At 55.2% G+C, this 115,343-nt stretch carries 85 protein-coding genes (2 of these 85 only partly in view); 39 read left to right on the forward strand and 46 right to left on the reverse strand.

Annotated elements, in window-relative coordinates; genetic code table 11:
* The 3 genes from acnA to HG15A2_RS17180 form a co-directional block, all read left to right on the forward strand.
* A protein-coding gene (gene acnA / locus HG15A2_RS17170) for an aconitate hydratase (protein WP_145064126.1) crosses the window boundary here: on the forward strand, positions 1 to 1,514 show its 3' portion. Its footprint begins 1,297 nt before the window's first position; only the last 1,514 of its 2,811 coding nucleotides appear in the window; the start codon falls outside the window, past its left edge; its stop codon occupies positions 1,512 to 1,514.
* Between the two features lie 67 nt (positions 1,515 to 1,581).
* The gene (locus tag HG15A2_RS17175; protein WP_145061688.1) at positions 1,582 to 2,394 is read left to right on the forward strand and encodes a M90 family metallopeptidase; all 813 of its coding nucleotides are present in this window, start codon (positions 1,582 to 1,584) and stop codon (positions 2,392 to 2,394) included.
* Positions 2,395 to 2,443: 49 nt separating this feature from the next.
* Positions 2,444 to 2,932 carry a DinB family protein gene (locus HG15A2_RS17180; protein ID WP_145061690.1) on the forward strand — a complete coding sequence of 163 codons (489 nt, stop codon included), beginning with the start codon at positions 2,444 to 2,446 and terminating at the stop codon, positions 2,930 to 2,932.
* A gap of 15 nt (positions 2,933 to 2,947) precedes the next feature.
* On the opposite strand, the gene HG15A2_RS17185 is transcribed toward HG15A2_RS17180, so the two are convergent.
* Positions 2,948 to 3,424 carry a hypothetical protein gene (locus tag HG15A2_RS17185; RefSeq protein WP_145061692.1) on the reverse strand — a complete coding sequence of 159 codons (477 nt, stop codon included), beginning with the start codon at positions 3,422 to 3,424 and terminating at the stop codon, positions 2,948 to 2,950.
* Between the two features lie 247 nt (positions 3,425 to 3,671).
* Between HG15A2_RS17185 and lysA the strand changes: the two genes are divergently transcribed.
* Complete coding sequence (gene lysA, locus HG15A2_RS17190; protein WP_145061694.1) at positions 3,672 to 4,961, forward strand: diaminopimelate decarboxylase; 1,290 nt, start codon at positions 3,672 to 3,674, stop codon at positions 4,959 to 4,961.
* Complete coding sequence (gene hisS, locus HG15A2_RS17195) at positions 4,958 to 6,430, forward strand: histidine--tRNA ligase (protein ID WP_145061696.1); 1,473 nt, start codon at positions 4,958 to 4,960, stop codon at positions 6,428 to 6,430. Before lysA ends, hisS begins: the two co-directional genes overlap by 4 nt.
* An 86-nt stretch (positions 6,431 to 6,516) precedes the next feature.
* Here hisS and HG15A2_RS17200 read toward each other — a convergent pair whose 3' ends face one another.
* Positions 6,517 to 7,482 (reverse strand): alpha-L-glutamate ligase-like protein, encoded by a 966-nt coding sequence (locus HG15A2_RS17200; protein WP_145061698.1) that lies wholly within the window; start codon positions 7,480 to 7,482, stop codon positions 6,517 to 6,519.
* Positions 7,479 to 9,044, reverse strand: coding sequence for a 7TM domain-containing protein (locus HG15A2_RS17205; RefSeq protein ID WP_145061700.1), 1,566 nt, complete (start codon positions 9,042 to 9,044; stop codon positions 7,479 to 7,481). The genes HG15A2_RS17200 and HG15A2_RS17205 overlap by 4 nt, the downstream gene beginning before the upstream one ends.
* Positions 9,045 to 9,352: 308 nt before the next feature.
* Here HG15A2_RS17205 and HG15A2_RS17210 point away from each other — a divergent pair, with 308 nt between their 5' ends.
* Positions 9,353 to 9,970 (forward strand): putative ATP-dependent zinc protease, encoded by a 618-nt coding sequence (locus tag HG15A2_RS17210; protein ID WP_145061702.1) that lies wholly within the window; start codon positions 9,353 to 9,355, stop codon positions 9,968 to 9,970.
* 39 nt (positions 9,971 to 10,009) lie between these two features.
* Complete coding sequence (eda, locus tag HG15A2_RS17215; RefSeq protein WP_145061704.1) at positions 10,010 to 10,651, forward strand: bifunctional 4-hydroxy-2-oxoglutarate aldolase/2-dehydro-3-deoxy-phosphogluconate aldolase; 642 nt, start codon at positions 10,010 to 10,012, stop codon at positions 10,649 to 10,651.
* A gap of 45 nt (positions 10,652 to 10,696) precedes the next feature.
* On the opposite strand, the gene pyrF is transcribed toward eda, so the two are convergent.
* Positions 10,697 to 11,617, reverse strand: coding sequence for an orotidine-5'-phosphate decarboxylase (gene pyrF, locus HG15A2_RS17220; RefSeq protein ID WP_145064127.1), 921 nt, complete (start codon positions 11,615 to 11,617; stop codon positions 10,697 to 10,699).
* 391 nt (positions 11,618 to 12,008) lie between these two features.
* Between pyrF and HG15A2_RS17225 the strand changes: the two genes are divergently transcribed.
* From HG15A2_RS17225 to HG15A2_RS17240, 4 genes are read left to right on the forward strand one after another with little or no spacing between them, the layout of a single operon-like run.
* Positions 12,009 to 13,310, forward strand: coding sequence for a DUF1501 domain-containing protein (locus tag HG15A2_RS17225; RefSeq protein WP_145061706.1), 1,302 nt, complete (start codon positions 12,009 to 12,011; stop codon positions 13,308 to 13,310).
* A 12-nt stretch (positions 13,311 to 13,322) separates the two neighbouring features.
* Complete coding sequence (locus HG15A2_RS17230) at positions 13,323 to 15,746, forward strand: PPC domain-containing protein (protein WP_145061708.1); 2,424 nt, start codon at positions 13,323 to 13,325, stop codon at positions 15,744 to 15,746.
* Positions 15,743 to 18,292 carry a DUF1549 and DUF1553 domain-containing protein gene (locus tag HG15A2_RS17235; protein WP_145061709.1) on the forward strand — a complete coding sequence of 850 codons (2,550 nt, stop codon included), beginning with the start codon at positions 15,743 to 15,745 and terminating at the stop codon, positions 18,290 to 18,292. Before HG15A2_RS17230 ends, HG15A2_RS17235 begins: the two co-directional genes overlap by 4 nt.
* A gap of 29 nt (positions 18,293 to 18,321) precedes the next feature.
* Positions 18,322 to 20,760 carry a WD40 domain-containing protein gene (locus HG15A2_RS17240; RefSeq protein WP_145061711.1) on the forward strand — a complete coding sequence of 813 codons (2,439 nt, stop codon included), beginning with the start codon at positions 18,322 to 18,324 and terminating at the stop codon, positions 20,758 to 20,760.
* A 351-nt stretch (positions 20,761 to 21,111) separates the two neighbouring features.
* Here the strand turns inward: HG15A2_RS17240 and HG15A2_RS17245 are convergent, their stop codons facing one another.
* The 3 genes from HG15A2_RS17245 to HG15A2_RS17255 form a co-directional block, all read right to left on the reverse strand.
* On the reverse strand, positions 21,112 to 22,095 hold the full coding sequence (locus tag HG15A2_RS17245; RefSeq protein WP_246117773.1) for a DNA integrity scanning protein DisA nucleotide-binding domain protein: 984 nt from the start codon (positions 22,093 to 22,095) through the stop codon (positions 21,112 to 21,114).
* 212 nt (positions 22,096 to 22,307) lie between these two features.
* Positions 22,308 to 24,041, reverse strand: coding sequence for a hypothetical protein (locus HG15A2_RS17250; RefSeq protein ID WP_145061713.1), 1,734 nt, complete (start codon positions 24,039 to 24,041; stop codon positions 22,308 to 22,310).
* A gap of 279 nt (positions 24,042 to 24,320) precedes the next feature.
* Complete coding sequence (locus tag HG15A2_RS17255) at positions 24,321 to 24,977, reverse strand: HEAT repeat domain-containing protein (RefSeq protein ID WP_218932041.1); 657 nt, start codon at positions 24,975 to 24,977, stop codon at positions 24,321 to 24,323.
* 307 nt (positions 24,978 to 25,284) lie between these two features.
* Here HG15A2_RS17255 and HG15A2_RS17260 point away from each other — a divergent pair, with 307 nt between their 5' ends.
* From HG15A2_RS17260 to HG15A2_RS17275, 4 genes are all read left to right on the forward strand, one after another.
* Positions 25,285 to 26,277, forward strand: a complete 993-nt coding sequence (locus HG15A2_RS17260; RefSeq protein ID WP_145061717.1) for an aldo/keto reductase — start codon at positions 25,285 to 25,287, stop codon at positions 26,275 to 26,277.
* A gap of 93 nt (positions 26,278 to 26,370) precedes the next feature.
* A complete protein-coding gene (locus HG15A2_RS17265) occupies positions 26,371 to 27,975 on the forward strand; it encodes an ABC transporter permease (protein ID WP_145061719.1) in 1,605 nt (534 codons plus the stop codon).
* A gap of 90 nt (positions 27,976 to 28,065) precedes the next feature.
* Positions 28,066 to 30,585, forward strand: a complete 2,520-nt coding sequence (locus HG15A2_RS17270) for a hypothetical protein (protein WP_145061721.1) — start codon at positions 28,066 to 28,068, stop codon at positions 30,583 to 30,585.
* Positions 30,586 to 30,800: 215 nt separating this feature from the next.
* Positions 30,801 to 31,727 (forward strand): ABC transporter ATP-binding protein, encoded by a 927-nt coding sequence (locus HG15A2_RS17275; protein WP_145061723.1) that lies wholly within the window; start codon positions 30,801 to 30,803, stop codon positions 31,725 to 31,727.
* Between the two features lie 296 nt (positions 31,728 to 32,023).
* Here HG15A2_RS17275 and HG15A2_RS17280 read toward each other — a convergent pair whose 3' ends face one another.
* The 4 genes from HG15A2_RS17280 to trpB form a co-directional block, all read right to left on the reverse strand.
* A complete protein-coding gene (locus HG15A2_RS17280) occupies positions 32,024 to 32,776 on the reverse strand; it encodes an SDR family NAD(P)-dependent oxidoreductase (protein WP_145061724.1) in 753 nt (250 codons plus the stop codon).
* 162 nt (positions 32,777 to 32,938) lie between these two features.
* Positions 32,939 to 33,517 carry a hypothetical protein gene (locus HG15A2_RS17285; protein ID WP_218932042.1) on the reverse strand — a complete coding sequence of 193 codons (579 nt, stop codon included), beginning with the start codon at positions 33,515 to 33,517 and terminating at the stop codon, positions 32,939 to 32,941.
* Between the two features lie 334 nt (positions 33,518 to 33,851).
* Complete coding sequence (trpA, locus tag HG15A2_RS17290; protein WP_145061726.1) at positions 33,852 to 34,652, reverse strand: tryptophan synthase subunit alpha; 801 nt, start codon at positions 34,650 to 34,652, stop codon at positions 33,852 to 33,854.
* Positions 34,653 to 34,690: 38 nt separating this feature from the next.
* On the reverse strand, positions 34,691 to 35,944 hold the full coding sequence (gene trpB / locus HG15A2_RS17295; protein WP_391483926.1) for a tryptophan synthase subunit beta: 1,254 nt from the start codon (positions 35,942 to 35,944) through the stop codon (positions 34,691 to 34,693).
* Between the two features lie 224 nt (positions 35,945 to 36,168).
* Between trpB and mutM the strand changes: the two genes are divergently transcribed.
* On the forward strand, positions 36,169 to 37,026 hold the full coding sequence (gene mutM / locus HG15A2_RS17300) for a bifunctional DNA-formamidopyrimidine glycosylase/DNA-(apurinic or apyrimidinic site) lyase (protein ID WP_145061730.1): 858 nt from the start codon (positions 36,169 to 36,171) through the stop codon (positions 37,024 to 37,026).
* A gap of 92 nt (positions 37,027 to 37,118) precedes the next feature.
* Here the strand turns inward: mutM and HG15A2_RS17305 are convergent, their stop codons facing one another.
* The 5 genes from HG15A2_RS17305 to HG15A2_RS17325 form a co-directional block, all read right to left on the reverse strand.
* Positions 37,119 to 38,150 carry a serine/threonine protein kinase gene (locus tag HG15A2_RS17305; protein ID WP_145061732.1) on the reverse strand — a complete coding sequence of 344 codons (1,032 nt, stop codon included), beginning with the start codon at positions 38,148 to 38,150 and terminating at the stop codon, positions 37,119 to 37,121.
* An 82-nt stretch (positions 38,151 to 38,232) separates the two neighbouring features.
* Entirely contained in the window at positions 38,233 to 40,860 is a 2,628-nt protein-coding gene (gene glnD / locus HG15A2_RS17310) for a [protein-PII] uridylyltransferase (protein WP_145061734.1), read from the reverse strand.
* 118 nt (positions 40,861 to 40,978) lie between these two features.
* On the reverse strand, positions 40,979 to 41,317 hold the full coding sequence (locus HG15A2_RS17315) for a P-II family nitrogen regulator (protein WP_145061736.1): 339 nt from the start codon (positions 41,315 to 41,317) through the stop codon (positions 40,979 to 40,981).
* Between the two features lie 108 nt (positions 41,318 to 41,425).
* Positions 41,426 to 42,910 (reverse strand): ammonium transporter, encoded by a 1,485-nt coding sequence (locus HG15A2_RS17320; RefSeq protein WP_145061738.1) that lies wholly within the window; start codon positions 42,908 to 42,910, stop codon positions 41,426 to 41,428.
* A gap of 246 nt (positions 42,911 to 43,156) precedes the next feature.
* Positions 43,157 to 43,696, reverse strand: coding sequence for a cob(I)yrinic acid a,c-diamide adenosyltransferase (locus tag HG15A2_RS17325; protein ID WP_145061740.1), 540 nt, complete (start codon positions 43,694 to 43,696; stop codon positions 43,157 to 43,159).
* 546 nt (positions 43,697 to 44,242) lie between these two features.
* On the opposite strand from HG15A2_RS17325, the gene HG15A2_RS17330 reads away from it, so the two are divergent.
* From HG15A2_RS17330 to HG15A2_RS17345, 4 genes are all read left to right on the forward strand, one after another.
* The gene (locus tag HG15A2_RS17330) at positions 44,243 to 45,925 is read left to right on the forward strand and encodes an HlyD family efflux transporter periplasmic adaptor subunit (protein WP_145061743.1); all 1,683 of its coding nucleotides are present in this window, start codon (positions 44,243 to 44,245) and stop codon (positions 45,923 to 45,925) included.
* A 70-nt stretch (positions 45,926 to 45,995) separates the two neighbouring features.
* Positions 45,996 to 47,267, forward strand: coding sequence for a prenyltransferase/squalene oxidase repeat-containing protein (locus tag HG15A2_RS17335; protein ID WP_145061745.1), 1,272 nt, complete (start codon positions 45,996 to 45,998; stop codon positions 47,265 to 47,267).
* A 421-nt stretch (positions 47,268 to 47,688) separates the two neighbouring features.
* Positions 47,689 to 48,378 carry a type IV pilus biogenesis protein PilM gene (locus HG15A2_RS17340; protein WP_145061747.1) on the forward strand — a complete coding sequence of 230 codons (690 nt, stop codon included), beginning with the start codon at positions 47,689 to 47,691 and terminating at the stop codon, positions 48,376 to 48,378.
* Positions 48,379 to 48,589: 211 nt separating this feature from the next.
* The gene (locus HG15A2_RS17345) at positions 48,590 to 49,306 is read left to right on the forward strand and encodes a hypothetical protein (RefSeq protein WP_145061748.1); all 717 of its coding nucleotides are present in this window, start codon (positions 48,590 to 48,592) and stop codon (positions 49,304 to 49,306) included.
* Positions 49,307 to 49,586: 280 nt separating this feature from the next.
* Here HG15A2_RS17345 and HG15A2_RS17350 read toward each other — a convergent pair whose 3' ends face one another.
* The 3 genes from HG15A2_RS17350 to HG15A2_RS17360 form a co-directional block, all read right to left on the reverse strand.
* Positions 49,587 to 50,897 carry a serine/threonine protein kinase gene (locus HG15A2_RS17350; RefSeq protein WP_218932043.1) on the reverse strand — a complete coding sequence of 437 codons (1,311 nt, stop codon included), beginning with the start codon at positions 50,895 to 50,897 and terminating at the stop codon, positions 49,587 to 49,589.
* 325 nt (positions 50,898 to 51,222) lie between these two features.
* Complete coding sequence (locus HG15A2_RS17355; protein ID WP_145061752.1) at positions 51,223 to 52,656, reverse strand: matrixin family metalloprotease; 1,434 nt, start codon at positions 52,654 to 52,656, stop codon at positions 51,223 to 51,225.
* 193 nt (positions 52,657 to 52,849) lie between these two features.
* Entirely contained in the window at positions 52,850 to 55,027 is a 2,178-nt protein-coding gene (locus HG15A2_RS17360) for a vanadium-dependent haloperoxidase (RefSeq protein ID WP_246117774.1), read from the reverse strand.
* 320 nt (positions 55,028 to 55,347) lie between these two features.
* On the opposite strand from HG15A2_RS17360, the gene HG15A2_RS17365 reads away from it, so the two are divergent.
* Together HG15A2_RS17365 and HG15A2_RS17370 are read left to right on the forward strand one after the other, a co-directional pair.
* Positions 55,348 to 56,010 carry a sigma-70 family RNA polymerase sigma factor gene (locus HG15A2_RS17365; RefSeq protein ID WP_145061754.1) on the forward strand — a complete coding sequence of 221 codons (663 nt, stop codon included), beginning with the start codon at positions 55,348 to 55,350 and terminating at the stop codon, positions 56,008 to 56,010.
* Complete coding sequence (locus HG15A2_RS17370; protein WP_145061756.1) at positions 56,007 to 58,760, forward strand: serine/threonine protein kinase; 2,754 nt, start codon at positions 56,007 to 56,009, stop codon at positions 58,758 to 58,760. The genes HG15A2_RS17365 and HG15A2_RS17370 overlap by 4 nt, the downstream gene beginning before the upstream one ends.
* Positions 58,761 to 58,777: 17 nt before the next feature.
* Here HG15A2_RS17370 and HG15A2_RS17375 read toward each other — a convergent pair whose 3' ends face one another.
* Positions 58,778 to 59,620 (reverse strand): sensor histidine kinase, encoded by an 843-nt coding sequence (locus HG15A2_RS17375; RefSeq protein WP_145061758.1) that lies wholly within the window; start codon positions 59,618 to 59,620, stop codon positions 58,778 to 58,780.
* 295 nt (positions 59,621 to 59,915) lie between these two features.
* Between HG15A2_RS17375 and HG15A2_RS17380 the strand changes: the two genes are divergently transcribed.
* The gene (locus HG15A2_RS17380) at positions 59,916 to 60,191 is read left to right on the forward strand and encodes a hypothetical protein (RefSeq protein WP_145061760.1); all 276 of its coding nucleotides are present in this window, start codon (positions 59,916 to 59,918) and stop codon (positions 60,189 to 60,191) included.
* Positions 60,192 to 60,344: 153 nt separating this feature from the next.
* Here the strand turns inward: HG15A2_RS17380 and nadD are convergent, their stop codons facing one another.
* Positions 60,345 to 60,965, reverse strand: coding sequence for a nicotinate-nucleotide adenylyltransferase (gene nadD, locus HG15A2_RS17385; RefSeq protein ID WP_145061762.1), 621 nt, complete (start codon positions 60,963 to 60,965; stop codon positions 60,345 to 60,347).
* Between the two features lie 152 nt (positions 60,966 to 61,117).
* On the opposite strand from nadD, the gene priA reads away from it, so the two are divergent.
* The 4 genes from priA to recG all read left to right on the forward strand — a co-directional run bounded on the left by priA (position 61,118) and on the right by recG (position 68,117).
* Positions 61,118 to 63,454, forward strand: a complete 2,337-nt coding sequence (priA, locus tag HG15A2_RS17390; protein WP_246117775.1) for a replication restart helicase PriA — start codon at positions 61,118 to 61,120, stop codon at positions 63,452 to 63,454.
* 199 nt (positions 63,455 to 63,653) lie between these two features.
* Complete coding sequence (locus tag HG15A2_RS17395) at positions 63,654 to 65,408, forward strand: ATP-binding protein (RefSeq protein ID WP_145061763.1); 1,755 nt, start codon at positions 63,654 to 63,656, stop codon at positions 65,406 to 65,408.
* A gap of 66 nt (positions 65,409 to 65,474) precedes the next feature.
* Positions 65,475 to 65,930, forward strand: coding sequence for a ribonuclease HI (rnhA, locus tag HG15A2_RS17400; protein WP_145061765.1), 456 nt, complete (start codon positions 65,475 to 65,477; stop codon positions 65,928 to 65,930).
* Positions 65,931 to 65,999: 69 nt separating this feature from the next.
* The gene (gene recG, locus HG15A2_RS17405; RefSeq protein WP_145061767.1) at positions 66,000 to 68,117 is read left to right on the forward strand and encodes an ATP-dependent DNA helicase RecG; all 2,118 of its coding nucleotides are present in this window, start codon (positions 66,000 to 66,002) and stop codon (positions 68,115 to 68,117) included.
* 17 nt (positions 68,118 to 68,134) lie between these two features.
* On the opposite strand, the gene HG15A2_RS17410 is transcribed toward recG, so the two are convergent.
* A complete protein-coding gene (locus tag HG15A2_RS17410; protein ID WP_145061769.1) occupies positions 68,135 to 68,740 on the reverse strand; it encodes a sigma-70 family RNA polymerase sigma factor in 606 nt (201 codons plus the stop codon).
* Positions 68,741 to 68,768: 28 nt separating this feature from the next.
* Between HG15A2_RS17410 and HG15A2_RS17415 the strand changes: the two genes are divergently transcribed.
* Positions 68,769 to 71,093 carry a serine/threonine-protein kinase gene (locus HG15A2_RS17415; protein WP_145061770.1) on the forward strand — a complete coding sequence of 775 codons (2,325 nt, stop codon included), beginning with the start codon at positions 68,769 to 68,771 and terminating at the stop codon, positions 71,091 to 71,093.
* Positions 71,094 to 71,873: 780 nt separating this feature from the next.
* Here HG15A2_RS17415 and HG15A2_RS17420 read toward each other — a convergent pair.
* The 5 genes from HG15A2_RS17420 to HG15A2_RS17440 form a co-directional block, all read right to left on the reverse strand.
* Positions 71,874 to 72,668, reverse strand: a complete 795-nt coding sequence (locus HG15A2_RS17420) for an Fpg/Nei family DNA glycosylase (RefSeq protein ID WP_218932044.1) — start codon at positions 72,666 to 72,668, stop codon at positions 71,874 to 71,876.
* Positions 72,661 to 77,283, reverse strand: a complete 4,623-nt coding sequence (locus HG15A2_RS17425) for a DEAD/DEAH box helicase (RefSeq protein WP_218932045.1) — start codon at positions 77,281 to 77,283, stop codon at positions 72,661 to 72,663. Before HG15A2_RS17425 ends, HG15A2_RS17420 begins: the two co-directional genes overlap by 8 nt.
* Positions 77,284 to 77,361: 78 nt before the next feature.
* Positions 77,362 to 78,798, reverse strand: a complete 1,437-nt coding sequence (locus tag HG15A2_RS17430) for a cryptochrome/photolyase family protein (RefSeq protein ID WP_145061775.1) — start codon at positions 78,796 to 78,798, stop codon at positions 77,362 to 77,364.
* Positions 78,799 to 78,923: 125 nt separating this feature from the next.
* Positions 78,924 to 79,214, reverse strand: a complete 291-nt coding sequence (locus HG15A2_RS24165) for a DUF3253 domain-containing protein (protein WP_218932046.1) — start codon at positions 79,212 to 79,214, stop codon at positions 78,924 to 78,926.
* Between the two features lie 280 nt (positions 79,215 to 79,494).
* A complete protein-coding gene (locus tag HG15A2_RS17440) occupies positions 79,495 to 80,463 on the reverse strand; it encodes a TIGR03032 family protein (RefSeq protein ID WP_218932047.1) in 969 nt (322 codons plus the stop codon).
* A 321-nt stretch (positions 80,464 to 80,784) separates the two neighbouring features.
* Here HG15A2_RS17440 and galE point away from each other — a divergent pair, with 321 nt between their 5' ends.
* Positions 80,785 to 81,768 carry a UDP-glucose 4-epimerase GalE gene (gene galE, locus HG15A2_RS17445; RefSeq protein WP_145061781.1) on the forward strand — a complete coding sequence of 328 codons (984 nt, stop codon included), beginning with the start codon at positions 80,785 to 80,787 and terminating at the stop codon, positions 81,766 to 81,768.
* Here the strand turns inward: galE and HG15A2_RS17450 are convergent.
* The 9 genes from HG15A2_RS17450 to HG15A2_RS17490 form a co-directional block, all read right to left on the reverse strand.
* Positions 81,704 to 82,417, reverse strand: a complete 714-nt coding sequence (locus tag HG15A2_RS17450) for a GNAT family N-acetyltransferase (RefSeq protein WP_145061783.1) — start codon at positions 82,415 to 82,417, stop codon at positions 81,704 to 81,706. The genes galE and HG15A2_RS17450 overlap by 65 nt on opposite strands.
* A gap of 81 nt (positions 82,418 to 82,498) precedes the next feature.
* Positions 82,499 to 83,497 (reverse strand): cupin-like domain-containing protein, encoded by a 999-nt coding sequence (locus HG15A2_RS17455; protein ID WP_145061785.1) that lies wholly within the window; start codon positions 83,495 to 83,497, stop codon positions 82,499 to 82,501.
* 253 nt (positions 83,498 to 83,750) lie between these two features.
* The gene (locus tag HG15A2_RS17460; protein ID WP_145061787.1) at positions 83,751 to 85,061 is read right to left on the reverse strand and encodes an ABC transporter permease; all 1,311 of its coding nucleotides are present in this window, start codon (positions 85,059 to 85,061) and stop codon (positions 83,751 to 83,753) included.
* Positions 85,058 to 85,768, reverse strand: coding sequence for an ABC transporter ATP-binding protein (locus tag HG15A2_RS17465; protein ID WP_218932048.1), 711 nt, complete (start codon positions 85,766 to 85,768; stop codon positions 85,058 to 85,060). The genes HG15A2_RS17460 and HG15A2_RS17465 overlap by 4 nt, the downstream gene beginning before the upstream one ends.
* A 217-nt stretch (positions 85,769 to 85,985) precedes the next feature.
* Positions 85,986 to 87,515 carry an efflux RND transporter periplasmic adaptor subunit gene (locus tag HG15A2_RS17470; protein WP_145061791.1) on the reverse strand — a complete coding sequence of 510 codons (1,530 nt, stop codon included), beginning with the start codon at positions 87,513 to 87,515 and terminating at the stop codon, positions 85,986 to 85,988.
* Positions 87,516 to 87,605: 90 nt separating this feature from the next.
* Positions 87,606 to 90,362: a TolC family protein gene (locus HG15A2_RS17475; RefSeq protein WP_145061793.1), complete on the reverse strand. Its 2,757-nt coding sequence runs from the start codon at positions 90,360 to 90,362 to the stop codon at positions 87,606 to 87,608.
* Positions 90,359 to 90,763, reverse strand: a complete 405-nt coding sequence (locus tag HG15A2_RS17480) for a MarR family transcriptional regulator (RefSeq protein WP_145061795.1) — start codon at positions 90,761 to 90,763, stop codon at positions 90,359 to 90,361. Before HG15A2_RS17480 ends, HG15A2_RS17475 begins: the two co-directional genes overlap by 4 nt.
* A 60-nt stretch (positions 90,764 to 90,823) precedes the next feature.
* Entirely contained in the window at positions 90,824 to 91,897 is a 1,074-nt protein-coding gene (locus HG15A2_RS17485; protein ID WP_145061796.1) for an SMP-30/gluconolactonase/LRE family protein, read from the reverse strand.
* A 517-nt stretch (positions 91,898 to 92,414) separates the two neighbouring features.
* The gene (locus HG15A2_RS17490; RefSeq protein ID WP_218932049.1) at positions 92,415 to 94,265 is read right to left on the reverse strand and encodes a thioredoxin domain-containing protein; all 1,851 of its coding nucleotides are present in this window, start codon (positions 94,263 to 94,265) and stop codon (positions 92,415 to 92,417) included.
* Positions 94,266 to 94,426: 161 nt separating this feature from the next.
* Here HG15A2_RS17490 and HG15A2_RS17495 point away from each other — a divergent pair, with 161 nt between their 5' ends.
* From HG15A2_RS17495 to HG15A2_RS17510, 4 genes are all read left to right on the forward strand, one after another.
* Entirely contained in the window at positions 94,427 to 96,370 is a 1,944-nt protein-coding gene (locus tag HG15A2_RS17495; RefSeq protein ID WP_145061800.1) for a hypothetical protein, read from the forward strand.
* Between the two features lie 574 nt (positions 96,371 to 96,944).
* On the forward strand, positions 96,945 to 97,967 hold the full coding sequence (locus HG15A2_RS17500; RefSeq protein WP_145061802.1) for a TRAP transporter substrate-binding protein: 1,023 nt from the start codon (positions 96,945 to 96,947) through the stop codon (positions 97,965 to 97,967).
* Entirely contained in the window at positions 97,967 to 98,512 is a 546-nt protein-coding gene (locus HG15A2_RS17505) for a TRAP transporter small permease (protein WP_145061804.1), read from the forward strand. The genes HG15A2_RS17500 and HG15A2_RS17505 overlap by 1 nt, the downstream gene beginning before the upstream one ends.
* A 7-nt stretch (positions 98,513 to 98,519) precedes the next feature.
* Positions 98,520 to 99,818: a TRAP transporter large permease gene (locus HG15A2_RS17510; protein WP_145061806.1), complete on the forward strand. Its 1,299-nt coding sequence runs from the start codon at positions 98,520 to 98,522 to the stop codon at positions 99,816 to 99,818.
* A gap of 26 nt (positions 99,819 to 99,844) precedes the next feature.
* Here the strand turns inward: HG15A2_RS17510 and HG15A2_RS17515 are convergent, their stop codons facing one another.
* A complete protein-coding gene (locus HG15A2_RS17515; RefSeq protein WP_145061808.1) occupies positions 99,845 to 100,048 on the reverse strand; it encodes a hypothetical protein in 204 nt (67 codons plus the stop codon).
* 384 nt (positions 100,049 to 100,432) lie between these two features.
* Between HG15A2_RS17515 and HG15A2_RS17520 the strand changes: the two genes are divergently transcribed.
* Together HG15A2_RS17520 and HG15A2_RS17525 are read left to right on the forward strand one after the other, a co-directional pair.
* Positions 100,433 to 100,639 carry a hypothetical protein gene (locus HG15A2_RS17520; RefSeq protein ID WP_145061810.1) on the forward strand — a complete coding sequence of 69 codons (207 nt, stop codon included), beginning with the start codon at positions 100,433 to 100,435 and terminating at the stop codon, positions 100,637 to 100,639.
* Entirely contained in the window at positions 100,626 to 101,063 is a 438-nt protein-coding gene (locus HG15A2_RS17525) for a hypothetical protein (RefSeq protein ID WP_145061812.1), read from the forward strand. Before HG15A2_RS17520 ends, HG15A2_RS17525 begins: the two co-directional genes overlap by 14 nt.
* Positions 101,064 to 101,098: 35 nt before the next feature.
* On the opposite strand, the gene HG15A2_RS17530 is transcribed toward HG15A2_RS17525, so the two are convergent.
* The gene (locus HG15A2_RS17530; RefSeq protein WP_218932050.1) at positions 101,099 to 101,848 is read right to left on the reverse strand and encodes a GntR family transcriptional regulator; all 750 of its coding nucleotides are present in this window, start codon (positions 101,846 to 101,848) and stop codon (positions 101,099 to 101,101) included.
* 110 nt (positions 101,849 to 101,958) lie between these two features.
* On the opposite strand from HG15A2_RS17530, the gene HG15A2_RS17535 reads away from it, so the two are divergent.
* Both HG15A2_RS17535 and HG15A2_RS17540 read left to right on the forward strand, forming a co-directional pair.
* Positions 101,959 to 103,329: a neutral/alkaline non-lysosomal ceramidase N-terminal domain-containing protein gene (locus tag HG15A2_RS17535; protein WP_218932051.1), complete on the forward strand. Its 1,371-nt coding sequence runs from the start codon at positions 101,959 to 101,961 to the stop codon at positions 103,327 to 103,329.
* Positions 103,330 to 103,349: 20 nt separating this feature from the next.
* A complete protein-coding gene (locus tag HG15A2_RS17540; protein WP_145061816.1) occupies positions 103,350 to 104,723 on the forward strand; it encodes an FGGY-family carbohydrate kinase in 1,374 nt (457 codons plus the stop codon).
* 184 nt (positions 104,724 to 104,907) lie between these two features.
* Here the strand turns inward: HG15A2_RS17540 and HG15A2_RS17545 are convergent, their stop codons facing one another.
* Positions 104,908 to 105,396 carry a hypothetical protein gene (locus HG15A2_RS17545; RefSeq protein ID WP_218932052.1) on the reverse strand — a complete coding sequence of 163 codons (489 nt, stop codon included), beginning with the start codon at positions 105,394 to 105,396 and terminating at the stop codon, positions 104,908 to 104,910.
* On the opposite strand from HG15A2_RS17545, the gene HG15A2_RS24170 reads away from it, so the two are divergent.
* A complete protein-coding gene (locus HG15A2_RS24170; RefSeq protein ID WP_218932053.1) occupies positions 105,367 to 105,858 on the forward strand; it encodes a hypothetical protein in 492 nt (163 codons plus the stop codon). The genes HG15A2_RS17545 and HG15A2_RS24170 overlap by 30 nt on opposite strands.
* Positions 105,859 to 106,240: 382 nt before the next feature.
* Here HG15A2_RS24170 and HG15A2_RS17555 read toward each other — a convergent pair whose 3' ends face one another.
* The 7 genes from HG15A2_RS17555 to HG15A2_RS17585 form a co-directional block, all read right to left on the reverse strand.
* Positions 106,241 to 107,410 (reverse strand): SGNH/GDSL hydrolase family protein, encoded by a 1,170-nt coding sequence (locus HG15A2_RS17555; protein ID WP_145061821.1) that lies wholly within the window; start codon positions 107,408 to 107,410, stop codon positions 106,241 to 106,243.
* Positions 107,411 to 107,464: 54 nt separating this feature from the next.
* The gene (locus tag HG15A2_RS17560; RefSeq protein WP_218932054.1) at positions 107,465 to 108,661 is read right to left on the reverse strand and encodes a metallophosphoesterase; all 1,197 of its coding nucleotides are present in this window, start codon (positions 108,659 to 108,661) and stop codon (positions 107,465 to 107,467) included.
* A gap of 133 nt (positions 108,662 to 108,794) precedes the next feature.
* On the reverse strand, positions 108,795 to 110,159 hold the full coding sequence (locus HG15A2_RS17565) for a metallophosphoesterase family protein (RefSeq protein ID WP_145061826.1): 1,365 nt from the start codon (positions 110,157 to 110,159) through the stop codon (positions 108,795 to 108,797).
* A gap of 33 nt (positions 110,160 to 110,192) precedes the next feature.
* Entirely contained in the window at positions 110,193 to 110,498 is a 306-nt protein-coding gene (locus HG15A2_RS17570; protein ID WP_145061828.1) for a carboxypeptidase-like regulatory domain-containing protein, read from the reverse strand.
* Between the two features lie 214 nt (positions 110,499 to 110,712).
* Complete coding sequence (locus HG15A2_RS17575) at positions 110,713 to 111,783, reverse strand: DUF1559 domain-containing protein (protein WP_145061830.1); 1,071 nt, start codon at positions 111,781 to 111,783, stop codon at positions 110,713 to 110,715.
* Between the two features lie 141 nt (positions 111,784 to 111,924).
* Positions 111,925 to 113,253: a LamG domain-containing protein gene (locus tag HG15A2_RS17580; RefSeq protein WP_145061832.1), complete on the reverse strand. Its 1,329-nt coding sequence runs from the start codon at positions 113,251 to 113,253 to the stop codon at positions 111,925 to 111,927.
* A gap of 241 nt (positions 113,254 to 113,494) precedes the next feature.
* Entirely contained in the window at positions 113,495 to 114,445 is a 951-nt protein-coding gene (locus tag HG15A2_RS17585) for a LamG domain-containing protein (RefSeq protein WP_218932055.1), read from the reverse strand.
* Positions 114,446 to 114,883: 438 nt separating this feature from the next.
* Here HG15A2_RS17585 and HG15A2_RS17590 point away from each other — a divergent pair, with 438 nt between their 5' ends.
* Positions 114,884 to 115,343: the beginning of a XylR family transcriptional regulator gene (locus HG15A2_RS17590; RefSeq protein ID WP_145061836.1), read on the forward strand. Its footprint extends 752 nt past the window's final position; only the first 460 of its 1,212 coding nucleotides appear in the window; the start codon lies at positions 114,884 to 114,886; its stop codon lies beyond the right edge, outside the window.

Here is a 115,343-nt window from a genome sequence, read left to right on the forward strand (position 1 = left end):
GTGCCGCTCAACCCGATCCAGCCGTGGCCGTCGCCGACGCAGGTTTCGATGGAGTCGAGGTTTTTTGGGAGGACAAACAATTCCCACTCGCGCATGGGTCTGTCGTGATCGCCGCAATTACCAGTTGCACGAATACAAGTAATCCTTCGGTCATGGTTGCCGCCGGTCTAGTTGCTAAGAAAGCCGTTGAGCGCGGACTCACTGTCAGCCCGCAGGTGAAGACAAGCCTCGCCCCCGGCAGCCGTGTGGTGACAGATTACCTAGAGCGTGCCGGCCTGGACGAGGACTTGGAGAAAATCGGCTTCTATACCGTCGGCTATGGCTGCACCACGTGTATTGGCAACAGCGGCCCCCTGCCTGAACCCATTTCCGGAGCCGTTGAGGAGCACGATCTTGTCGTCTCCGGCGTACTCAGCGGCAATCGAAACTTCGAGGGACGAATCAATCCGCACGTAAAAGCCAATTACTTAGCGAGCCCGCCGTTGGTGGTTGCTTACGCTTTGGCCGGCTCCGTGGATAAGGATCTCGTCCGAGACCCCTTAGGCACAGATTCAGACGGAGCCGAGGTATTTCTTAAAGACATTTGGCCGTCTCACGAAGAAGTTCGCGAGGTGGTCGATGCCTGCGTGCTGCCTGAGATGTTTCAAGCTCAGTACGACAACGTGTGGCAGAAGAACCCAATGTGGAATGCGATTGAAATCTCAGGTGGCGAACTCTACGACTGGAGCGAGACCAGCACATACATTCAAGAGCCTCCGTTCCTGGTAGGGCTGCCTAGAGAAGCTCAACCGATAGAATCGTTAGTCGGGGCACGTTGTTTGGCTCTGCTGGGCGATTCTACGACAACCGATCACATTTCCCCCGCCGGAGCGATCGCTTCTACGAGCCCCGCAGGCAGCTACTTGCAAGCCAATGGTGTCGAACCTCGGGATTTCAACAGTTACGGCAGCCGTCGCGGTAACGATCGAGTGATGACTCGCGGCACATTCGCCAATATTCGCATCCGCAACCAGCTCGCTCCTGGCACCGAGGGGGGCGTCACCCGCTATCTTGGCGACGATAAGAACGAAGTCATGTCGATCTACGACGCAGCGATGAAATACCAAGAGAGTGATACGCCTCTAGTAGTGCTTGCAGGAGCGGAGTACGGCACCGGAAGCAGTCGCGACTGGGCCGCGAAAGGGACCTTTCTGCTAGGCGTCCGAGCGGTGATTGCTGCCAGTTACGAACGAATTCATCGCAGCAATCTCGTCATGATGGGTGTGCTGCCGCTGCAATTCGAATTGGGTGCCACGTGGCAATCTCTAGGTCTTACCGGAGAAGAGACATTCGCTATCCCAGACCTGAATGATTCGCTAGAACCTCGCCAGCAATTGACCGTGCGCGCAACTTCCCCCGATGGCAAGTCCCGCGAGTTTCTCACGCAGGTCCGCATCGATACTCCCGTAGAGTTGGACTACTACCGCAACGGCGGCATTTTGCAAACCGTCTTGCGAAAACTTCTGGATGAGTGAGTGAAATCTATGGCTAGCTACAGCTACGACCACGTTTCGAACTCTATCACAAGAGCAACATCCCACAATGTTCTTCGGCTGGTTCAAGAATCGCAGACGACGACGCTGGCTTGCAGAGCGTGAACCCGCCACTTGGGAAAAGTGGCTTCTGGCGAACGTCTGGCACTACCAGCACCTCGATAGCAAGCAGCAGCGCAAGATGCGCGAATTCGTGAAAGTCTGTTTCCACGAGAAGGACTGGGTCGGGGGCAGAGATTTCTCCGTGACCGACGAAATGCGAGTCACAATCGCCGGACAAGCGGCACTGCTTACGTTGGGGTTTGGCGAGGGCTTCTATTTCGACCGGCTGCATACAATTATCGTGTATCCTTCGTCTTATCAGAATGAGCCAACCAGCCGAGAGCACTTGCTGATCCCCAGTTCCAGCGATCCCGTTTTCGGTGGCGCCGCGCGATCGGGTGAGGCGTGGACGGGTGGACCCATTGTACTGTCGTGGGACCGCTTGCTTGCCGAGGCGCAAAACCCAAGATCGCGGACGAACCTCGTGCTGCACGAGTTTGCTCACCACATGGACGGTCTAGATGGAAACGCCGATGGCGCTCCGCCTTTGACGAGCTACGAAATAGAGAAAGAATGGTTTCGTGTCATTTCCGACGAGTACCACGAGCTTCGCAGATCGAGCAAGCAAGGCACATACACGCTGCTAGACAAATACGGAGCCAAAAATCAGGCCGAGTTTTTCGCGGTCGCCACCGAATGTTTCTTTACGCGTCCGCACCATCTGCATGACGATTCTTTAGAGTTATTCGGCATGCTTGAAACCTTATTTGGCCAAGATCCACGTACTTGGATCCCCCAGTCGGCGAACTCCCCCTCCTGAACGATCGAACCCTTCGCAACCAATCTAACTTCATACCCATGAGTACCTCATGAATGATACCTTCCGAAATCTCTACGCTTTCAACCTGGGCTATTGCGAACAACTCATGGAGGACATTCCACAGGAAGAGTTGCTGATTGTGCCAAATCCTGGAGTGAATCACCCAGGCTGGCAACTGGGTCATCTGGCAGTCTGCACGGATTACGCGATGAAATCATTTGGCAAGGAAAAGCGGTTCTCGGAAGAATGGCACACGATGTTCGGACCAGGTTCTCAACCCGCCTCTGAAGGAAGCAGTCATCCTTCAAAACAAGAACTCATGAAATCGCTGCGGGAGGGGCATGCAGCCGTGGTAGAAGCTTCCCATGGTTTTTCGCCCGAGCAACTCACCGACCCCAACCCAATTGAGTTCCTCAGGGTACGGCTGCCAACGGTCGCCGATTTAGTCGCTCACCTGATGAGCACTCACGAGGCGGCACACATTGGGCACCTCTCGAGCTGGCGACGCCAAACGGGCCGCCCGTCGTTGTTCCAGTAACGAAGTCGCCTCGGCTCAGGAACCTATGGAGACTGGTTCGAGCGACTCCTCGTAGTGAGCAACCGTTTCACTCGGATCAAGATTGAAGACGACGCGTCCGTCAGTATCCCAGCGTCCGTTGCGATGGACGAACACCGCCGTGGCCGAACGCAGATTGCTGACAGCTTCCACTTCTTCCATGCCGCCCCCCTCGATGGCCGTGAAGCTGACAGTTGCGTCGATCATGGCGTACAGCTCGCCCGAGACTCGCTCGGTCGCAAAAGCCGTATCTTCGTGCAGGTCGACCGTCTTCCAGGCTAAGCCGCGTGGCTTACCGGTGGCTGCTGCTGCTTTGAGAAACTGGGGGCTCATTTGTGCAAGCTGATCTCGCAAATCAAGCATCGCCAGCTGGCGTTTCGCGCCCAACTGGGCCTTCCGCCAGCGGCGCCAAAACACGCCGGCGACTAACGCCAAAGCGGTGCCCACTACCATTGCTATTAAGAATTTTGCCAAGGTATCTCTCTCTCCTCTATTCGCGGAATAGCAAGGACAAGCATGCCAGTTTATCAGTCGCCGTACTCTGCTGCTGCGCTTGAGCGGGAGGATTCCTGCGTGGAATTGCGGGAAATTTTCGCGAACCTGCGTGAAGCCAGCTGGGTCGCCTTGGCAGTGAGCACGGGTCGGTCATAATGAGGGCTCGCTTAATGACTCTCCAGTAGTATTCACTGAAAACGTAGCCAATCCAATAGCGTAGCCAATTATGCCCGAACCCGTTCCCGTATTCACAGACAGCCAGATCCAGCAGCTCGCCGCTGAGTTTCCCACGCCATTCCACGTTTACCATGCGGATAGAATCCGACAGCGCGTGAGCGATTTGCTGGCCGCATTCAGTTGGAATGAGGGCTTCAAGCAATTCTTCGCCGTGAAAGCCACGCCTAATCCCCACATTGTGAAACTCTTACACGAAGCAGGCTGCGGGGCGGACTGTTCGAGCCCGGCAGAGCTGGTTATTTGCGAGCGACTCGGCATCACGGGCGAGGAGGTGATGTTCACGTCGAACAATACGACGCCCGAGGAATTCCAGCAGGCGGCCGATTTGGGCGCAGTGATCAATCTGGATGACGCTTCCTTGATTGATCAACTTCACTCGGAAGTGGGCATGCCGGAACTGATTTCCTTCCGCTACAACCCGGGGGCAGAGCGTGAGGGGAACGTCATCATTGGCAATCCCAAGGAAGCGAAGTTCGGTCTCACACGAGAGCAGATGCCCGGTTGTTATCAGAAGTGCAAGGAGTTGGGCGCGACTCGCTTCGGGCTTCACACGATGGTCGTCTCGAACGAGCTCGAACACGAATCGTTCATGGAAACGGCTCGTATGCTGTTCGAGTTGGCAGTCGAGATAAAGGAAAAGACGGGCATCGCTATCGAATCGATCAACCTCGGTGGCGGCATCGGCATACCTTATCGTCCCGAGCAACAACCGTTGGATTTGCAACGCCTAGGCTCCGGTGTGCAAGAGCTTTACGAACAAATCCTCACACCCGCAGGTCTGACGCCGTTGAAGATTTGCATGGAAAACGGTCGCTCGATGACCGGTCCCTACGGGGCGCTCATCACCCGAGTCATCAATAAGAAGCACACGCACAAACGTTACGTGGGCGTTGATGCGTGTATGTCGAATCTCATGCGGCCTGGGATGTACGGCGCGTACCATCACATTACGGCTGTTGGCAAAGAAGCAGCTCCCTTGGCTGGCGAAGTAGATGTCGTGGGATCGCTTTGTGAGAACAACGACAAATTTGCCATCGATCGTGAACTTCCCGAGGTCGAGCCGGGCGACTTGCTCGTCATCCACGATGCGGGCGCTCATGGCCACTCGATGGGATTTCAATATAACGGGCGACTCCGTTCAGCCGAAATCATGTTAGAGAGCGATGGTTCAGCACGGCAGATTCGTCGTGCCGAAACCTTGGACGACTACTTCTCGACGGTGGAGTTTCCCGAGTCATCGAGCAGCGCTGCGTCAACAGAGAGTCTGGTCAAGCAATGAGCAAGAAAGACAAGGCCCAACGACCAAAGGCACGTAGGCCGAAAGGTTTCCGCGATGCATTCGCCCCGCAGGTGATTGCCCGTCGTGATATGTTGGACAAGATCAGCAGCGTGTATGAGCGTTTCGGTTTCCAACCCCTGGAAACCAGCAGCATCGAATACGTGGATGCACTCGGCAAGTTTTTGCCCGACAAAGACGCGCCCGACACGGGCATCTTCGCCTTTCGCGACGACCTAGACGACCAATGGCTCGGCCTGCGATACGACCTCACGGCTCAACTAGCTCGTGTGGTTGCCGAACACCGGCTAGAATTGCCCACACCCTTTCGGCGTTATCAATATGGGCCTGTTTGGCGCCGCGAAATCAAGCCGGGCAAAGACCGTTTTCGTCAGTTCTACCAGTGCGACTTTGATACCGTCGGCGCTGGGAGCATTACCGCTGATGCAGAAGTATGCGAAGTGTTGGCCGCAGCCATGCGGGCGCTAGGCATTAACGACTTCGTGATCCGAGTGAACAATCGCAAGGTGCTCAACGGTTTGTTGGAAGTCCTCGGCATCGACGATCCAGCTATTTGCGGCGACGTGCTTCGATCGCTCGACAAGCTGGACGACCTAGGTATGGAGGGTCTGGCGGCTCAACTGGGTGAAGGGCGAAAAGACAAGTCAGGTTCCATCGTGGCTGGCGTCGGACTAGAGACTCCGGCTATCGATCAACTGCTCGCCTACCTGCAATGTCGCGCGGACGATCGCGCAGCCACGTGTGCTGCTCTCATGAAAATGACCGAGGCGAGTGAAGCAGGCCGCGAAGGAGTTGAGGAGCTAATGCAAATCGATGAACTTCTGCAAGTCATGGACCTCGGCCCCGAGCAAGTGCGTTTCGATCCCAGTTTGGTGCGCGGTCTCGACTACTACACGGGCCCCGTGTTTGAAATCGAGCTTCCCTTTGAAGTGAAAGTGAAGGGCAAGACGAAGAAGTTTGGCTCCGTGGCTGGCGGTGGGCGCTACGACTACTTGGTCGAACGTTTCACTGGCCAAAAAGTACCGGCCACCGGTGCAAGCATTGGCGTCGATCGCTTGCTGGCAGCCTTGGAACACTTAGAGGGCGATTCCCAAGAGCTACCCCTGGGACCGGTGATTGTGACGATCATGGAAAAGGATCGTCTCGGTGAGTATCAACGAATGGTGCAAGAGCTACGCTCCGCCAGCATCGCTGCTGAGTTGTACCACGGGAGCAGTGGTTTCAAAGCGCAGATGAAATATGCGGACCGTCGCCGCGCCCCGGTCGTCGTGATTGCTGGTGGCAGCGAATTCGAGAAAGGCGAAGTCACACTCAAGAACATGGGCCTTGGCAAAAAACTAGCCGAGGAGATCGACGACAATAAGACCTGGCGAAACGAGCAACCGGCCCAAACGACGGTAGCCAGCAACCAACTCGCAGCCAGCGTGCAGGCGATTCTCCGTGGGGAGTGAGTCTGTTGTGAAGAGGAGTGAATGACTCAAAGAATTGCGAGACTTGCTTACTGGGGAAATATCCTACGCCCTCAATCAACAGGACTTCACATCCCCATCTTCGCCAGCTCGTCGATCAGATTCCAGCGATCTTCCAAACGACGGTCCACGTCTTGCTGCTCTACGAATTCCAGCCGTTTGGTGATACCCTGACCGTGGGCGACCTGGATCGCGAGACCGGGTCGTGCGTTGGCTTCGAGGACGACGGGGCCGTCATTGGCGTCGATGACAAAATCGATACCGACGTAGCCCATTTCCAGCACGTCGCCCAGTTTCATCGCCGCGGTTAGCAGGTTCTTCCAGCCAGGAATCAATAGGCCGGCGATGGGCTCACCCGTATCGGGGTGCCAGGAAATCTTACGATTCTTGCAAACGCCGCCAAACGTCACGCCGCTGCTCAGATCGATCGCCGCGGCTATCGCTCCTTGATGCAGATTGGCGCGGCCGCCCGATTCGTTCGTGGGCAGGCGGACCATCGCCATGACAGGCACGCCTTGGTAGAGAATAACGCGGATGTCTGGCGTGCCGCCGACGGTGACTTTCACCAGTGCGTGGTGGCTGATGATTCGTTGTTCGACGATCACTTCGTCCGGTCTCCCACCCAGGGAGTAGAGTCCCGAGATGATCGTCGAGAGGTGATAACGCAGGTCACTCCAGGTGAGCAACTTGCCACTGGGTGTCTTGAAATCTTCTCCAGATCGCGCCGCGACAACGATGATTCCACGACCGGCAGCACCGCTGGCCGGTTTCACGACGAAATCCGTGAGACCTTTGATGTAGCCAGGAAATTTGTACACTTCGCCCTGGGAACGGAGTACCGCATAGGTCGAAGGGATGGGAATCTTGTTGTCTTCGCAGATCTGCTTGGTGAGCAGCTTGTTATCGACGCGCGGATAGAACAGTCGCGGATTATTCTCCGCAATGAATTCCAAGTTCCGCCGGTTGATGCCCAGGATTCCTGCATTGCGCAGTTCGCTAGGCCAGGCCCAAGATCGAGAGGATTCGCGACTCACGGGGCGTCCTCCGAAGGTAGCTCAACGGAACTACTCATAGCCGCGCTGGGCGGTGTGGGTGGTCGCTGTTCTCCACGGGCCAGATCACGGAATCGCCACAGTTCGGTCATACGATATCCAGTGTAACGGCCGATTGCTATGAAGGCAGCAATCGTCAGCAAATGAATCTCTGGATAGATGAGAATCAACCGCCCCACCTCATTCCAGCTCAAGAGCAGGAAGCAGAACACCGAAACGACGATTGTGCCGACGACCAACTGCAGCGCGAAGCCAATACCATCCTCCTCGGCAGACACATAGAATCGTTCAATCATGATCGTCAAAACGACTAACGGTAGCAGGATCGCTTTGCCAGTCGGGGTAAGCCCCAACTGGTTGAGCATCGAGACGCCAAATAAAACGCACAGTATGATCAACGTGAGAATGATACTCAGACGCGGGACCATCAGCAGGTGGAGGCGTTCGACCAAGGATCGTCCGCCTAGTCCGACGGCGATGATCACACCGAACACCACGAGACCTGTCGCTAGATCCGCGTAGATAAAGCTCATGGCCAATAAGGCAGGCGCAAACGTTCCGTAGGTTTGAATTCCGATCACGTTACGAAACAGAGCTGTGATCAAAGCGCCCAGCGGCAGCAGCAGCAGTAGCGAGAGCGTACCATGCATGCCTACCGGTAGGTTTGTGAGATCGAGCGCCTGACTGAAATGAGGCACCCCTGACTTCAATACTTCGCGGGATGGAGCCAGACGGCGCATCGAGAATGTCGATTCCAGTTTGTCGACTACGGAAGTATCCGATGGGCGAGCGATAACTTCCCCGCCGATCCGTGCAGGGATGAAGTGCACGGGCATATGTCGAGCAAAACCGTATTCAGGATCAAACGGAATCCATAGATTATCACGAAAGACTTCTAGCCAGACGTGCGGCTTAATCACAGTTTGCTGTCTTAACTCAAACCCTGTTACCAGTCGCGTCGGAAAATCGGCAGCTCGGCAAAGCGCAACCATCGTGCGAGCGCGTCCGAGGGAGGAGGCACGACTGCCATCGATGATGTTTGCGACCGAATCGCTTTCCGATTCTTGGTTCGATCCCTTGATGTCGTGAGTACAATGATCGAACAGAAGCTGCAATCGTTCCTCATCCGTTTCAGAGTCACCGGTTATTTGCTGCAATTCCCGATCTAGTTTCAATCGGAGCTGGCCATCTTCCTGCTGAAGATAGCGAGATTTGTCATCGGGACGAAGGTTCACCAAGTCATCGATTCGGTGACCGTTTCCCTCAGGACTTAGACGAATCTTGAACTCAGCTGTCACGCGGACAGGGCCAGGCACCCTGGTCTTAGATACAAAGTCACGTGCGCCGCTAGTCAGACGACGCGTCGTGTCTTCGCGACCCGGGAATTCCTCCGAAATAATCGTCGCGTAGTTCGTCTCTTTCGGCAAAGCAATCCAGACGGTGGCATCTTTACCAGCTTCGAAGCTGATGTCGTAGCTCAGCTCCCATAGACTGTCTTGCAGAGCCGTGGTGGTGGCTTCACGGGAATTGTGTCGAATCGCCATGCAGGAAAGTCCCACAAGAACAAGTCCGGCTACGGTAAGATGACTAAGTGATCGGGCGCCCACGGTGGCCTACCTACGACTGTTACTGGGGGAAATGTCGGGTAAAATGTGTAAGCTACCCTTCGGCAGCTTTCTGGCAGCGGGAACTTATCACCCGCCGTGCAGTCTTGTAATATAGGTCGTGAAAGTAACGAGACGGGTTCTGCTTGGCTTCTCAGCCTGAGCCCTAGACCACCCGCTTTCGCGGCTGGCATAGCCGATTCTCCAACATGCGTACCAGTTACACAAGTTAAGAGGAATAAATAAAAATGGCAGCCTACAGCAAATACAACGATTATGTCCGCTCTAAGATACCACTGCTAAGCGCGGCCTTTCTCATTCTGAGCGCCGGCCTACTGCTAGGAGTTGGCCAAGCCAAGGAAAAGGCAGAGCAGGAAACGGCTACACAGGAAAAAGCTGAAAAGCAAGAGCCGAAGAAGTCGCAGAAAAGCGTCATCGGCGCTACGGCTGTACTCACGGAGCCTGAAACTGGGTTCGAGCTAAAATCTCGTGTGGACACTGGTGCCAAGACTTGCTCGCTGCATGTGGAAGAGTGGGAGATCGAAGACGAGGTGGAGAACGAAGACATTCGCAAAGAGATGAAAGCTAATATCGGTAAGAAGATCCGCTTTCGTATTAAGAGTTCCAAGGGGGAGAGTAAATGGCTTGAGCGAAAGATCGTTGACTACGCGATTTACAAAACGTCTGAGAAAAAGGAACGTCGCTACAAGATCATGCTGAAGCTTCGCTGGAACGATCTCGAGAAAGAAGTCTTATTGAACCTCAATGACCGCTCTCATCTTGAATTCCCTCTCCTTCTAGGACGTAATTACTTGCGCGGCGATCTTGTGGTTGATGTCGATTTGGATGTCAGCGAAAGAGATTGAACGAGTCTTCCAATACAGTCGAAGCGAGAATTACTAGTCATGAATAACCATGTCTTCCAGCAAGTCAAGCAAGCCGGCGTACTGGCCGTGCTCATGATCGACCGTGTCGAACACGCTGTCCCGCTGGCCAATGCCTTGCTTGCCGGTGGTGTGCGGGCTATGGAGCTTACGCTTCGTAGCGATGCAGCCTTGCCAGCACTCGAGGCGATTCGTGCTGCGACGCCGGAGATGATCGTGGGCGTAGGCACGGTGCTCACGCCCGAGCAGGTGCAAGCCGCTCAAGAGCGCGGGGCGGCCTTTCTTGTCTCGCCCGGATTGAATCCCAGAGTCCTCGAAGCGGCCGCGAAAATTGATGTGCCGTTCGCTCCTGGTATTGCAACGGCTTCGGATATCGAAGCAGCGCTAGAATTCGGCTGCAAGACTCTCAAATACTTCCCCGCCGAGTTGCTTGGCGGATTGCCCTATCTACGGGCGATAGCAGCGCCTTACGCCCATCTAGGCTTGGAGTACATTCCACTCGGTGGCGTGAAGCAATCGAACCTCGCTGAATACCTCGCTGAACCGTTGATTTCAGCGGTAGGCGGTTCGTGGCTCGCTCCGAATCAACTGCTTCATGAGGGCGACTGGGGGCAGGTCGAAGATCTCGCAAGAGCGGCTGCAGAGACGGTCAAGCAACGCTAGGGAATCTTCACGGTGGCTGAGCTACGTGCACGTCGGCCTTGGCGTTCAAGGAAGTTTACGCGAAAGCTGTCCTACGGGGGTGCCTTCTTGCAGTTGGGCGATCATGTCGTGGGTCGCTTCTTCCACGGCACGCTGCCACTGTGAGTCGTCGTACTTCCCACGATACTCTTCCCGCTGGTGGGCGAAGATGATGCCGCGCGAGCTATTGACCACGGCTCCTAATCCTTGCTCATCGAACCCTCCCGCTACGTCAGCCGCTCCGCCGCCTTGGCTGCCAAAACCGGGCACGAGGAACCACGTGTGTGGCATCGCTTGACGCAGCTCGGCAAGTTGCTCTGGATAAGTAGCGCCCGCCACAGCTCCCACGATGCCATAGCCACACTCGCCGACCGTTTCTGCGGAGAGGCGATCGACCAATTCGGCCACGTGACGATAGACACAAAGTTCGTCCGCAACCAAATCTTGCAGAAGCCCGCCGCCCGGGTTGGAAGTCTTCACTAACACGAACAGGCCAGCGCTACGCTGGGTGGCCACGTTCACAAACGGTGTGAGGCTGTCTTCGCCAAGGTAGGGACTCACCGTAAGCGAGTCCGCGCCCCAAGGGCTATCCCTGCGACCTAGCCAACCGCGAGCGTACGCCTCGGCGGTTGAACCTATATCATTGCGTTTGCCGTCGAGAATCACGAGCAAACCTTGATCTTGCGCGTAGCGAATCACCGTTCCCAGAGCGGTCATTCCAACAGGACCGAGCTCCTCGAAGAACGCTGCCTGTGGTTTCACGGCCGGCACCAGCGGAGCGACGACATCAATGATCTGTTGGCAGAAAGCTAGATAGGCGCCGGCGCGCTCCTGAGGTTCGCCTAGCATGGCATTCGTCAGCGGTGCGGGAAGCTGCTCCCAGCGCGGGTCGAGCCCCACGACCACAGGGTTCCCGCAACGCCGGACAGCCCCGGCCAACTGATCCATAAAGTGACTCACACTGCATATCCTTTGCTATTTTGGTTCTACTGCTGGACTTAGCAGCTGGACTTGGCTACTTAGGGGTAAGAATCGCAGTTTGCCCAGTATAGATCGCCATGAGCGTTTGAATACCGGGCGTTGGCCTCTGCCACCCGCCCCACCATTAAGGTTTTTGACTAGTTTTCGAGACTCAGATATACTGTCCGCAGCAGAGCAAGCCCCCCACCGCTACACGATCCCACCGAGGCGTCGCCCCACCGATTCGTTCCCGCCCGCACGCCGGCAAGTTTTCCGGCATCATACCCCGCCTTGCTCAAGACGTTTTCCTTCGTCTTGACAGCATGTGAATCCAACTAGAATTCAGTAGGAGACCGCTGTGCTTCCTCTTATTCGTTCGATGAGTTCCCACCCTTTAAGTCGGCGCGGGTTTCTGTCCGTAGGTGCGTTGAGCGGGCTTGGGCTCGGTTTGGCAGACTTCTTAGCAATTCGTGAATCGGCGGCCGCTGAGAATCTTTACGAGACGCCGCCCCAGGTGGCCAAGAGTGTTATTCACATCTTTCTCCCTGGGGGACTTTCAGCGCAGGAATCTTTCGACCCGAAGCCCTATGCCCCGATTGAGTATCGCGGTGAGTTGCGGGCCATTCCCACGAAGATAACCGGCGAGAGCTTTAGCGAACTGCTGCCCAAGACTGCTCAGCTTGCCGACAAGCTCACTGTCGTGCGATCACTCACGCATGGCGAGGCGGCCCACGAGCGTGGCCAACACAACATGATGACCTACTATCGGCCGAGCCCCGCCCTGCAGTTCCCCAGCATGGGAAGCGTGGTGAGCCACGAGCAAGGTCCACGCAACAATCTGCCCGGCTACATCTGTGTGCCTAATGCGCCTAACCCGTACGCGAGCTCCGGCTACCTGAGTTCCGCGTATGCTCCGTTTGCCTTAGGAGACGCACCAGAGCGGGCAGGGTTCAAAGTGCGCGACCTGAATCATCCCGGAGGAATCGATCACTCTCGCGCGATGCGACGCCGCCAGGCGCTTGAAATAGTGAATCGTCAGTTCACAAGCCAAACTACCTCGGACGATGTCCATGCGATGTCAAGCTTCTACGAACGCGCTTTCGACTTGATCGATTCACCTGCTGCACGCGAAGCATTCAATTTGGAGGCAGAAGAAGGCAAAGTGCGCGATCGCTATGGTCGCAACCAAGCAGGGCAGCGCATGCTCATGGCACGTCGGCTGGTGGAGGCAGGTGCCCGCTTCGTAACACTTTCCTACGGCGGCTGGGATCACCACCAGCAAGTCACGACGAACATGCGCCGAAACATGCCAGCGTTCGATCAAGGCTATGCAGCACTCATCGCCGACTTAGAAGAACGCGGCCTGCTGGGAGAAACCTTAGTGCTGGTATCCAGCGAGTTCGGTCGCACGCCAAAGATCAATGCGGATGGCGGCCGCGATCATTGGTCGAAGGTGTTCAGCGTGGTGCTGGCTGGCGGAGGAACCAAACGGGGAGCGGTGGTCGGATCATCCGGCCCCACGGCAAGCGACCCGGAGGAAACACCCATTTCGCCTGAAGATCTCGCCACGACCATTTACCATCAGCTCGGTATTCCAGCGAATAAAGAACTGATGTCTCCCGGCGGCCGGCCCGTTGAGATAGTCAACGGCGGCAAAATTCGCCCAGAACTCTTGGGCTAAACGAGCGCGATTTTGAAAAACACCAGCCACGCTACGATCAGCCGCAATCGCAATTGCTGTCGGAACATCCGACTGACGATTTTGCGACTGGCAGCCAACTGCGTAGTCCTAACGACCCTCGCAACCAACGTCGTTGCAGGTGATCCGCGTTTGCAGCAATTGAAACCGCAAGGAGCTACGCGCGGCCAGGAAGTAGAAGTTCAAGTCGTTGCTGTCCGGGCTGGTAAGGATTCGCTCGAATTGATGTTTTCTCGTCCCGGCATCGAAGTTACAGAGCTCAAGCATCAGGAAAAGAATCGCTACCTTGCCAAGCTAAATATCGCTGAAGATTGCCCGCTGGGTCGTCACCCGGTTCGGTTGCGCACAGCCTCGGGGCTCACCAATCTTCTCACCTTTCATGTTGGCATGCTTCCCACGATCTCAGAAGTAGAGCCCAACAACTCCGTGGAGACCGCTCAGCCAATCGAGGGCGAGGTCACGGTCCAAGGCACCATCTTGCCGGAGGATCTCGATTACTTTCGTTTGAATTTAGAAGCCGGCGACCGTATTTCCATCGAAGTCGAAGGGCTACGTCTGGGACGCACCTTCTTCGACCCGTGCCTGCTGGTCACGAACGCGTCAGGGGAACAAGTCGCCCATTGCGACGATGCGCCGCTAACCTGGCAAGATCCGTTTGTCACCTTTACCGCCGCAGAGGCTGGCGAGTACACCGTCCAACTGCGCGAGGCGGCATATCGCGGGAACAATCTCTCCACTTATCGCATGCACGTGGGGCAGTTTCCTCGTCCTAGCGGTGCATTCCCACCCGGCGGCAAGCCGGGGGAGAAACTAGAAGTGACTTGGCTGGGAACCAACTCTGGCATGGAAAAAGAAACTATCGAGTTACCTCCCGCTGGAACGTCTGGTCGCGGTCAAGCAACCGCTTGGGTATTTCCCAAGAACGAGCAGGGCATTGCTCCCTCGGGAGTTCCCGTAAGAATTATCGATCTGCCTCGTACGCTTGAGGTCGAGCCTAACAATGGCCGAAAGAGTGCAAGCGAGTGCGAAGTGCCGGGGGTCGTTACCGGCATCATCCGGGAAGAGAATGATCGCGATCTGTTTCGCTTCACGGCTAAGAAAAGTGCTGTTTTAGACATCTATGCGCTCGCCCGCAGTTTGCGTTCGCCGCTAGATCCGGTGATTCGCATTCTTGCAGCAGACGGGAAACGTCTCGGAGGAAACGACGATTCCGAAGGCCGCCCGGATAGCTTCGTGCGATTCAAGGCTCCCGCCGATGGAGAGTATCTCCTGGAGGTCCGCGATCATCTCAATCGCGGCGGACCCGGCTTTGTCTATTGGGTTGAAATGACTCCGCCTAAGCCGGCCGTCGAAGTGAAGGTCGAAGAACTACGCCGCTACTTCGCAACAACGCTCGACGTCCCCCAGGGGGGGCTCACTGCGGCAATGCTGAGCGTGAGCGAGAAGAACCGAAATGCTTCGGTAGACTTGGTGCTAAAAGACCTGCCACCAGGAGTCGAGGCACAAATGCCTGCGCTGCCAAAGAATCTCAGACGCCTCCCCATTTTGCTCCGAGCAAAGCCAGACGCACCCTTAAGTGGAAGTCTCGCCACATTTAAGTTTCCCGAAGGCGACCTCCAGCCCAGCTTCAACCAGCAAACATGGCTCATCCGAGGCTTAAACAATCGGCCCGTGTGGAGTCATTATGAAGATCGCGTTCCGGTAAGTGTCACCAAGAAAATCCCCTTCAAGGTCGAAATCGTCGCACCACAAGCTCCCCTGGTGCGCAACGGTTCCAAGAACCTAAAAGTTGTTGCCGTTCGGGACGAGGGTTTTGACGATTCGATCAAGGTTCATCTGCTCTATAACCCAACCGGCGTTTCCTCGAATCGTTCGCGTTCGATCCTCAAAGGAAAAACCGAAGCGATCATTCCCATCACTGCGAACAACAATATCGCCGTCGAGGAGTGGCCTATCGCAGTGCTCGCCGAGGCATCGATCGGTGGGCGGATAGTAAGTGCCTCCGAGTTTGTCACGCTCAAAGTCGCAGAGGCCTACCTGAATCTCGCATTCCCGACAGTTGCTGTACAACAGGGCGAGCCCGTTGAGTATGTCGTCGGAGTAGCAGTGAACACGCCTTTCTCGAACGAAGCGGAAGCGACTTTGCTCGGCTTACCGCCAGGCGTTACCGCCCAGCCCGTACGATTTAGTGCCGACGCTAAGGAGTTGAAGTTTACTGTGCAGACAACTCCCCAGTCACGCGTGGGTAGGCATCGGCAAGTTTCTTGCCGAGTGGTCATCACTGAGAACGGCGAGCCGGTAACACACAACCTTGGTCGGGGCGAGTTGCGTATTGACCCGCTTCCCAAGGCAGAGGAAAAAGAGAAAGCTTCTCAGGCAGCCAGTACGCCTTCACCAGAGAAACGGAGCTCGTCATGAATCGTGCTTGGCAACATTTAGCATTTATCGCACTGAGCTTTGCAATCAGTTGGGGCTTCTCACTCGCCTGGGCCGCTGATGGTGCCGAAGCGGAGAAAGAGAACGCCAGCAAAGACCCCTCTTCACCGGCTGAGACGCCAAAATTTGTCGATCTAACCATTTATCCCAGTGAGATCCACTTGAACCATGCTGCGGCAAAGCAGCAGGCAATTGCCGTTGCCCGTCGCACCGACGGAATCAGTGTGGACGTCACCAGCCTAGTTGAGTGGAAGTGCAAAGCGGATAATGCAGCAGAGCCGCTAGCTAAGTGGGCGGACGGCCGAGTGCAGCCCCTGCGTGATGGAAATACCACGCTGGTGGCCAGACTCGACCAACCCAGCCTCGACCAAACCAATTCCGACAGTCTTAGCGCAAGCGTGCCGGTCTACGTCCAAGGCGCCACGATCAATAAAGAGGTAAGTTTCCGGCACGATGTGATGCCCATTTTCTTGCGAGCCGGTTGCAATGCCGGCGGGTGCCACGGTTCTTCGCGCGGCAAAGATGGGTTTCAGCTTTCGCTGTTTGGCTACGATCCGGCCGGCGATTACTTCCGACTCACACGGGAACGAGCCACACGACGACTCAATCGAGCTCTGCCGGATGACAGTCTACTCCTCGAAAAGTGCATTGGCGCTGTGCCGCACACCGGAGGGAAACGATTCGAGAAGGAAAGCGAATACTACAGCACGCTTCACAACTGGGTTTCTGCAGGAGCACCCAGCGATCTGGCGGACGCTCCCACCGTCGAGAGCCTACAACTCTACCCACCAGAAGCCACAATGGAGTTAGACGATGCTCAGCAATTCGTTGCACTAGCAACCTACTCCGATGGCAACGTTCGCGACGTGACGGACCTAGCGTTGTTCCTCTCCAGCGACTCGACTGTCGCGTCAATCGATCCGCAAGGCCGCTGTGTTGCCGGAGTGCGCGGCGAGGCGTTTGTGATGGCACGTTTCGACACACACACCGTTGGTAGCCCCGTGTTGACGCTCCCGACGGAATCTATTTACCAGCCAACCGAAACGCCCCCGGCAAACTACATCGATGAACTGGTCGATGCGAAACTCAATACGCTTCGCATCCCTCCCAGCGAGAGGTCTTCCGATGCGGAGTTTCTTCGCCGGGTCACCATCGATCTAGCCGGACGTTTACCTGAGGTTGCAGAGCTCGAAGCGTTTCTGGCAAATGAAGCTCCCGATAAACGCGCACTGGCAATCGATCGGCTGATCGATACCCCTGAGTTCCGCAAGCTGTGGACGTTGCACTGGGCAAACCTGTTAATGGTTCGCTCGGAAAACAATCGCGTCGATTACAAAGCGATGCAGCTCTACTTCGAGTGGATCGCCGAGCAAATTCAACAGAATCGCCCGCTCGATGAGTTCGTTCACGAGTTGCTCACCGCGAGCGGCCCAACCTTCGTGGCACCGGCTGGCAACTTCTATCAAGTCGAGCCATTAGCAGCAAAGACCGCCGAGAACGTTGCCCAAGCGTTCCTTGGGATTCGCGTGCAATGCGCACAGTGTCACAACCACCCGTTCGATCGTTGGACGATGGAAGACTACTACGGATTCGCGGCATTCTTCTCCCAAGTAGGACGCAAGCCGGGCGAGGATTACCGCGAGATGATCGTCTTCGATCGCGGCTTCGGCGAAACGAATCACCCGGTCGATGGCAAGCCTCGTCCGCCACAAACCTTGGGTGGCGAACCAACTGAGTTGGCAAAGGAAAACCGCGTCGATCGACGTAAAGTTGCCGCTGATTGGATCACCTCTCCAGAGAATCCGTATTTCGCCACCAATCTGGGCAATCGATTCTGGGCCCACTTCTTCGGCGTCGGCATTGTCGAGCCAGTGGATGATGTGCGCGTGAGCAATCCACCGAGTAACCAAGCTCTCTACGATGCGCTCGGCAGCAAGCTCATTGAGTACGATTTCGATTTCACCCGCCTGGTGCGCGATATCTGCAACTCCAATGCGTACCAGCGTGCTTCATCAACCACAGAAGCCAACCAGCACGATCGACGTAACTTTGCTTACGCACGCACCCGCCGCATTCCTGCCGAAGTGCTCTTAGACTGTGTGAGTCAAGCGACCGGCGCTGAGGAAAAACTCCCCGGCCTACCCCTGGGGGCACGAGCTACGCAGGTGGCCGATGGCAAAGCGAACCACTACTTCTTGAAAACCTTTGGACGATCAAAGCGAGACACCGTGTGTGCGTGCGAAGCACGAGCGGAGCCGACCCTCTCTCAAGCCTTACATTTAATGAATGGTGCAACTGTCCATGGTAAAATCAACCAAGGCAAACTCATTGAAAGCATGCTCGAGGAAGGTGCCCAGCCACAGGAGGTCGCTCGTCGGCTGTATCTTCGCTGCCTCTCCCGAGAGCCCAGCGATGCCGAACTGGCGGCCCTCGATAAGCTCATTGCGGAAGACCCTAAACCGCGAGACGAGCTTCAAGATGTTTTCTGGGCACTGCTGAATTCGCGCGAGTTTCTGTTCAACCACTGAATGCGAGCATTTTTCCCGAGTTGTAACCTTTGAAAAAACATCTGCAAAACGATTTCTGTGAAGTTGACAGTGCCGCCCCACGCAGAGGCATGGGGCAGCTATTCCTGGCCTTGATTTTTGGCTTGCTTGCGAATGATTCGACGCTCGCCGCCGAGAAAATCACCTACCAAGAACATGTGCGGCCTATCTTCGCGGAGCACTGTTTCGCCTGTCACAGCCAAGACGAGAAAAGAAGCGATTTGGCGCTCGATCAACTCTCCGCCGCACTGGCCGGCGGCGTGGGTGGCGAAGTGCTTACCGCGGGCGACGCCAGCGGCTCGCGATTGTGGCACCTGATCACTCACGAAGAATCTCCGAGCATGCCGCCCGGCGGCGACAAACTGCCCGACGACCAGCTCGCGCTCATCGAAAAGTGGATCAACGGCGGACTGCTAGACAACAAGAACTCGAAAGTGCGCAAGCAGGCTGCGGTCGTCCAACAGGCGACCGTTTCCACCGACAATCGCCCCGCCGGCGAACCTGCCATGCCGGTCGGAGTGCTGCAACAACCGGTGATCACGCCCGCCAAGCCGGCAGCCGTCGATGCCGCCGCGGCAAGCCCCTGGGCGCCGCTGGTAGCGATTGGCGGCATTCGCCAGGTGTCGCTCTATCACACGCAGTCCCACGAACTGCTCGGTGTGTTGCCTTTCCCTGAAGGCTCGCCTCGTGTGATTCGCTTTAGTCGCGACGGTAGCCTACTGATCGTTGGCGGTGGGCACGCAGCAGCGTCGGGCAAGGTGGCGGTGTTCGAAGTCACTTCGGGGAGACGGCTTGCCACCATCGGCGAAGAGATCGACGAGGTGCTTGCCGCAGACATTTCTCCCAATCACCAGTTGCTGGCCCTGGGCGGACCGAAACGCACCGTCCGAGTTTACCGCCTCGCAGATGGCCAGCTCGATTACCAAATCAAGAAGCATACCGACTGGATTACCACCTTGCGATTCAGTCCCAATGGCAAGTTTCTCGCCAGTGGAGATCGCAACGGCGGGCTGAACGTCTGGGTGGCCAACCGTGGGCTCGAAGTTGCCCAGCTATCCGGCCACAAGGAAGCGATCAACGATCTCGCTTGGCGGTTCGACTCGGCAGTGATTGCCTCAGTGAGTGAAGACGATTCCCTGCGACTGTGGCAGACCAATGGAAAGCAGATCAAGAACTGGAACCCGCACGGCGGCGGGCCCCGGGCGGCACCGCTGAGCGTCGACTTTTCCCGTGACGGGCGGTTGGCGACTACCGGGCGGGATGGGAAAGTTCACCTCTGGCAGGCAGATGGCAAACACATCAAGGAGTGTCAACGGCTAGAAGAAATGGGCCTCGTTGTCCGTTACACGCATGAAGGCAAGAGTGTGCTCGCTGGAGATTTCCTCGGCAACACGCACCTCCTTGATGCGGAATCGGGCAAGTCGCTAGCCCGCCTCGCACCTAATCCGCCGGCGCTAAAGCAACGCCTACTGGAAGCGCGAGCGGCTACCGATGAGCAGCAACACCTCGTCAGCAAGCTTCGTACCGATGACCAACACCAGCAGGCATTGCTCGCTGAGGCACGAAGCGCAAGGGAAAAACTTCTCCAGCAAGTCACTCAAACCGATCAGCAGGTCAGCCAGCTGAGCGACCAACGCGTGAAACTTGCCCAAGACGTCTCAACCGCGACTGAGCAGTGGCGTCTCGCGACCGAGTCGCTCGCCAAGGCAACCAAGGGGCGGCTCGAAGCCGAGCGCCTGCTAGCGGATGCCAGTGTAAGCAATGAAGCGTCGACGCAGGAGGAAGCAACAAGCGACAAGGCAAACCGGCAACGCGAAGCCGAGCAGCGACTTGCTACCGCCACCGAGGCTGAAACCCAAGGTGGCGCCGCACTCCAAGAGGCTGAGCAACAAAAGGCAACCGTGGGAGAACAACAGCAAAAGGTCGCAGGGCAAGTCGACTCAACGCTCGCCAAGCTCAAGCAACTCCAAGAGCAAAAGAAAAAGTTACCCCCGCTCCAACCACTCCAGCAGAGTGCTACTCAGTCGACTGCCAAATTGGCCCAGGCAGCGCAGCAATTGCAAGCAAGCCAACAACGCCTAGAGAAGATTCAAGCAGCCAAGCAGCAGTTCGAGCAAGCAGCCACGCGCCTCACTGAAGCTCAACAACAAACCGACAAGCAGCTTGCCCAACTCACCACCCAAGCAACCGCCGCCAAGCAGGCGTCTCAAGAATCAGGCGCCGCGCTAGCCAAGCTCAAAGCACAAGCCGAGGCGCTTGCCGCCCAGCTGGCAAAAACCAAAGCCGCCCGCCAACAGGCACAAACAACTCTTCAAGAGCACCAGCAGCAGGCCCAGGAGGCGGAAGCCGCTCTGCAAGAAACGCAACAAGAGTCAGAACTCTTGCAAGCAGAGCGAGCAGCGTTGGAGGCGGCGGCGGAAATTCGCAAGCAGTACGCAGAGGGCGAGTAACAACCAAAAAGGATAAAGCACCGGCGGGAAACGCTGCTCAGATACACTCTGCGGTGGCGAGTTCAAAGTCGCGGTTGCGCTGTGGCTTGTCGGGAAACGCCCCGACGGGGATTGGTTCACTTGTCCCTGAGGCCACTGTGGTACCTATATTCCATGCGAGCAATCGCTCTCTACCTGTTGCCGCCACGGCTGTTCACGTCAAACCACAACCCCAAGTGCTCAGGGGTAAAGTCATCGCATGGCTGACGGCGATACGCTCAATGTGCTTGTGGATCGTAAGCCAGTTAAGATCCGGCCAATGCAGTAGCGGCAGAAACTGACTACCGGCAGTGCAACCAATCCCAACCCGACTCATTCGCCGCCGGGTGGATCCAGCTCGAAGTCTTTCCACTTCATCGCGCGGCGGAAGGGTTCGATGCGTAGCATGACTTGGCCGTTTTGGAAGACGCGCACCGTGCCGTTCGACTCGCTGACGGTGATCGCCACCGCGGCGGTGGCTCGACTGATGGCGGCGGCTGCCCAGTGGCGGGTGCCGAGTCCTTTGCTGAGCGTGATGTCTGCCGCCGGGGCAGAGATGTGTTGGGCCGACGCGGTGACGTTGCCTTTGGCTGAGATAACGAAAGCCCCGTCAAGCTGGGCGACCTCTTTGAGCGCTTCTCGCACCTTGGAATCTTCCAGGCGACGTTCGGCAAGCACGTAGCCTTTGACCGGATCGAACCCGAGCGGGTGGCAGTGCTCGAGCACCTTCTTGTGATCGCCCACCACGAACAGCGTCCCTACCGGCTTGCCTTCGCGGCCTTCCCGACCGATTTCCACGGCAAGGTCCACGGCGGTTTTCAACGTATCGAGCGGCACACGCGTTTCCAGCTTACGCAGGTCGCGCACCGTGAGCCGGCCGAGGTGCTCGTCCAGACGCACAACGCTTAGCGAGTCGAGTACTCCCGCCTCAAAACCACTATACAGAGCCACAACCGAGGAACCGGGCGAGAGCAAATCGTCTGCCACGCTTTCCAGCAACGCTTGGGCGAGTTGATCGTAGACGGGGCTGTCTGGCATGTTCAGCGGCACCGTACTGAACTCTGCTTTGGCGGCAGAACCTAGGATGACGGCATCGTCCGACGCAACCAACACGCTCAGGTTCTCAGTTGCTGCGTGAAGTTTTTCCCAGTCGAGTGGCTTTTCCAGAAGGAAGAGCAGGGCGTCTGCCTCTTCGCTTTCGGCTAGGCGCGCGGCCATCTGGCAAAGAACAGTCGTCCGATCAGAGGATTTTCCCGGTGAAGCCATCCTGCCGCCGTCGAAGCCAATGCCGATGAAGCCAAGTGTGGGGCGGGCCAACAACAGGCCAGCCGGCGATGGCTAGCCTCAATGGACCAGCCATCGATTCCGTGGAGCACTCTCCTTGCAATGCAACCACGTGTGCAAGTCGCGAAGTGCGCCTGCGATTGATGCAGTGCACCGCGATAGATGCAATGTAAACCACGCAGGAAGCTAATTCAATGGTAGAGAGGCGACTCTCGACGTGAAGAAGTTGCAAAAGTCTCACACAATCAGCGAGCATTCGAACCGGCACCGCGAGCGACTGACGTGTCGGCAGATTCGTCTGGTTGCCCGTCGTACTTGGAAAAGACCAAGCGGTCGTAAAGCACCAGGGCATGAATCGCGTGGCCGAGCGGGCCCGCTTCCCAATCGCGGCGACGATTGGAGTTCATGATATTTGCCAAGTAATTGACTGCCTTCACCGTGCGCCAGTAGTTCAACTGCTTTTCGTCAGCCGCGTAGAGCAGCCACTCCAAGATATGCCCGGTGGTCTTCAGACGGCGATCGACATCCTCTTCGGCGCCCGGTCCGCGGAACCACTCGGTGCTGAAGCTGCCATCGGAATTCTGCAAGCGGTAGGCGTAGTTTTGGTAGTTCCGAACAAATCGATCGGCCTTGGCATACTCGCCATTGACCGGCTCGCCTCGTTGGCGGCGTTTCTTTACGGCCAATGTCAAGCCCGAGAGGCGATGCGTACCGCCACAAGCAGCACCACGCACCGGCTGGCGCATTTCTTCCTGGATCAGCCGCGGGAAATTCCAATCGTAGCCCTTATCGTTTTGCCAAGTGGCATCCGAGGGAAGATAATGCATGAGGCCGATGAGTTTGAAGGTGAGCTCGGTGCGTGGGTAGCAGGTGAGCTTCTCCACGTCGATCAAGTCTTCAATCGTCAGATCTTTATCCTCGACCTTCATCGGGTAGTTGCTCTTCACACGTGCTTGTGCGAGCAACGCCAGTAATTGCCCCTGATGACCTTGCAATGCGGGACCAACGCGGACGCGCAGATCGCCGTCTTGGTTCAAGTACATGAGCGTGCGTTTGCGGCACGGTTGGTTAAAGCATAGCCAGCCTACCGCAGTAATCGGTTCGCCTTTGGGTCCATTTTGCAGAACACGACTATGCACCTCGTAGGACAGCATCGCGTGCATCAACTCCCACGGCCCACGCGACGCGGTATCGAACGGGCGATTGTAATAGTGCGCGAGTACGCTGCGCACTTTGCTACGCAAGGCGATTTGCTGGCGCGTCAGCGGCTTCAGATCGGTTGGCGTGGTTGCGGTACTGTTGACGTCAAGAGACTTCGTCTTCGGAGGTGATTGTACATGGACAGGACGCGTTGAGCGGCGTGCCGTTGAGATTGCCTTCTTTGGCGAGCTCACCTTGGGCAGGGGCTTTGCAGTAGATTCGTCGAGAAGCGATAGCGCCCGTTCTTCAACCTTCGTCGGCTCTGTCGGACTTCCAAGAACTAGTGGTTTTGCAGAATCTGTTTTGCTTGGTTTTGCTTCGACATGATCCTCCTCGGCCACATCACCATCACCAGACGCTCGAGGCGGCACCCAGTCGAGCCTGGGTTGTTCGAGTTGGAGCTGAGATGAGCTTGTGGTCTTGCTGGCGTCAGTGCCTCGCTTTGCGCCACTAGCTTGCCACCTGCCGCCGGCAACCTGCTTGTTGCTTGCCGACAGTGGCTTGGCAGTCGATGTCTTGACTGGCTTCGCTACCGATTTATTCGTCGAACCCTGACGACGCCACCCGGAAGTTGAGCGCAGGGTGTCCCCCAAGATGGTCGCCATGGCTTCCTGATGGTCGAGGTCCTGCGGCTCGATCCGCGGAGCCATCGTGGAGCGCCCGAATTCGACGCGGTTCTCTGCAAGCGCAGGTACAGCGCAGAACGAGATCAGCAATAGGGCCAATGGCACACGCACTTGGGCGCAACGATAGACATACTTCCGGCGCAGCAGTATCAAAAGAATCCCCCCCAGCTTCTCCAATCAGTTCAACTTTGAATGATTAGGAAGCGATTACTGTCAGCTTGGCGAGCCAGAGTTCTGCCGAATCGGAAGAATGTATCTTTCGCTTGCGACAAGGCGGCCCGTTGAATTGATATCGGGCAACTCGGGCGACAAATTAAGCCTGAGCGGGAACTTTTCGGGAGAGTGTGGAAGTCGTGAAGACTTCAACAATAAAGAGAAAAACCGCATAGTTTTATGCGTATCGTTTTCACGCAGCCTGCAACATTTCAATCTTTAGTAGACACTGCGGTTCTCAGGTTGGGTAGCAATAGAACCCGTGTCCGTGCCAGGCAACTTGCTAGCAGCAAATGCTCGCCAAGCGGCAACGTCGTTGCCAAGATTCTCGTCGCTCACCTGCTGCATCGCTTGTACACCAGCATATTGCATAGCTGGATCGCGATTCTCCAGGGCCAAGGCAATTGCTTGAATCGACTCGGGCGACTTAATCTTGCCGAGAGCGTCTACGGCAGCAAGTTGCACGTCGATCTCTTCTGCCTCAGTGACGAGTGTGCTGAGTGCCTTCACGGCTGCCGGTTTGCCTCGCTCGCCCAGTTTGCGACAGCAAGCGACTCGCACATCGGCGTCGTCGTCCTGCAGTCCTGCTAGCAATACCCGTTCTGCTAGCGGTTGATCGAATTTGGCAATCGTTTCCTGGATCGTGCGCCGCACAATGGGATCCGGCTCAGTTTGAATCTGGGTGGCGAGTTGCTCGCAGTACTCGCATTGTTGCTGGGCATCGCTCTTCTCAGCCCGGGGGCCAACCTCTCGGATGGCCGCCATTCGCATCGCTGGCGTGATTAGCGAAGTCCGCTCCTTCTGGCGAAAAGGCCACGCACTACAGCCGGGTAGCACCAACACGCACCCCATCGCCAAGCTAAACAACGTCAACATAGCCGTAGTTCTCTGCCTGGAAAAAGGCTGCGTTTGCGCAACATTGCTTTCTAGAACGGAGCGACCAGCTTGAGTGGATTGTTTCGGTTGATTCATGTTCAAACGATGCGGCAAGGGTCTTGGAGTGTTTGATTGTGGCGATCTGGTAGCTCGTGAAAGCGAGAGAAGTGCGAGACCTTAGCAAACCGCCACTTGGCGCACCAGACGAACTGTCGCCCCAGCAAGTTTCGTCTATAATTCGCTGGCATCCCTTGTGTATGGCTAGCTGTGCATTGCCAGCACGACTCATTTTCAACTGGATTCGTTCATGCAACACCGACAACTAGGCAATAGTTCATTGAAGTTTTCTGTCATCGGCCTGGGAACTTGGGCAATTGGCGGAAGCAATTGGAAATATGGCTGGGGCCACCAAGACGAGCGTGAGGCGATCGACGGCATCACCCACGCCGTGGAGTGCGGTGTGAACTGGATCGATACCGCCCCGATCTATGGCAGCGGCAACTCGGAAATCTTGGTCGGGCGAGCCCTGAAAGAGATTCCCGTCGAGCAGCGACCCTTTGTCGCCACCAAACATGGCCGCATCATGCAGGAGGACGGCACTCCCCGCGGGGACCTCACTCCAGAGAACGTCCGCCGCGAGTGCGCACTCAGCTTAGAACGCTTGGGAGTGGAACACATTGACCTCTACCAAATTCATTGGCCCGATCCTGACTCAGGAATTGAAGCCGCTTGGGAAACTATGGTCAAGCTCAAAGAAGAGGGCTTGGTGCGAGAGATCGGCGTTAGCAACTGCAATGTGTCGCAGCTTGAGCGACTGCAGAAGATTCACCCGATCGCTTCTTTGCAACCTCATTACAACATGTTCAGTCGGGAGTTCGAGGAACAGCTTCTACCGTATTGCCAAGCGAACAAAATTGGCGTGGTTGCCTATAGCCCCATGTGCAAGGGACTGCTGACTGGCAAATTCACGGCGGAGCGGGCAGCGGCGCTTACTGAGGAAGACCACCGCTCGCGCGATGCCCAGTTCCTAGAGCCTCGCCTGAGCGTTCACCTCGACTTGGTCGAGAAGCTCAAGCCGCTGGCTGCCTCAGCCGGTCACGATGTCGTTCAGCTGGCGATCTGCTGGGTGCTGCGCGACGCAACCGTCACTTCAGCCATCATCGGAACGCGCAAACCGGAGCAAATCCAGCAAACCGCCCAGGCAGGCGATTGGAACTTGGACAGCACCTTGGTCGAGGAAATCGACTCGCTCTTGAAAGTTCACGATACGCAATTGGAAGAGCTAGAAGCGAAGAGCTAGAAGCGAATAATTTAGAGCATCGCCGAGCGTTCCTAGGCCATTTCGAATAGCGGCGTAGTGGGCAACGGCGCTCTCCCGTAGTATCGTGGCAGCATGGGTCCTGCACGTGCTAGTCTTGCGAGTTTGCTTTTGGTGCTCTGCACAGCGCTTTGGCTAACTGCTTCGCCGCGGCTCTCGTTGCTGCTCACCCATACTGCGTGGCTGACGCTTGGCACACTCGCACTCAGTCTCCCCCTGGGGGTACCGTTGGGCGTAGCGATCGGGAAAGTGGAATTCTCCGGACGACGATTGCTAACTTGCCTGCTGATCTCGTTGTTGTTTGTCCCGCTGTACGTTCATGCTGCCAGTTGCCAGGCAGCTTTTGGTTACGGTGGTTGGCTCCAACAGGGTTTCGGTATTGATCCAAGGTGGTTTGTAGGCCTGAGCGCCGCGGTACTAGTGCATGCGACGGCAGCCGTTCCCTGGGTGGCGCTGCTAACAGCCGCCTCGCTCGCGAGTGCCGAGCGGCCGCTTGAGGAGCAGACACTTCTCGACGCCCACAGCAAACAAGTGCTGACGCGCGTCAGCCTGCCACATGCTGGTGGAGGAATCGCTGCCGCTATCCTCTGGATCGCGCTCGTCTGTTCTACGGAAATCGTTGTGACCGATCTCTTCGCAGTGCGCACCTTTGCTGAGGAGATATTCACGCAAGCGAGCTTGGGCGTATTGGGTTCTGATACCGGCGAGTCCACGGACCTTCTCCGCGGCATCACGATCCTGCTCCTGTTCACGTTGGCCTGCTTCGCTTTGCTCGCGCCGTGGGCGATGCGTGTGGCTGCGGTCTCCATGAATCTCGCTCCCTGGCGCTGGCGCCCGAAATACTTTCGCTTGTTCGCGGTGTTGACTTGGAGTCTCGCCCTATCAATCATCGCCTTTCCGCTGGTGAGTCTCGCATGGAAGGCCGGCCTCGTTACCACTGGGGCCCCTCCAGAGATCACCCAAAGCTGGTCGCCGCTGGCTACTTTAACGCTCGTGACGGCCAGCCTGTGGGATTTCAGGCGCGAGATGGGCTGGTCGCTGACGATCGGCTGCTTTGCCTCGCTGGCGAGCGTTGTCGTTGCTGCGCTTGGCTTTTGGTTTGCGCGCCGAAGCCACTGGCTGCTCGTCGGGTTGGCGATCGCTGCGGCGCTGCTGCTTGCGATCCCGGCTCCCATGTGGGGTGTGTGGACGGTCCGCTTGCTCAATCAGCCCGCCGACTCGCTGTTGAGTCCTCTCGCGACGCTTTACGATCACACGCTGGTTGGCTGCGTACTTGTTCAGGCGATTCGCGCCCTTCCAATAGCGCTAGTCGTCGTTGCTACGCAATTGGCCAATATTCCAACAGAGATTCTCGATGCGGCTCGCAGCGACGGGGCAGGGCAGTGGCGGCAGCTAATGCGTGTTGCTCTACCCATGCGTCGCACAGCTTTTATGACAGCGTTACTGGTAGGTCTTGCCGTTGCGATTGGCGAGCTCTCTGCGACTTTTCTTGTACTCCCTCCTGGGGTAACACCGCTCTCGCGACGGCTCTTCGGGTTGTTGCACTATGGGGCGGACGATCAGGTAGCTGCCGTCTCTTTGGCCCTCATGCTGCTCGTCGCCGTTGTGGCGGGGCTGTCACTGGTGATTCTGGGGAAGTGGAACCGTGTAGAGCCCACGATTGAAGATTCAAGCAAGTGATTTGGGGCTTTGCAGCGATGTTCTCTCGTAGGGATTACTGTAAACTGGTTCTATCCCTTTTGATTCCGATCATTCATTCCAACACTGCTTGTGAAAATCCCGCTCCCCATCCTCGCTTTGTTGCTGCTGGCTAGCGTGACTTCCTGTCTGGGATGTGGTGGGGATACGGGTTCGGCTGATCCGCAAACGGCGGACCAGACAAAGGGGGAGGAGGAAGCGGCCGAGAAAAAAAAGAAGGATGACTACGAGGCGCTGCCGCTGGTCCCTACACTTAGCCAACAGATCATACAGGCCGATGACGGCGGTGCGTTGCCACTGGTAAAGCCGGGCCACTGGACGGCCGTGTCGCAACTGTTTCGCGCGAACTACGACGATCTCAACGGCTTTGTGACGTTCGCGCCGATCGAGCGGAAGAAACAGCAGCCCCTCCCGATTCGCTACACCCCCTATGCCATGCAATCGGGCCGCCCGGCGCTGCTGGCGAAGAATCAGCCGAAGCGAATTGAAGGCGAGATCTTCGTTCCCGAGGACTCTCCTACGCTGTCGGCCGTCAGTCGCTTGCAGCGCAGCGAATATGGTGGCGAGCTTATCGAGCGAGCTTACCCGTGGACCAAGATGCCCTCACACCAGTACTTTTTTCTGGTCCTCTCCAAAGAGCCGCAAAAGTACGCCTTTCTTAAAACGACTGATACGGTGCTCGCACCCTGGCAAGATTACAATTTCGGCGAGAACCACGCACTGCACTATCGCGTAGCGCTGGTCGACGGAACCAAGCATGTGTCGTTCCCGGCAAACGTTCTTACTTGCACGAGTCTTGCCTACGTGCTGTGGGACGATGTGAATCTGGATCGCATGCAACCCGATCAACAGCGCGCCTTAGTCGATTGGATCCACTGGGGCGGTAGACTGATCGTCAACGGACCCAATTCACTGGACACCTTACGAGGCAGCTTTCTCGACAAGTATCTCCCGGCCGAAGCGGGCGCGAGCACCACGCTAAGGGCTTCCGACCTGCAGACGCTTTCCAGTTACTGGGGACAGCGAACCAAGGGAAAGTCCGCACCGCCAATCACGCCCACAAGTCCCTTCTCAGCAATCAGTCTGAAGCTGCGTCCGTCTGCGAGATACATGCCCAACACGGGCAGATTGTTCGCTGAGAAAACGGTCGGCCTGGGCAGTGTCGTGTGCTCTTCGCTGCAATTGGATGAGCGTGACTTCATCAATTGGCCCGGTTACGATGGGTTCCTCAACGGGGCGCTGCTCGCAAGGCCGGCACGTGTGTTCGATCTCGAACCGAGTGTCGGTTCCGATTTGCGTTCGACCTGGGCAAACTACGGCGAGCGCCGGCTCGATGCCTATTTCACAACCGGCATGCGATGGTTTGCTCGCGACATGGGTACCCAAGCTGGCGTTACCATGGAGGATCAGCCTGACCAATCTGGGGGTTGGTCGAACTATCCGCCAGGCAGTCCCGAGCGAATGAAAAGTGTGGCCGAACGTCCCGGCGGCTTAGGGAGTTGGAACGACTTTAGCCCGGTGTCTTCTGCAGCTCGCGAATCGCTTAGGGTCGCCGCCGGCGTGCGTGTGCCGGGCTCAGGGTTCGTTGTCGCGTGTTTGGCTGTGTATCTATTTGTGCTCGTGCCGCTGAACTGGATGGTGTTCCACGCGTTGGGTCGAGTCGAGTGGGCCTGGATCGCCGCACCCGTGATCGCAGTAGCTGGCGCTCTAGTCATTGTGCAGCAGGCAAATCTGGATATCGGTTTCGTGCGTGCCCAAACAGAGATCGGTTTCTTGGAGCTGCACAACGACTACCCACGTGCTCACTTGAGCCGTTACAGTGCGTTATACGCATCTCTTTCGACCACCTACGATGTGGAGTTCGACGATCTGAGTGCAGTATCGAAGCCTTTTCCAGACAACGACAGTTACGAACTTCCCTACGGCAATTCGCGCGAACTGCTATCGTTTGAGAAGCTCGACAAGACTCGGCTGAAAGGGCTGGCGATTACTTCTAGTTCCACGAAGTTTGTCCATAGCGAGGAAATGCTCACACTCGGAGAAGGAATCAAATTTTCGACATCTTCGAGTGGTGCTTCTAAACAAATCATCAATCGATTGGGAGTCGATCTTAATGACGCAGCGGTCGTGTGGCGTCACAAAGATAGGACTACAGGTAAGTTTCGATTCGATGCCTGTTGGTTGGGACAGCTTCGCAACGGCGAGAATCGTGCGATCCCCTGGGCATCGTTGCCCGGCGGTACGGTTGCATCCGGCGGTAAGTCGCTTCCCTTTGCTGAGGAGCGCAAGTCCGTCGCGGAATTCAAGCAAGAACGCTTGGACATTGACGATTTGCTAAAGCTGGCATTCCAGTTTCCCGTGGCAGACGACCCTCGCTATACAGATCGCGAGCAATATCGCCTCGTCGCGCGATTGGACGAGACGCTCCCTGGAGCACGCGTCGAGCCCAAACCGTCCCAATCAGTCGGCGCAACCGTGGTTCTCGCTCACTTACAGTTGGCTCCGCCAGCAGTCAGCAAACCCGACGTGAATAGCCCCAGCGATGTTGCGCCGGATAGGCGAAGCAACAATGTGTTGAGTCCATTGGAATGAACTGCGTACAACCAACAATAGTACCCTTGTTCCCACGCTCCTGCGTGGGAACACACTACCGAGCCGCTCCGCGGCGCTGTCCCTTCACCAGGCTCCTTGCACTCTGCCTAGCCCCTGACGCGGGAGCGTCATTGCCTTGCGTTCCCACGTTGGAGCGTGGGAACGAGGGAACACGAGTTGGCGGCCTGAACTAATTCTCACCAATCACACCTCCTATGATTGACATTCGGAACTTCGGCAAGCAGTACGGCGACTTCACAGCCGTAGCGAATCTAAATTTGCAGATTCCTGCGGGCGAGATGTTTGGCTTTATTGGTCCAAACGGTGCCGGCAAGAGCACCACGATTCGCTTTCTCGCAACACTGCTCAAAGCAACGCACGGCGAGGCCACGATCAATGGGCATAGCGTTACCAGTGATCCAATTGGCGTGCGGCGCAGCGTTGGGTACATGCCGGATAACTTTGGTGTGTACGATGGCATGAAAGTTTGGGAGTTTCTCGACTTCTTTGCCGTGGCCTACCAAGTGCCGCGCAATCGTCGCAAGGCGGTGCTGTCCGACGTACTGGAGTTGCTTGATCTTACACACAAACGCGACGACTACGTCAACGGACTTTCACGCGGCATGAAGCAGCGGCTTTGCCTCGCGAAAACCCTGGTACACGATCCACCCGTGTTGATTCTCGACGAACCCGCCAGCGGGCTCGATCCGCGAGCAAGGCTGGAGGTAAAGGCGCTGCTCAAAGAGTTACGCAGTATGGGCAAGACAATTCTTATTTCGAGTCACATCCTCACCGAGCTTGCCGATTGCTGTACGAGCATCGGGATTATCGAACGAGGACAACTGCTCCTGCACGGACCGATCGATCAAGTCTATCGGAAACTCCAGAAGCAACGCATACTGGACATTCGGTTTACCGGCGACCCGGCTGCCGGCTTGAGTCTCATTCGTAGCGATCCGAATGTACACCAAGTCCACGAGAATTCACGTAGCTGTACCATCGAATACGCAGGCAAAGACGCCGACGTCCAACGCCTGCTCCGCACTCTCACGAAGGCCGACTGCGGGCTGATCTCCTTCGCAGACAAAGAGCCAACGCTGGAGGATGTATTCATGCTGGTGACGAAGGGGTTGGTGACGTAGCTCTGGCCACGGAGCATATCGTCGATGCACAACTCGATAATTCGGGTAGCAGCGACACTTTCTCCAGGCTAGGCACAGCCACTTTCGCAAGCGCACAAGGGAGAAGTGTCGGTGTGCGCAGCACCAGAGGCTTTCAGCGGCATCAACGAATTCAACAGCCTCTCGCCGCAAGCGGCCGCGACACTTGTCCGAGCGATCCGTTTGAAGAGGCAGCCCCACTAGGGGACGAAGTGTCGCGGCTACCCAAATCAACGACATCACTCTTTCGTAAGTGACATGCCTGAGGCCAGAGGCGACTACTCGTGCTCGTTCCCCGCCACGCTCCGCCCGCCGTCAATCGGCAGACAAGTGCCGGTAACGAACTTATTCTCAGTAAAGAATTTCACAGCATGGGCAACCGTTTCGGGGCAGTCGGCCGTTTTCACTAGCGTGGCATCGATACGACTTTGCTTCTCCTTATCCGTCGCGTCGGGTGGAAACATCACTGGCCCGGGGTGAATGCAATTCACACGGACTTGGGGATTACGCGCGGCCATTTCTACGGCGAGCATTCTCGTAAGCGTTGGGATCGAACCCTTAGCGATAAAGTAAGCGGCGTGATCCACATAAGGCCGATCGATTGACCAGTCACCCAAGGTGACAATCGAGCCCCCCTCCGGCTGATTGCACATTTCCAATCCGGCACGGCGAGCACACAAGAAAGTGCCGAGGGTATTCACCTCGTAGCTCTTGATGAGGTCTTCGGAGGTGGTTTTCTCGAACGGGATCGTACGCCAAATCGAAGCAGTAGTCACAGCGACATCTAGACGACCAAAGTGCTGCATGGCCCGATCGAACATACCGTCGACATCGCTTTCACTAGCCACATCGGCTTGCAATGCAATCGCCTCGGTGCCTAGCTCTCTAAACTCAGCGACGGACTGCTCCGCCTCTTCGCCTGACGAGTGGTAGTGCAACACGAGCGAGTAGCCCGCCTTTGCGAGAGCTTTGGCGATAACGTAGCCAACACGTTTGCGGCCACTACCAGTGATGAGTGCGACTTTCTTCATGGGTAATCGATGGAGCTAGTCGTTGAAAAAGCCAAGTAGCCGCCGAGCACGCCTTAGCTGAAATACTTTGGAAACCCCAAACCCAGGGTGGCACTAACTGATGAGTTGAAACTTATGACCGGCTATGAGGTCGTTCGAATGACTTTTTTCAGGTCTAACGCATCAGCCCAGCAACAACGGCAACTCTTCGTCTCCGCTGCGATTGTCCCATTGGCGGCGGACTTCCCCCAGGCCGTACACGCAGAGCTCGAAGCTGTCGCTTAAGCGGGTGAGTACATCGTCAGGGGCAGACTCTTCGGCGGCAGGCAGGGTGCTGGCAAGGTAATAGTTGCGTTTACCCTGCCGCTGGTAGTCAAGCAGGCTGTCCTTGGTGCCAGTGCGACGGTTACTTTCGGCGATTTCAGGAAACACGCCCGACCAGAATAGCGTGAAGTCGCCGATGTGGCGATGCGCGATGCGCCGTGCGGTACCCTGACGAGCGTTCGCCTCGGCCAGCATGTCCGCCACTTGGCACAGGCGTTTTCCTTGGGGAGAACGGAGCGAGTAGATTGAGTCGCTTGCTACAAAACGAACCAGTAGTGCCGTGAGATAGTCAATTAACGGCGGATCGGGCACTCCGAGACGGGTGGCGAACACATACTCGGTCGCCCCAGCAAAAAAGCGACGTAACAAATCGCTACGTCGCTTGAAAAATTCATCGTCGCTGTCGCCGCTAGGCGAGTTCGAAGGGTTCCCGGTCATGGTGATGCCTCCTCAGATTCTGATGGTCGCGATCCCTGTTTCGTCTGCCGTACGCTATCGCTAGCAGTCTTCTCTATTAATTCTAGTTGCGCCCGAGAGTAGGTCAAATCCAGTTTCTTCTGGATCGAGCCTGCGCATCGGCGTAATTCACTTATCGGCGATCGAATTGGGGGTTCTTGAGCCGAGAAGACAATTGCTGAGCCAAGAGTTTGGGCAGGCCCGCATCAGAAGTACTTCAGTTATCAAGTTGACGTTTTCAGACCTGCTATCTCGACGGCTTATGCCTGACGACTCAGGGTAGCTGGGGGTCGCGGGATTGTCAGCGACTGCTAGCTCAATCGAGAGCAGCGATCAGCGATGCAACGTATTCGCCTATGTCTGCGAGAACTTTCTCTCTGGGCAACTCGCCAGCTTGCGCGACACGGCGCACGATTGCTGACCCCACAATGAGACCGTCAGCCGCGGGGGCGAGTAGCTTCACGTGCTCAGGCTTGCTGATGCCAAACCCGATGCAGATGGGGAGCTTGGTTTGCTCGCGCAGCCAGCTCACATTGTCAGCCAATTCAGGCGGCAGTTCGGTGCGTTCGCCTGTGATCCCCGCGATGGAAACGTAATACACAAAGCCCGTCGATGTTTCGCAAATGCGGAGCGCTCGATCGCGGGGTGTTGTGGGTGTAACGAGTTGAATGAGACTCAGGTCTCGTTGGGCGCATATTTTCGAGAGCGTTGCTGCTTCTTCGACGGGCAGGTCCGGCACGATGAGGCCGGCTAAGCCGCGATTCTGTGCTTCGTCGCAATAAGCTTCCAGACCCTTTCGATAGATAATCGCGTAGCTAACCATCGAAACGACAGGGGCAGAAAGCTGCGGCGTTACCCTGCCGAGCATGCTCATAATCTGTTCGAGCTTGATCTTGTTGCCCAACGCGCGTGTGTAGGAAGCCTGAATGACCGGACCGTCGGCAATGGGGTCGCTATAGGGAATGCCTAGCTCGCACATCGCGGCGCCACGGGCTGCCAACTCCTGGAGAACGGCAGCGGTAAAATCCAAGTCCGGATCGCCCGCGGTCACGAAGGGCATGAGCGCCTTGCGTTTCTCCTGGCGAAGCTTCTGGAAGAGGTCGTCGATTGCTGACATGAGTTGTTCGTCTCTGTAGGGATCTCAATCCGCGAGTTCTAACCGAAGTCAACGCCTTTTAGTCGTGCGATTTCCATGGCGTCTTTATCGCCGCGACCGCTGAGGCACACCACGATAGTTTCGTCCTTGCTACGCTGCTTCGCTAAGTCCATCGCTGCAGCCACTGCGTGGGAGCTTTCCAGTGCGGGCATGATTCCTTCAACGGCGGCGCAGGCATCAAAGGCCTTCATCGCGGCCGCGTCATCGCAGCTGGTGTACTTTACACGGCCGGAGTCTTTCCAGTAACTGTGCTCCGGCCCCACGCCGGGATAGTCGAGTCCGGCGCTCATCGAATGCACATCGGAAGTTTGGCCGTCTTCATCCTGCATGACGTAGCTGAAACTGCCGTGCAGGACGCCCGGCTGGCCAAAAGTTAGCGGCGAGGCGTGATCGCCAGGCTGGTTGCTGCGCCCGCCTGCTTCGACGCCAAGCATCTCGACTTCTGCATGAGGTACGAACGGATAGAACATGCCGGCAGCGTTGCTACCACCGCCCACGCAGGCGACGACAACATCGGGCAGGCGGCCCAGACCGATTGAATCCTTGCGCGAGCGAGATTGCTCGATAGTTTCGCGCCCGATGACGGATTGAAAGTCGCGCACGATTTGCGGAAACGGGTGCGGACCGACGACGGAGCCGAGGATGTAGTGGGTGTCGTCGACCGAAGCCATCCAATCTCGCATCGCCTCGTTGATGGCATCGCGCAAGGTGCGCGAGCCACTGGAAACGGGACGCACCTCCGCACCGAGCAGCTTCATCGAGAACACGTTCGGTTTCTGGCGGCGAATGTCTTCCTCGCCCATGTAGACCACGCAAGGTAGACCGAAATGAGCACAGGCAGTCGCAGTAGCAACGCCATGCTGCCCGGCACCGGTTTCCGCAATGACACGGCTCTTGCCCATACGCATCGTCAGCAGGCACTGGCCGATGGTATTGTTGATCTTGTGGGCGCCAGTGTGATTCAGATCTTCGCGTTTGAAGTAGATCTGCGCTCCGCCGCATTGCTCGCTCAAACGCTTCGCATGATAAAGCGGCGAGGGGCGTCCCACGAAATCGCGCAGCAGTACGTCGAGCTCCGCCTGGAACGCGGTATCTTGCTTAGCTTTCTCGTACTCGACAGCCAGTTGGTCGAGCGCCTTGACGAGCGTTTCAGGCACGTAACGGCCACCAAAATCGCCGTAGCGACCTTGCTTGTCGGGAACGGAGGCGCTGGCAGCCGTTTTATCAGTTGTGGTAGGGGCAGAAGCGTCGATACTCAATGAATTCTCCTTGTGTATTCTATTGTCGGTCGCGGCAGGTGTTCGTTCAAGCGGGTATCCAATTCTGCCCTCTGTACTTTAAAAAGTAGGAATCTTACTCGTGCTGGTTCTCCGACTCGACCGGATGGGGAACAAATCTCAGCAGTCTATTCGTGGAATTTGTACAATTCGTGGGGTCAAGAGAACCTCGTTGATATTGTTGGGGATCAGTAGACATCATGCCAGAGCTTCCTGAAGTGGAAACCATGCGTCGGGGAATTGATAGCGTGGTGGGTTCTCGCATCGTGGCGGTCGAGCGACCACCATGCCCTCGCAAGCCGATTTCCTTAACTCCGGCCCTGCCAAGCTTGCGAAAGCGGTTAGTCAATCATAAGATCGATCGAACTGGGCGAGCCGGCAAACGAGTCGTGTTGTGGTTGACCTCCGGGGAGGCACTGATCTTCGAGCCTCGCATGACGGGGCTAGTCCTGCTGGTCGATCCGCCAACGACCGAACACCTGCGATTACGCCTTCGTCTCTCAGGCGGCCCCCAGACAGAACTCCTCTACTGGGACCGTCGCGGGCTGGGGAATGTTCACTGCTTATCAGCAAAGGCATTCGGGCAACGATATGGCCTCGCGAAGCTGGGCCCTGACGCTCTGGACATTACGGCAGAGCAGTTTGCCGAGCGACTGGGTAGCTCCGCTCGTATGATTAAAGTGGCACTGCTCGATCAACGAGCCGTCGCGGGGATCGGGAATCTGTACGCGGTTGAAATTTTGCACGTGGCGGGAATTCACCCAGAGCGGCAGTGCCGGCTGATGTCCGACGCGCAATGGGAGGCGCTCACTGCAGCAACGCATGCTGTTTTGTCTGAGGCAATTCGGTACGAGGGTTCAACTCTCAGCGATGGCACCTATCGCAACGCGCTCAACCAGGTGGGCGGTTATCAGAACGAGCATCGCGTATACAACAGAGCAGGGGAGCTGTGCCCTCGTTGCGGCGGGACCATCCAGCGCGTTGTGCATGCGCAACGATCAACGTTTTTCTGTGGGAAGTGCCAAACGAAGCGGGGCGCTAACACTGGTAGCATTTGAACCACAGAGGTCACTGTGATCGCACGAGCGACCTTGCCTTTGATTGATGCACGAACCAACTCGGTGAACCTGCGTATCCTCTGTGATTCGATTCAAACCCCAGTAAGCGTCTGCAGTGCGCGGCCGCGGAAGTCTCGCAGTGCCATAATGAGGTCGTCCATGTTTTGGTAGCGGTCATCGGGCTTCTTCTCTAACGCCTTCATGCAAATTGTCGCGAGCTGTGGTGGAATGAGTCGACCTGGAGCGCGCTCGCGCGGAGGCATCGGCTTCTCGTTGATGATCTTGTCAAATGTATCGCCAATCTTCTCTCCGCGTAGAGGTTCTTCGAGCGTGAGCGCTTCGTAGAGAACCACACCGATGCTGTAGATGTCGGTGCGCGCGTCGATGTCGCTACCCCCACCGCGAACCTGCTCTGGTGACATATAGAGCGGCGTGCCAGGGCGTTGATTCATGGTGGTCAAGATCTCATGTTCATGCTTGGCATGTTCGCGCTGAGCGTGCGACTGCTCGTCATTGTCTTCGGCCCATACTTTGGCAACACCCCAGTCGAGAAGAACCACTTCGCCAAAGGAACCGATGATGATGTTCTCTGGCTTCACGTCGCGATGCACGACACCCGTGGCATGGGCGGAGGAGAGTGCGTTACACACCTGAATGAACACACCGAGCAAGCGCTCGAGATCGTAGGTCTCTATGGCTTCGCTCTCACCGGCGATTTGGCGGTCAAACACTTCGCGCAGCGTGTCGCCGCGGACCCGTTTCATTGTAAAATAAAGCTGCCCATCGATGTCGCGGCCCAGGTCGTAAACCGGAACGGTTGCCGGGTGCTGGAGCTGCGCCGTAACTCTCGCCTCGCGCAGGAAGCGGGCGCGTTGGTCTTCGTTGTTGGCAAGATGCGTGTGGAGTGTCTTCATGACGACCGTGCGCCCCAAATTATTATCGCGACAAGTGCGCAGTACCGCGGAGCCGCCCTTGGAGAGCGGCTTGAAGTCGCTGTACCGACCGAAACCCGTAGACTGAAACTTCGGGAAGCGGGCGTCGGTATCCTTGACAGTTATGCTGGCCGGCTGCTTGTTAGGCTCGTCCGGAAGATTACTCGCTTGATTGGATTGGTCTTCACTCATAGTGGATCGGCTCAAAGGGAGTTGGGAACTCGGCTGGAATTACCTGCCGGAACTAAACTGGCTAGCACCGTCAGGTGATATTCTAGGCCTCGCCGCGTTCTACGAGCGAGAGCATTTCTTTTCGAATATTGGATAGCCGGGCATTGTCGTAGATTTTTTTTCCTTCCCGGTCGGTCACGTAGAACACATCGACCACCTGGTCGAGATAGGTCCCGATTTTTGCGTGGCGGATGGTGAGGCCCATTTCGTGGAGCTTGCGCGCTAGCTTGTAGAGCAGGCCCGTCCGGTCAAACGTGAAAACTTCAACAACCGTGCCCTTCTGGGAAGATTCGTTGTCGATTCGCACTTCGTCGGGAAGCGCCGACAACTGGATAGACGCCTCTGCCGCGGCTTGACCCCACACTTTGGGGAACGCCGGGGGCTCGTCTGAGCCGGCTGCGGTGATCATTGCTTGGCTCACCCGATCCAGTCGAGTAGGGTCTGCTAAATTGGGATCACTTGGGTCGGTAGCTACGAAACGTATCAGCAACATATCGTCTGCAAGTACTTCCACATCGGCCGCCAGGATCTTCAATCCGGCTGCACTCAGCGCCCCGGCAGTCTGCGAGAACACTCCCTGCCCAAGGCCTTCGCTTGCGCTCACGATGAATTCGAGCGTCTTCGTTTCCTGCAAGTGCTGGCCCCAAGCGGTAGTCTCCCCTTTTCTTAACTTTTTCAATCGTCGAAGCGCTACTGCAACCTCGCTGAGATCCCGACCCGCCAGATACGTGGCGGGGAACTGATCGAGCTGACGCTGAAACCAGGGGTCTTTTTGCTCGCTCGGCTTGAGTTGCTCGAAGACTTGCTTGCGATGCTCGGCGAGTTGCTGACCATCGTGTGTGCTATCATCGGACTCCATGAGCCGTAGTGTGCGGGCATAGACATCCGAGAGAACTTCGACCTTCCAATCATTGAGCACGTCGGGCCCCACTGCAGCCAAATCAGCGCAGGTGAGTACGAACAACATACGCAAGCGGCGTCGGCTACCTATCTCTTCAGAAAAGCGGAGCAGCACTTCAGGGTCGCTCGTGTCGCGACGAAAAGTTAGGTGCGACATGGTGAGATGCTTGTGTACCAATTGCGTGACCACGTCCGAATCGCGCTCGCCAATCATCAAACGCTCACAGGCTTCTTTGGCGATGCGACGGCCCACTTCGCTGTGGTCTTCTTCGAATCCCTTGCCCAAATCATGGATCAGCAAAGCGAGGTGTAGCAGTCGCTTCTCCTTGACATCACGATAGGCCTGTCCTAGCGGATCAGACCGCTTCTCGAATTCGGTCGCCATGCGTACCGAAAGCAAGCAGTGTTCATCGACTGTGAATTTGTGGTACTGATTGAATTGCAGCAAGCAGCGAGCGTGCTTCATTGCGGGAACAAGCTTCTCCAGGTAGCCCAGTTCGTTGAGTACCCGAACAGCGCCACTCGCGGTAAGCGGATTGTCGAGGAGTTGCAGAAACTTCTCAGCCACTACTGGCGTAATTTTGCTAGGACACTCAGGAGCAGCCAGCAACAGGGCCGACCAAGCTGCGTGATCGAGAGTTTTCTCTGCCTCCAGGGAGATTTTTACGACATCGAGTACTGCGAGAAGACCGTTTTGGATGCTTTGTTTGCCTATTGTTGTCAGCGATACGTTCTTCACACCAACGCGGCAGTCGCTGCTTACATTGCGTCCCACTACCGGGTCAAGCAGTCGTTGTACGCGCGTGGGCGTGGCAAGGGCAGCGACACGCCGGCGAATCATTTCCCACACATGCTTCGTGTGACGAAAATAGTCTCGCATGAAGTGCTCGACCGGCAAGAGGCCGGCTCGATTCGTGTGGCCGAACACTTCGGCAATACGAACTTGTTCCGCCCGGTTAAGCGTTTCACTTGCCCGGCCTGCGTGAAAGTGCATTTCGTTGCGTAGCCTCAACAAGTAACTCCGTGCATTGAGCACGCGACGATGCTCGAGCTTCCCCAAGACACCCAATAAGCGAAGGCGATCGAAATCGAAATCGCCATGCTCGACAAACCCAAGCCACTGCAGCAGATGCAAATCGCGAAGCCCTCCGGGGGAGCGTTTTACGTTGGGTTCTAACAAGTAGACCGTCTCGCCATACTGACTTCGCTCCGTGCGACGCGCATCCAGAATTGCCTCGCAGCTTACACTAGGACGTCGGCGCATCTGTTTTCCGAAGCCTGTGCGGAAATCTTCGTGCAAGCGTTGTGCTCCGGCTACTAGTCGAGCGCCAATCTGCGAGGTGGCAATTACCGCGTCGTCATGGGCAAGTGAAATCGCTTCATCAGCAGTCCGAACGCTGTAGCCTACGTCGAAACCCACGTCGTACAGAGACTGGCTGAAAGGTCGTATGAGCGAAGTAAGATGCTCGCCATCGAGGGTGTCGTGCAAGAGCACTACATCCACGTCCGAATAGGGAGCCATCTGACGCCGACCGTAGCTTCCCAGCCCAACAACTGCAACCTGACTGCGCAATTCCGCAGCTTGGCTGGCGGGAAGTGTCTCGCAGGAAGCGTCAAACAGTCGGATAACGATGCCATCGACCAGCGAGGTAAGGCTACTACAAATCCGCAAGCCTTCAACGCCACGATCGTGCATATCACGAATGCGACTGCGTCCCTCGACGAGCTCTGTTCGCGAAGCCTCGACAACGGTACGGAGCGAACTACTCATAGGATCAAAAAACAAAAGGAACACTAAGTTAGTGTTCCCAAGTGCCTAGCAAAGCACTCCTAGCTGTTGCTCTACCGCATTTGGCGGAATTGGATTATCAGTTAGCTCAGCCGAAATTCTAAAGCGCTTCGTTGCCGACTTCGCCAGTGCGGATGCGAATGGTTTCGCTGAGATCGGAGACGAAAATCTTCCCGTCTCCAATCTGCCCCGTTTGAGCCGCTTTGATGATGGTATCGATCACCAGTTGGGACCTCTCATGGTCCACGGCAACTTCGATCTTCACCTTAGGGACGAAGTCCACTGCGTATTCCGTGCCGCGATAGGTTTCCGTATGGCCTTTCTGGCGGCCGAAACCTCTGACCTCGGTGATGGTCATGCCAGCGATTCCCTGTTCGCTCAGCGCGTTCTTCACATCTTCTAGTTTGAAATGGCGAACAATAGCTTCAATTTTCTTCATCGTACTGGTCTCGCGTCTTTGAGTGATCGTAGCCTTAGGTGACTACGCGGTATTGTATCGCAAAAGGGAGAACCGTGCTATTGATGGCAGGTCGGTGAAACTGGGAGTCTAATGAATGATGTAACCTTCCTCGCTGTGATCGAAATCATCGAGGCCGCGGATTTCGCCTTCTTCGCTCACGCGAAGTCCGCCGGTCAGCGCGGCCACGACCTTCAGCAGGATGAACGTGGCCACGATACTGAAGACCCAGGTGACGGCTGTGGCAACAATCTGTCCGATGAGTACCTTAATTCCACCGCCGTCAATGACTCCAAGCTTCGAGCCGTCGGCGATGTCCCAACAGGCTCTGGTGGCAAACACACCAGTCAGGATTGCTCCGAGCGTTCCGCCCACGCCGTGCACGCCGAAGGCATCAAGCGAATCGTCGTAACCAAATTTTCGCTTGATCGTTCCACAGGCGAAAGCACACATGACCCCAGCTATGGCACCCATCGCGAGAGCGGGCATCGGTTGCACGAAACCGGCGGCAGGGGTGATACACACCAAGCCGGCTACGGCTCCTGAAGCAGCACCTAATACGCTCGGCTTGCCGCTGGTGAGCCACTCGTAAATGACCCACCCGAGAACCCCTGCGGCAGCAGAGAAGTGCGTGACGGCGAAAGCGCTGGAGGTAAGCTCGTCGGAAGCCAGTTCGCTGCCCGCGTTAAACCCAAACCAGCCGACCCATAGCATGCCGGCACCAATTACGGTGTAAGTGAGATTGTGCGGACGCATATCTTCGTGACCAAATCCGCGGCGACGCCCAATAACGATCGCGCAGACTAACGCCGAAATTCCAGAGCTAATATGCACGACTGTGCCACCGGCAAAGTCTAGTGCCCCACCGGCAATGCTATGGTCACCGCCGAAAGTAAGAATCCCACCATCCCAGACCCAGTGACACAATGGACAGTACACAAAGGTTCCCCACAGAATGCTAAACAATGCCATGGCGTTAAACTTCATGCGTTCCGCGAAGGCACCGCAAATCAAAGCTGGGGTGATAATGAAAAACATGCCTTGAAATAGCATGTGTGTGAGTGTGGGGATCTGTGCTGGATACTCGCCAAACAAAGGTGTGATCGCAGCTCCGGCGGCATCATCCCAAGTCCGTTGGACGTTCTGCATAAACAAATACTCACCATTGCCGAAATAGGGACCATCGCCCCCGAAAGCAAAGCTGTATCCGTAAAGGGCCCACAACACTGTCATCAGCCCCATCAGAAACACGCACTGCATGAGCACGCTCAGTACGTTCTTACTGCGAACCAATCCGCCGTAGAACATTGCCAAACCGGGAGCCGTCATGAATAGCACGAGCGCCGTACTTGTGAGCATCCACGCATTGTGACCGGCTAGAGCTGCACTTTCCGCTATTTGCCTATCTGAGAGTTCCTGGTCCGGTTCCTCAGCTAGCTCAGTGCCACTAACTTCTGCGGACTCGGTTTCGATTTTTTGCGGGGGAGCCTGTTGAGCAATTACCACAGTGGGGCAAACGACGCTGGCTGCAAAGAGCACAGCAAAACTGTAGCCACGTAATGAAAATTCTAACATGCGCAACCATCAAGCTGGGGGCAGAAGATCAGACTGATTGGACACGTCCGAGGGGAATCCCTGGACGCCCAGAAGGACGAGGAAGCCTCCATGCACCCTACCGCCATAGGGTAAACTGCTGGAAGACGTCGCTTGGCACTTAGAATAGTTAGCTAGCTTGCTGGCGTATAGTGCCCGCTTGAGCAGACTCAGTTCGTCCGCTTCGGGTCCCGCTCGTGCCAACCCGGCTGCTTGTCTCCGGCTGACCTATTTTTCCCAGGGCTGTTCCAGGCAGTCGTTGCTCGCATTGGTGGCTCTGGCGAGCACAAACAGCAGATCACTCAGGCGATTTACGTACTGCATCAGCGCCGCCCGTACGGGTGCCGTCTCGCCGAGTGTTACCAGTTGCCGTTCCGCCCGCCGGCAGACGCAACGAGCCACATGCAGCGTGGCTCCAGCTTGGCCGCCGCCGGGTAAAATAAAGTTTTTTAGTTCCGGGAGAGAAGTATCGAACCGGTCGATCTCCAGCTCGAGTCGTCCTACCTGATGATCGGTGAGAAAATCGGTGTGATGCGATTCGGGCTCCGGCGTGGCAAGTTCGGCCCCAACAGCAAAGAGCTCATGTTGTATGCGTGCCAGGCCAGCGTCGATTTCTGCAGAAACTTCCAAAGACCTAGCGAGCCCAATCAGCGAGTTGAGCTCGTCAATCGTGCCGTAGGCGGCAATTCGCTGGTCGTTCTTGGGCACCCGCGGCCCACCAAATAGGCCGGTCGTGCCATCGTCGCCGGTGCGTGTGTAGATCTTCATTTGATGCTTGAGTTCGGTCCAAGGAAGCGAAATTCATGCCATTGCCCTGCAGCATAGCGGCTCCCGTTGGCTCTGAGTAAGGTGAGCACTTGGGCTAGCGAACTAATGTAGGAACGAATCGTAACGGTTGTAGGGACGATCGCTGCTTCAGGCAAGGTATTTGAGCGATCGAATTTCCTGCGTCTGCAACTTGGAATCGCTCAGAAAGGGCTGCAATCGTCGCAAATCCACCTCAAAGCATGGCAAACCGGGGGGAATCCTAGGTTCCCTGCTGTTCACGCAAGAGAGAGAATGTAGGCTTAGGGGGAGGAAAATCCGGCTTGCGTAGATTTCGAATAGAAACTGTTTCAATCGAGTGAAATGCTCCGCCTGGAACAACTTTCTTGGAGAATGCGGCCTCGGAAGCTGCTGCCTATTCCATTTCCTTGATCAGAAGCCTAGCGCCTCGAGTGGCCCAATGCCAAGGTGCGGGACAGAAAATAACCCAGTACAAGCAATCCAGTACAACACACACCTCTTAAACAGAACATTTCCAGGAGTTTGACAATGGCCCGGTGGCTTACTTTTTTGCTTTGTTTCACGATTTCTAATGTCTTTCTCGCCAATAGTGCTTCTCTCTCGTTCGCCAAAGAAGAAGTGAGAGAATCTAAGGAGAAGACTGTAGAAGCGTCTGACGACAATTCGGATGCGAAAGCCGAGAAAGACTCGAAAAAGAAAACAGGCGACGGCTCCGAAGCCAAAGCAGAAGAATCTGACAAGGACTCCGCTGATAAGGCTGCCGACGACAGCAAGGAGGAAGACGAGGACGGCGAGACTGAAAAAGAAGAGGACGAAAAATCCAATAAGAAAGAACGCGAGACTCGCAAGGTTGAAACCAAAGACCTGAAAATTGAAATAACTCTCGATGGCATATTCGTTGCCGAAGAGATGGAAGAGGTTCCCCTGCGTCCAGAGACTTGGTCCAGCTTCAAGGTTGTGGAAGCTGTTGAACACGGTGCCCGCGTTCGCAAGGGCGATGTCTTAGTAGAGTTCGACGATACGAAGTTCGAACAAAAGCTGGCCGAAGCTGCGCTTTCGCAGCGTCTCGACGAACTAGCTATGATGGAAGCGGAAGAAGAGTTTCCGCGATTGGAAAAGTCCATGGAACTTAGCTTTGCTCAAGCCAAACGTAGCTACGAGCAACAAAAGTTTGAGTATGACCGGTTCAAAGAAACGATGCGACCGTTCACCGAACGTTCTGTCCGCAATAATCTCAAGAGTTCCCAGCAGTACCTCGATAATGCTCGCGAAGAGCTTGAGCAACTAGAGAAAATGTATGATGCGGACGAAATCACTGAGGAAACAGAAGAAATCGTGCTTCGACGTCAACGGCATCAGGTAGAAATGGCGGAGTTCTACATGGAGTATTCTAAGCTCAACCATGACTACACACTCGATGTCTCGATCCCGCGTCGGGAGGAAAGTCTAACTTCAGAACTCGAATTCGCTGATTTGGCCTTTGAGCAGGCGAAGATGCTCAAGTCGACCAGCTTGAGTAAGAAACGCTACGAGATGGAACAGAAACGCGAAGAGCGTGCTCGCAGCATCGAGGAACACGCCAAGCTCGTTTCCGACCGCTCGCTCTTGAAGCTCAAAGCACCTGCCGACGGCATCGTGTACTACGGCCCCTGTGTGAATGGTCGCTGGACTTCGGTGAATAGCATGAAGACGAAACTCGTGGAATTCGGCACCGTTTCGGCCAACAGCGTTGTCATGACCGTCGTCAAGCCGCGGCCGATGTATGTTCAGACCAGCATTGGAGAAAAGGACTTCCCAAAAATAGAAAAAGGCCTGAAAACAACGATCTCGCCGGTCGCGGATAGCGATCTCGAGTTCGAAGGCGAAATCGAAGAGATTGCCACTGCCCCGGCCGGGAGCAACAAGTTTGCTGTGGAGATGGAAGTCGATCTCGAAGACGCCCCCGAATGGCTCATGCCCGGCATGACTTGCAAGGCAAAGCTCACCACTTACGAGGCGAAAGATGCCGTTGTCATTCCACAAGACTACGTGAACACCGACGACGACAACTCTAAGCTTAAGTACGTACTGGTGTGTGAAGACGAGGACGAAGAACCCGTTCGCCGCAAGGTGATTCTTGGTAAGAAGAAGGACAAAGAGGTCGAGATACTCAAAGGCCTTGAAGAAGGAGACGAGATCGTCAAGAAAGCGGACGAGAAGAAGAACGATTAGCCCTCGCTTGACGGTCCCACAGTTTCACGGTTTACAGAATCGTCGCACACAACGGCATAAGGAAGTCGCCATGCGGTTCCAACCTCGCATTGTTCTCAATCATTCGCTGCTGTTTATTGCTGCGACATCAGCTGTTGCTGGTAGTCTTGCGATGGCTATAGAAGCGAAGCCAGAAGCTGAAGTATCAGTGGAAGAGAAGTCGGACCACCCTTACCCGCTTGCAGTGCAGGGCCCGAAACCCAAGCCAATTACCGCGCCTACCGAGGATGCGATTCTTGAGGGAATCACCCGCGGGGTGGATTATCTACTAGAGAATCAGCGTAAGAACGGCGCGTGGGGCGGTCCCCAGCGGACCAAATCCTTGAATATCTATGCTCCCGTGCCGGGTGCCCACCTAGCGTTCCGCATGGGTTCCACTTCTCTGGCTATCGGCGGACTTTGCGAAGCGCGTGAGCTCTATACGGGAGATCGCCGTAAGGAAATTGAAGCGTCGATCGATCGTGCCCAGGAGTGGCTCCTTAAGGATGGCGGCCAGCTGCGTCGTGCAGATGGCACGGCCCTCTACAACGTGTGGGGTCATGCCTTCGGCACCGCGGCGATTGTGAAGCTACACGAGCGGGCCGTTGGCGATAAGGAGTTACAGGCCAAACTCAAAGAGCTCGTGCAGTACCAAGTCGATCGCTTAGAGCGGTACACCTTCGTCAACGGTGGCTGGGGTTACTACGATTTCGACATTCACTCTCGCGTGCCTGCCGGCAGTCCCACGAGCTTCACCACAGCAACCTGCCTGATTGCCTTGAAGGATGCCGAGAAACTAGGCGTGAAGTATCCCGAAAGGTTAGCGAAGAAGGGTATCGACTCGATCCTCAGGCAGCGGCTCCCAGATTTTTCCTACGCGTACGGCGAGTACCTTAGAATGATGCCTCGCTTCGACATCAATCGGCCCGCGGGGAGTTTGGGTCGCTCGCAGGTGTGTAATCTCGCTTTGCGAATGTACGGCCGCGAAGAAGTGACCAATGAAGTTCTCAAGACCTGGCTCGATCGGCTTTACGCGCGTAACGGCTGGTTAAGTATCGGTCGCAAGTATCCCGTGCCCCACGAATCGCATTTCGGCGTGGCTGGCTACTTCTATTATTATGGCCATTACTACGCAGCGATGTGCATTGATGAGCTTCCCTTGGAAGAGCGTCCTCATTTTCAAGCGCATCTGGCAAACATCCTGCTTCCATTGCAGGAGAAAGATGGCAGCTGGTGGGACTACCCGCTGTACGACTATCACTACTCCGCAGACACGGGTATGGCGATTTCGTCGCTGCTGCGGTGCCAGAAATCGGCTGAGTAAGGCTAGACGAGTGGTGTCTCATTAGATTGCCCCGCATAGAGTTTGTCGAGATTCACTCCGTGAATCTGGCTCTGCTCAAGTCTTCTCATTCTGCTCGCTACTCAGGCGGGAATTCATGCCTGCTGACTCCTTTACAAGACTCGTGGAGCGAGTCTCGACCATACGGGTCCGGCTGTACGGATTGTGCAGTCTTCTGGCGAGTGAATTCGCTGCTCTCCGCCCCGAAACTCCTCAAGACGTAACCTAAGTTTTGTGTAGAGGAGGAGGGCACCCCGGCCATTTGGCAGGAGTGTCACTGGATCGCAATCGAATCGCCCCAGCAAGCTCCCGGCAAGTGAATCCCCACCTATCGATCGGTCGCAACCCAGCGTCTGATTGCAAACCAACCGCACAAAAACAATAGCCAGTACCGAGTACGCCGATGGGCTTCCTGAAAAAATTCTTTCGCAATGTCTTCCACGAAGACGCCATGCCGCCACTGAACAGCAGCTTCGAAACTCTCACGGAAGACGAGTTGGAAGCCCACCTGGGCGTGCGACGCTACGGTCGGTTCAGTCTGACCGACGCGGTGCGACCTTCCTACGACCTACAGATAGTGCCCACAGCCGGATTCCGCCACGACACGTACCGCGACGAAGCCGCTCAGCACGACGTGCCTGTCTTGATGGCAGCTGTTTCGCGGGAGGACTTATTCGAAACTTTCATGGAAGTTATCGAGCAGCTAGGCCCCGTGGTCGATGTGGTTCTCGAAACCAGTCACGACTATGGCGATACGGGCCACCGCGACCTGTACCGCGAACACATCGACATGCCCATTCTGCAGAGCATCCTCTGGGAATTCGAAGATCTGCTCACGAACGACGGTTGCACCGGCATTGCCGTGCTAAATTCCAAGCGGCCTCAAGAAGTTCAGTTCGACGAGCACAAGTTACTGATCGTATACGGCCAAGACCTTAGCGATTACGAACAGGCCCTCAAGCGTTGTGACTTGCAATGCCGTGAAGAGATGCAATTCATCACCGAAGCGGAGCATGTTCACTCCACTCGCGACGAGTACATGGAACGCTTTGAAGAGCTGAAAATGCAGCTCGGCATGGATTCCGAAGGTTAATTACACATATGCCATCCACTTGGCTGCGGACTTGCAACCGCTCAGGCCGGCTGCCTCAAGTAGGTAGCCGGTCTTTTATTATATGCTAGCACTCTGGAGATACGGAGCAGGTTAACGGCTTCTCTCTTGTGCTAAGTCGGGACTTTTCCAAGAATCCTAGCGACTAGATTCCGAGACTTCACTCCACTAGCAGATTCAACGGACGGATTCGTTGCTCAAGCTCTCCCAATACACTCGCGTCGCAGCGTTCACGATGATCGTTTGCGCAGCCTCAATTGGCTGCCAGCAAACGGCGCCGCTGGCCGCTGGACCAGAGCTGTTCGCAGCTCCACCGGTTGTGAGCGGAGGACAAGCCCCCAGCGTTGCTATTCCCGTAGGCCCCTCCGGCGCGCCCTTGCCCGAGCCGGGCATTGTGCCGGGCTCGAGCTCCGTACACGCTAATGTCACCAATCGTGAATGGGCTTGGGAGGCGATAGTCGACAAGGTGGACGATTACTTCCGCATCGAACGTGAACAGCAAGTGCAACTCGTGGGCAACGTGCTCACCGAAGGTCGAATCGATACGTTTCCACAACTCGGTGCGACCCTTGTTGAGCCGCATCGGATTGACTCTGTTGGGAGCTACAATCGATGGGAAAGCACCTTCCAAACCATTCGCCGACGAGCCGTCGTACGAGTGATCCCCGACCCGAGCGGTTATCTCGTCGATGTGGAAGTGCTCAAAGAACTTGAAGACCTGCCGCGCCCCGAGCATTCAACCGCTGGAGCCGCATCATTCCGCAGCGATTCCTCGCTGCCCGATCAAATCCGCGAGCCTGTTAGCCGAACGGAGCTCTCTCCGTATTGGATTCCATTGGGAAGAGACACGGCCCTGGAGCAACAATTGGCTTCAGAGATTAAAGCGTGCTTGGATAGTCACGCCCAGTGAGCACCGGAAGTAGATAAACTAGCGGGCCTTAATGAGGTCGCCAGCTTGCCTACGCAGTACGTAAACGAATCTGGGGATGGGTTTTAGCCAGCGTCCGTGCATTCCCTCTTCTCGGACTCATCTAGCGCGAGTGAAGTTCTACGCTGAACTTTGGAAACCTCACGAGCTGATGCTTTCTGCTACTAGCCCTAAAGGTGCGCTCTCCACGACTCAAAGACAGGTTTCTTACCTGCGGGGCAGTTTTTGCTGCTGCCCGAGATGTCGGGTGACTAACAAAGAGTCACAAGCAACTTTTCAGCACGTGTTTCAATGCTGAAACGTTAAGGAAACGGCTTCTGTGGTCTTTCTCAACGCACTCGAAAATGATGCCTCGAAACGCTAGTGCGGACTCCGGCAGGCCGTCGAGCGACGGCTCCCTATGAAGATGCTGAGCAAACAATTCACTGACGGAATCGCCACTGAAGAGACACTGGCCAGTCAGGCACTCGTAAATGACACAGCCTAGGGCATAAATGTCGCAACGCTCGTCGAGCGTCTCCGCCTTGATTTGTTCGGGAGACATGTAGGAGGGACTACCGCTGACTGTTTGAAGTCGGTCCGTTTCACTCTGCATTGCCGCCAAGCCAAAATCCAGAATCTTTACGACATCTGGCTGTCCCATATTGTTGGCCAGGAAAATATTCTCGGGTTTGATGTCGCGATGGACCATTCCCTTCAAGTGAGCTTCCTGCAAGCCATCGCAAACCTGGCCTATGAAGTTAACGGTTTCTTCGCTGGTCAACTTCCCAAGCCGACGGATCCGGTCGAGCAGAGTTTCGCCTTCGAGGTACTCCATCACATAGTAGAAATCGCCATTGTCAGTTCGCCCGTAGTCATAGATGTGGACGGAATTCCAGTGGGTCAACTCCGCGGAGAGTTGCACTTCGCGCTCGAAGGAAGCAATTGCCGCCGATTCGTTGGCGATTTCCTGACGAATCAGCTTGATGGCGGCTGGTCGTTTCAGCAGTCGATGCTTTGCCTTGTAGACGGTACTTCTCCCGCCCTCTCCAATCTTTTCGAGTAATTGGTATTGTCCGTACTGCCTGGCCGCTTCCACCTCGCGACGCATCTGATTCACGACGCGAGTGGCTTGGGTTGCGGCGATTGCCATCACCATCGTCAGAGTCGGCGCGACGAAACCAGGAAATTCCTCCAGGTGCCGCAAGGACGGATTCGTGAGTCGGAGAACCATCACAACGGTCGTCGGAAGCAGTGCAGCCAAGCACGTGATGGCTGCAGTCCGGCGCCAGTTGCTGGGAATGAACATGCCATAGATTGCGATGGGGATCGCATACGCAAAGCTGATTGTCATAAACAGTGTGGGCAGCGACTCGATTTTCCCCCGAGCAATCATGCCTCGGGTTTCGGCAACCAACACCCAAATGAAATCCACTGCCAGTACGATCCCTCCCACAGACTCTAAAACTCGCAACTGCCGTATGGAGGCTTGGGGGGTTCGATAGAGAATCGCCACAAGGCCAAAAAGTACGGCGGCAGTCGACATCCGCACGAGAAAGTCGGCAACGGTGGTGCCGGCAAAAACCAAGCCCATGATCTTAAGCGTCAACAGGACACAAAGTACTGACGTCAGCGCTATGAAAAGTCGCTGTTGAAGCAACTTTCGCGTTGATTCACTGAACTGCCGCTTGGTGTTTACGGTAGAACCAGGCGGCCGCAAATCCAATACCGCGTTTTCCAAAACCACTCGTTTTGGCATCACTACGGTTTGTTTCGGATCAGTTGGCAATGGACGTCTTAAAAAAGCGGTGAGTATGGAGAAACGCCCTAATGTCTAATCTCAACAGGATGGCTTTTGGTTTCACAGCCATGCAGGGACCAATTTAGGTGGTTCTTTACTTTATTCAATACATGCAACATCAATCTTGATCGCGTTGGTACTTCGAGACGCCGCACTCACGCGGTCGGCGATACAAGAGTAGCGTCAGAGTGGCCAAACCAAACAGATTACCTGCCGTTGGTTCGGGAACGGAAGCGAGGCTTCCCAAGCTGGCCAGACCAAAATGGTCCTGCCAGTTCGCCAAATCAGCAACTGTGAAAGCACTATTGCGTTGCCAGGCGAGAAAATCTTGGCCATCAACATCGCCGTCCGCATCAAAGTCGCCTGCGAGGCTAGTTGTAGCAGCCACTACTGAAAGGTCCAACTCGTAGAGTTGAACCGCATCGGTGTCACCAGCAACTCGCACAAAATACTCGCCGACAGTGGATAGTCTGATCTCGCTGAGCAGCTCCGTTTGCCCCGCACCGCTCAGATCGGCCAGTTCCAGAAGCGTATTTCCGTCGGGTCCGAACAGTGCCAACGACAGGTCGTTCCGTGAGTTTGCATCGAAGGAAGACTGCGATCCTCCCTCGACCCCCTGATTGAAGACGCCACCCAGCGGAGTCAGGGTGGCGCCCAGAATCGACGGGCTACTGAGCGTGAACGAAAAGAAGTCCGCATCGTCAGCATCGGTGATACTCACAAAGTCGGTTTCAGTTGCCGCGACAAATTGGGTCCCGGTAGCATCGCCGCCGACCGAAAGAGAGCTTCCCGCAGCACGGGTCCCCAAGTCTGTGGCAGTATTCGCAGAGTTATTACCCAATCCACCGTTTGTCTTTTCTAAGGAGTCACCATACAAACCTTGGATGCCGCGAATATCGTCGAGTTGCGGCCCATCGAAGGCCGTACTGATGAACGGCTCCAACAACAGCGCAGAGTTGGACGACTCGACATGTTGCAGACCAATGGCATGTCCAATTTCGTGCATCAACGTGTTACGAAGTTGGAGGTAATTGTTTGAAGAGTTGGAATAGAAGCTCGTCTCCCCCGTATCAAACACAATATCTCCGCTGTTTGGCAGCGTCGCGTAGGCTAGCGTACTACTGGCACCATCAACAAAGGTCCCGCCGAGTCGAACATCACCCAACGTTCCTAGCACTCCGTTTGAATTTTGCAGTTGCGACCCATTATCGTTAGGTTCATAGATGAACTCGATACCACCGAGTTCACTCCAACGCTCAAACGACTGCTCCAACAGGGTGAACCAGGGTCGATCAGTCAAGTCATCACTGCTGGACGTGACGTTGAATAAATCATCAAAATAGCTCACGACATTGCTGCCTCCTTCACCGGGAATGTTGGTCCCATCGGGAGCAATGCTCCAGGTGAGAGTGACTGGCGTTCCCGGCGCACTGGCGACGCCAGAAGCGGTCACCGACCACGGATCGTCAGGTACATAGGCAACCGCGTAGCTCGCAAGCCATAGGGAAGAGGAACTTACGGTGCAAACGAGAAACACGCTAAGATGTGGCATAGTCCAGGACCTTGAAGAAGGGCATAGCGGGAAATCCGCCAACACGGGGCTGACCTTGCCCACAAGTTTGACGGCTCTCCACGAGTACACTGGGGGTTAAAAGAATGAACGATGGAAGCATCGACCTCGCGAGGCAATAGCTCGTCGACCGCTAATAGCGGGGTAACAAGGCGAGATGGCTTTCCACTTCGCCTCACCGGCCGCCACTCTGCCCGTCCCGTTGGTTCCGTCCTGCGAGCAGCTGTCGGTCTAATGGGCTGAGTACTTCCAGAGCACCAAGCTCGGAAAAGACTTCGTCCACAAACCGGGCATCGTCTCGCCGCGAACTCTGCGCTGGCTGCCCACGACCGGCCAGTCGTCGACCGTCTCGATCAGGTGTTTTGCCATCGCGTTGTCCGTCCGGCGTTTGCGGAGGAGCCCCCCGGTCACCATCAGTAACGAAGAACTGAGCATCGCCGTCGGCGATTGTCGTCAGGCTATCTTCCGGACCGCCGTGCCATCGAATGGAGTCGATGCCTGAATACTCGATGGTCGTGCCGTTGACGATAACCGTGTTACCATCAACCAACACGGAGTCCGCACCGTCAGTTCCGAACAGGTCAACAACGTCCCTGCGACCGTCGCCCCCTTCAATGACGATGCCACCGGGCAGCACAGCGTCCTCTGTGTTCAAATCAACGGTTACGTGGGTATTCCCTCGATCGGTAGCTACAATCTGGACTTGAGAAGTCTCTTCGGTCGAGCGTGTCTCCAGTACCTCGCCACTGCGAGCGTCGACTATCTCGACCTGGGAGTCGTCGACGGCGACTATCAGATCACTTGTGACATTCCGCCCAGTAATTTCATAGCGCAATACGGACTCTTCTACACCTTCGACCCCATCATCCGACGCCACGACAAACTGAGAAGCGACGTCCGCTGCGACGGCCTGTCCCACTTCCTGACCGACGAGGTCGTCGAAGTCGAAGTGGATTCCCAGGTAGACGCGACTCCGACCGTTCTCGGCCATCGCCTCACTCAGCGAGTCGAACTGCCGTGTTGCGTCGTCGAGATCCAGTCCGTAGGCCTCTTGGAGTTCAGGGTCTTCGAGCAGGATTTCCAATTCGCTGGAGGTCAGCTCGAAGGAAATATCGTCGGTCCCATAAAACTCCTGAAGGGTGCCGAACAGAGCACCGCCGAAGGTGGCGTGTCCGGAGATGTAGGTGGGGAATTGTGGCGTGAAGCCGATGATGTCTTCACCACCATCGGGAGCGCCAAGTGCTACCCAATCCTCATCTCCTTCAGTGAGAGAGTTACCGTCAAGATCGCCGTCGTGGATGGCGGTGACCGGTCGCCAGAACTCCTCACCGAACTTGGTCTGCCAAGCAACAATCGCCGCGTCGGCCATGGCGACCGAGGCTTGGGCATAGAGCGCCGCATTTTCCTCGAGGGTGTTGCCTTCTTGAGTGGCGATCGTTTCAAGTACATCGCTAAAGAGAGCCAGTGGAGTGCCGAGGCCCTCGCGATCGTAGGCCCAGAAGATGCCGGCTTCAGTCTGGTCGGCTGTACGAGTCGTACTATCGACAGCCCCCAACTCCAGTACTTCGTTGTACGATTCGGCATAGTCCTCACTAGTCAGCGCCGGAGTGGTTTCGGGCACAAAGCTCTCTACAGAAGAAATGGCGAACGTATCAACTTCTCCCCAGGTAGGGCCCCAGGCAGGTACATCAGGATTCAGTGGATCGGCTTGAAAGAACCCAACCTCATCAGTGTAGGTGTAGTCGCCGAGGACGTCCGAACCATCGTTGGCACGCTCGGCAAGGACCTGCTCGCCGACTTCGGTTCCCAGCGCGACGCTGCCAGCGGTGTCGGAGTTCTGACCGAAATTTCCAAGGATGTTACCTAAGAACGTATCGATCACGGGTTGCTGGTCCGTGTAAAGCGAGCTGAGCACCGTGTAGGCGGCCTGTGATGCAGCCACTTCTGTTGAGATATTCGACAGGCCTTGGACGATGTCTGTCGCGTAGTCATAGAAAGTATTGTCTAAGTCCCCCGAAGCGATGGAAACCGCATCGTAAATCGCCAAGTTGAGCATGGCCATCGACCGGGATGCGTACCCCGGATTCTGGTTAGCTTCGTCCGCGACCAGCAGATCGCCGAACAGCTCGTTCCACTCGAGTACGACGTCTGATTCGACAGCGAGCTGTCCATCAGAAGTTTGCAGGAGCTCGGTACTCTCAGCAGTAGTGGCTGAAACTACGAAACTACTCACCTGGACCGTCTCGGTTTCTTCTACCGTTGATGCCAACAGGTCGTCTCCCAATCCCACATCGGCAGCCAGGAGATTTCGTGTTTCTAGCTTCTCAACGCTTCGTTTTTTTACGGGTTTCATCACAACTCTCCTCATGTTCCGGGGTTGGAATCGAATGCCGCTCTTCCAAATCACGGGGGCGGCGCCTCAATTCCGCCTCCCTAGATTGCCTCCCCCAAAAACGGTGTGAAAAAGACTCTTCTAGAAGGCTAAACGCGGAGCAAGGGTGCGATTCTACAGGGCAAAGCAAGAATTCTTGCGATTCTCATCAGTTTGCTCGCAATTCACGTTTCCGTCGGGCTGCGTAAAATAGAGACACGAGATAACTGTGGTCGTCTGCTGTAGAAAATAACCATGACACGACATTCATCATCTTGAAGCTTTCTTGGTATGTCCGCTGAATGAAGAGCTCCACTGAAGAAACTGAGGAACTGGAATCTCGGCTTGCCCGCGGAGACCGCACTGCGCTTGTTGAATTATTTGGATTGCATCGGGAGCGTTTGTGGCGAATTGTGTATTTCCGGCTCGACAAACGAGTGGCAACAAGACTCGACCCCGATGATGTACTTCAAGATGCCTACCTCGACGCATCACAGCGACTTGGCCATTATTCTAACCAACAACAGTATTCTCCTTTCGTGTGGCTTCGCATGATTGTTGGCCAAACATTGATCGATGCGCATCGCCGTCATATCGGAGCCAAACAACGGGACGCCACGCGCGAGGTTTCTATCAACGGCTCGGCTTATCCGCGGGTGACTTCTGCTTCGCTGACCTTCGGCTTGCTTGGCAATCTGACTTCGCCCAGCCGAGCGGTTGTCAGAAGCGAGACTGCCGTGGATCTACGCAAGGCCATAGAGACGATGGAAACGCTCGATCAGGAAGTGCTTGCGCTAAGGCACTTTGAAGAGCTGACTAACAAGGAGGTTGCTGAAGTGCTTGGAGTCAGCGAGAAGGCAGCCAGCATTCGTTATGTTCGCGCAGTGGGACGCTTGAAGAAGTTACTCGAAGAGTTGCCTGAATTCTCGAATCTGCTCAACCTATTTGGCGGGGACTGGGAATGAGCGAGAAAATCGAGGAGTGTGAACCGCTTGAGCAACTGGCCGCCGAATTCATGGATCGTTGCCGGACTGGTGAGGTTCCGTCCATCGAAGCGTATGCCACGAGCCATCCGGAGCTTGCTGGTGACATTCGAGAACTGTTCCCAACGATTGCTGCCCTGGAGCGCGTAAAGTACGAAGCTCACGAGACAGCTGTGAACAATGCTACCCGTCGACCACTTGAATTGACCGAGCTAGGGGAATTCAAGATCGTTCGGGAAATCGGTCGTGGAGGCATGGGCATCGTGTTTGAGGCGGAGCAAGAGTCGCTTGACCGCCGGGTAGCCTTGAAAGTGCTACCCAAGCAATCACTGTTAGATCCGCGACAACTACGACGGTTCCAGCGTGAGGCGCGTCTAGCTGCCCGGCTGCATCACACGAATATTGTGCCACTACATGGTTTGGGCGAGTACGAAGGGCATCACTTCCTGGTCATGGAATTGATCGATGGAGCACCGCTCGATGAGGTGATCAACCGTTTGCGCATCTCAACAGATCCTCAAAACAAGGAGGCCCGGCAAGCAGCGACCTCAACAACAGTTTCGAAAAGAAATAGCGGTCCCATCGCTGACATGCTAAGGCACGGTCCGTCACCGAATCATGGCACCGACGACTACTGGCATCGCGTTGCGACTATTGGTCGTGATGCGGCCGAGGCGTTACAGCACGCTTTTGAGCAAGGCGTTCTGCACCGCGATATTAAGCCAGGCAATCTCTTGTTGGATGTGCACAACAATATCTGGATAACCGATTTCGGACTCGCTCAAGCACTTAATTCGGGCGATGCCAGTACGCTCCATACCCTGGGTGGCACGCTTTCCTACATGCCACCCGAGGGATTTGAAGGACGCTTTGACCAACGAAGCGATCTCTACAGTCTCGGCCTCACACTCTACGAGCTGTTGACTCTCCAGCCGGCTTTCACCGATCGAACACCGGCCGAAGCGATCAAGCGCATCTCCAATACGGCTTCCCGACCGTTGCGACCCAGACAGATCGATCCGACAATTCCACGTGATCTGGAGACAATCGTCCTGAAGGCGGCAGCCAGCGACCCTGCACGGCGCTACCCCACCGGCGACGCGTTTGCCGTTGACCTCCAGCGATACCTCAATCACCGCCCGGTACGAGCTCGCAAAGCTTCAGCGTGGCGTCGATTTCGGTTGTGGAGTCGTAGGAATCGCGCGGTCGCAACTTTATCCGCAATCGCTTTTGGGCTGCTCCTTGCCACTTCGGTAGTGACGACTATCAGTTACTTGCGAGAGACTCGCTCCAATCTCGAGGTAAAGCTCGCGTTACTTCGCGAAACTCGCGAGCGAAAGCGCTCGCAATCGTCTTTGACTCTCGCTATTGAGGCGCTCGATAATATTTACAGCGAATTCGCACCTAGCGATGTTGAAGATCTGCAAATTCCCTTATCGGACGCGACTGCTGCCCGGAAAGTTCCCCTCGCTCTATCAGAAGAGTCGGTGGCTATTCTGGAAAACTTGTTGCCGTTCTACGATCAGCTAGCCCAGGGGGAAGGTTCTGAATTCTTGCTCCAACGATCTTCAACCCAAGCACTCGGTCGTATTGGAGATGTCTATTATCAGCTGGGGATGCCGGAGAAAGCACTCCAAAAATACGAACTTGCGCTGTCGGCACTCAAGCAACTCAAAGAGCAAAATCCCGACTTAGATGGTATCTCCGTAGAGATCGCCCGCATTCACAATGAAATGGGCCGAGTTTACACATTAGATGGAGAAGGAAATTTATCGCAGGGCTCACACCTACAGGCTTTAAGGTGGGCGACTGGCCCTGAAAACTCGGCCGATGAGTTTCCTAGCCGCTACGAGCGGGCTCGGGCGTGTCATTTCCTCGGGCGTCCTGCTCGGATTCGTGCTGAAAGTGTGGCGCTAGATCAATTGCGAAGGCCCGGGCCCGGCGGCACCCACCTGATCGCTGAACCACTTGCCCTCTCAAGCAGCAACAATGCGGCACGCAGGGGTTGGCTTCACCAAGCAGTAGCCATCCTCAGTAATATGTCGAAGGAACAGGCCGAGCAGCCCTCGTGTCAATTCTTGCTCGCCTGCACGTTTCGTGCACTTGCCGAAGAGGGGCCTCCCGACTTGAAGAAAGAGCTGAGCCTCGATGGGAAGCAGGCGATTGCTTTACTCAAACAGCTTGTCGAACAACACCCTACCAATCAACATTATCGCTACGAGTTGATCGAAACGCTTCGTTCAAACATGTTCGTGCCGCCCCACATAATCGCCGGTCGCAAGCTGACTGAAGCAGCGCTGCGAAACGCAATGACACATGCGGATTACTTAGTACGGAAGCATCCCAATGTGCTTCAGTTTGGACTCTCTCGCATGCATGTACTGCACAAGCTTGGACACGTGCTTACACAAAGAGCTCGCGAAGTCAAGCTGTCGCGTAGTGCTCCTCTGTTAGAAGAAGCCATAACGGTGCTGACAGCCGCCGTAGAACAGATGCGAGTAATCATCGACCAACACCCAGGGAGCTACCCCTACCGACTTTGGGCGGTGGTTGTCCACGGATCACTCGCCCAAGCGCAACTCGATCTCGGCTTACATAACGAAGCCGAGACGACACTAAAATCAGCGATGGCTATTACCAATCAGCTAGAGAAAATCAATCACAAGTCGATGAACAGGTCCCTCCCAATCATCCGTCAAGCTTTGGACGATCTCCTAGTTCGAGCCGATTGAGCCCATCCCATCGGTCACTAACCTTGCCCATTGACCACCGCCCCCATCGAGGGCACGCCTAATTGCGTAACGATGGGCGCTCCTGCCGCAGCTTGGGGTTGTACGAACACAGGCAGTCTCACCGTAAATGCCGTACCTTTGCCCACGGTGCTTTCCACGCGAACGCGGCCTTGGTGCTTTTCGATGATGTCGCGACAGGCAGCCAGTCCCACACCGGCGCCACCTTTGCCCGTTTCGTCGGGGCCATCTTTCGTGCTAAAGCCGCGCTCAAAAATCTTTGCGAGCTGTTCCTTAGGAATCCCTGAGCCAGAATCTTGCACCGTAAGGTCCACCAAGTTGGCACTCTTGTGGTAGGCAATCTTGATAAGCAAGGTACCGCCGTCCGACATCGCTTGACGGGCGTTGGTCATCAAGTTCAGTAGAACCTGTTGGATCTGATTGCCGATCGCTCGCACGGCTGGAGTCTCTGAGAAATCCGTTTGCACGGCAATGCGGTACTTCTGCATCTCGCGTTCCAATAGCACGAGCGACTCCTCCACGAGCTGCTGCAGCATCGTCGGGGCAAACTCTTCTTTGCGATTGCGAGCCATGCCAAGTACAGAGTTGCAAATCTTTTCGGCCCGTTGGGCGGCAGCAAGTATCTTCGTGAGTGATTTCTCTCGTGTAGCGTCATCCTTGTGTCGCAGCCCCAGCTTGGCATAGTTGAGCACCGTCATCAGCACGTTGTTGAACTCGTGAGTCGTCGTGCCGACGAGTTCGCCTAAGGCAGCCAGCCGCTGTGTTTCTACCAATTCCTGCTGCATAGCAGCCAGCTGCTGCTGGAGTGCTGTCACTTGATTTGCTTGGTCGCCGTTGCTCATTCACCCGCTCCGTGAGAATTCTATTCGCTTGCTTCGCCCAGTCGGCAGGCTTTGCCCGAAGAACGCATCTTTGACATCCCGGCAGTCCCTCCCAGCCACCGCCACTTAACAGCGAAGGCGACTTAACGTGCTTCCAGACCACCACTTACCGCATTTTGCGACGGTCTATTTTCACTTATCGTCGAACTAGGGTGGGCGACTCGACCCCAAGCCCATACAATCCCCGACCGCGCACAGGACTCGTCCTCTACGACGCGGGAATGTTCCTAGTCAAACTTCTCGGGTGAGGTCCCTCATGTCTACGCTTCCCACGCCTATCGTCCGTCTGCTAGCAGAAGCTGCCGAGCTTGCTCGCGATGCCGGCTACGCTATTCGCGAAGACCACCTCGACGGAGCTGGGGGAGGGCACTGCGTAGTGCAGGGCAAGAAGTGGCTGCTGCTAGACGTAACACAGTCTCTCGAAGAGCAACTCAGTGACATCTGCGACGCGCTGCGCGATGAGAATGGTGTGTGGGAAAATCCAGTGAGCCCGGAATTAAGCGGCATGCTGCAGCTCACCAAGGCTGCTTAGAGCAGAACTCTTTGCCCACGGATATCTCAGAATTTCACGGATAGATTGGACAAGAGGAAACAGTGAGAACAGAGGTTGTGATTCGATTATTGCAGAGTTCCCTCCATTTTCTCCTGTGCGCAGCCTATCCGTGGTCCCGGCGCGTCGGGATGGTTAACTATAAACGCGATTTCTCTTGATAAAGTTTGAGACCTCTTCCGGGACGTGCTTCTTCCAATCGCTCTCTCCGTCGGAAATTTTCTCGCGAATTGCTGAACTACTCACCGCCATGGGTGACATTTCGATTTGAGCTGACTGAAACTGTTCAATGCGTTTCGCTGTCGTGCACTCCTTGAGCACACCATAATCGAGTGTAGCTGCGTCGGGTCGGCAAACGACAGCGAGCGTGGCAAGTTCGCAAATCTCGCTGGGCGAATTCCATTTGGGAATGTCGGCTAGCGAGTCGGCTCCCATCAGAAAGAAGAGTTTCGCCCGCGGCACTTTCTTGGAGACTTCCCGCAAGGTGTCTACTGTGTAGCTGACTCCGCCTCGCTGGATTTCTAGTTCCTTCACAAGAAATTTCTCGTAGCCGCTGAGCGCTAGTTCTAGCATGGCGAGCCGATCGTGCTGGCTGGCAACCGGGCCGCGGGGTTTGAGCGGTTGAGAGCCGGCAGGCACGAACCAAATCTCGTCCAGTCGAAGCTGCTCGACCGCGCTTTCAGCGAGCAGCAGGTGCCCGTTGTGTACCGGATCGAAACTTCCGCCAAGGATGCCTATTCGCATAATGCGTTCCATTCTGAATGCGTTGAATATCTCGCCAAGATTCGCTAGCCGCCGAGCTTGGTCGACGCGAGGAGTAGCCACCAACCGAGCGATGAGCAAGCTCGGCGACTAAATGCATGGTAGGCCGGAATTGGGCTTGGTTGTACCCTTAGAGGTAAATCTCATTGCGAAAACCGTGCGATACGATGGGCCAACAGCAAAACCTTTTTGACGATCAACAGGCCGAGTGGGAGCTCGATGCCCAGCAGCAGCGTCGCGTCGCGTCGATCGTCATTGCTAGCGGGCCCGATGGGGCTTTCGACTACGACACGCCCGAGGGATTCTGCGACGCGGAAAGACCAGACCGGCTACTCGTACCTGGCAAGCGAGTAAGCGTTCCTTTCGGGCGGGGTAATCGTCTAGCGACCGGTTATTGCGTTGCGGTCGAGACGAAATCAGTTGATCCTAGCCGCCTCAAGCCGTTGGCGCGTGTCTTGGATGCAGAGAGTCTCCTTTCGCCAGCCATGCTACGACTCACTCGTTGGATGGCGGAATATTACTTGTGTCCTTGGGGGCAAGTGCTTGAGGCGGTCGTCCCCGCGGGTGTACGCTCGCAAGCAGGTACTCGTCAGGTAAAACTGCTCCACGTGCCGCCGGATGTGAAAGCTAGGCTAGGCGAAATCAAACTGCGTTCCAAGCAGCAGGCCGCCGCACTCAAGAAGCTCGCCACTAGCGACCGTCCCCTCACTGCCACTGAACTGGCAAAAGAAGCTCGCTGCACCACTGGACCAGTGCAGCAACTGCTCAAGCATGGCTTGATCGAAGCAACAGCAGCTCGAGTCGTTAATAATCCACTGGACGAATTAATCCCGGATCGTGAACAGCCACTGGAGCTGAATTCCGATCAGCAAAAGGCGCTCGACGCCACAGTCGCCGCACTCGATGCGGGCAAAAGCCGCGGCTTGCTACTGCATGGCGTTACGGGCAGCGGCAAGACGGAAGTCTACCTGCAAGCGATTGAACACGTCGTAAGCTTCGGCCGGCAAGCAATTGTGCTGGTGCCGGAGATCAGCCTCACGCCGCAAACAGTGCGGCGTTTCCGTGCCCGTTTTGATTCGATCGCCGTCTTGCATAGCCATCTTTCCAACGTCGAACGGCATCTCCACTGGCAAAAGATTGCCCGCGGCGAAGTTCAGGTGATCGTCGGTGCGCGTAGCGCTGTATTTGCCCCAACACCGCATTTGGGGCTGATCGTGATCGATGAGGAGCACGAAAGCACCTTCAAGCAAGACAGCGCGCCGCGCTATCAGGCACGTGATGTGGCTTGGCAACGGGCAACCGCCGAGGGGATACCACTGATGCTGGGTAGTGCCACGCCTTCGTTAGAGGCTTGGCAGCGTGCACAAGATGACCCGCAGTTTGAGTTGCTTTCGCTCCCGAAACGCGTGCTTGATCGACCCATGCCGGATGTACTGAACATCAATCTCCGGGACCCAGGGCAAGCGAAATTCGGGAAAGGGGGAATTAGTCGGCAACTTCATCAGGCCATGCAAGTTGCCTTGCGCGATCAAGGGCAAATCATTCTGCTGCTCAACCGACGCGGCTACTCGACACATATTCAATGCCCAGGCTGTGGCTTTGCATTGAAATGCAAAGAATGCGAGATCTCGCTCACCTACCATCGCCAACACAACGCAGCCTTGTGCCACTACTGCGATCACGAAGAACCGCCCCCAAAGGTCTGTCCGGATTGCAGGTCGCCTGCTATTCGCTATAGCGGTCAGGGCACCCAAAAGTTGGAAGACGAGATCAGCTCCCGTTTTCCTCAACACACGGTGGTGCGCATGGATACCGACAGCATGCGCAAGCACGGCAGCCACGAGGAAGTGCTCTCGCGTTTCCGAGCCGGTGAGATTGATATCCTGCTCGGCACGCAAATGATTGCCAAGGGCTTAGACTTCCCCAACGTCACGCTGGTGGGCGTTGTGAATGCGGATACGGCTTTGCACTTAACGGACTTCCGTGCCGCGGAGCGCACCTTTCAACTTGTCGCTCAAGTCGCGGGTCGCACAGGGCGAGGTTCCAAAGGGGGACGCGTCCTCGTGCAAACGCTCCAACCCGAGCATCCAGCCATCGCTGCTGCCGCTCGTCACGACTATCTAGGCTTCGCTGCTGCCGAATTGGCTTCTCGCGAAATGCTACAATACCCCCCCTTCGGCTCGATGGCGCGGATTGTGGTGCGAGGCCCCGACGAGGAAATTACCCGCGCGACAGCTGAGCAGCTGGCTGATCGTGTCAGAAAAGCAGCGAGGGAACTGGAGGGGGCGACTTTAGCAGTACGTGTGCTGGGTCCCTGCCCGGCACCGATCACGAAGCTGCGGAATGAGTTTCGCTTCCACATGCAATTTCAATCCGCCACGATCGAGCCGATCCAGCTGGCCCTACGTTCAGCCACGAAATCCTTCCGAGCACCGGCAAAAGTCCGCTGGATCGTGGATATTGATCCCTGGGATATGCAATGAAGCTAAATAACCAATGGCCAACTCCAAATGACCAATGTGTTCTAGCTATACGCCCGCGATTGGTCATTTAGGCTTGGTCCTTGGCTATTCTCCACTCGGTTGCACTTGGACGTGTTCAATGCTGGGCTCTACAATCAGAGAAACACCTCCCCAGGATAATGGCATCGCACGCGATGCTGGCTAATACGTTTTCATTGCCATGAGCTACCGCACCTTCAAACGAGCCCTGGGCGAGACCAGCCTGGAACGCAAGTGCCGGCTGCTGTTTGGCACGTGCCTTTCGATTCTCGTCTTCGGCACGTTCTATCTCTATGCCGATAAGACCAGCGAGATTGTGTCTGACTCGAACCGCTTCGTGGGCAAAGTTCTCGTAGATTCGGTGATTTCCGACTCTCACAAGGATCTCTATGTGACTCCGGGTGGCGTTAAGATCGTTTCGGAACTGGAACAGAAAGCGAACGAGGAGCTAACCAAGCTACTTCGCAGCCGCAAATTTAACTGGAGCATTCGACACCCAAAGAACCCAAAACATATTGGTGAGTCGGCAGACAATTACGAATTGGATTTGATGGAACAGTGGCAGCGGGCCAGCAAGGCGCTGACTTCTGACGAAGATGTAGAAGAGGTCTACGCCAAGACCGATTCACAATTCGGTCGCGGAAAGGTCAGCGAAGACGGCCTCACCTATATCTATTACCAAGCCATTCACGCCGGATCGGGTTGCATTACCTGCCACGCTGCACCATTTGGTGAGGACTTCGTCGACTGGCCTGACATGAAGGTTGGCGATTTGCTGGCAATTGTTCGTGTGGAAATGGACACCAAGGATGCTCAAGCCAAGCGGGCAGAGAACATCGGTTGGCTGTGGACACTCGGTGTGGCGACAGTGTTTTTCTCCATGGCCGCACTTTATGTGATTGTGCGCTATGTCATTGTGAAACCGCTGGAGCACTTGCGCGACGTGAGTAACGCAGTACGCCGTGGCGATGTGGAACAAAGGGCCGATATTCATACCGGCGACGAATTCGAAGAACTCGGAGCCGCGTTCAATCGTATGCTGCGGCAGCTGCTGCGCCAGCAAGATGAACTCCAGGACATCAACTCCGAACTCGATGGCAAGCTGGACGAATTGGCACAGGCCAATATGCGTTTGCACGAAATGAACCAACTCAAGAGCGATTTCCTCGCCACGGTGAGCCACGAACTGCGCACGCCGCTTAACAGCATTATCGGTTTCAGCGATCTATTGCGCACGAACAAGCAGCTCGAAGAGAAGTACCAACGCTACGCCTCGAACATCCAAACTTCGGGGAAGTCGCTACTAGAAATGATCAACGATATTCTCGACTTGGCAAAAATCGAGAGCGGGCGTATGGAGCTACGCCTCAGCGACTTGGACATCGGCTCGGTCGTGCTGACCCAATGCGACATGGCTCGCCCCTTGAGCGAGAAGAAACGAATCGACCTGGACTGCGAAATCGCTCCCGGCTTGCCATCCATGCGGCAAGATCGCGGCAAATTGGAGCAAATCCTCAACAATCTGCTCTCCAACGCCATCAAGTTCACGCCAGACGGCGGCCGAATTCATGTTTCCGTGCGACAAGATAGCCAAGGCGATCTTCGGCTCACAGTCGTGGATACAGGTATTGGGATCAGCGAATCTGAGCAGGTGCTCGTGTTCGAGAAATTCCGCCAAGGCACCACTGTGTTGCCCGACGGCAATGCGATGACACGTGAATACTCCGGCACAGGATTGGGGCTTTCGATTGTGCGAGAACTTTGCCGACTTCTCGGTGGAGACATTACGCTCGAAAGCGAGCTCGGCAACGGCAGCGAGTTCACTGTGATCCTGCCCTGGAGCATTTCCGAACACACTCGCATCGAGTCGCCTCTTGCGGCTGAACTGAAACTACTCACCAAGCCAAGATACGAACCGGCGGTTGGCTCGTCGTAGGCAGATCGCTATCTTAGACGTCTTTTGAGCAAACAACACCTAATCCCTAACTCCCTAATCACCTAAATGCCTGACATTGAAGTTCTTCTTTACACCGACGGCGGTTGCAGCGGCAACCCGGGCCCTGGCGGTTGGGCTTATCTGATGCGCCACCCGGAAAGCGGTAAGCAGTTGGAGGGCTCAGGCGGTGAACCGGAAACCACCAACAACCGCATGGAGCTCTCGGCCGTGATTGAGGGATTGAGAATCTTGAAGCGCCCCTCAAATGTCGAGCTATTTACCGATAGCGTTTACGTTGGCAAAGGCATGAGCGAGTGGATGCCCAAGTGGAAAAAGAATAACTGGCAGCGTAAAGAAGGCAAAAGGCTTGTTCCGGTCAAAAACGAAGACCTCTGGAAGCAGCTCGACGCACTGCTGGTTACGCACACCGTGAAATACACCCGAGTCGCCGGGCACAGCGGGCACGCGGAAAACGATCGTGTCGATGAATTGGCAGTAGCGGCTTATCAGAAGTATTTGTAAGCCTAGCGAAAACTGTGGCTCTAAAATCTAAACGGTCCAAGATGGCAGTGCCTCCGCTACAATGTGGCTATGCCACCCGACGAAGCCAATCCTGCAGACGACGCCAAGCGTAAACTCAACACGCCCGTGGAGTTTGTGCGTGGTGTGGGCCCCGAACGGGCCAAGCTGCTTGTTCGGCTCGGGTTGCCCACGGCAGCGAGCCTGCTGTTTCACTTTCCGCATCGCTATGAAGACTTGACCAACGAATGCTTGATTGAGAACCTGCAAGAGGATGAGCTCCAAAGCGTACGAGGTACGATTGCCGAGGCACGCACCAGTTCTAGCGGGTTCGGCAAAAGTCGATTTGCTGTCCTGCTGACCGATGGTCAGGGCGGCTCCTTGCGGGCTACTTGGTTCAACCAGCCGTTCATGGCAAAGCGGCTTACTCAAGGCCAGCATGTGGTGCTTACCGCCAAGCCGCGAATGAAGGGGCTCATCTGGCAGATGTCGCACCCTCAGGTGACGTACTTGGAGGAAGAAGAAGCGGCACTCGAGACCCCCATGCTGCCTGTTTACTCGACGACCGAGGGGCTGTCGCAGTATTACCTTCGCAAGATCATTCAAGAAGCAGTCGAAGACTATGCGGAATTGCTGCCGGAAGTTTTCCCCGCGTCGCTGCTCACACAGTACGATCTCATGCCCTTAGTCGACGCAGTTAGGGCGATTCATCACCCTGAGAATCAAGAGCAAGCCGAGCGTGCGCAACGACGTTTCGTTTTCCAAGAGTTATTCGTGCTGCAATTGGCCCTGTCGGTACGTCGGCGGGAGCAGCATGACCTTGACGCGGTTCCGTTGCCGACGACTACGCAAATCGATGCGCGAATTCGAAGGCTGTTACCGTTCGAGCTCACGGAAAGCCAGGACAAGGCAATCGCAGAGGTCACGGCCGACTTGGCACTCGACCGACCGATGAATCGCCTCCTGCAAGGCGAAGTCGGTAGTGGCAAGACGATGGTCGCCCTCTACGCGATGCTTGTCTGTTTGGCCCACGGTCAGCAGGCAGCGTTAATGGCCCCCACAGAGATACTCGCTCGGCAACATATCGCTACGTTGAGCAAATTGCTCGACGCTAGCCGCGTGCGTTACGAATTGCTTTCGGGAAGCCTCAGCAAGAAGGAACGCAGCGAGCTGCTAGGTCGTATTCTTTCTGGCGAAGTGGATGTCGTCATCGGTACGCAGGCGATCATTCAAGAGGGCGTGCGATTTAAGAACCTCGGACTGGTTGTCGTCGACGAGCAGCACAAATTTGGTGTGAAGCAGCGAGCCGCGTTGCGTCAGGATGATCAATCGCCGCATTACTTGGTCATGACCGCGACTCCCATTCCGCGAACTGTCACCATGACGATGTTCGGCGATCTAGATATCTCCACGCTGCGAGAGCTGCCCGCTGGCCGTCAGCCTGTGAGCACCTACCTTGTCGAGGAGGGCATGGAAGAACGCTGGTGGGGATTTGTGCGTGATCGATTGCGTGAAGGCCGCCAAGCGTTCGTCGTAGCTCCGCTAGTAGAAGAATCGGAAACGATCGACGCGCCTAGTGTGGCGCAAGCGTTCGAGCAGTTGACCAATGGCGAACTCGAAGCCTTCCGCGTAGGGCTGCTGCATGGCCGCATGCCTGCCGATGAGAAGCAAGCGATCATGGATGAATTCAACTCGGGCAAGACCCAAGTGCTCGTCAGTACGACGGTCGTAGAAGTTGGCGTCGATGTGCCCAACGCCACCATCATGACCATAGCCGGGGCAGAGCGTTTCGGCCTGGCTCAACTCCACCAACTGCGTGGGCGCATCGGTCGGGGCACGCACCCGGGATTTTGTGGTTTGCTCATGGCGGGAATTTCTGAAGCCGATTCGACGGATAAACGGCGCGAGCGGCTGGAAAAGTTCAAAGAATCGACCGACGGATTTGAACTGGCTGAGGTCGATTTCCAAATTCGCGGTCCAGGTGACCTGTTTGGCACTCGCCAGCACGGCCTGCCTCCATTGCGCATCGCCGACCTGAATCGCGATCGAGAAACTCTTCAAGAAGCCCGCCGCGAGGCACAGCTGTTGGAGGCGTCCGACCCGGCGTTGCAGCATGCGAATCACGCCGGGCTGCGCGAACAAATGTTGCGACGATATGGAGAAGCGCTGAATTTAGGCGACGTGGGATAGATTAGTCGGCCGTTAAATCAATCCACCAGCATGTCTTGCAACTTCGCCAACGAACGAGACAGCATCACCCGCATCGCACCGTCGGACTTGCCCATTTTGGCGGCAATCTCTTTCGAGGGCAGCCCGACCAAATAGCGCAGTCGGAGGGCTTCGCGCTGTTCTTCCGGCAGCGTATCAAGCGCTGCCAGCATACGTAGTTGCCGCTGATCTCGGGAGAAAGCTTCGCTGGGCGTTGTCATGCTCGCGATCAACAGATTGGCAATGCCACCTCCCCCTTGGCTCCCCTCGGGAAGGACCGCCTCACGCGAGGCGTCACGCTTTTGACTGGCGAAGTGACGGCGGTGAGCGTCGATTATCTTGCGTTCGCAAATCTGAAACACCCAATTGATCGGATCGCGCTCAGAGAGGTCGATCTTGTCGAGCGACTTCACGGCTTCAAGGCTCGCATCCTGCAAAATGTCTTCCGGTTCGATTTTTTTGCGTAGGGGGCCACCGATGCGACTTTGAATAAATGCGAGCAGCTGGGCGCGTTTTCGTTCGACATATTCAGCCATCGCGGCGGAGTCGCCCAATCGAATTTGTTCGATCAGTGCGGTATGATCATTCTCAGTGGGAACTGACACTGGATTCCCCGCTTACAACGTGAATTAAATGACTAACGTTCCTCATTCTACCCGCGATTCGCAGTCTTCACAGAGCTTGCCTGTGGAGAACGAAGATGCGCTATGGGACCTCATAGCTAAGCGTATCGACGAGCTATCCGGTGCTTGGGAAGCTCTAGCCGATAAATCAGGAGAGTTGCCGGATATTCAACGGTTTTTGAAGGGAGTCGATGGCGGTGGCCTCCCCAACGGCGCTCGATTGCTGATCGGAGAGCTCGTAAAGACCGACCTCGAGCAACGCTGGCAACGGAATATCCAGCCGCAGCTACTTGAGGACTACGTGCGAGACCACACCCAACTAGGAGAACTCGAGCAACTCCCCACAGACTTGATCTACGAAGAATTTCAAGCTCGCATTCAGGCAGGGCACGCGGTGTACGAGGAAGAAATTCGAAAGCGATTCCCTAAGAAAGCGGACGCTTTGTGCGATTTACTGGGCGGCATGGCGATTTCCGGATCGCCAACTTGCACTTACTTCGCAGGTACTCGTATTGCGACCGACCATTCAGAATCACAAGCCCCTTCCAGCATTGAGCAGAAGATTGCGGACTTGCAGCCGGGTGATCAGATTGACGACTTTCAACTCGTCGCCACACTCGGTAGTGGGGCCTTCGCGCGCGTGTTTCTTGCGAGGCAGCTCTCCATGGAACGGCTTGTTGCGCTAAAAATCTCCGCCACTTCGGGACGCGAGCCACAAACGCTAGCACAGTTAGATCATCCGAACATCATTCGCGTGTTTGATCAGCGCGAATGCAAGTCTCCTCCCGCCCTGTTGCTTTATATGGAAGTCGCTCAAGGAGGTTCTTTGCATGACCTGATGCAGCGACTCGCTCGAGCGCGCCAAGCTGAAGGAGGAGTCGCTTCCGCAGGGGAAGCTCTGCTGGAATCGATTGACGCAAGTCTAGCAAGAGTTGGCATCACCCCGCCAGCAGATTCCTCAAGGCGAGAAGAACTAGTAACTGCTCCTTGGGTAGAAGTGGCTTGCCAACTGGGAGCGGAGATTGCCGAAGGGCTGGCGTACGCGCATGACAGGGGTGTGCTGCATCGCGATATCAAACCCGCCAATGTGCTACTCACCGCCGAGGCGACTCCCAAGCTGGCGGACTTCAACGTTAGTTACAACGGCGGGCATGCGGAGGAGGACCCCAAAGATGCTTTCGGCGGCTCGCTGGCCTATATGTCACCCGAGCAGCTGGAAGCATGCCACCCGCTACTAGGTGGTTCGCCCCAAATGGTGCGTGAGACAAGCGACATCTTTGCCTTCGGAGTGATGATGTGGGAGATGCTTACAGGCAAACGGCCCTTTCGCGATGAGTTGTCTTCTATCCTGGGTGGGCAATTGGCACGCTTGCAGCGTATGATCGAACTGCGTCGTAAAGGCGACTTCGCCGATACGGCCAAGAGCCTGCCCGACGACTGCCCACCCCCATTGCGAAGAACACTCGCACGCTGCTTGCAACCCGCTCCTGAGAATCGTTTCCAATCGGCACACCAACTGGCCAAATCCCTGCGATTGTGTCTGCACGAGCGTGCCTGGAAACTACTCGAACCGCCCGAATCGACATTTGGAAGAATCGTATTGCGCTGGCCGGTTCTCTTCGTAATCTTGGCCGCGTTGCTGCCGAATCTTCTCACAGGTGCTTATAACTACTTCTACAATAAGCACCGCATGAGCGATCAGTGGCCAGAGCTTTACCAGAGATTTGACAGGGTACAACTGGTGATCAACGCAGTCGCGTTTCCCCTTGGCGTTGTGATTGTTTGGTGGGTGATGGTAAAGACGATGCAATTCATCAAGGATGCAAGCCCGGCAAGTGCCAACCAGGGCGTCAAGAGTGTGCTCCTGTTTGGCCACTTTGCATCACTTCTGATTGTCACGCTTTGGACAATCTCCGGCGCAGCCTTTCCTATCGCGATTGCCTGGGGAAATCCAACCGGCCAAGCGATAGGGTTCTATCTGCACTTCTTCATTTCTTTAGCGGTATGCGGGTTAGCGGCTACCGCTTATCCATTCTTTTTCATAACTACGCTCGCAACTCAATTTCTCGTGCCAGCGTTGGTGCGCAACGATACCGCAGGCGGCCCCCAGCGGAAAGACTTAAGACAATTGGCCAAACTGAGCCGTATCTATTTGGCGCTTGCTAGTCTGGTTCCGATGCTCGCCGTCCTGCTGGCAGTATCTGCCGGTAGTCAACAAAGATGGGCACTGATCGTGGCCAGTAGCGTGGGCGTGTTTGGGCTCGGCGCGATGTTCCTACTCGAAAGGCAGATCAGGCTTAATATCGAAGCCTTGGAAAAGATTGCGATCGACTAGTGCTTTGACCACTCTTGGAATTGGGATAGATAAAGCACTAGGGTAAGGGTGCTGTTCCCCTGAGTTCTACTGGAAAGCGAGTAGTCGTGCCACTGAATTCGCTGGAACTGTCGAACCTGAGCATAGGAGAATGGCGGCGTTTACCTGCTCGGGTCTGAACTGATAATCCTTGCGGTTTGAACGCATCAGGGAATCTAGGCAAGTCCAACAGAGAGCAAAACTCGACTGATGGTAAAGCATTGCGTTTGCTTTTGCGTTTCTATAGCGCACTCTTACACGGCCTCCAGCGTATTCACACCCAGCCGCTGAGCCGATCCCCCCGCCCGCAAGCTCGCTTTGTGAAATCCTGTGTTCGCGGCAATACTCCCCTCCCGAGGTACCCAACCCATGCTCAGAACATTGTTTATGATGCTCGTGGCAGTTTGCTTAGCCACAACCGCCGGCTGCGGTTGCTGTTCAGGCCTGTTCGGCTCCCGAACAACTGCTGCCAAACCCGTTTACGCCCCCATTGGTCCGTCATGCCCAGTCCCGTCATGCCCAGCTCCTTCTTGTAATAGTTGCCCAAGTGGCGGCGAAATGTACGGTGCGTCCTACGGCGGCGAGAGTTACTCTGCCGGATATCCAGGCGTAATGTCCGGTGGGTAGCTAAGATGGTTATAAAGCATAGAGTAGTTCGACTTCGAGTAGACAATCGATACCTAGGCCGGGGTGCTTAAGCGCCCCGGCCTTTTCGCTGCCTCTGTTGAGCTACCTGCTCCAGCTAGGTCAGGGACACTGGCTCTACTTTGGCTGACAAACCGGGCACCAGTAGGTTGATCTTCCCATATCTCCCTGGCGTTGCATCTGAATTACTTCCCCACACTTGGGGCAAGGTTCGCCACTGCGGTTGTAAACCCATTTCCTACTGCCGCCGTCGAATCGTGTCTTCCTAACGTGGCCCATCAGGTTTCTGAGCATGAGTTTACGTGCACGATTGATGAGCTCGCGGAGTTGCAGGTCGTCAAGATTGCCGACTTGGGTGAACGGATTGAGACTTTCCAAGAACAAAACTTCCGATTTATAAACGTTGCCAATGCCACTAACGAGCGTTTGATCCATGACTGCCTGCCCCAGGGGCAGATCGTTGCGTTGGCGAAAACGGGAGAGAGCCGCTTCAATATCGAATGGTTCATCCAGCAGATCAGGACCCAGGCGATTGAGATGCGGGTGCTGTCGAAGCTGATCTGTGGTAAGCAGTTCCAGTCGCTTGGGAGTGAAGCAAACGACTGACCAATTGCCAAGCTTGAGTTCCAGTGAGGCTAGAGGCTTGCCCTTGCTCCAACGTTGGTCTTGGCCATAAACATGCCAGGAACCTGTCATGCCCATGTGTGAGTGGATCGCCTCACCGCTGCCCAAGTGCATCAAAAGGTGCTTACCGCGAGCTTCCACACGACTGCAGGGCTGATCGACTAAGCGAGCCGTGGGCAAAGGCCGTTCAAACCGTGGGTTGTGACACGCGGCGCCCGTGATCGCTTCTCCCTCCATCACCTTGCGAAGGTTCACAGCCGAGCGGTAAATGGTGTCCCCCTCAGGCATCGGACTCACCTCGCGGATAGCGCCGGCTCTCCGACCGTGATTTATCCCGCAACTCGCCACCCCGATGTTGGTAGCCCGAGTGAGTTGCGTGGAAGCCATGTTGAAGGAGTAAGCGGGCGAGCGGAGAATTGGCCGGCTCGCCACCGTCGATTTTCTTGAGCAACAACGGGCGATCTTCCGCTTGACTTTCTAAGGCTACAGCAAGCCGCTCGTGCCTAGCGACTTGCTCGGTCGCATCGCCGGCTTTGAATGTGGTTAGACTACCCGCCTGTGGGTTGAGAAAGCCCAGAAGTACACCTTCGTCGAGAATCACCTGCGCGCCGCTTACTCTTTGTGGCTGCGCGTCGGGAGAACGAGTGGCGGGCCACTTGAGCATCGCACCGTAGGCGTTCGCCGGATCGACGGCTGAAAGAACGAGCGGTATTGTTTCAGCGTTGTCTTTCTCCTTGGCTGGCTGACGGATCGAGTCATCAGCTCCTGGCGAGGCGAATTGCGCTCCGCCTAAGCCTTCCACAAAATACCCACGTCGCACGCGGCCCGATTCTTCCATAGCCCGCAGTACCGGGTAGAGGGCAGAGAAACCACCTTCGACCGATTCACGATCAATCGAGGGCCGAGTGAGGATCCCATACCTGCGGACGAGTATTTCCGTTATAGCCGTTTGTCTTTCGGTGGGACTAGGGGCACTGTCCTCGTTGCCATACTTCACTAGTGACCACCGCCCCTCCGAGCCCGCCAGGCGGGTCTGTCGCCGAGAACGGAATCGACTGCGCTGGCCTCGTCTGCCGGTAGACTTTTTCTTTCCGCCACTGGCAAGTGAACGCAACGGGGCGATTGTGTCATTCGTCACGTGCCCTTTCCACACCAAACTCCATAACGCGGCAAGTGCGTCGTTGCGGAAGCCGCCCAGCTGACTCGCCATCTCATCGAAGAACAAGGCACCACGAGTTTGCAACAGCTCGTGAATCTCTTCCTCGATCGCTGGCGTCCCTGTCGATTCTGCTAGAGGTTCCGCTCTCGGCGCGAGCAGCGGAAGGCTATCCGCCAAATAGAGCCCAATCCTCCCATCCCGAGGACCAACGCTTTCGATCCCACGCCACACAACTTCGCCAGCGTTGAAGAGCTCATCTAGGTCCGACTGCGCAAAATCAATGATTCTTGTAGGTAGAATCGAGGTTTCCAATTCCGAAGCGGCCAAAGGCGCACCCTGTAGTTGTTCGATTGCATCAAGTAACCCGTCTAGACCACGGCGGGGGCGAGTCACACCTTGCCAGACGGGTAAGAACCGGGCGAGCTGCTCCGCTTCAACGGGCTCAACCTGCTTGCGTAGTTTGGCCAGCGAGCGGCGTTTGATTTGACGCAACACCCCCGTGTCGCACCACTCTGTGCCGGTGCCACCGGGGAGGAACTCGCCGGCAATCACGCGATCTCGCTCGACCAGCTTCTCCAAGGCGAGCTTCGCAACCGCTTCGCTAAGTCCCAATCTTGCCGCGACATCATTAGTACGAAATGGGCCGTGCGTTCTCGCGTAGCGGGATACGAGATCGGTGAGCGGATCGTCGCCCACTTCTAGAAACGCCTCTGGCAAGCCTGGCGGCGGCACGACGCCGAGGGCGTCGCGAAGCCTCGATGCATCTTCCGCGGCAACGAGACGCGTCTCGCCGGCAATCTTCACACTGATGATTCGCCGCAATGATAGCAGCTCCGTGATCCATTTCTCTTGATCTTCAACCGAGGCCTCTGGACTTGTCCGCTGGGCGATTTCCGCCTCGCTTAAGTCCCCCACATAAAGCAATAGCCCCTGCAACGAGTCGATGTCGCGAACACGCGGCTCGTCGAGCCTTTGCAACTGCAACTCTAGTGACTCGATAGCATCCGCATCCAGCAATTCTCGGAAGTCGGCAGCGCCCAAGAGCTCACGAAGCTGCACCTGGTCGAGTGCCAGTGCCTGAGCTCGCCGTTCCGCAAGCGGCGCATCGCCGTTGTAGAGGAAATTGGCGGTATAGTTGAACAGCAAAGACGAAGCGAAGGGCGAAGCGCTAGCGTTTTCGACCGTGTGAACGCGTATCGTTTGGCGCTGCACCTCTCCGAGGATTTGTTTGAGTCCGGCAACGTCGAACACGTCACGAAGACATTCCCGATAAGTCTCCAGTAGAATCGGAAATCGTTCGTAACGAGCGGCGACCTTCAACAGATCGGCCGATTTGCGTCGCTGCAACCACAGCGGCGTGCGTTTCTGCGGCTGTCGGCGTGGGAGCAACAACGCCCGGGCAGCGTTCTCGCGGAAACGTGCCGCGAACAGTGAGGAACCGCCCAAGTGTTTGACTAGTTCATCCTCGACAAGCTGTGGATCGGGGAACAATGTATCTAAATTGGGCAGTTTCTCACTCTCAGGCAGTCGCAGCACGATGCCGTCGTCTGCCCAGGTGAAGTCGATTTCAAGACCCGTCTCCTCTCGCAGACGACCAATCACTGCTAGCGCCCACGGTGCGTGAACTCGCGATCCGAAAGGGGAGAGAATCACCACACGCCAGTCACCGATCTCATCGAGAAACGATTCGACGACGATAGTCTTGTCGGTAGGCAGCTCGACAGTCGAATCGGCTTGGTCGCGCACGTAGCGCACTAGGTTTTTCGCTGCCAGTTGGTCGAGCCCACTCTCGTCGCGTAGTTTCTCTTGTGCCGCATTGTCCGAGAGCTCACCCAACTGGCGCGTTTGCTTACCAATCGCCCGTCCAAAATCCAAAGGACGTCCCGGACCGTCGCCTCGCCAAAACGGCATGCGCCCCGGCTCGCCAGGGGCCGGAGCTACCAGCACGCGATCGCGTGTGATGTCGATTACCCGCCAGGACGATGCTCCCAGCAGAAATACATCGCCGGGGCGCGTCTCGAAGACCATCTCTTCGTCGAGTTCGCCAACACGTGCTCCCCCTTCGTCACCAGCTGCAAGATAAACACCGTACAGCCCGCGATCCGGGATTGTGCCTCCGTTGAGCACCGCGATTCGCTGCGATCCCTTGCGCGGTGATATTACACCGGCCAAACGATCCCAATTGATTCGCGGGCGCAGCTCGGAGAACTCGTCCGACGGGTAGCGACCCGACAACAGATCGAGCACACCGTCAAACAGACTTTTCGGCAGATCATGAAACGGTGCCGCACAGCGCACAGTCGCGTACAGCTCGTCAACGGGACATGGCTCCAACGCAACCATCGCCACGATTTGCTGCGCCAATACGTCCAGCGGGTTGCGCGGGTAGCGCGTCGATTCCACCTGCCCGGTGAGCATATTCGCCACAGCGGCACTGCAAGCAAGCAAATCTCCGCGGTACTTGGGAAAGATCACACCTTCGGACTTGGCACCCAAGTGGTGTCCGGCCCTGCCGATCCGTTGTAATCCTGAAGCAACCGACGGCGGTGCCTCAATTTGAATCACCAGATCGACGGCCCCCATGTCGATGCCTAGTTCCAAGGAGGAAGTCGCCACGATTGCCGGCAGATCGCCTCGCTTGAGGCGATCTTCAATCTCGCTGCGCTGCGCGCGGGCCAACGAGCCGTGATGCGCAAGGGCAATCTCTTGATCGGCCAGTTCATTGATCGAGGCAGCCAGTCGCTCGGCCAGTCGCCGGCTGTTCACGAAAATCATTGTCGAACGATGCGCGCCGATGAGTTCGACCAATCGCGGGTGAATTGCCGGCCAAATCGACGCAATCGATGGCCCCGCACTGGTGGGGCCCGTCTGAACGTCAGTGGGCTGGCTCATCGCAGCCATATCTTCGACTGGCACCTCGACGGTGATCTCCAAATGTTTCCGCTCCCCGGCATCGATAATTTCTACGGGGCGAGCCTGCGGAGATTTCTCAGGATCAGCACTCGCCTCGCCACCACCGAGCAGACGTGCGATTTCCTCCAGCGGCCGCTGAGTCGCTGACAGACCGATTCTCTGCAGGGGCGAAGACGCCAACGAGTGTCCTGCTTGCTTATCGGTTTCGTCGCGCAACAAATGTTCAAGTCGCTCTAATGTGAGAAACAGGTGCGTGCCGCGTTTGGTGGCCGCCACGGCGTGAATCTCATCAACAATCACCGTCTCGACGCTCCGCAACACTTCGCGTGCTTTGGAAGTGAGCATCAGATACAACGACTCAGGCGTGGTGATGAGAATGTCGGGTGGGTGTCGCGCAATCTGCTGCCGCTCTTTCGCGCTAGTGTCGCCTGATCGAACGGCGACCGTTGGCTCGTGAAATTCATGCCCGAGCCGACCTGCGACTGTGCGGATGCCTGCCAGGGGTGCGCGTAAGTTGCGATCAACATCCACCCCGAGCGCCTTGAGAGGCGAAATGTAAAGAATACGAATGCTCGGCTGCTCGGTCTTCGGCGGTTCACCAAACATCAAGCGATCAATGGCCGCCAGAAACGCCGCTAGTGTTTTTCCGGAGCCCGTGGGTGCAAGCAGCAATGCGTTCTTCCTGGCCGCCAACTCCGGCCAGGCCTGCCGTTGAATAGTAGTAGGCTCACCGAACGCCTCAGCTAACCACGTGCTAGTAGCTATATGAAACGAGTCCATCCCGGTCAGTTTGGGATTCGCTTGGCGTTTTTTCAGAGAAGAATTGCCCATGACAAGAAGAGTTTACCGCTATTGAGCATCAACCTGATTGGGAACTGGAAAACTTGGAACCAAAGGCTGCTAACTTCGTCACTTGATCTGATTGTACGCAGCGAGCGCCGCATCGCGGGCCTCAAAATGATCGACCATCGGGTGGGGGTAGTCTTTGCCAAGAGTGATTCCAGCTTCTTCTAGCTGCTCTTCACTCGCTTCCCACGGTTTGTCTAGCACCTTGTTGGGTAGTCCTGCTATTTCTGGGACCCAGCGGCGTACGTAATCACCGTCTGGGTCGAATTTCTCGCCCTGAGTCATTGGATTAAAAATGCGGAAGTAGGGTGCAGCATCTGCCCCGCAACCGGCCGTCCACTGCCAGCCGAGTGAGTTGCTGGCGAGGTCCGCATCGCACAAGGTATCCCAAAACCACTCAGCACCCCGCTGCCAGGGGATGCGCAGATGCTTGGTGAGAAACGAGGCCACAATCATACGAGCCCGATTGGGCATGAAGCCGGTCGCCCACAAGTCCCGCATGGCAGCGTCGACTACCGGATAGCCCGTCTGACCGCGTTGCCACTTTTGTAATTTCTCGTTGTCCTCGTCCCAGGGGAATACCGCAAACTTCTCTCGGAGGGGCTCGTTCGTCGTCGAAGGGAAGTAGTACAGCAAATGATAAGCAAACTCCCGCCAGCCGATTTCGCTCAGATACGTGTCGGAACTCTTCCGCAGGGAGGGAGCACCATTGTAGGCGGCTTTGACTGATGCCCAAACTTGTCGGGGGCTGATCTCGCCAAAGTGCAGGCGTGGCGAGAGTTGCGACCAGCCTTGGACGTCTAACCGGTTTCGAGCTTCCTGGTAGTCGCCCAATCGGCCTTCAGAGATAAACGCATTGAGAGCATCTTCAGCCGCTCGAGCGCCAACGTCCCATGTCTCGTAGAATTGGCTATCCCAATCAGGTTCGGGCAGCAGCTTCAGGTCCGCCAACTCGACAGATTTCGGCCACCTCCTCGGGCTGATCAACCCTTCAGGGGGCTCCCTGGGATCGTGATCTATATGGAGAGCTCGGCAGGCCTTCCAGAAGGGCGTGAACACTTTGTAAGGACCGCCTGCCTTCGTTTCAATCTCCCACGGCTCGTAAAGCAAGCTGCCGTTGAAGCTTTTCACTTCGATGCCGTCCTGCTTCAGCGCAGACTTCACTCGCTGGTCGCGCTCGATGGCAGCTGGCTCGTAGCGACGACTCCAATAAACGGCCGACGCACCAGTCTGCTGGATCAGTTCGCTTAGCACTTTCAACGAGTTGCCTTGGCGAAGGATGAGTCGTGAGCCCATACCCTCAAGCTGCTCTGTCAAACTATCGAGCGAGTGATGAAGCCACCACTTCGAAGCGCCGCCAAGTGGCCAATCGCCCTCTTCCTCGGGTGCCCAAATAAAGACGGGTAGCACCGTGCCACGATCAGCCGCGCGCAGTAGGGCAGGGTGGTCTGCCAAACGCAGGTCTTGGCGATACCAAAGAATGGTCGTCGAAGTACTCACGGGTGCCCTGCTGAAATGCTAGTGAAAACTACGCTTGGAAAAAGTCCGGAGCGCAGTAACCGCAACAAACCTTGCAGGAGTAACAAGGAGCAGAACAAGTAGGAAAGAATGCCCAGTCGCCGCGACTAGGCTCCGTCCGCTTCAGGCAGCGCTAGGCGAATCGGGCCTCGCGCTTCGTCGGGATCGACGGTCTCGCCCTTTTGAGTGGCACGTAGATCACCCTTTTGGATAAGCTCTGCCGCCACGTCACGCACTTGCTGCATGATGTCGCGATAGTCGCCGCCACCCAGATGGCGAGCAGCCTCCGACGGGCAGATACTTTTCTTGGGTCCACGCAGGTTAACCAGACGAAGTATTTCTTCAGCAATTTGCTCATTGCTGAAAGTCTCAGGCGTATTGGCGATTGATCGATCCACGGAATTCCTCGCTGACGCTTTTCTCAGCTTACAATGGGGTTGGGGTCTCAAAAAATGAGGCGAACAATGTTTCGTGATGGGAGAACGATAGTCCACCGACTCAGTCACTTGCTCTTCTCGCTCATCTAATTTACCCGCCCAAGCCTCAGAGGGCCAGCCACGACAGGCATTCGTTTTGCCGCAACCTGCGAATTTCTTTGCTTGACTGGTCCGCTTATTCCGCCGCCAAGTGGGTGAGAAAGGCTTGACAAACTTGCCGGGGCGTTCATGGGCGGCGATCTCAGGCGGGCTCGTCCTCGAAGCGAACCTGCCGAATGCCCGGCAAAAATGCCACCTCGTAGACTTCGCTGCCCCCTCGGGTGAACTCTAGCCGACCTAGGATTTCTCCCGAATGAGTTCCCACTACGGCTATTCCGGCATGAACGGTCGACTCCACTTTCCGGAGCAGCGGTGAGTCGAGAATATGTTTTTCGCGAATCTTAGAGAGCCCCACAACGGATGCTTCGTTGACGAAACACAGCCCCCGGGTAAAGCCTGGCAGCTCGCATACCGTGTTGAAACTGTTGCTGGCGACGTCAAACTTTTCGAGAGTTCCCACTCCTGAATTGCAAAGCCACCATCCGGCGTTCCAACGTGGCGAATGGGGCATGCACAGCCCACGGCCAATCGTCTTGCTTGTTGGTACGTCGATGAGGACACCACTGGTAAAGCGATCTAATATCCGCCAGCCCTTGGGTTCGTCGGTTTCGCCGAAAGCAGTGACCACCGCCGGGAGACCTGCTTTCATGCCGAGACCATTCAAGTGGCAGCGGTCCTTCGGTTTGATTTCCGAGATGAAATCCGGCTGCCAGCAGCGCAGGAAGTTTACCTTTTTGCTAGGACGCGACAGGCAATTAAACTTGGTATTGATGAAGTACGCGCCACGTCGACCGAACGCGACATCATGCATGTCGAGCTTGCCGGTACTATATTTTTTTTCCACTTCGAACGAGTTCTGTCCGGTGCGTTGAAATATCCTAAAGTGATGCCTCGCAGCCAAGGCAATGCGATCTCCCCGAATTGCGAGTCCCATAGGACGGGGGAACTTCCACACTCGGGTTCGCAGCCCCTGCTTATCAACTGAAAAGGCAGCGAGCTTCCCAGAGTTATAGGTTGTCACCAGCAGCGAACCACCGGTTGCCTCTAACCAAGGGACGAACTCCCCGTGTGCCTGGATCTGAATACTTGCTGGTTTCTTGGGTATGGTCATCCGAGGAGCGTCAGGCGACGACCTCCGGCACGATGCTCGAGACCGAAGCATCGCATTTTGATAACGTAAAACAGATTTTCATACGAATCCATTCTTTGGGGAAAAATGCTCTGCTTGCAACCCATCTAGGGCAGTCTGAAGATGGGCAACTGCTGCTCGCATTCTAGCAGGTTTTTCGTCATAGAACTTGGCTGCACGACTAAATGGCAACGACGGTGTTTGCCGCTTGCGGGTTAGCCGCGACTCATCTTGTGCTATGATACTCGCCTAGCAAATCCAAGAACTAAGTCCCCCTGTTGGGCAGGAGAAATAATAACAACGATGAATGTTTTGCTAACCGGTGGTGCCGGATACGTGGGCTCTCACGCAGCCAAAATGCTGCTTGCTGCCGGTCACACGACTTGGGTTTACGACAATCTTTCGTACGGCCATCGCCAAGCGGTTCCCGAAGATCGCTTCATTGAGGGCGACCTCATGGACGGGGCACGATTGGCTGCGGCATTTCGCGACTACAAAATCGAAGCCGTCATGCACTTCGCGGCCTTCGCCTACGTGGGTGAGTCCGTCACCGATCCGGGCAAGTACTACCAGAATAACGTGGTGGGCACGCTCTCTCTGCTGGACTCCATGCGAGCCACCGGCGTCGAGAAGATTGTCTTCTCGAGCACCTGCGCTACCTACGGCGTGCCCGAAGTCGTGCCGATAACCGAAGCTGAGAAGCAGGCCCCCATCAACCCGTACGGCTACACAAAGCTAGTGATCGAACGAGCCATGGCCGATTACGCGGCTGCCTATGGCCTGGGCTATGCGGCGCTGCGTTACTTCAATGCCTCTGGCGCTGCTGCCGATGGTTCCATCGGAGAGGACCATCAGCCCGAGACGCATCTCATCCCTCTAGTGCTTGATGTGGCACTGGGCAAGCGTGACGAGATCAAGATCTTCGGCGACGACTACGATACCCCCGATGGCACCTGCATTCGCGACTATATTCACGTGGATGACTTAGCAACCGCGCACATCGCGGCTCTTGAGAAAATCAAATCGGGTGAAGGCTTGTTATTGAACCTGGGCACCGGTGAAGGCGCAAGCGTGCTTGAAGTGATCAACGCGTGTCGCAAAGTTACGGGGAAAGAAATCCCGGCAAGGGTGGTGGAGCGGCGAGCTGGCGATCCAGATAGGCTAGTGGCTGATGCAAGTCTCGCGCGGAAAACGCTCGATTGGCAGCCCAAGCACGTGGGAATCAAGCCAATTGTCGAGTCGGCTTGGGCGTGGCACCGAGACCATCCCGAGGGTTTCGGGAAGTAATCCGCAATTCGCTCATGCTTGCCCCGCCACGGACTTCGATGGATTTGGCAGCAGCGGGAATCTTGCGAAGAGTCTCTCCGAGAACACCGGCGACCCAGATTCGCCCGACGGGCTTGAACCCTAGCCGCGTGCAACCCGCCAGGGCCGCTTCGTTGGTCCAGTCGGCCGTGGAGAGCAACGTGGTGACTCCTTCCTTAGAGAACTGACCCAATGCGCTCTGTTGGAGCAATCCATACAGCCCCCGTCCTCGGAATTTAGCGTGGGTGTACCCTTTGTACATGAAGGCCATGTGCCTTGGAAAAGTCATCGCTACGCCAGATGCCTCGTTCCTGCCTCGATTGTACTTTGCCTGGATCCCTTCGAAGGCGTACCACGCGTATCCGGCCAGTTGCCTATCGACGAAAGCAGCGAAGCACTGGTGGTTGGTTTTCTCTAAACGTACCGCATCAGCCGGCGACAACTCAAAGTCGGGAAGCAGGCTGTATGAGCGCACTTCCTGAACCGTGAGTTGCCGAAGCCTGACGTCACCGGGGGTCCTGCGCTCTCGGACATCTTCAGCGTCTAACGCCATCAACCAAGTGACGTCGAGCGTGAGAACTTTCTGCAAGCTCTTGTAGAGCACTCGAATTGGCTTGGCGACAGACTGCATAGGACCCCCAACTCACTGGACTCAATGGGCAACCTTAAAAGACCCCGTTCCCACGCAGGACGTGGGAACGAGGACCTTGATTTAGCTGGCAACAGGCTGTAATTCCTCATGCGGTGCTGCTACCTTCTCTTCTTGCCCTTCCAAGAGGCTGAACCCGTGTGGTGCGTCTCTGTCGACTACGAACGACTTGGGATAAACGAACTGCTCCTTCTCCTTACCGGCAAACTTGCCGGCGTAGCGGAAACCACGAGCCAGCCACTGTTTGCTGTGGGCAGTCAGTCCGTCAACTTCAATGCTCTTCGCACCGATGCCAAAACTCTTTCGCAAGTGATAGTTCGCGTTGTGGACATTCAATCGACGACGGGCGCGACTGTTCTTGTGCTCGGTAGAAAGCGACACGTTCAAACCTTCGAGATTTCGCACGCGATGTGGTGTAAGCTGAGGCCAAGTGATCAGTTCCCCCGGTTGCGCATCAAACACCAGAGCATAGCGGTCGAAGCTGTTGTTGTAGGGCACGTCTTCCGACCATTCGCCAGCGCAAACTTTCTCTAGCACTTCGATTGACGCAAACCGCGTGTCGAATGGTGGATAAACCCACACTCGTTTCTTGCCACGGATGTGCCAGAGCATGTTTACAGGCATGTCCACGTGATACGGGACCCAGGCTGTGGGCGAGGAAATGAGTAGGTTGGCCGTGCGATTTTCAGCTTTGAAGCCGGGTTTGTTACGTTCGATCTCGTCGTACATAGAATCGATCGCCGCGGCATGCTCCGGGTGATGGTCGAGTACCTTACGAACATTAATCCAGAGTTGCCCACTATTGACTAGCTCCAGTAGTTCCGCACCCGACTCGTCTCCCCGATGCCCCTCGCGCCAGTCGAAAATGTTCGGATCAACGCCCATGGTGCTCACACCGAGGTGTTCAGGCGGATGCGAGTCAATGAGTTCCGCCAGAGCCTCATCGCTGAACAGTCCTGTCTCCTCCAAGCGATGCTGTGCGACCAGCACGCCCTCCTCAACGGTATCGAATGTCTTCTGGGTCCAATTCTCAAGTAAAGACGGTGTGTTGGGTTTAGGCATACGTAAGGTCCTCTTAGTTAAGAAACAAAGTCCAGCGGGAGCATAATAAGCAGTACCAACCGAGAGCTACACGGCACGGAAGTGAACTTGGAATTGAAGCAACGAGCGTGCCACAATCCGCAGACGCGAAAACAGGCCGGTCAGAAGTCATAAACCTCATAGAACGAACCTTTTCCCGACTGCTGGTTCACTGAAAAGCAACCAGAGGTGGAGAAAAGAGAACGCCGGACGTCACGCCTACTTCAAGAGTAGCTTACTCGTGCCGCAACGCTTCGATCGGGTCAAGCTTAGCCGCCCGAATGGCTGGGTAGACACCGAAGACGACGCCCACTATTACGGAAATCGAGAATGCCACCGGAATCGACCAGGGCACGACGGTGGGCTCGACTTCGCGGATGATCTCCGGCAGAGCGAGCATCTGCTCGGGGAACTTATACTCCAGCAACGTACGAAATTCCACGGTCATCAGGGTGCAGAGCAAACCGCCTCCAATGCCCAACAATCCGCCTACAACAGAAAGTACGACGCTCTCAGCGAGGAACTGCCGCGTAATGTCGCGTCTTTTTGCGCCCAATGCGCGGCGAATGCCAATCTCGCGAGTGCGCTCTGTTACAGTTGCCAGCATGATGTTCATAATGCCGATGCCACCGACAACCAGCGAGACGGCGGCAATCATGCCCAAGAAAATCACGAACATAAGCCGGGTAGTTTCCGCTTGCTGCAAAAGTTCCAGCGGCACGGTCACTGAATAGTCGGGCAATGTGTGATCTGCTTCAATCGTGTTCTTCACGACTTCGGCCGTGTTGAGCACTTGATCGCGGTGGTGAACTTCGAGATTGAAACGGCTGACCTCCACCAAGTCGCTTTGAAATTGCCCCGGTTTGGTCACGATGATCATGTCACCCAGTCGCCGCCAGAGCGATTCAATCGGAATGTATACATCACTGGAAAAGTCTTCCACTGCCGTGGAACCGCCGACCGCGGAAGAGGAATGCCGCTTCTTCATCGTGCCGACAACGATGTAGAACTCGTCGTCAGCCATGATCCGTTTGCCCAGCGGATCACCGAAGGGAAACAGCTTCTTTGCACTTGCTTCAGCCAGTACGCAGTAGTTACGCTCAGATCGTCCGTCAGAATCAGTCAGAAATCGACCCTGGTCAACCTCCAGGCGAGACACCTCCGCGTAGTCGGGCGTGCAGCCTACGAGCCGACCTTCGAATTTGCGAGTGAGATAACGGAACTCTTTGGAAAGAATGCGGATTGGCAGCGCTCGCTTGAGCGTAGAGATCGTATCGCGCACTCGCTCGAAATCTGCCCGTGTAAGTCCGTAGCCTGAGTCTTGCACTTCGTCGCTGGAAGGCTTCACGGTGCTCACAATAATATTGCGAGCACCCAACTCGGCGATTTGCTCTTCGGCCTTCCGGCCAATGCCATCGCCGATGGCCAGCAGCCAAATAACGCCCGCGATACCGATGAAGATACCCAGGATTGTGAGCCCTGAGCGCAGCGGATGCAGTAGCAAGCTTTTGATACTCAGACGCATGGTCCGCCACCAACGCCTCATGACGACACCCCGGAGAAAGCCATATTGCGCTCGTCGGACTGAATTCGCCCGTCCCGCATGAGAATCGTACGCCCAGTTTGCTCCGCTACTTCAGGCTCATGGGTGACCATCACAATCGTGCGACCTTGAGCATTCAATTCCGCTAGAATTCCGAGAATCTCCTGCGTGGTGGCGGTGTCCAGATTACCGGTCGGTTCGTCTGCCAAAATGAATCTCGGATCGTTCACTAAACTGCGAGCAATCGCCACACGTTGCTGCTGCCCACCGGAAAGCTGTGCCGGTCGATGATCAAGCCGATCTTCCAGACCGACCTTGGTGGCTAGGTCGATACATCGCTGCCTCGATTCTGGCGTGAGATCGCCACTGTAATACAACGGCACTTCAATATTCTCTACTACCGTGAGTGCTTGGAGTAAGTTGTACGATTGAAAAATAAACCCAATGCGATTAGCCCGCGTTTCTGCCAGTTTATCGTCGCTCATGTGCGCGACGTCCTCATCGCCGAGCAGAAACGAACCACCAGTAGGTCGATCCAGGCAACCTAGCAAGTTCAACAGTGTGCTCTTGCCCGAACCCGAGGGTCCCATGATTGATATGTAGTCACCTTCAGGTACGTCAAACGAAACGCCACGCAACGCACGTACGGTCTCGCTACTCAGGTAGTAGTCTTTCTGAAGATCGCGAAGACTAGCGGCGAGGACGGTCACAGTGAGGTACTCACAACAAGGATCAGAATGGAACACGGATTGGGCGGATTCAAGCCGAACGAGCTAAAAGCAATAGTCACAAGTGCTACGGAAGAATTGAGAAACAGCAAGTCAAAGCGTCAATGATAGGCAATGGTCGAAGTGAATCATTATTAGCAACTATCCGCTCAAACCGCGTTGTTCTGCGTCATACTTCTCAGAGCCTGAGAAAAGAAGGCTAGCCACCGGCGCTTGACTGCGTTGCTTCGGAGTGCTCTGCAACTTTCTCTGGCAGCTGCAGCCCCTCAGCGATGGGCTGCTGTCCGTCGGCAGCCTTCTGCTGCGGCAGCGGCGGCAGATTCACCTCGCTGACCATGCGTTTCGGGTTCATCGCCACAGCGTCGTTTTCGTTGAGCCCCCCACGGATCACGAAAAACTTGTCGTTCGTGGGGCCCACTTCCACTTTCTTGGCATTCCAACGGCCCGCCTCTCTGACGAAGCAGAAAAAGTCCTCTCCGTGGGCGTAAACGCTTTGTACAGGCGCTTGGATAGCATCGGGCTCTTCAAGGCAGTTGATCGTGACCGAAGTGGTCATGCCTGAGCGGAGCTTCGCATCCGGTTCTTCAATCGTCACATAGGCTTTGTACTCCTTCACGTTTGCTTTTCGCCACCCGGAAGGCTCTGCGTAGCGATTCACTTTCTCGACTTGGCCCTTAAAGACCTGGTCGCCTAAGCCTACGGGGAATATCTTCGCAGGCATGCCGGGCTTCACATATTGAATCAGCGATTCGTTGATGGTGAGCTCGACACGCATCGAGCTCGCATCAGGCAGTTTGATGATGGTTTGCCGCTCTCGAATGACGGCGCCCTCTTCGACGACGAATTCGTTGTTGCCGCGATGATCCCGAGAGTGAGCGTACGTCACCACCCCTTGGTGTGGCGCCAGGATCGTGCATTTGCGAATTTGGTCTTCGACATCTTCCAGCTTGCCGCGTTCCAACTCATGGCTTTTCTGGTCGGATTCCCATTTTGTTTTGGCGATTATGATATCGCTTTCTAATTGCTTGACCATCTTTTCTTTAGTAAAATTCTCCAGCACGCGCAGCTTGGTATTGGCCGCTTCGAGTTCCTTTTGCGATTTCTCAACCGCAAACTTGTCCGCTTCCAACTGCAAGTCGTTCACGTAGCCTTTTGCGGCCAGCTTCTTGCTGTACTCGAAGTACTCCTTCGCCCGATTGAGATTCTCCTCCGCCACAAACATTTCGCTCTCGATCGTCTGCTTTTCCTGGACGAAGGTTCCCTCAATGTATTCCCGCTTGGCGATTACGGCAGTTTCGTAGAGGTTCTTTGCCTCGACGACGACCGCTAAATTCGTGTTCGCCGTAATTTGGCGTGTGGTGCGTTCCTCTTCCAGGGCGGAGGAATCAAGCTCGATGAGAAAGTCGCCTTCCTCGACGTGTGTTCCTTCAGGGACGATACGCAAAATGGCCAAGCCGGGCGTGTTATTCGTTTTGACTTCCGACTTCACTTCGACGACGCCAGCTGATTCTATCTCGCCGCGTTCAGTCACCGACAGTGTAAAATCATCGCGTTGGACTTCGTGCAGAATGGCGTTGGTCTTGCCTTCGTCGTTACTCCGCGCGGCCCACACGTAGTAACTTGCAGCACCTATGCCGCCGAGTACTAGCAGAGTCGCCATGATCGAAAACGGGCTCGCGCCGCGACGATTGGAAGGCAAAGCAACAGGTTGGTTACAGCTTGAATTCATAGGTCGGCAGGGAGTTTGAAGCAGTGTTAGCGACACACAACGATTATACGCAAATAGGGTGGGAAGTGTTATCCGGCGGGCCAGAATCGCCTACTCCTCACCCACAACAGGAGGCAGGGAGCGCAAGCGTTCCGTGCTGGCAGGCTCCCAATAGCCCGCAGGCTGTACCCAATTAGCCCGATCCAACGTGTCCGGCTGCTCTAACTTCAATTCCTCAATTGGCTTTGGTAGCTGCTCGGCTGGTGGGACAATGCTCTCAGGCAGTTCTAGATCAGCCTCGCCCGGTAGAGCGGGGGGGTCGGTCGGCACGCATAATTCGGCCAGCAACGCTCGGTAGGGAATCTGCTGTTCGATCCTTAGCCCTGACGGGTCGAGTTCCATCAGCCCCAAATCGTGTTCCAGGTTCAATCGCTGCACTTCGTAGTTCACCCAAACACTGAGAAAGTCGTTCTGGACATTCAACAGATCGGACAGCGACTGCACCAAGTCGCGTGCCGTGGTAGCCCCAAACTGTGCCTCAACCTCAGGCTTGGGCGGTTCAGAAAGTCGCAACTGGGTAAGATCCACCTGAGAGATCGCCACCAACACAGCTGCCCTACGCAACTCGAAATTCACCTCATTCAGCCGCAGCTGGCGAATCGTGCCTCGCAAGCCGACCGCAATGCCATCACGGAATTGATAGTAGCTGCGGCGTGCTTGTTGGTACTCGATGAGCGATTGTCGGTAGATGTTTCGTTCTGCCAATCGAGTGATCGGCGGATCAAATTGCAAGCCCACGCGTAAACGTCCGCGCGTATCGCGGAGCCGGAACGGATTGTCTCCCACATTCCCGATATCCCCATTGAATACCAAGCCGAAATCGCTCTTCAAATCATTCGCATTGAAGTAGATAAGCCGCCACGTATCAACCAGCTGCGCCCGCGCGTTCTGCCAATCTCGACGGTATGCACTCGCAATTTGCAGGGCTTGCTCAGGAGTAATTTCGCTCGGCTCAAACGCGATGCCCTCCAAGCGTGTTCCTGCTTGCACCAACGATAGCTCCAGTAGAGTCGAGGAGAGCTTGGTGAGCCCCTCGACCGTGAGCCTTAGTTGCTGTGGCTCGCTCCCCTCGGCACTGACTTGCTCCAAGGATTTCCAAATCTCTGCCAGTTGTCGCTGAGCTCGCAGGAACTCCGCCTGCCGCTTCTTAGCCCGTGCTTCCAGCCGCTGGATATCAAACAGAGCCGGATCTATGTTCGCTTCGCGTGCATCATTGCGTAGTTCAAGGCTTGCGAGAGCTTTCTTGCGAGCGGGTAAGGACGCCTCAAACTTAGTGAAGTCGTTCTCAATGATTCCTAAATGTTGCTCGACCTTATCACGCAAGTGGGAAATCTCCTCACCCCAATCAAGATCAACCAGTAAAGGCTCTGCATCGGTGTCCCCACCGCCCTCTTGCTCATTTGAATCTGCAAGCTCAGCACGCAACACTCTAAGCTCGGCCAACAGTTCGCTCACCTCTGATTGCACCGCTTCGAGATTCGGATCGACTAGCTGGAATTGGTCGAGCAGCGGGTCCTTGATCTCCACAGGCAAGTCGGGCGGAAGACCGAGGCTAATTTTGAAGAAATCGAGCGAGGATTGATAGACGGTTTCCGAGGTAAGCAACTGACTTTGGGCGTTGTAAAGGGCTTGCTGGGCTAGCTCGACTTGAAAACGATCAATCCGACCGGCGTCGTACGACGCTTGCAACTGATCGTAGCTTTCACGCAGGGCTGCCACATTGGCGCGTTGGTTACTAATCTGTTGAGCACTCTGCAACAAACCTAGGAAGCCGCCAGCACCTTGTGCACCAGCGCCACCTGTGAACCCACCACCGCCGCCATTTCCACCATTTCCACCAAAGCCACTAAAGTTGCCGACGTTTCCAAAACCACCACCGCCTACGCCAGAAAAGCCTTCGAGTCCGCTGCCGCCAAAGAAGCCGCCCCGTCGCGATGCCCCTTGTCCCGCATCAGCACCAGTGAGAATGCTCAGGTAGAAACCTCGACGATATCGTTCCATGCTTCGCACATTTGCCAGGAGGGCGCGTTCAGAAATAGTCAGGCGTTCCAATACTCGCGTGCGGCCAGCACCACGAAGTAACGGCTGGACGAGCGAAAAGTCTAAGAAAGAATTGCTCGAATAATCATCTGGGCCGGCAAACTGCCAGACTAGCGAGTTGGCCATACCTACCACCAACTGCCCACCTGTCGCGGTTAACCGCTCAGCCCGAAAGCTGTTGCCTGGTCGCGAGGGTGAGACTGCCAGCAAACTCGATGAATCAGCCGTGCCGCTGCGATCGCGTCCATCGGCGGTGAAGAATACATCCGAGCCACCGTAGAATTGCGTATCGAAGCGGAAACGCTCGAACGACACATCCAAGGCAGACAGGAACAACTCTTCGAGCTCACTTTGATAGCGAGGCGAGTGCAGCAGAGCCGTCGAGACTGCTTCCCGTGAGTCAAGCTGAAGCGCACCACGCTCATTGCGAGGAATAAACGTCAACCACTCGGGATTCTCAACGAACGGCGTCTCTGGCAAGCAACGCCAACATTTGGAGCCCTTCTTGCAGTCCACGCATTCCATATAGAGATGCGATAGCGGATCGTCCGGCGGCATAGGTTCGCAGTCCGGATCGTACGGATCGAACATACGCGAGCGAGGATCGATCTTGATATGAAAGTCATCCGGCAACGAGCCTAACACGTTCGCTTTTTGCGCGGTCAGGCAATTCGCGTCCGCATCAGCCCGCTGGCGATACTTTGAGGGCTGGCAACCTGTTGCTGCAAATAGTAGCAGCAACAGCGGTAGTGGATAGTAGCGTTTCATGCCGCCTCCTTCCACACACGCACACCGGGCGTTGTGAGACTGGCCAGTAGCGAGACGCCCCCCATGGAGAGACGCCACTTCTGTCGGCGACGGTCTTTGCTGTCACGCACTCCGACGACAAGTAGTTCTGATCGTAGTTGCTCGACGCAACTACTCACCTGAGCAGGTGAAACCCCCAAACTTAGTGCGAGTGCACGCTGATCGGTTGTCGAATTTTTCTGTAGATGCCAAAGCAGCCGGAATTCTACTTCGCTGACAGGACTACCAGCCACGAAGTCCTTCAGTGTCTTTGCCGCCTTACGGCCTGCAGCGACGTCTCGGCAGAGCTCGTCGAGATGCTCTTTTGAGGGCGGCGAATCTGGTGTCGCCGATGACTTCGGGGTGTTTTTGTAATCGTTCATCCTTGAACGATTCGGCACACTGATAGTTCATACTTGAACAAAACCTCCTATGCTAGCAGCCTAGAAACCTTGCCCAGTCGTTAAAACGCGCACCCGGCAAAGTCTTTCATGACTGGTCATGTAAAGTGTTTTGCCATCATCTCCGAAAGCACAATTGGCAATCACCCCGCCCGTGCGAATGCTCCCAAGATGCTTCCCCTCAGGGCTGATGACGAGCACGCCTCCAGGCCCAGTAGCAAAAACATTGCCGCTGGCATCGACCTTCATCCCGTCGGGCATGCCAGTGCGAGTCTTGACAAGCTCAGACGCATCGAAGAACACACGGCCCGCTTCGATGAAGAAATCACTGTGATCGTCCTTGCCGCGAACCTCTCGAACCAAATAAGCCATGACAACTGGAGCAGGGCGGTGCGACTGGGTGACATACAGGGTCTTTTCATCCGGCGAGAAGGCTATTCCGTTAGGCGCATGCAATTCCGACACGAGCAACGAAAGTTCGCTACCATCGGCTGAGAGGCGGTAGATGCCTTGAAAGTCCATCTCACGAGATGGGTCCTTCCACTTCTTTGCTAGACCATAAGGCGGATCAGTAAAGTAGATCTCGCCGCTCGAGTGGATCACTAAGTCGTTGGGACTGTGGAAACGCTTCCCTTCGAATCGATTAACCAGCGTTTCGTACTCAGGCGTAGGATTTGCCAGCGATTCCTTCAGGCGGGCCAAGCGGCGGTCACCATGCTGGCAAAGCACGAGTCGCCCCTTTGCGTCGAGCGCCAGTCCGTTGGAACCGGTCTCGTTGGCGTTAGTGGTTTTACCAGTGAATCCTGACGGCTTGAGAAAAGTGCTGAGCCCGTCCACCTCGTCCCAGCGGTGGACTACATTGTTCGGCACGTCGGAAAACAGTAGGTACCCGCCATCGATACGATCTTTCTGAGGCACCCATACCGGGCCTTCGCTCCAGGTGAAGCCCTCCGCGAGCACTTCAATTTTTGCATCGCTAGAGACGATCTTATCGAAAGCCGGATCAATCCGTTCGATCTCCCCAGTGGTTGCGAACTCTTTGGCATCGCACGTTGCGGTAATACTCACCAACACTGCGGGCAGTAAAGAACAAACCAATTGCAACTGCGACTTCATGGCTGTCTAACCTTGAGATCAGGTAACTCAAGACACTTCTTCAAGCGTAGATGAGGGCAGGGCGGATTCTCTCGACAACCCTCCCGTCCATCAAGCGTAGAAGTGTCCCGTAGCCGATGCAAGGAGCCGATCTCAGGCATGCGGGCATACCCGTTTGTCCGTTAGGTCAGATCTGTCCGTCAGAAAGACAAGGCCCAATCGCAAGAGCATGGCAAGTATCGCTCGGCCCCGCCACCAAGTACAGCTACGTATGCCTTGCTGATTTGGTCTCTGCAGACCGAAGTAGGGAGAGACAACCGTCTACGTCTGGGTCGACAAAGTCTGATCGCAGCTCCGAAAACGAACGGGCGTCGCACAATGGCTTGAAGTTGATAGGTTCGCCTCTCTCACCGACAACAATCCAATACTTCTCATGAGCGGCGGGAATTTACTTCTAGCACAAGCGTTGATCCAAACACGCAGGCAGGTCTGATCACCGTCGGGTCGCTGACCTAAGGAGACTGACGTTAAGGCCTTTCTATTTGTCTTCTAATTCGACGCGTTCAAATTTTGTCCGCATGTTCAACATCTCCTGCTCAGACAAGAGACCGAACCGGACGAAGGCTTCCGGGTCGGGATTATTTGGGTTGAAGTGCGAGTTGTCGAAGTGCGCAACTGAGAAAAGCACGTCACCCGCTTTCAATTTCAACGGTTTAACGAACTCGTAAGTGCGCTGCCAATTGAAGTCGTAAGCAGGGATTTTCAGGATCAGCACGCGACTCTCGTCAGGAGTGCCTGGGTTTTCCAATTTATAGAGCGTGAAGTCCTTACCGCGAAAGTGCATGTGTGGTGCCAGTGCATAGATCAAGACATCGGTTGAAAATTGGTAATAGCTTTGCTTCTCGTAATGCTGCATGTGTGGTCGCAAGCGAATATCCTTACGATTGAATACTTTGGTTTCGATCACATGCTCGGGCTGCTGATCAGCCCAGACGATGCCAAGCTGAGATAGATCGGGCTCCTCCTCTTCGCCAGTAGGCGTGTAGTGCATCTCGAAGAACAAGTCGTGCCGTGCAGGTAACTTGAGTGCATAGCCCTTGGGGTAGGTGCGAGCATTGAAGGGATCGCCAGGAATATAATCTCCTATCTTCTTCACCTTGTCGCCGGTCAGGCCATAAAGCTTTAGCAACGCTTGGTTTGCACTCTGTGCTTCCAAAGAGCTGCGGCCAATGATCGCTCCCATGTGATGGACAATAGATTTGTTGCCAGGTTTCATTTCGATGGACTGAATAAATCGGTCTTCAGGAAAGTTGGCAGCAACTCGATAGAATTGGTACTCATCAAGCCGGTCTTTGGGAACGACATACGGCTCCGGCATCTGGAACACAAAGTCTGGAGTACCGATACGCCAAGCATCACTAAAGGGCCACGTTGGCTCCGCTGGCGCATCCTCGTCGTTGCCTGCGGGGCAGTCATTTTTGACCCATGCTCGGAAGAGGTCAATTTGTTCGTCAGAAAGTCGCACATCGCCCTTGAAGCCGCCGAGGCCATTATGAGGATCCGTACTGGCGTGCCACGGCGGCATTAGCCGGTTCTCCATCCGACTTAGCATCACATCGGACATAGCAGCAACCGTCTCATAAGAATCAAAAGCTGCGAACAATTCCGCTCCCGGTTCGCCGCTTCGGTGGCAGCTGATACAGCTGTCCTGCAACAAGGGTAGGATGTCCTTGTAATACGTAGTGTTCTCGTAGGAGGAAAGATCGCGGCGTGCCCGCTTGGCGATCGCGCACCCCGAAGCAGCAGTTTCTGTGAGGAGCACCGGTTCATCTTTCACAAAACTAGCGAGAGCGTCAGCGAGGTAATTTTGTTTCTCATTCGAGGCACCACCGCCGAACCACTGTCCGCTTACCTGACCGCGATAGACGACTGTCTGAACGTCGAATCCGTTTCGCACATCCAGCATCACGACACTGGGCGTCGTCTTCATGCCTAGTTGCTCATGCCAAGGTGAATCGAGGTCGTCTTTGTAGACAGGAAATGTCAGCTGCGTATCAATTGCGTAAGTTGCGATCTCGTTCAGGTCGTCAATACCATTTGGGAAAAGCGCGACAAGTTGGATGCCGTCAGCTTGATATTGAGCTTGTAGCCGATTGAGTTGGGGTACGAGCCGCTTCGCTAGCGGACAAATCGTGGAAAACGTAACCACGACTAGCGCCTGCGTTCTGTTTGAGTCGCAGTTGCTAATCAGTTGTAGTGGCAGACGAGTGTCACCCCAGCGTCCGGTCAGCACCGGGGCGGCAGCTTGGGTATTGCCGACAGATAAAATCGTCAGAATCGTTACAACTACTCTGCATAAGTGCTGGCGTTGGATAACCATGTTTACCACAGTGGACAGTGAATAGGGGGCATGCCGAACGTAGAAATAGGAGTGTCGAGTTGGAGGCAAACTCGACACTAGGCATTGCTAGTAGTCTTGAAACAGTTTTTGGGTGTCGTATTACATCTCTCGGCCAAATGCTTTTTCCGCGAACATCACGGAAACTTTGCATGCTTGGTATTATGCTCTATCGTCTTGCGCTACCCGCAGCCTTGATTGCCATTGTCAGCTCGCCAGCGTGCGCTGGCGAATCTCTAAGCTCGCGCGTATCAGAAGCGATTTTAATTATCGAGGGTGCGGAGTCTTGCTTTCAGTCGCCCGATCCAAAATGGTACGACACGAGCCGAAGTGAGCTTGCTAACGAAACACGTGTTGTTAGTGACGCACTTGATGCTCAGGGAGACGCTTATGCGGCTGCCTGGAAGAATCATCTCCATTGGCCGTTGCTAGTCAGTAATCTTGGTGAGCCGTCCGAGACGAATTTGGACCAACTCGCTTTGGTGCGGCGTTGGCTTTATTCCAATCGAGAAGGCTTGGAGTATCCTTTTTTCTCGCAGTTGCGAGAAAAGCTCGACGCTCACCTCGATGCGGTTTACACATTCTCTGAACCCAATCTCCAAGCGGAACATCAGCGACGCCTAGTCGTCTTAAGGCAACAGTTGCTGGAACTTGTTAACGACCCCAGCGACCGAAACGCATCAGCCTTGGGACGGACCTTAGGGTGGTTCAAGAAGACAAAGCAGACCCCAGAAAAGATATCGAGAGTTCATTCCTTAGTCTCTCTGCCAAATGCACAGATCATCGTTACGAAGCCGCTAATTTCTCGTGTGGTCGCGTTGCTTGCAAGCGAAGTGGACGAGACATTGCCGGTGTCGGATCGACTCACGGTTCAAGGCACTAGTTTACTCTCGCAGCCAAGAACGGCCAACGTGCACGGCACCGCTCGGACCCATGGTTATCTTGGCGTCGCGCTAAACGAAAACTCTGATCTGGCGGACATAAGAGTCACCTACGCGGGAGAGATTGAATCCTATTGTCGAGCTATTATCGGACCAGTCACAGTGGGCATGAAAACGGTCGGTCCGGTGAGTGCGATCACTCCAATCGAAGTTAGCTTGCGAGGTGTCACGCTCCGACCGACGGACGTTTCGCCCGAAGTCCGAACTCGCGTGACTAATGTGGATGGCAAAAACGCACTAGTTCGCCTCATTGGTGAGCGACGCGTCAGCGAACCTGAGTCGAAGCGACAGATGTCTTCACGAGCAAGATACAAAGCAAGCGACCTGTTGCAGAAAGAAATGGACGAACGCATCGAGACGGCCGTGCGAGAGATCCGCGCGGAATTTACTCGAACCAAGCAGTCATTAGACAATTTCCAAGAGGTCTTGGCACCGATTGCTCGCGAGGGCGCAACGCCTCGTTTGCACGGCATTCAGAGCACATCAGACGCTGTGGTCGTCAATGGATGGGCCGGGAGGAGCACGCAACTCGGTGCTCCCACAAATTGCCCACCCGAGAGCCTCGCGTCCGACGTACAAGCTCGCTTTCATGTTTCGTTCTTTAACAACATGGGAGAGACAATCATGGCAGGTAAAACGTTTACGGACGAATACTTCATGAATTACGGAAAGATTTTGCTCCCTCAGTTGCCGCCGCCGTTGATGGTGCACTCTCGCTCTCAGCGATGGGCGATCGTTGCAGCAAAGCCGCGCCCGTTAGAGATATCGATCCCTTCCGCTAGCCACTTTCGAATCATCATGAGGATGCAGCAAGTTGAAATATCAGGCGAGCAGTTCGTTGGATCGGCGACCTTAACGGTGAACTATGTTTTGACACAGAATGAGTTTGGTGAATATCAACTCGAACGGCAGGGTGTTGCCCAACTTGAATCACAACTTCCGAAGGCTAGTCAGGATTTCCTACTGGAGAAGTTCAACGCCTTTTTCGCGTCTACCCTCAACGGTGGTGGGGTCGCTTTGCCAGAGGGTGGTACTTTGGGCTCACTCCGCTCCTTAAAGCCAGACGGTGTCTATGCTGATCGCGATTGGTTAGCGATCGGCGTGGAAGTCCAAAAGGAATTTCTGGAAGCTTGGATACCACAAGTTAAAGAATGATCAGCAGTGATCTAGATAAAACGCTTTCCCACAGAAACGCCAGGAATCAATTGGCTCCAGTATGAAGCTGCCATCCTCATTGACCACGAGATTATTCTCCAGAGGAAATTGATGGGAACGACATTCTCGAAAGTGCATCGTTCAGATTCTCTCGATCGATAACCTCCCCCATCAGAGATTGGGAAAGGCTTGCGCTGCCGCGGCCGCCGTCGAGCAGATTGGTCACATGACAGACGTCCTCACCGCGTCCACCGGCAGCGGTCGCCCCTTGGCCAACCACCCGTAAATGCAGGTAATACAGCGCTCGCTTGGTTCGCCGTTGAGACCACGATAACGGGGCACACTCCACTAAGGTTCTGCAAGCGATTAGCGCCCAAACGACTCGCTAGTTTCCGTGACCTTGATACTACCAAAAAAGCAGCTAAGCTAGGGTAAACCAATGCAATACGTAGGGTAACTCACTCGAAGTCGTACCTTCGCAACTCACTCGAACGGAGTGCACTCCGTCCGTCAGATACGATCGTTGTAAACCATAACGTGTCACTCGTCAGCCCAAGATTGAGAAGCAGTTCAAGTGCTGAGCAATAGCAAATCGAATCTCCTGGCTGGCTTTCTCCTGGGCATCTTGCTATCGACAGGAGTTTTTGCTCTCTGCGTGCGACACATCAGCGGCGACCGCCAGAGTGGTGGAGCCGAGATTGTCCTCAAGTTGGGCCATTCTTTGGATCAGCAACACCCGGTCCATCTTTCGCTTGAGCACATGGGGGAACTTCTGCGGAAAAAGTCTAAGGGTAGCGTCGAACTGCAAATCTTCCCCAACGGCCAGCTAGGTTCCGAAACCGAGTGCATCGAGCAACTGCAGCGTGGCGCGTTGGACATGACTAAGACCTCTACAGCACCACTGGAAAGTTTTCTGCCTGAATTTGCCCTGTTCAGCGTGCCCTACCTCTTTCGAAATGAAGATCACGCCTGGCAAGTTTTTACTGGAGAAATCGGCAAAGAATTGCTTCGCAAAGGTGGCGAAGCCGGGCTGCGAGGGCTCTGTTATCTCGATGCCGGCGCCCGCAGTTTTTACACAACTACCAAGCCTATTCTCGCTCCCAAAGACTTGAAGGGTTTAAAGATTCGAGTTCAGTCGAGTCAAACAGCCATGGAGATGGTTGAGTCGCTTGGTGGCTCACCAACCCCAATGGCTTTTGGTGAGCTCTATACAGGACTTCAACAAGGGATGGTTGACGGGGCCGAGAATAACCCGCCCAGCTTTTACTCCAACCGACACTTTGAGGTTTGCAAACATCTCTCGCTCGATGAGCATGCCCGCGTCCCCGATATCCTGTTGATTAGTGAATCGACTTGGTCGAGCCTTCCTGCCCAGGTCCAAACGTGGTTGCAGGAATCTGCTGATGAGGCGTCGGAGTTTCAGCGCAAACTCTGGCAAGAAAAAACGGCCAAGGTCTTGCTAGACGTCCAAAGCGAGGGCGTAACGGTCCATCGGCCTGAGAAGTCTCTTTTCGCAACTCAAGTGAAGCCAATGGTAGCCAAATTGCAGGGCACCGCCGTAGGAAAACTCATCGAGCGCGTCCAAGGACTCCCCTAATGAGTTCCCTCGCGCCGCTGAAACCGATGAAACGATTCCTGGACAATGTGTTGGAATCGGCAGTGATCTTCGCCGTTGCGCTTCTTGTGATTGACGTGCTGTGGGGTGTTTTTACGCGATTCATCATGGGATCTCCCAGTCGGTGGACTGAAGAGATTGCCAGACTGCTACTAATTTGGGTCGCTCTACTTGGTGCGGCGGTGGCATTTGGACGGCGTGAGCACTTAGGATTCGATTATCTTGCCGAACAGCTCGATCCTGCCGTCAAGAAGATGATGGCGCTTATCACTCAATCCATTGTCATCGCGTTTGCTTTGGTTGTGATGGTCTACGGAGGTAGCATACTGGTCTCCGAAACACTTGCTGCCAATCAGGTGACACCGGCCCTGGGCTTAAAGATGGGGTACGCCTATTTGGCGTTGCCTTTGAGTGGGCTGTTCATCGTGATCTACGGTGTTGAGCAGTTCCTGGGAATCTGCTCGACCGATGCGAAGAGTATTGAGCAACCGCAAGATTCAGGCTCCGATCCCCCGCCGCGAAGTTAGACATGCCATGGAAATCCAAGTCGCTATCCTGATCATCAGCTTCGTGGTCTTGGTATTGATCAATGTGCCCGTAGCCGTAGCAATTGGCTTGTGCGCATTGCTCACTATTGTATCGCTGGGGACTGTGCCAGCGACTACCATAGTTGCCCAAAGACTGAGCACAGGTATCGCAAGCTTTCCACTATTGGCGATTCCATTCTTTATCCTAGCCGGCATCCTCATGGGCGAGGGTGGTATGGCAAGGCGGCTTATTGATTTCGCCTCCGCGGTGGTGGGACAATATCGTGGCGGCTTGTCCTATGTGAGTACCATGACTTGTATGATGTTCGGTGCGATTTCCGGATCTGCCACTGCGGCCGTTTCTTCAGTCGGGGGAATGATCATCCCGGAGATGACTCGCAAGGGGTACGATCGTCGATTTAGCGTCGCTGTGACGACGACTGCTGCAACGACGGGACTGGTCATCCCTCCTAGCAACATCATGATCGTCTACGCCGTGGTCACTGGGGGAAATGTTTCCGTCGTGGCTATGTTTCTTGCCGGCATTCTTCCTGGAATTGTGATGGGACTTGCCATCATGCTAGTTTGTCTACTCGTGAGCCGGAATAAGTCTGAACTTGCGGAAGTAGCGGCCTCCTGGAACCAAATCTTTTGGGCTGCGTTGAGGGCATTGCCAAGCTTGTTATTAGTCGTGATTGTCTTGGCCGGAATCCTGTGGGGAGCATTTTCTCCCACTGAAGCGGCAGCGATTGCGGTGCTCTACGCCTTGCTACTGGCGGTCGTTGTTTATCGCGAGATCAAGTTGTCAGATCTACCTCGCATTTGCCTTCAAACTGGCGCCACCACCGGTGTGATTTTTCTGCTGATCGGTACCAGCCAAGCGTTGAGTTGGGTGCTAACTTACGAGAATATCCCCCAGGCAGTCAGCACAGCCATGTTGTCCTTGTCTGACAACCCTTACGTTATTTTGATGTTGATCAATATTCTGCTCCTCATGGTCGGCACTGTCATGGACATGACTCCTGCAGTGCTGATCTTCACGCCGATTTTCTTGCCAGTGGTCACCAAACTCGGGATGCACCCCGTGCATTTTGGAGTGATGATGATTATCAACCTTTGCATTGGCTTATGCACTCCCCCAGTAGGAACCTGTCTATTCGTTGGCTGCGGCGTGGGAAAAACCACGATTGCGGAAGTGACTAAACCGATGCTGCCATTCTTCCTGGCGATGCTGGCAACCTTGCTACTCACAACCTACTGGGCACCGCTCTCAATGTGGCTGCCAGAGACACTCGGAGCAAACTAACGAGTAACGTCACCGGCGGTAGATAATCATGCTGATTTTTGCGCCTGCTCGACTACCTTTTCTCCAAGCAGTGTGGCGTCAAATTTCGTTTCCAATGCGGTCCCAGCAACCCGGCTACCAAGAGCCGATAGTGCTTCATCTTGGGCGGACAGCATGCTCGCAATCAGTTGCAAAGGTAGTTCCGCAACTGGTTCAGGGAATAAGTGGCCGATAGTTTCATCAGAAAACATGGTGTCCTTGGCACTCGTATCGATTGGCGAACGGCCCGTATTGAGAATCTATATATTCACTAGATCTGCCCACCCCCAATCACGAGATGGCCTGCTCCCAAAACCTAATCCACATTCTATGAGAGTCTAATACGCATTCTAATCTAAAGTAGCGCGATTGATGTAGGGAGCGGCAGATACGGTTTGCACGAAAGCTTCATCGAGGCAGGCTGTTTCCTAGGCGGACATGGTGTGAATAGCGTTCGAAAAGTGCGGCGCTTGGCGGGGAGATTTGGCAACTGATCGTTGCAGCGCACAGATGTGCAGTTCTTGGGATTTGGGAAGATAAGCCTTTAGCCCTCATCATTTCCAGATTCTCAGAAAGGCGCAGGAGTGTACGCTGACATGGAACAATGGACTGAAGTACGTCGCCGGGTGTTAACCGGCGAACTATCGAAACGCGCGGCTTGCCGCGAATATGACATCAGCTGGCATACGCTAGCGAAGATGCTCACGCATGACGAGCCGCCCGGCTATCGGCAGTGCAAGCCGCGAGGCAAGCCGATCCTCGAACCGTCTACCCATCCTCCACGAGATCTTGGAAGCCGATAGAAAGGCCCCAAAGAAGCAACGTCACACGGCCACGCGCATCTTTCATCGTCTGCGTGATGAGCATGGTTACCCAGGTGGCTACACGAGTGTCCGCACTGCAGTGCGTGAGTGGAAGCGATCGACCCAGGAAGTCTTCTTGCCGCTGTCCCATCCGCCAGGGCAAGCACAAGTCGATTTCGGCTATGCCTACATCGACTTAGCAGGTGCGTGCGAACAAGTTGCCTTCCTGGTGGTTAGCTTCATAGAGATATTGGTGAATTCCATGGCAATGAATGTCCACCAAGCCGGGGGTCAGCAAGGCTCCCATTGCATCAACTCGAACTACGGAGCTGTCAATCTGATCCGCTTTCGGATCAATGGCCTTGATGACGCTATCCTTTATCAGGATGCTACCTGCACGGCTCCAGTGACCTGGGCGTACTAGCTGCGCGTTCTCTATAAGGGTGGCCAACATCGCGTTTACTCCAGCCCATTTTCGCTAGACGACTGAAGGCGAAATGTCGAAGTAAGGCGGAACAAATCGCTGCGATAGTAACTCGTGAAAAGTCCACACGCTTCGCCTGATGCAAGAAACATCGTGCTGACTTCCTTGAGTAGCGGGGCACCGACTTTGCCTTTGAGTCGTTTGCGATGCGCTGTTTCGGCGGCTATTGCTTCCACACTTTGTGTCAAATAGTCAATGTGGATCGACTGGACTTTTTGCCAACGTTCGAGGAATCGGATGTCGCTAAGATCTTGCTTGTCCAATTGATCAGCCACCTGTTCGGGAAGGTAAACTTCGTCGAACGCAACTGGATCATCCTTGAGTAGGTCAATCCGTCGCGCGAACAAGACACGCCCGTCAGATTTCATCTGAAGTGATGTGGCGACGTTGTCTGGAGCAGACTGCCATCGCCAAGTTTCCAGACGTCGCCCAAGCTCAGGCGCATGTGCGGCCACCGAACCACTAAAATCCGTGCCAAGAATCGGAATTCTGCGAGAAGGAGTAGGGCTTACAAAAGTACCACTGCCATGCCGTCGCTGAATGAGCGTTTCATCCGCCAGGATCTGCAAAGCGCGCCGGATCGTGATGCGAGATGCAGAGAAATTGCCACACAGTTCTCGCTCGGTTGGCAGGCGCTCACCAGCCTTGAGTTCGTTGGCTAGAATCCGTCGTCGCAGAATATCCGCTACGCTCTTATAGGCAACTTTTGAACTTGTGGCAGTCAATTGGGGCAATGACCTCGAAAGTGGCAAAAAGGGGCTGCAAACCCATCACGCAAAAGGTTATAACCAATATGGTTTGATTATGACCACCTCGCGCAATGTGTCAATCCCTCATGAGTAGCAATTCCAACTACAACGCCTACCTCCACCGAAAGGCTGGGGCGGCCCAAGTGGATGTGACTCCGGACACTCCGCAATTTCTATTTGGGTATCCGCACTGCGAACGAACTAGCACAAGTGTTCATGATCCACTGCTCGCTTCCGCGATCTATCTGAGTGACGGGCAGAGTGGCACTCTATTCGTGGCCGTGGATGTGATTTTCCTGACAAAGGAGCAAGTGGCTGAAGCGCGCGGTGAAATCAGTCAGCAGACGGGTATGCCGGCTGAGCACATCATGATTACTGCAACGCATACCCACTCCGGTCCGATCACGATGAGTATGCTCAGTAATTCTGAAGATAGGGTAGTCCCTAAGCCCGATCCGACTTACCTAAGAAAGTTGATAAATGGAATCGTCGACGCAGGCACTCAAGCATTCAAGTACGCTCAGCCAGCGGAGGTGGGACTGGTCGTTTCTGAAGTGCACGGACTAGGGACAAATCGCCACAATCCCGCAGGGCCTTCGATCCCTGAACTGCCGGTGCTTGTCGCCCGCTCGACTCAAGACCAAAGCTTGATAGGCCTGATGTGCATCTGCTCCATGCATCCCACCGTCCTGCATGAAGATTCGACATGCATCAGTGGCGACTTTCCGTCTCTTGCAAGACAATATCTACAATCCCAAGAGGGGCTCAACGACTTAGTCGTGGTCTACCATATGGGGGCGGCAGGCAATCAAAGCCCGCGGCACGTCACACGCTCAAATACCCTAGAAGAAGCAACGCGATTAGGAACCATTCTCGGCAAAGCCTTCAAGTCTGCCCTCGAGAATGTTGAGTATGTCTCAGATTGGAACTTAGCGTGCAAAGTTGAATATGCGGATTTGCGCTTGCGCGAGTTTCCCTCGATACCAGAAGCGACAGTGGCTCTTGAAGAAGCAAGTGCATTCTTGGAACACTTGCGAACATCAAATGCTGAGAAAACTGAAATCCGCACAGCGGAATGTAGTTGGTTTGGTGCCCAAGAAACACTGACTCTCGCACGCTCGCACCTGGATGGCCGACTGGAAGATGCCGTCCGAACGTGCCTCCCCGCCGAGATTCAGATAGTTACCATCGACTCCTGGTCATTTGTCGGTTGGCCGGGAGAAGTCTTTGTAGAATACGCCCTGGAGCTCCGGCAACGCTATCCAGAAGCCCACTTGATCACACTAGCAAACGGAGAGTTGCAAGGTTATCTAGTGACACCTGAAGCCGTTGAAAGCAAGTGTTACGAAGCCTCCAATGCGGTGTTTGCCAGCCCCGATTCTCCACGCCGTCTTCTCGATATCACAACAGAAATGCTCCACACCTTGAGTACCGCCAATGCGGGCCCGGATGCATGACCTGACTTACCGGTAGCGCAATGAGCAATATTCTAGTCTTCGATCTTGGCACGAGCTATTTCAAGATATGTCTATTTGACGAATATGGGCAAATCGTCGGGCTACAGCGCGTTCCAACCCCAGTGCAGCAAACCGCTGAGATGAGAGCAGAGCTACCTACGACAAGTTTCATTCAATGCCTTACTGATGCAACGAAGAGACTGTCCCTGGAAGTAGGCGGCTTGAGTGATGTTGCTGCGGTTAGTTTTGCTACTCAAGCAAATAGCTTTGTACTCTTGGACAAGTTCGACGATGCTCTCACATCGATAATCCTATGGAACGATCAGCGGGCGTTGGGCCTGAGTAGTCCACTCGATGAATTACAGGCGACTTCTGAATTCAAAGAAACTACGGGCCTACCGGGCTTGACTCACGAATTCTTGCCTGCAAAGACGAGCTGGTTTCAGCAGCATCAGCCGCAGGTCATGGAGAAGACCGCGAGAGTAGCTTTAATCAGTGATTATCTAACATTGTGGTTGACCGGAAATCATGTCACCGAAGCGGGTACGGCTGGACTGTCTGGCCTGGTAGACATACATCGCCTGCATTGGTGGACTGAAGCGTGCGATAGAATCAAGCTACCCGTTGACTGGCTTCCTACTATCGTCCGAGCTGGCACTGATGCGGGTTCTCTAAGGCAGGCAGTCGCAGCCGAGCTTGGATTACCTCTGGGTTGCAAGCTAATCATTGGATGCTTGGACCAATATGCTGGAGCGATTGGTGCTGGCAATACGGAGCCCGGTTCCATTAGCGAAACGACTGGCACGGTGCTTGCGACAGTTCGTTGCTCCAATCAGTTCGAAAAGAACGCGCCACCAAGCGTATTCCAAGGCCCAACGTTTTCTCAGGATCAATACTACCAGATGGTCTTTGGAGAGGTCTCGGCTCAACTCCTAGAAAAGTATCGCAACTCGCTGCCAGACTTGCCTTCCTTTGCTGAACTAGACAAATTGGCCGACAGCGTCCCAGCGGGTGCAGGAGGAGTCCACTTGCACCCAGACGCTGCTTCGAAAAGTGCAAGCGAGATGTTTCTCGACCGCCAAAGCCATCACACGCGTGGGCACGATGTCCGGGCGATTTACGAAGCTGTGGCCAGCGAACTTCAGCAACAAATTGAGCTCCTCTGCAAGGATGAAAAACCGACGGTCATTTACTCAGTAGGAGGAGCAGCGAGGAGCGATCTATGGCTCAGAATCAAGAGCGAGACGCTCGGCTGTCCTGTTCGAGTTATGGATTGCTCAGAGCCAACGAGCTTAGGAGCGGCCATTTTGGCTCAAAGCGGGTTGGCGGGCGTTTCGCCTCAAGAGTTGGAACAGCAGTGGAGGCCACGACAACAAACGCCTCGTCAATTGTGAAGACAGCGGCCACAGCAGTAAGACCAAGGTCAGAGTCTATCGACCTTTGATCGCACTCGCATACGAGGAAGTTGCTCACGCTGCTCCTTGCACGATGAAGCAGCAGAGTAATGCAACCCACTGTGAGGTATAAGTGAAGTGCTAGATCCACGCCCAAATCGTGGCATAATACGCTGAGGTGGTCCTAGTTTGTCAGCGAGACGCCGACGGCAACCGACTGTTTCTCCCGTCCACAGATATAGGTAAGCACACGGGGCATCGGTTTTACTTCCCGGCTTGGCACTACGGCTTCCAAATCCTTTGCAAGCGTTACCATAAAATGTTCGATGATACGGAGTTGCGATCTTCCTATCGCGCGCTGTGGTTTCTCTTCCAGCGTGCAAAGAATATACAGCCCTTCTACAAACGCAAGTTCACGCACCCGAAGGGCTTCTCTAAGCCGGGAGATTCTGTCGAGGACCTCCGCCCATGAGCCGAGAAGCCCGAAGCTCGTAAGCTTGGGTACCCAACTACGATTGATGGCCTCATAGAAGCAGGCGAGCAACTTGCCGCCGCACAGAAATTCGACAATCCGACTCTTGGCGAGAAAATTGAATACGGGCTGTGGCAGGCTGCGCAGTGCGAACCGCGGCAACCGCGCGAAATGAACGACGCTGTTCGGCTGATAAAGCATGTCTCGTTCGATGTCGATCGGCACTACGACGATCTCCCGGAGAAGGGCAGGGCAGAAGTTGATAGGGTGGTGCTGGAAGCGATCTGGGCGGGTATCGAAAGTGAGGACAATCAGCGGGACTTTGATCAGGGGTTTGCGGGCGCGAAGAGTACGCTTGTGAAAAAAATAGCCCGGAAGCTCCCCCATCTCGATGGGGCTTCCGCCACCGAGCTAGTAACATCGGCCTTTGTCGACTACGGGTTACGGGCCCACCAGTACCTTGCCGGTTGCATCCAGGCAATCATGCAAGATTTCAGGAATGGCTTAGAGGTGCCACTCAACGAGCATGAGAGCAAGGTCTTTGAGTTGCTCTACAACTCCCAGGACGCTTTTGGGGGATTGCCACTGATCTTACTCGGGGAGAGACTCGACACAGTGCGTCTCGTGATTCGCGAACTGCTCTGCGCGTCTGACGAGCTGTGAATAGCGTTCGAAAAGTGCGGGGCTGATGCTGGTCTTGCTACACGCCGAGGCCTGTCTCCAAAGAGAGCTCGATAGTGTCGTCTATCATTAGTATTTCCGGAGGACATTGCCAAAGTAACTATCACTGGCTTTAGGCCAAGCTGGGTCTCATCAACCCACTAGGACATGCTGAAGAGTAGGTGTGATGGGTAGAGTTTCAACGGATTCGGCTCTTGAAGGTAAACGCAACAATTTTGAACTTTACCAAGTACACGACTAGGCCGCGTTAGAAGCAGCAGGCAATCCGTGCATCAATATCCGATTTACCTAAGCTACGAAGTTGGTGCGGGATCACGCTTTTACGGAAATCCTCAGGAGGTGGGAATTCGCATTTTCGATATTGTCACTGTCCAAGAAGAGGCTCCAGCACCTTCCGAAACTCAGAAGCCTGCCTCATGAAGCCCAGGTCGTTTGGATGCGAGCCATCGACTGTCCCTTCCCCGTCGTCTCCCAACAGTTGATCGCCCTTGAGGTAATACAGCTCAACGACACCCGCTTCCTGCAATCGCTGGAAAGCACCGTGATAGGCTTGACGCGACGTCCGGTGACGCTTGCGATGCGCCAAATTCAGGAAAGCATCCGCATAGGTTCTGTCCTCGACTAGCAAGATGGGAGTGTGGGGATGCTTTTCTCGGAGTTTTTTTACAAAGGGTTCGGTACGCTCAGTGATCACCTCGGAGTTAATATTCGGAAGACAATCCAGAACAAAGACCGCCGGGTCGAGCTCGCTGAGTAGTTCTGCCAATTCGAGCTCCATCTTCCCGTTCCCGGAGAACCCCAAATTGATCACCGGGACATCCAACTGCCTGCCAAGGAGGGCTGTGTGAACCATGCCAGGACGCGACGCCGCACAGCCTTGGGCAATGGACGTTCCGTAGAACACTAACGGCTTGTCGCGACCAGCAGGCCGTTTGGGTGCGGCCTGGAATAGCGTCTCATGGGGAACTCCCAATTCCAGCGAAGTTATACCATTATAGAGGGGCAAGTAGAGCAGATATTCCCGCTTCCCCGCTGGCAGGCCTTGGGCGAGCGGAAGCTCGTTTGTGCGGCCAACCGGCTTGCCGACGGCTAGCCAACGCCAGTTGCCTTGGTCGGCTTTAACGTAAAGGTCCAAGCCACTCACACCAGTCGCGGCCATGTGGGGCATTGCTAGGTTGGGTGAATAGAGCGTCCAACGGGCATGAATCTCGCGAGCATCGGTGATAAACCGCACGCACATCCCCGCAGTATGGTGGCTCAGGCTCCATACCTCTGGGCGGACCAATCCCTCCGCCTTGGCTGGGAGACGGTCGTAAAAATTGCTCGTTTCGCCCCACCCTTTGCCTTCGATGTCGAGGGATCGAAGATCATGCCATGAAAGCCTTTCTTCAGTCTTACCGTTCTCAACTCGACTGCTTCCAGCAACTGTGGGCTTGGAAACGCCGGATCGAGCGACCTCCACTGCTACGATGGGCCGAGCCAAGAGCAGGCAGAGGCAGATCAACAGGAAATATCGCAAGGAGCCACTTAGCATGAGGATCTTCTAGGTTAGTAATGTTGGCAAAGCGTAACGGACTGTAGGACGCGACTAGGGAATGGCCAGTGTCTTGGTGTCGAGTACGGAACCATCCTCAACATTCTTTAACTCGATGACAAGTTGGTGCGTGTCGTTGTTGAACTTCATGAGCACGTAGCTACTCACGCCTGCGCCAAAGGCTTGGTTCTTGTCGAAGTACATGTCCTGGGGCCGGCCCTTCACCAGTGAAGAGTTGTACCAGGGCAGGCCCTGCATCTCGGCGCGTTCCGCGTAAAGTCCGTAGCCGGTCAGGATAGCAGTGTTCTTCCGTAGGAACGGCTTCCAGTGTTTGAATACGCCATCAGGATTAGCGACCACGGTATTGCTGCTATTGTACAAGGTGATAAGCGAAGTCTCGGATGTATCCGTTGTTTCGACGAGATTCTTGTACCAAAGGAACTGTTCCGATTCGGCATCTACATCATGGCAGGCTTGGAGATTGGTGCCGTTGTCTGTGACGTGGGCATTATCGATCGCAACCAACCGCAGATGAAACTCTGGCACCTCGAACGACCATTTCCACTCCTCGTCGGGTTGGGCAAGGAAGTGGGTGATGCTTTGCGCGGCGATATCGTACACCGGTTCCGGCGCGGGGTCGCCGTGAGCAGTGGGCCGTGGAAGCCACTGTCGGTCGTGATTGCCCATAACGGCCAAGAAAGGCGTGGTCCGAAACAACTTGGGGTAGCTGTCGATTAAGCCCTCAAACGGCTTGAAACACACCTTCTTCTTGCCGCAAGGTCCATACGTGTCCCAAACATAGTCCCCTAGACCGATCACTAGGTGAGGGTCGTCGTCAAGGAGGGCTTGTAAATCGGGCCGGGTTTGCCAATTGCCGGTCAGAGCAACTCGCAATTCCTTGGTGGGGTAAGCCTTGAAGGATTGCTCGGTCGATTGCTGCTCACCGGTGACAACCTGGAAATAGTAAACGACATCCCTGGCAGGAGTATCTATTTCCACTTGGTGGAGGGTAGTCGCTTCAGAGTCCTCGGCCGTCTCACCATACTTCAGACTGAGTCCGTAGTTGACTACTGAGGGGCCGGCCTGGGTCGTTTGCCAATTGATAACGGTTTTGTCGGGATTGTTCGATTGGTGTGAGATCCAAATGCGTTCGACTTGAGCAAACGCAGTAACACTGAACGAAAGACTGCAACTGACCAGCAAGGCTAACGTAAGCCTACTAGAATTCTTGGAGAGAGTATACTTTATCATGCAAGTAAGCGGGAGTATTAGCCGCAACGCGATGGCGTCTGGCTTGAGTGAGTGACGGTATGAGCGAGTGAAAGTGCAAGAACCGCGAACTGAGGCCCAACCATGCTCAGTCAGCATCGCCTAGTCAAATTCGTCAAGCAAGTAGTGCGTAACCTGCCACGTAGATTTCCGTATGCTGTCCCGTTAGTCGTGCTACTTCCGCATATAACGTATCCGCGGTCCGCAACTTTCCGGGGATCACAAATTCATAAACACCATGTTTCGGCAGCGGAATTTTCAAGTCATGCCAGCTCTTGCGATCACCAGAGACTCGGACCGCAGCCTTTGGAGTGCCATCGGCCGAGGGTTTGAAGCTACCTAGCACGGCAAGGCGACTGGCACCCGTATCCTTCAATGGTAAACCATAGACGAGCTTGCGCACGTAGCACCAGCAAGTGACGTTGTCGTTGGCATCGTGCTCAATGCGATACGGTTCGTCTCCCTCGCCAACAAGCGTTTTCCAACGAACGTCCTTGGCAAACTGAAACGGTTTCGGAATCGGCACCGCGTGATTGGAATCGGGTTGCTCTTTCAATCGAAAGCCGTGTTCCATGCTGCGAAAAACTCTGTTGACAATCTTTCCACCCTGCATGAGGAAGTACCAATACCCGGGCTTCTCGGGGCCGCCCCAAATCCCAGGAGCACTACACACGACCGTCGCTTGGTTAATCGTCGTATGAGGTAGCTGAAATACTTGATCGTGGTTTCGATGCTCATGCCCGCAAATAGCCCAGACTATGCCGCGATGTTCGACCAACGCATTCTCATAAGCGGGGGCGATCATGCGCTCACGAACCGACGACCCAAGTGATGGTTGATGCACAAACGTAATGATCTCCTGATCTCTATCGACGCCAGCAATGTCTGCGGCGAACCAATCGCTTTGCCTGCTGTCGATCCGTCCGTCGCTGTGCCCATTGAGCAGCACAAAGTGTCCGCCAGCAAGATTGAAGGATTCGTACGCAGGGAATTCGGGAAAGACCTCATGGAACAACTCTGGCTCGTCTTCACCGGGATGGGTGTCATGGTTGCCGAGTGTTAGCTTAAGAGGAATGGCCGGATCGAGCTGCTCGGCATGCTTCCGAAACGCATTGAATTCATCGATGGTCTTGAGCTTTTCTTGCTTGTTAGGTCGACGTCCAAAGGAGAGTGAAGCAGTAACCGCCATGTCACCATTGACAAGGAAGAATTCAGGCCTGGGATCAAGCTGATTGATCTCCTTAATGACCGGTAGCAAGCCATCGCCTGTATTCATGCCGTAGTGGCAATCGGCGGCTACGACAAAGTACGCGCTATCGGTTGCCGTGGGATCGAAGCTGGCGGCGTGAAACGCTTCGGACACCGTGCGGTAAGGATATCGATTACCAATCGTGGTTAAGGCACGGCTCTCTTTGCCGCCAGCGCTCGATAGGGCTGCCGCCCCTGCTGCGACTTGCGTTAGAAATTGTCGACGCTGCATAGATATTCTATCTCGCGATCTAGAAAGCCGCGTCTACTTTTTGACCAACTTGAAATCGATCGTATTTTCCCCAGGAGCAATCTCTTCGGTCAGCGTGGACTTATCGTTGTACTGACTGGGAATGATTTCCCCAGGATAGCCTGGACCCACGGTGCGAATAGTGATCTCGTGGGTTCCCACTTTGGCACCTTTGATGTCGCGAATATAGGTGACCTCGTAGTTGCCTTCTTGGTTCGTTTTGCCGTGCGACGAACGCCCCAGGTCCACAGGATTGAAAGTCAGGTAGGCACCTTCCACGGGCTTCCCGCCCAGTGTGACCGTACCCTGGATAGTGCCCAATTCGGGTCGTGTGGAGTTCGAACAGCCAGCGTTTGGTAGCATAAAGCAAGCGCAAACCAGACTGATGAGAATTGTCTTAGGGAGGTTCCTCACTCGACTTTTCCTTGATCGTAGGCGGAATAGTTATTTCTTTGGTGTTAGAGATTTAATAATTGCCAACACCCAGGCTCGGAAGCACTTGCAGCAGCTCAAAACACTGCTTCATGAATTCGCATCACAGGTCGGTAAACTGACCGTCAGCATAGCCACCTAGAAACTTGAAGACATCGGTGTCCGTATCTTCGCTAATATACCGGACAGACCCATCACCCATCCCAAAATTACATCCACCAGGGTGAAGACTACCAGGGCTTTCAAAAAAGTCGTTATTCAATCCACCCGGGGTACCACCGGTTGGGAAGTTATCGGTGTCAAACAAGTTGCTGACACCACCTACCGCCCATCCATCGAAACTCCATTTGGCGCAGTCTTCCAAGTTGTTCAGTCGCTGAAGTTCGCCAACCATAATCGTGTTACTTAATCCGTCGGTGACCGTCGCTACTTTGACATCGACACCGTACGTGATGATCCCCAGATAGTCCGTGAAACGATCCTGCGCAGTCCTCCCGGACTCACGTCCTCCGCCCCGTGTAAACATAGAGACGACGTCGTGCGTACAGGAGGCATTTGGCCCCCCTGGATTTCCATCCCCGTTGAAGAAGGAATTAGAAGAGGAGATACATCCGCCGTAATCGGTACCTCCGGCTGACCACTGTTGGAACATGTTAGGCGAGAATTCTCCGATGTCAGATCTGCGACTGGGACAATAAAAGCTCGGAAGGTCCTTCTCAGCAAGCGGACGGTTTTCCGCCGAGACGAGGCTCTTGGTGAAATCCCATTGGTCGCGAATGGAACCCTGCTCCATGTATGGAAGCATCCCCAACAACCAACTCGTGCCCTTTCCATTGGCACCCGCGGACTTTGCTTCGATCCACAAATAAGCATAGCCAGGGTTTTCTGGTATTTGACCACCTTCTGAATCGTCGAAAACACTTGTGAATGCCTTAGGGAACTCCCCGAGGGCAGATTCGTAATTCAACACCGATAGCGCAAGTTGCCTGAGATTATTCGTACACTGCATGCGCCGGGCTGCTTCACGAGCGGCTTGCACGGCAGGCAGGAGTAAGCCGACCAGCACCCCAATAATGGCGATCACGACCAGCAACTCGACGAGCGTGAACGCGGCCTTGGCTTTCCTGTGAGGATTGCTCCGTGAATCGAGAGAAAAAGAGATTACGGTGTTCATGCTATTGGCCCTGTACAGAGTCCTTACTTCGAGTGATACAGTTTTCACTAACGCGGTCTGGAGCAACTGGGCTTTGATGAACCCTTCGCTCTGGCAAACTCGCTAGCGAGCAACAACTAATGCCCGCTAGCGAGAGTCGTTCTAAGCAGTTTGTCGAGTCGTGCGTGCCGTTCCGATGAGCATGGCGGCCAACACGATAGCGAGCGAGATCGACGTAGGCTCTGGGACAGCTGCACCACTCACTACGGCAGCAGTCGATCCATACTGTGCGTCCCAGATAGCCAGATCTGTGGCATCGACATTCAAATCTGCATTGCCATCGCCATTGGCTAGTGTAGCCGTACCAGTGATCCCGAAACCTTGCTGCCAATCGAGGAAGTCTTGTCCATCGACCAGACCACTAGAATTGAAGTCGCCATTCGGGCCGGTCACGCCTGCCAGTTGCAGAAACTGACTTGGTAGCAGAACGGAGTCCGTATACCGGACCTCATCGAACAGACCATCTAGGCTTGCACCGAAAATATTGTCGGCCATTCCGATGATTGCGAAGGCCGCATCATCGGGTGAATCGGTGCTAGAGTCACCGTAGAGCATCGTGCCATTGTTAGACATCTTGAAAGATTCCGTGCTAACCTCGTCTCCTACGAAAAGGTTCTCTAATTCACCATCGACATAGAACCGGAATTCGCCAGGCGTCGTACCACGTTCGCCATCGGTGTAGGTAAAGGCAATGTGATGCCATTCGCTGTCGTTGACTGGAACGAACGAAACCCCGGCATCGTTGGCCAGCCCGTTACCATCGCCGGGTAGGAAATAGGGAAACTCCTTGGAATCAGCACGGATTCCATAGGTTTGCGATCCTGGGGTCCCAAAAGGACCAATTGACCAAGCGGTCACCGGCGATCCCCCTGGCATGTAGGTGCCATTGCCTACGCCTTTTCTTATCGAGGCAATACGGGCAAATGGCAGTGTATCGACACTTTTGATGAACGCCTCGTAGGTGAAGTTTCGCGTCTTGAAGATGGTTGGATCCCCGCCAGCTTCCTGAGCATTGACTGAGAAACTGGCATCGTCGGACCACTCCTCGTTTTCATTGGAAAACGGTCGCCCCGCTTGATCAAGGAGGACCGAGCTAGTATTGGCGTAGGTCGTATTAGTAAGCGGGTCAAAAATCATATTCCCGGGGACGTCCGCGCTGTATTGCACTGCAAGTGCCGCCGCAACTTGTGTGTTGGTACCGCCGGTTAGACTTCCATCTCCCTGATCCACGAGCACGGCGGTCACCTGTGCAGCAGTCGCACCTGCAGGGACGACATCCGAAGGTATCGAAAGTACAGTGTCGCCAATGGTGCCTTCACCACGCCAGTATCCCAGGACGTTCTGGGCAGAAGCACTGGGAACGCTGACGAGCGTCAAGAGTCCTGTAGCTACTAAACCTACGAGAGTTTGCCTATTCCATATCGATTTCATCGGTTTGCCTGTTCGCAAGAGTAAAAACTGCCTGATATTGAATACTTCGACAATCGGTATTAAGTGGTCGGCGTAAAATGGAACTCGGATTGGGTGCTAAAAACACTCCCTCCTCCTGCGCCAGCCGGGAAACCCGGTAGGAGGGAGCGCGTGCTTCGGAATGCAAAATTAAAAAGATCGGTAGTTTGCCAGCAATGCCAGGGGATGCGAGCACATCCCCTGGAGTTGCGTTCACAGAAACCTATCGCCTGCGGACAAACCCCATGCCGTATACCGACCCAAGCAGGGCAATGACGACTGCGCTCGGCTCGGGGATATTGGTATTAGTAGCAAGCAAGAATTGGTTGGTGGTATCAAACCCATCTATATCCGTACTGCCCGACAGCACGACGTCGCTCAGTCGAGATTCGTCAATCAACCCAGCCCAACTGCCTCCATCGCCTCGGCCACCAAGTGTCAGTTCCCCTCCGTCATATTGCAGAGTGCCGCCATTGCTCGGCGTCATCTTGGCGTTGTTCTGGATGTAATCGATGTACAAGCTGGCTTCATTTGTAGCAGCGTCGTAGGTTATTGCAACGTGATGCCACTCCTGATCACGCACGCTCGGGCCGCCTCCCCCTGGAGTTGGAAAGTATTGCAGACTTTGATTAAATGCGCCTGAGGCCAATGAGCCATCGGGATTATAAACATCAGTATCCATCCTGAAGAATACTCGCCCCTGGCTGTCTTCTGTGATCATCCAGGACCACCTCACTCCACCAGGATCGTTGACAGCATTTCCCGGGGCGTTTGCTCGTCTCTTGCCGGCAATCACGTCAAAGCCATCGATTTCTGCATCGTCTTTGACAAAGGTTTCAAATGAAAAACTCGCAGGCTCGAGTGTCGCTCCAGGTGCAGTGGCACGGGCATTCAAATTGGTACCGGGCGAGTTTAGCGACAACGTGTTCGCCACAGTCGTGTTAGCTACGGGATCGAAGATGAAAGCCCCGGGGACATCCGCGTCGAATACTTGGTCTGGCGCTCCCGGAACTTCGATCGCATTAGGGCCTGCTGTGGCAACCAACGTTCCGGCACTAGTGCCCACGGGCCCGTCCTCATAACGCCAATATCCAACGGTCCCGGCTGATGCTGTGCTGGCTACCGATAGCAGGATCGCCCCTGCTGCTAGAAAACTCAAGATGGCAACTCTCATTGGTCCCTCTCCAATCATGTGAAAAGACTTGAAAAGTCAATCTGAGGCCTTCGGCAACGCACCTGGGCCCAAATACAAAAGTGGCTTCCAAAAGTTACTTGCAGGTAAGTAATCGATAAGCGAGGGAGGCGTGACTGCCCCCGACAACCCCAATATGGGCAATAGCTGTGAGCACGACAATGCAATAATTAATTCCGCTTGTTATGCAATTCGACATGTGAGTTGTTATGCAAAATGCCGCGGTTATAAAGGTACTGTGAAGGGCGGGTGAAGATATTAAGAAATGTCCTTGCACAATATGATACCTGGACTGATACGATAAATTAAATCTACTACCAAGCCTGTAAACTGGGCATCCCCCCTACTGGTCAACCGACGAGGCCGATCATCGCTAAGCACCACGACTCTCTGAGGGATGGATTGCCACCGCACATTGCTGTGATTATCGAGACCAGCACTTCGTTTGGTCGAAATGTCATTAGCGGTATCGGCCGATTCGCGCGCGAGAATGGCCCCTGGTCGCTGTACTTGGAACAACGCTCCATCTATGACCCGCCCCCGGGTTGGTTAAAAAGCTGGCACGGACAAGGTGTCATTTGTAATGTGGCCACCGAAGAGATTGATCGTGTTGTTCAAGGCCTCGATACGCCTTTGGTGTCGCTTAATACGCCTAAAGTGCGTGACTCCGAAGGCGGATTCCCTGGGGAATCAGAAAATCGCAATGAAAAACACAACAAGAGACCACGCGTGCCCTACGTCCTCAACGACGATATTGCGATTGGTCGCATGGCAGCAGAGCATCTGCTGGAGAATGGCTACCGGCTTTTTGGGTTCGTGGGGCATGAAGGAGTCGCTTGGTCGGACGGACGCCGGGAAGGATTTCGCCGGACGATCGAAG

Origin of the sequence: Adhaeretor mobilis (genome assembly GCF_007741515.1) — a bacterium.
Classification (GTDB): Bacteria; Planctomycetota; Planctomycetia; order Pirellulales; family Lacipirellulaceae; genus Adhaeretor; species Adhaeretor mobilis.

Excerpts from the sequence above, each read along its gene's own strand:
- HG15A2_RS17175 (WP_145061688.1), top strand. The coding sequence starts at position 1,582 with ATGTTCTTCGGCTGGTTCAAGAATCGCAGACGACGACGCTGGCTTGCA.
- HG15A2_RS17180 (WP_145061690.1), top strand. The coding sequence starts at position 2,444 with ATGAATGATACCTTCCGAAATCTCTACGCTTTCAACCTGGGCTATTGC.
- lysA (WP_145061694.1), top strand. The coding sequence starts at position 3,672 with ATGCCCGAACCCGTTCCCGTATTCACAGACAGCCAGATCCAGCAGCTC.
- hisS (WP_145061696.1), top strand. The coding sequence starts at position 4,958 with ATGAGCAAGAAAGACAAGGCCCAACGACCAAAGGCACGTAGGCCGAAA.
- HG15A2_RS17205 (WP_145061700.1), bottom strand. The coding sequence starts at position 9,044 with ATGGCGATTCGACACAATTCCCGTGAAGCCACCACCACGGCTCTGCAA.
- HG15A2_RS17210 (WP_145061702.1), top strand. The coding sequence starts at position 9,353 with ATGGCAGCCTACAGCAAATACAACGATTATGTCCGCTCTAAGATACCA.
- eda (WP_145061704.1), top strand. The coding sequence starts at position 10,010 with ATGAATAACCATGTCTTCCAGCAAGTCAAGCAAGCCGGCGTACTGGCC.
- pyrF (WP_145064127.1), bottom strand. The coding sequence starts at position 11,617 with ATGGATCAGTTGGCCGGGGCTGTCCGGCGTTGCGGGAACCCTGTGGTC.
- HG15A2_RS17225 (WP_145061706.1), top strand. The coding sequence starts at position 12,009 with ATGAGTTCCCACCCTTTAAGTCGGCGCGGGTTTCTGTCCGTAGGTGCG.
- HG15A2_RS17235 (WP_145061709.1), top strand. The coding sequence starts at position 15,743 with ATGAATCGTGCTTGGCAACATTTAGCATTTATCGCACTGAGCTTTGCA.
- HG15A2_RS17255 (WP_218932041.1), bottom strand. The coding sequence starts at position 24,977 with ATGTTGACGTTGTTTAGCTTGGCGATGGGGTGCGTGTTGGTGCTACCC.
- HG15A2_RS17260 (WP_145061717.1), top strand. The coding sequence starts at position 25,285 with ATGCAACACCGACAACTAGGCAATAGTTCATTGAAGTTTTCTGTCATC.
- HG15A2_RS17265 (WP_145061719.1), top strand. The coding sequence starts at position 26,371 with ATGGGTCCTGCACGTGCTAGTCTTGCGAGTTTGCTTTTGGTGCTCTGC.
- HG15A2_RS17275 (WP_145061723.1), top strand. The coding sequence starts at position 30,801 with ATGATTGACATTCGGAACTTCGGCAAGCAGTACGGCGACTTCACAGCC.
- HG15A2_RS17280 (WP_145061724.1), bottom strand. The coding sequence starts at position 32,776 with ATGAAGAAAGTCGCACTCATCACTGGTAGTGGCCGCAAACGTGTTGGC.
- HG15A2_RS17285 (WP_218932042.1), bottom strand. The coding sequence starts at position 33,517 with ATGACCGGGAACCCTTCGAACTCGCCTAGCGGCGACAGCGACGATGAA.
- trpA (WP_145061726.1), bottom strand. The coding sequence starts at position 34,652 with ATGTCAGCAATCGACGACCTCTTCCAGAAGCTTCGCCAGGAGAAACGC.
- mutM (WP_145061730.1), top strand. The coding sequence starts at position 36,169 with ATGCCAGAGCTTCCTGAAGTGGAAACCATGCGTCGGGGAATTGATAGC.
- HG15A2_RS17305 (WP_145061732.1), bottom strand. The coding sequence starts at position 38,150 with ATGAGTGAAGACCAATCCAATCAAGCGAGTAATCTTCCGGACGAGCCT.
- glnD (WP_145061734.1), bottom strand. The coding sequence starts at position 40,860 with ATGAGTAGTTCGCTCCGTACCGTTGTCGAGGCTTCGCGAACAGAGCTC.
- HG15A2_RS17315 (WP_145061736.1), bottom strand. The coding sequence starts at position 41,317 with ATGAAGAAAATTGAAGCTATTGTTCGCCATTTCAAACTAGAAGATGTG.
- HG15A2_RS17320 (WP_145061738.1), bottom strand. The coding sequence starts at position 42,910 with ATGTTAGAATTTTCATTACGTGGCTACAGTTTTGCTGTGCTCTTTGCA.
- HG15A2_RS17325 (WP_145061740.1), bottom strand. The coding sequence starts at position 43,696 with ATGAAGATCTACACACGCACCGGCGACGATGGCACGACCGGCCTATTT.
- HG15A2_RS17330 (WP_145061743.1), top strand. The coding sequence starts at position 44,243 with ATGGCCCGGTGGCTTACTTTTTTGCTTTGTTTCACGATTTCTAATGTC.
- HG15A2_RS17335 (WP_145061745.1), top strand. The coding sequence starts at position 45,996 with ATGCGGTTCCAACCTCGCATTGTTCTCAATCATTCGCTGCTGTTTATT.
- HG15A2_RS17340 (WP_145061747.1), top strand. The coding sequence starts at position 47,689 with ATGGGCTTCCTGAAAAAATTCTTTCGCAATGTCTTCCACGAAGACGCC.
- HG15A2_RS17350 (WP_218932043.1), bottom strand. The coding sequence starts at position 50,897 with ATGGGCTTGGTTTTTGCCGGCACCACCGTTGCCGACTTTCTCGTGCGG.
- HG15A2_RS17355 (WP_145061752.1), bottom strand. The coding sequence starts at position 52,656 with ATGCCACATCTTAGCGTGTTTCTCGTTTGCACCGTAAGTTCCTCTTCC.
- HG15A2_RS17360 (WP_246117774.1), bottom strand. The coding sequence starts at position 55,027 with ATGAAACCCGTAAAAAAACGAAGCGTTGAGAAGCTAGAAACACGAAAT.
- HG15A2_RS17365 (WP_145061754.1), top strand. The coding sequence starts at position 55,348 with ATGAAGAGCTCCACTGAAGAAACTGAGGAACTGGAATCTCGGCTTGCC.
- HG15A2_RS17370 (WP_145061756.1), top strand. The coding sequence starts at position 56,007 with ATGAGCGAGAAAATCGAGGAGTGTGAACCGCTTGAGCAACTGGCCGCC.
- HG15A2_RS17375 (WP_145061758.1), bottom strand. The coding sequence starts at position 59,620 with ATGAGCAACGGCGACCAAGCAAATCAAGTGACAGCACTCCAGCAGCAG.
- HG15A2_RS17380 (WP_145061760.1), top strand. The coding sequence starts at position 59,916 with ATGTCTACGCTTCCCACGCCTATCGTCCGTCTGCTAGCAGAAGCTGCC.
- nadD (WP_145061762.1), bottom strand. The coding sequence starts at position 60,965 with ATGGAACGCATTATGCGAATAGGCATCCTTGGCGGAAGTTTCGATCCG.
- HG15A2_RS17395 (WP_145061763.1), top strand. The coding sequence starts at position 63,654 with ATGAGCTACCGCACCTTCAAACGAGCCCTGGGCGAGACCAGCCTGGAA.
- rnhA (WP_145061765.1), top strand. The coding sequence starts at position 65,475 with ATGCCTGACATTGAAGTTCTTCTTTACACCGACGGCGGTTGCAGCGGC.
- recG (WP_145061767.1), top strand. The coding sequence starts at position 66,000 with ATGCCACCCGACGAAGCCAATCCTGCAGACGACGCCAAGCGTAAACTC.
- HG15A2_RS17415 (WP_145061770.1), top strand. The coding sequence starts at position 68,769 with ATGACTAACGTTCCTCATTCTACCCGCGATTCGCAGTCTTCACAGAGC.
- HG15A2_RS17420 (WP_218932044.1), bottom strand. The coding sequence starts at position 72,668 with ATGCCTGAGGGGGACACCATTTACCGCTCGGCTGTGAACCTTCGCAAG.
- HG15A2_RS17425 (WP_218932045.1), bottom strand. The coding sequence starts at position 77,283 with ATGGGCAATTCTTCTCTGAAAAAACGCCAAGCGAATCCCAAACTGACC.
- HG15A2_RS17440 (WP_218932047.1), bottom strand. The coding sequence starts at position 80,463 with ATGACCATACCCAAGAAACCAGCAAGTATTCAGATCCAGGCACACGGG.
- galE (WP_145061781.1), top strand. The coding sequence starts at position 80,785 with ATGAATGTTTTGCTAACCGGTGGTGCCGGATACGTGGGCTCTCACGCA.
- HG15A2_RS17450 (WP_145061783.1), bottom strand. The coding sequence starts at position 82,417 with ATGCAGTCTGTCGCCAAGCCAATTCGAGTGCTCTACAAGAGCTTGCAG.
- HG15A2_RS17455 (WP_145061785.1), bottom strand. The coding sequence starts at position 83,497 with ATGCCTAAACCCAACACACCGTCTTTACTTGAGAATTGGACCCAGAAG.
- HG15A2_RS17460 (WP_145061787.1), bottom strand. The coding sequence starts at position 85,061 with ATGAGGCGTTGGTGGCGGACCATGCGTCTGAGTATCAAAAGCTTGCTA.
- HG15A2_RS17470 (WP_145061791.1), bottom strand. The coding sequence starts at position 87,515 with ATGAATTCAAGCTGTAACCAACCTGTTGCTTTGCCTTCCAATCGTCGC.
- HG15A2_RS17475 (WP_145061793.1), bottom strand. The coding sequence starts at position 90,362 with ATGAAACGCTACTATCCACTACCGCTGTTGCTGCTACTATTTGCAGCA.
- HG15A2_RS17480 (WP_145061795.1), bottom strand. The coding sequence starts at position 90,763 with ATGAACGATTACAAAAACACCCCGAAGTCATCGGCGACACCAGATTCG.
- HG15A2_RS17485 (WP_145061796.1), bottom strand. The coding sequence starts at position 91,897 with ATGAAGTCGCAGTTGCAATTGGTTTGTTCTTTACTGCCCGCAGTGTTG.
- HG15A2_RS17495 (WP_145061800.1), top strand. The coding sequence starts at position 94,427 with ATGCTTGGTATTATGCTCTATCGTCTTGCGCTACCCGCAGCCTTGATT.
- HG15A2_RS17505 (WP_145061804.1), top strand. The coding sequence starts at position 97,967 with ATGAGTTCCCTCGCGCCGCTGAAACCGATGAAACGATTCCTGGACAAT.
- HG15A2_RS17510 (WP_145061806.1), top strand. The coding sequence starts at position 98,520 with ATGGAAATCCAAGTCGCTATCCTGATCATCAGCTTCGTGGTCTTGGTA.
- HG15A2_RS17515 (WP_145061808.1), bottom strand. The coding sequence starts at position 100,048 with ATGTTTTCTGATGAAACTATCGGCCACTTATTCCCTGAACCAGTTGCG.
- HG15A2_RS17520 (WP_145061810.1), top strand. The coding sequence starts at position 100,433 with ATGGAACAATGGACTGAAGTACGTCGCCGGGTGTTAACCGGCGAACTA.
- HG15A2_RS17535 (WP_218932051.1), top strand. The coding sequence starts at position 101,959 with ATGAGTAGCAATTCCAACTACAACGCCTACCTCCACCGAAAGGCTGGG.
- HG15A2_RS17540 (WP_145061816.1), top strand. The coding sequence starts at position 103,350 with ATGAGCAATATTCTAGTCTTCGATCTTGGCACGAGCTATTTCAAGATA.
- HG15A2_RS24170 (WP_218932053.1), top strand. The coding sequence starts at position 105,367 with ATGAACGACGCTGTTCGGCTGATAAAGCATGTCTCGTTCGATGTCGAT.
- HG15A2_RS17545 (WP_218932052.1), bottom strand. The coding sequence starts at position 105,396 with ATGCTTTATCAGCCGAACAGCGTCGTTCATTTCGCGCGGTTGCCGCGG.
- HG15A2_RS17555 (WP_145061821.1), bottom strand. The coding sequence starts at position 107,410 with ATGCTAAGTGGCTCCTTGCGATATTTCCTGTTGATCTGCCTCTGCCTG.
- HG15A2_RS17560 (WP_218932054.1), bottom strand. The coding sequence starts at position 108,661 with ATGATAAAGTATACTCTCTCCAAGAATTCTAGTAGGCTTACGTTAGCC.
- HG15A2_RS17565 (WP_145061826.1), bottom strand. The coding sequence starts at position 110,159 with ATGCAGCGTCGACAATTTCTAACGCAAGTCGCAGCAGGGGCGGCAGCC.
- HG15A2_RS17575 (WP_145061830.1), bottom strand. The coding sequence starts at position 111,783 with ATGAACACCGTAATCTCTTTTTCTCTCGATTCACGGAGCAATCCTCAC.
- HG15A2_RS17580 (WP_145061832.1), bottom strand. The coding sequence starts at position 113,253 with ATGAAATCGATATGGAATAGGCAAACTCTCGTAGGTTTAGTAGCTACA.
- HG15A2_RS17585 (WP_218932055.1), bottom strand. The coding sequence starts at position 114,445 with ATGAGAGTTGCCATCTTGAGTTTTCTAGCAGCAGGGGCGATCCTGCTA.